We start from the raw sequence: 115,343 nt of genomic DNA on the forward strand, positions 1-115,343 counted from the left end.
TTTTCCGTCAGTCTTATTTTGATGCAGGACTCTTAGAAATTAATCTTTTGGGTTCAAATGCGAATGACGAAAGAAAAGATATCTATTTAGGTACGCTAGATTCTAAGGCAGCATTCTTTTCTTTCAATGTTGGACTTGAACAATGGAACTTTGATGCAGGCCTACGTTTTCAAAGAGATGAAATTAAAGTTGCTTACGATATAGGAAACCTATCACCTAGAACAGGAGATAGTAATCAAGATTACAGTAACTTCTACCCTAGCTTAAATATAAAGTACACAATTAACGAGCTAAACGCATTACGTTTGGCAGTAAGCCGTACAATCACATTACCAGAATTTAAAGAAATAGCGCCTTTTAACTATGTTTCTCCAACTGGTCAAATAACTAGAGGTAACCCCGATTTAATAGCTTCAAAAGATATTAATCTAGATTTAAAATGGGAATATTTTCCATCTGCCGCTCAACTTGTTTCCGTAGCTGCATTCTATAAAGATATATCTGACCCGATCAATAGAGTAAGAGAAAGAGGTTCTGCAGGTATCTTCTCTTACTTCAACTCTGGTGAGAAAGCTGAAATTTTTGGACTTGAAGCAGAAACTAAATTAGATTTAGTAAGTCCTGCCTACAACGATGACGATGGCTTAGAAACAGGCTACAACCTTAACATGGTTCTTAATGTGACCCGTATGTGGCACCAACAAGATCTAAAGGAAATTTATAACGATCAAGGTAATTTATTAAGAAGCTTTCAATATAAAGGTATTACTAAAACTGATCTTCAAGGTGCTTCAGATTGGATTTTCAATACTAGTTTAAATTATGAGACTGCTGGCGATAATCCATTTGCAGCATCGATAAATGCAAATTACGCATCAGACAAAATATATTCTTTAGGTGTACCTACTGACCAAACCAACAGAGACATTTTTTATGATGACGCTATTGTTGAAAATGGTTTCGTAGTCTTAAATGCTCAAATCAGCAAAGAATTTGGTGAGCATATTAAAATAAGCCTTACAGGTAAAAACTTATTAAATCCAGAAATAAAACAAACACAATTAATTCGCAATCCAGTAACTGAAATAGAACTAGAGCAAACAGTTAGCTCTTACTCTACCGGTATGGGAATAAGCTTAGGGCTTAATTACAAATTCTAATTAAAAACACTCAATACTCACTAATCTTTAATTTTAATCTTTTAAAATGTTTATTATGAAATTGAAAACGAAAAATTTTGTAAAAGTATTTGCTCTTGCGGCGGCTATTACCTTTACCAGTTGTAGTAGTGATGATAATGATCCAGATAATGGACCAGATGCAGTTTCACCTACCTGTACCGATGGTATAAAAAATGGAGATGAAACAGGGGTAGATTGTGGTGGTTCTTGTACTCCTTGCGAAACAACAAACCCAGAAGAAAGTACAGTTTTAACTGGTGAACTTACTGAAGAAAGAACACTTGACGCTACAAAAATATATTCATTAGAAAAAAATTACAGTATTGAAGCTGGGGCTAAATTAATTATCCCTGCAGGAACCATAATCAACGCAACTGTTGAAACCGGTGACGAAACTTCAACATATATTGTGGTGCAAAGAGGAGGAAAAATAGATGTACAGGGTACAGCTGCCGCTCCAGTAACTATGAAGTCTACAGGTGGTCAACCTGGCCAATGGGGCGGATTAGTAATTTTAGGTGATGCAACTACCACCGAGGGTGTTGATGCAACTGCCGAAGTTGGTAACTTTAAATACGGTGGATCTACAAATGACGATAATTCTGGTTCAATTTCGTATTTGATTATAAAGCACGCAGGTGCTCAAATAGATGCAGAATCTCAATACAACGGTCTAACCCTGTATGCTGTAGGTTCTGGTACAACTATAGATAACGTTGCCATGATCGATGGTGATGATGATGGTGTTGAGTTTTTTGGCGGTACTGTTTCTGCTACTAATTTATACTTTGAAAACAACCAAGATGATTCTATCGACTGGACAGAGGGTTGGAACGGTACCGTGACCAATGCATATGTTCTTCATACAAAAGAAGGTTTCTCTACGGCGGTTGAAGCTGATAAAGCAAATGAAAATCCGCAATTAATAAATTTTACCGCAGTTTCTACTGTAGGTGGTACTGCATTACAATTTAAAGCAACTTCTGGTGCAACAATTACCGGACTTTCTTTGAGCGGTTATGAAACTTCTATTGACATGAAAGACGATGGTCCTTTAGCTAACGTAATTATAGAAGGTGAAGCTGGTAATCCAGATACTAGCTACAATGCAAATGCAACAGTTGATATCGCAATTTTTGATTGGGTAAATACAGATGCAGCCATTGGTAGCAGCATTTTAACAGGTAACTTAACTAGCGACCTTACTTTAGATGCAGGTATAAACTACTTCTTATCTAAAAACTTAAGTGTTGAAGAAGGCGCTACGCTTACAATACCTGCTGGTACAAAAATTACTGCCCAAGTTGAGTCTGGCGACGAGACAGAAACTTATATTGTAGTACAAAAGGGTGGAATGATTTCTATAGAAGGTACTGCGGTCAACCCAGTAGTTATGACTTCTACAAACGATAATCCTGGAGATTGGGGCGGATTAGTAATCTTAGGAGACGCAACTACTACGGAAGGAGTAGATGCAACTGCAGAAGTAGGAAACTTCAAATATGGAGGTACCACTGATGATGATGATTCTGGCTCTATTAGCTATTTAATTATTAAAAATGCAGGTGCTCAAATTGATGCCGAGTCTCAGTACAACGGACTTACACTTTATGCTGTAGGTTCTGAAACAACTATTGACAACGTTGCAATGATCAACGGTGAAGATGATGGTGTTGAGTTCTTTGGCGGAACTGTTTCTGCTTCAAATCTATATTTTGAAAATAACCAAGATGATTCTATTGACTGGACAGAAGGTTGGAACGGTACCGTAACTACTGCATATGTATTACATAACGAAGCAGGTTTTTCTACTGCGGTCGAAGCTGATAAGGCTAATGGTAATCCGAAGTTAATTGACTTTACGGCTGTTTCTACAGTTGGTGGCACAGCTTTACAATTCAAAGCTACTTCTGGTGCTACTTTAACTAACGTTAGTCTTACTGGTTACACTACAAATGTAGATATGAAAGATAATGGTCCATTAGCCAATGTAATCGTTGACGAAACTGCTCTTATTACAACTGAAGACGATGTTTTTGATGGAACCGCTGTTGATGTTGCAATTTTTGCTTGGGCAACTGGTAACTAAACAACAGAATTATAGTTTAATTAGAAGCCCGCAATTTGCGGGCTTCTATCTTTTAAAAATATTCTTACAATCTTGTACTACACGCCAACCAAAAAGCCTTACAAAATAGGCAGTTGATGTCACAAATAGTGCATTTCATCGATCTTATTGCATTTCATCGATCTTTTCACAATATCTCCTCTTACAAAAATACAAGAGTGTGTTAAATTCCTATATTTGTGGTATACCATTTGTAACCAGCTATATATGAAGCACCTTTACTTAATCATCTTTTTTATTATCACCTCCTTTACCTATGGGCAAAGTAATGGAGATATTGATGGTTTTAGTATGTATCCAAATCCGGTTACTACAGGTAAAGTATATATTTCCACCAACTTAAACGCCCCAAAAAAAATCTTTATTTATGATGTTTTCGGAACATTGTTACTAAAGACTACCATCTTAGGCAAAGAATTAAATCTTTCTGATTTAGATGCCGGTGTTTACGTATTGCGTGTTCTTGAAAAAAACAAGATGTGCACACGTAAGTTGATTGTAAAGTAAACTTATCATACCTTATACCTACTAAATTACCAAAAACCGCTATCGGTCAACTACACGTTTTCACGATGAAATACTTTGCGTATTTCATTGACCTACATAATTTTAAATTTCACAACATTTTAGGTTTTCTAATGACCCTTCTATTTACCTTTAAATCATTGATCCCAAATCAATAATAAAATGAAGAAAATCTACTTAATGCTATTTATGGTAGTTTCCGTTGGCTTATATGCCCAAGACACTATCCATATTAACAACCTACCCAATGATGAGATTTCTGGTTTTAAACTTTACCCAAACCCAGTAATTGCCGATATTGTTTATGTAACCAGCCAGCACAACACGCTAAAAGAAGTTAAAATCTATAATGTCTTCGGAGAATTGGTATTGAATGAAAAATTGACTGCAAAGGCCATGAACATTTCAAAATTATCTCCTGGCGTATATGTAGTTCAAGTTACAGAACAAGGGAAATCTATTACCAGAAAACTTGTTGTTAAATAAATTACCTACATATTCTCATATCAAAACAATTAAAATAATTTGGTTCAGTACCTTTGCCAGAATTGGTTAGGTACATGGAACACAATGCTATTTTTGATATACAAACAGAAGGGGAGTTTCTAACCCAAGCATTACGTATTTTCAAGTTTCAGTACAATAATAACCCGGTTTACCAAGCTTTCTGCTCTTATTTAAATGTGGCTCCAAGTACTGTTCATACCTTAGAACAGATTCCTTTTTTACCTATAGAGTTCTTTAAATCCAAAAATGTTCTCAGTACTACCAATAACCCAGAAATAACTTTTACAAGTAGCGGAACAACAGGTAGCGAGACCAGTAAGCACTTTGTGACAGACCTTAGCCTTTACGAGCAGAGCTATCTAAAGGCTTTTAAGTATTTCTACGGAGATATTAAGGATTACTGTGTTCTTGCGCTACTGCCTTCCTATTTAGAACGTACAGGTTCTTCATTGATTTATATGGCAGATGATTTGATTAAAAAATCCAATCATCCAAAAAGCGGTTTCTTTTTAAACGAATATGAACAATTGCACCTATTATTACGGGAACTTCAAAAAACGGATACCAAAATATTGATCATTGGTGTTTCTTTTGCATTATTGGAGTTTACCGAGCAGTACCAGATGTCTTTACACAACACCATTATTATGGAAACCGGCGGTATGAAAGGGCGAAGAAAAGAAATTGTACGTCAAGAATTACATGAGTTGCTTTCTATGGGCTTTGGTGTTAAGCATATACATTCTGAATACGGAATGACAGAACTTTTGTCGCAAGCCTACTCCAAAGGAAATGGTATTTTTGACTGCCCGGATTGGATGAAAATTTTAGTACGTGACACTGAAGATCCTCTAAGCTATTTAAACAATGGTAAATCTGGCGGAATTAATGTAATAGATTTGGCCAACATCAATTCTTGCTCCTTTATAGCTACTCAAGATCTAGGAAAAATAAACCCAAACGGAACTTTTGAAATTATAGGCAGATTCGATAATTCTGATATTAGGGGGTGTAATTTAATGGTGCTTTAGTTTTTGCTTAGCGAATAATCTAATCCGGGACCATCACAGGCCATCCATAAACTTGAAATCATTGTAGAACTTCTGTAGATTAGAAGTTCCTTATCATCGCCTGTACAATTGCCCGCTAATTCTTTTTCGGTTTCAAAAGTAAGTTCTAAGTAGTGATTTAGATCATTTTCATATTCCACAACCTCAAAAGTACCCGTAGCCTCAGTAACTTCTTCATGCACAGTTCTAGATTTTAAAAATGTCCCTTTTGGTGAGAAAATGTAATATTCTTGCCACTCCATATCATCACCTATAGTTTCAGAGTTTGGGATGTTACCAGACATTTGAGTTAGCACCCATTTTTGTTCCGAAAATGCGAATTGAGTAGACTCTAATCCAAAGTTATCATCATTTGCACAAGAGACCAGAAAAACAAAAAACAGAAACAACACGGAATATCTTTCCATAGCAACAAGATTATTAACTAGATACAAGATGTCCAAGTTCCAAAATAGTTGCGTAAACAGCCTCTTAAATTACAGTCCTAATATTTTTGCATCTACAAAAAAGGTAGAATTTACCTCTAATTCATGATCCGTACTCATGAGCTCATCGGTAACAGTATTCAACCGTAAACTGAATTCATCTTTTTTTATATACTCCTTTAAATCTGTATCTGAAGTATCTAAAGTAATGACACTACCTGCATTTTCAGGAACTTCCTCTAAGTATGCAATTTTAATTTCTTCTAAACCATCGGCAGAAATATATACTTCTATAGCGTTTAAAAAACTGAAATCCGCAGCATCTGGTGATATAATAACCAACTCTAATTTGGTCAACTTAATCTCTTCAATAAGGTCCTTTCTGGTATCATTGACTTCAAAAGTAGATGCTGAATTCGTCTCCATTTCCGGAGTAAAAACATCAAAAGGCAAATCTATTCCTGCAGATGAAGGTATAGTGGCGCGTTGGCTATATTCCATGTTAAACTTTGTCAACTCATCTAGTTTATCACATGCAGTAACTAGTGCAAACAAGCAGATAACGGAAATATATTTCTTGATCATAATACGGGGGTTTCTGTTCTATAACGAAGTATCCCCTTAATTATTTTAAAAAATTAAAGGGATACCTATTCTATAAATACAATAAAAACTACTTCAAAACCAATACAAAATAGTTTTTCTTACCTCTTTGCAATAGCACAAACTTATCATTGATCAAATCATCTTTGGTAATTAAAAAGTCTTCTTTTACTTTTTCCTTATTTACAGAAATAGAGTTTTGCTTCAATTCTCTTCTTGCTTCACCATTAGAACCCAAAAAGTTAGTTTTAGCCGCTAAGGCCCCTATCATGTCAAGACCATCTGTTAACTCAGACTTAGAAAGCTCTGCTTGTGGTACGCCTTCAAATATTTCTAAAAAAGTTTTTTCATTCAATCCTTTTAAATCTAGTGCGGTAGACTTGCCAAATAAGATTTCACTTGCACGTACGGCATTATCCAAGTCTTCTTGTGAGTGTACCATAACGGTAACCTCATCTGCCAATCGCTTTTGTAACAATCTTAAATGCGGAGCTTCAGCATGTTGTTTTGCTAGTTCTTCTATTTCTTGCTGACCTAGCAACGTAAATATCTTAATGTATTTATCAGCATCTTCATCTGATGTGTTCAACCAATATTGGTAGAATTTATAGGGCGATGTTCTTTCTGCATCTAACCAAACATTACCACCTTCTGTCTTACCGAATTTGGTACCATCTGCTTTGGTAATTAAAGGACAGGTTAAAGCATACCCTTTACCACCGGCAATTCTTCTTATTAACTCTGTACCCGTGGTAATATTACCCCACTGATCACTACCACCCATTTGTAAGGTGCAGTTATGTTCTCTATATAAATGAAGAAAATCATAACCCTGTACCATTTGGTAGGTAAACTCAGTAAAGGACATCCCTTCTTTTGCTTCTGCGGTAAGTCTCTTCTTTACAGAATCTTTAGACATCATATAATTAACGGTAATATGCTTACCTACGTCTCTAATAAATTCCAAAAAAGAGAAATTCTTCATCCAGTCATAATTGTTGACTAAAACAGCCGCATTGGCCTCATCTCCAGAAAAATCTAAAAAACGAGCCAATTGAGCTTTCAAAGCATTTTGATTATGACGTAAGGTTTCTTCATCAAGCAAATTACGCTCCGCAGATTTACCAGATGGATCACCGATCATACCTGTGGCACCACCAATTAAAGCATATGGTTTGTGCCCTGCCAATTGAAAATGACGAAGCATCATTACCCCTACCAAGTGACCTATATGTAAAGAGTCTGCCGTTGGATCAATACCTACATAAGCAGATTGCATACCTTCTAATAAATGTTCTTCTGTGCCTGGCATTGCGTCATGTAACATTCCGCGCCACTCTAACTCTTTGACAAAATTTGTCATCTCTTCCTTAATTTTAATTGAATTGCAAATATAAATTTAATTCTTGCCAGAACACAGAAGATTAAAGCATGAATTTAATCACCTGTATTCCTTAAATTTGAATTATGGTATTAGTTACAGGAGGTACAGGGTTGGTGGGGTCGCATTTGCTATTGAAATTGTCAATGGATCATGAAAAAATTCGTGCATTATATAGATCAAAGGACAAGCTAGCTCAGGTAAAAAAAATCTTCTCTTATTATTCTGATAACTCCACAACTCTATTCAATAGAATTGATTGGGTACAGGGAGATATTTTAGATATCCCCTCTTTAGAAAATGCACTTAAAAATATTACCCACGTATACCATTGTGCCGCTTATATTTCTTTTAATCCGTCAGATTTTAAAAAACTGGAACGAATTAACCGTGAAGGCACCGCCAATATTGTAAATATCTGTATTGCGGAAGGTATCAAAAAATTGTGTCATGTTAGCACAATTGGCACCATAGGCAGAACCTTAAACGGTGAACAAGCAGACGAAGAAACCGAATGGATACGCCAAAACACTAATCCGTATGCCATAACCAAACAATTAGCCGAATTGGAAGTTTGGCGTGGTGCCCAAGAGAATTTAGAAGTTGTCATCGTAAACCCGGGCGTTATTCTTGGACCGGGATTTTGGAATAGTGGCAGTGGTTCCTTTTTTACAACCGCCGCAAAAGGATATAATTATTACCCGCCTGGTGGATCAGGATTTGTAACCATAAACGATGTCACCAATATTATGATCGCCCTTATGAATTCCGATATTTATAACGAAAGATTTATTCTCGTAGCCAAAAATTTGACCTATGAACAAATACTGAAAAAGATAGCTTTGGCCATGGATAAAAAACCACCTACAAAGGCTCTGAAGTTTTGGCAACTAAAAATTGGTAAGATTGCAGATATAATTAAAAATATACTTACCGGAAGCCCTAGAACTATTACAAAAAATACTATTTACGGATTAAAACACCCCACAACATTTAACAATGAAAAAATTAAGAATACATTGGGTATGGAGTTTGATAGTTTGGACGAACAAATAAAATTCTCTTCTAAACTGTTTATTTCTGAACACTCTTAGACGATACCGGGTCTTTCTTTATAATTTTGATATCCTTCTTTTTTGTCTTCTCAACCATATTTAGACTGTCTCTAATTTTTTTCTCTGCTTCTAATTGTAAACGTTGCTTTTCTAGATCAGACTCTACCTTTTTGTACATATTCTCATATTGTAAAGGTTTTGATGCATAATACCTATCGCTATTTACAAACTGGGCACTATCAATTTCAAATTTCTTAAATATGAAAAATGTTGGCTCTATACCATTTTCTCTAAGCTTCCCCAAATTGGTTGCTTTTGCGGCATTAACAATAGCCATTTCCTTGATAATCAATACCATTTTATCTTCCGGTATTAAATTATCGGGTTTTTCTATTAATTCTTCGGTACATGAAGAAACCAATAAAAATATTGCCACTAAAAATAATAAGTGCTTCATGGTCTATTGAATGTTAGCCTTTTTGCATTTCGTTCTTCAGAAAACTGTCCGTTACTATACCCTAAATGTCCGTTTATAAAAGTGTGTACAATTTTAGAAGAGAATGTAGTGTCCTCAAAAGGAGACCATTTGCACTTATAGGCGATATTTTCTTTGGAAACGGTCCAAGGATTATTTAAGTCTGCCACTACTAAATCTGCATAATAACCTTCACGAATATATCCACGCTTTTCTATCTGAAATAATATTGCGGGATTATGACACATTTTCTGCACCAGTTTTTCTAAGGTAATTTTTCCTTCTTTTACCTTCTCCAGCATGGCGTTTAACGCGTGTTGCACTAACGGTCCGCCAGAAGGTGCTTTTGTATACACATTGTCCTTTTCCTCTAATAAATGAGGTGCGTGATCGGTAGCAATGACATCTATTCTGTCATCTAATAGCGCATTCCAAAGCATATCTCTATCCTTAGCCGTTTTTACTGCGGGGTTCCATTTTATTAAAGTGCCTTTGTTTGCATAATCGGCATCTGAAAACCATAGGTGATGAATACAAACCTCTGCCGTAATTTTCTTTTGCTCTAAAGGAATATCATTACGGAACAGATCCGTTTCTTTTCCGGTAGACAAATGAAACACATGTAATCTAGCTCCTGTTTTCTTGGCCAAAGCAATTGCCCTAGATGAAGAAAGGTAACAAGCTTCTTCACTTCTTATGATAGGATGAAGTTCTAAAGGAATAGCATCTCCGTACTCCGCCTTATATTTAGCCAAATTTTCACGAATGGTGGTTTCATCTTCACAGTGTGCAGAGATAACCATTTCTGTATTACTGAAAATATTCTCAATGACTTTTTCATCGTCCACCAACATATTTCCCGTAGAAGAACCTAAAAACAATTTGATACCTGAACAAGCATTTTTATCTAATCTTTTTAATTCTTCAAGATTATCATTGGTACCACCGAACAAAAAAGAATAATTGGCAAAAGCAGTATTTGCCGCAGTGGCAAATTTCTCTTCTAGCTTTTCTATAGTAGTTGTTTGCGGTGTTGTATTGGGTTGCTCCATAAATGTAGTGATACCACCTGCAAGTGCCGCCCTACTTTCTGTTGCTATTGTTCCTTTATGGGTAAGACCTGGCTCTCTAAAATGAACTTGATCATCTATAATACCCGGCAATATATGCTTACCGGAAACATCAATTACCACTGCATCTGCATCAGATATATCTTTTCCTATTTTCGCAATAAGGTCATCAACAATTAGAATATCACTTTCCTGAGCTACTCCCTCGTTAACAATTATTCCGTTTTTCAATAAAATCTTACCCATAATTAAAACTTATTTTTCAAAAAAAGACTTCTCATTTTCATTACAAACACACCCCAAATAGCCTCACTTATAATTGACGAACTCATTTTGGATTTCCCTAATACTCGATCTCTAAAAATAATGGAAACTTCTTCTATTTTAAAATGCTTTAAGTACGCCCTAAACTTCATTTCTATTTGAAATGCATAGCCTACAAAACGAACCGAATCTAAATCTATAGCTTCTAATACTTTTCTTTTATAACATACAAAACCTGCGGTAGGATCGTCTACACGCATTCCGGTTATCAACTTTACATATACGGAAGCCCCATATGATAACAATACCCTATAAAGTGGCCAATTTACCACGTTCACTCCTTTTTTATACCTAGAGCCTACTGCTAAATCAGCTCCATTCTCACATGCTTTCAACAATCTCAAAAGGTCTGAAGGTGTATGTGAAAAATCTGCGTCCATTTCAAAAATGTAATCGTAACGCTTTGCTATAGCCCATTTAAACCCATGAATATAGGCTGTACCTAAGCCAGACTTTTCTAATCGGGTCTCTAAGAACAATCTCCCCTTAAATTCTTGTTGTAGTCCGCGAACGCAGTCCCCTGTTTTATCTGGTGAATTATCATCTACTATAAGTACATGAAATTCTTTCTGCAAAACAAATACTGCCCTAATTATAGCCTCTACATTTTCAATTTCGTTATACGTAGGTATGATTACGATACTACTGGACATATGTTAATTATAGGTATTTCGACAAAAGTAGGGTTTTATTAGTCGTCTTAAAATGACCAACAATACCTTTATGAAATTTTTAAAATAGATACCAAGCCTTAAATTTGTAATTTTGACTCTAAGTAATCTATACAAATGCTGACTAAAATTCCAAAGCAGTTTTACTTTTTTCTAGCTGCCATATTCATTTTAAACCTTATTCAATCTAGTTTTACGCAACTCATTTTTGATGAAGCTTATTACTGGTATTATAGTCAGGACATGGCATGGGGTTATTTTGACCACCCGCCCATGGTGGCACTTTTAGTAAAAATCAGTAGTTTCTTTTTTAATGGTGAACTAGGGGTACGTTTCATGAGTTGTGTATTATCTGCCATCAACATTATTCTTCTTTGGTTAATGATAGACAACCCAAAAAAGAACGACTACATCAAACATTTTTTTGTACTGGTTTTTTCTATGACGCTGCTTAATGCTTATGGTTTTTTTACATTACCAGATACTCCCCTGTTATTTTTTACCAGTTGCTTTTTGCTTACCTATAAATATTTTATTAAAAAACCAACTGCAGGTTTAGCAATACTTTTGGGCATATTTATGGCTGCATTGATGTATAGTAAATACCATGCTGTACTGGTCATATTCTTTGTTCTGCTATCCAACCTTAAACTTACTACGAACAAATATGCTTGGCTAGCCGTTATCATTGCTCTATGCTGCTATGCCCCACATTTTTATTGGCTATACGAAAATGATTTTGTATCCATAAAATATCATTTGTTTGAACGCCCTAACGGTGCGTACCGCTTTGAAAAATACACCTTAGGCTTTTTGGTCAATCTAGTTGCCATATTCGGTTTAACTTTTCCGTTTATCTACAAAGCGCTGTTTAAGACCAAAGGAAATGACTTGTTCAGCAAGGCTCTTATCTATCTTACCTACGGTGTACTAATTTTCTTTTTTGTTTCTAGCTTCAATAGAAGAGTGCAAACACAATGGATCATTATTGTTTGTATTCCACTTGTGGTCATTGCTTTTAACTATATGCTACAAAACAAACAGGCATTAACCTGGATTTACAGATTAGGTCTTATCAATACAGTTTTAATTCTTTATTTAAGGATGGGACTTGCCCACCAACCGCTACTTTTTAATTTCCATTACGAAAGTCATGGTAACAAGGAATGGGCTAAAGCCATTGAAGAAGAAGTAGGAAACATACCTGTAATATTTGAAAACTCCTATAGAAATGCACCCATGTATTCTTTTTATACCGATGCAACACCTACCTTTTCATTGAACAACTTCATGTATCGAAAAAATCAATATTCAATAGATGGCTCTGAAGAACAAATACGCGGTAAAGACGTTGCATACATCTCTCAATACGACAAAAACCCAACTTTCACTTATGAAAAAGAAGACGGCGGCTTATACAAAGGTAAATACATAGCTAACTTTCAGTCTTACCGAAAATTAAGTTGTATTATTGAAGACACCCCTATTACCTTAAACTCAGAAAAATCTATTGATCTTAAAATTTATAATCCATATCCAGAAGCTATAGACCTCAATAAATTAAAATTTGCAGTGACCTATATGGACAACTACAAAACCCCTGTAGAGACGCTAAAAATGACACCTAAACCTAAACAAACCACAGTTACTACCTTAAAACAACAAGACACTACAAATTTTATATTTCAATTACCTAAAACAAAAAAAGAAAACATTGGCTATTTTAGAGTTGTAATATCTGAAAATGGCCTTTTATACGGGCTAAACGGACAAGCAATACCTGTGAATTAATGGAACCAATTGTAAGAACTTTTGAGCAAACCGATTGGATCACCATAACACTAGCGGCTAGTTTACTACTTCCTATTATCGCCAAAAGCATCTATTATTCTCGCTTTTTAAATTTTGTCATACTCCCTTTCAACAATAAGTACATTTCCATGTACACCAAGAAAGAAAAACTATTTAATTGGTTTCATTTACTAATGAGCATCTTCCAAATCATAAATACCGCATTATTTATTTATTTTATTTGGTGCTCTTATTTAAATCCTACAGAAGCAAAAAAACCTTTTATTTTTCCGATACTCCTTGCAGCTGTTTTCCTATTTATTAGTGCAAAAACAATGGCGCAATTAATTAACGGATTTATTTTTAATTCCTACAACACCTTTAACGAGTTGATTTTTAAGAAACTAACCTACCTTAATTATTCTGGTATTATTCTTTTTATTGCAAATGTATTTTTAAGCTATGTTTTTATAAATTCTCGCATTGTAATAATAATTGCCCTCTTCTTATTTTTTGCTATCAATATAATTGGTTGGGTAACAGTCCTCAGGAATTATCAAAAATTCATAAGCAGCTATTTTTTCTATTTTATTTTGTACCTTTGCACACTCGAAATTGCACCCTTAGTTATTATGGGAAGCTTTCTAAAATAGTGCAGCATATGAAAGTAAAAACGATTTTGGTCTCGCAACCTGAGCCGAAAATGGAAAACTCCCCCTATTCCAAGCTTATTGACAAACAGAAAGTAAAGGTTGATTTTAGACCGTTTATTCACGTAGAAGGAGTTGACGCAAAAACAGTACGTCAACAAAAGATAGATCTAAATGATTTTACTGCGATAATATTAACAAGTAGAAACGCAGTAGATCATTTCTTTAGAATTGCAGAAGAAATGCGCTTCAAAGTACCTGACTCTATGAAATACTTCTGCCAGTCTGAAGCGGTTGCCTATTACCTTCAAAAGTATGTGGTCTATAGAAAACGTAAGATTTACGTAGGAAAAAGATTGTTTTCAGATTTAGTACCCTTGATCAAGAAATATAAAGATGAAAAATTCTTATTACCTTCTTCAGATGTACTTAAACCCGATGTACCTGAAACCTTAGAGTCATTAGGCATTAATTGGAAAAGGGCTATTTTTTATAAAACGGTAATTAGCGACCTTTCTGACTTAAGAAATGTATATTATGACATCTTGGTTTTCTTTAGCCCTTCCGGTATAGAGTCTTTATTACAGAACTTTCCTGATTTTGATCAAAAAGAAACAAGAATAGCTGTTTTTGGAAACTCTACAGTAGACGCGGCAACAGATGCCGGGTTACGTATAGATATCAAAGCACCAACACCCGAAACACCTTCTATGACCATGGCGTTACAGAAATATATTATGAGTGTAAATAAATAGCGTGCTCAAATAACAACATAAAAAAAGCCTTGCATTGCAAGGCTTTTTTTATCTCTTAAAATGCGTACCGCTGTGGCCCGCCCCTTCTTATTTCTTCACTGGCATAACTTTCAAACTTTTTAAAGTTTTCCCTAAAGGCGTTTGTCAGCTTAAATGCAGTGTTATAGTATTTCTCATCATCGTTCCAAGTTGCCCTTGGACTTAATACAGATGTTGGCACGCCCGGACACTCTCTAGGCTGCGCCACACCAAATACGGAATGAATATGGTACTTATCATAAGAATACAGTCCTAAATCACCGTTTAATGCAGCTGAGATCATTGCCCTAGTATACTTCAGCTTCATTCTAGTACCAACACCATAAGAACCTCCTGTCCAGCCTGTGTTCACAAGCCATACATCTACCCCAGATTCTTTCATTTTTTTACTCAACATTTCAGCATACTTTGTTGGGTGCAATGGCATAAAAGGCGCACCAAAACATGCAGAGAACGACGGCACCGGTTCTACCACACCTGCCTCTGTCCCAGCAACCTTAGCCGTGTAGCCAGAAATAAAGTGATATGCGGCCTGACTAGGGGTAAGCTTAGATATTGGAGGCAGCACACCAAAAGCATCTGCAGTTAAAAAGAAAATATTCTTTACATTCTTGCCAATTGATGGTTGTTGAATGTTATCTATATGATGAATTGGGTAACTAACCCTTGTATTCTGGGTTATGGAAGTATCTGCAAAATCTACATTTCCCTTATCATCTAAAACCACATTTTCAAGAATTGCACCTGGTTTGATCGCATTGTAAATTTCAGGTTCTTGCTCTTCAGATAGGTTAATTACCTTTGCATAACAACCACCTTCAAAGTTAAATACTGTATTTCTACTTGTCCAGCCATGCTCATCATCGCCAATTAATTTTCTATTTGGGTCTGTTGATAAAGTTGTTTTTCCCGTACCTGATAATCCAAAAAAGATTGCCGTGTCACCATCTTCACCAACATTGGAAGAACAATGCATTGGCAAAGTTTGCTTATATACTGGTAAAATAAAGTTCAAAGCAGAAAAAATACCTTTTTTGATTTCTCCCGTATACCCTGTTCCTCCAATTAAAGCAATTTTATCGGTAAAGTTTAAGATTGCAAAATTATGTTGCCTTGTGCCATCTACTTCTGCATTGGCCATAAAACCCGGAGCGTTAATTACCGTCCATTCTGGTGTAAAATCATCCAATTCTGTTTTGGTAGGACGCAAAAACATATTATAGGCAAACATATTTGACCAAGGATATTCATTGATCACACGTATATTTAATCTATAATCTTCGTCTGCACATGCATAACTATCTCTAACAAAAAGTTCTTTTTCGTTTAAATAACTGATTACCTTAGTGTATAGGGCATCAAATTTTTTCTTTTCAAATGGAATATTTATATCTCCCCACCAAATTTTACCCTTGGTTATATCATCTTTGACAATAAATCTATCTTTAGGGGACCTACCGGTAAATTCACCGGTATTGACCGCCAGTGTTCCGTTTTTGGCTTCAACCCCCATATCCATTTCTAGAGTGGCTTTTTGGAGATTTTCTGGAGTTTCCTGATAATGAAAATTGGCGTGTGTAATCCCATATTTTTTCAGGGATATCGTATTCGCATTTGTCATTGAGCTTTTCATGATTTAGAAAATTTGTTCATGTAAAGCTAAAAAAATAAATGCTGAACCACTGATTTTCAGAGTCCAATTAGTTTCATTCATCGTCGAAATACGAATTCAATTAAAAATCTGCTATAAATAAAAAATATCCGCAAGTACTTTATTGCATTTAATTCATTTTTAATAAAAATACCTTGTATTAAATTTATTATTCGTAATTAAATGTGATTATTTTATGAAATAAATAAAAACACAAACAAAATGCTGCCTAAAAAATTTTTATTTTTTGGCAAAATAGTCAGCAGTTCTTGCAATTAAAAGCTGGGCTGCATGGCGCATATTATACTCGCTACCCCTAAACTCATCATGAAACTCTACGACATCAAAAATGCCCTGTCGTTCTAATTCGTCTTTAGAAATTTCTGATTTTCCACAAATGACAATTACTGGAGTATTGTATTTTTTTCCTAAAGAAATTATTCCCTGTAACAATTTCCCGCAGAGGGATTGCCCATCTATTTTACATTCTCCTGTAATTATATAATCTACATCACCCAGAGCCAGTACATCCTTAACTCTTGAAAGTTCCAGAATAAAATCTTCACCACTTAACATATCGGCATTAAAAAAAGATTTCAACCCAAACCCCGTACCTCCACCAGCTCCTGCTCCAGGTAATTTTCCATTTTGTACACTGTATTGTTTAGAAACTATCTTGTCTAAATTTATAAGTCCTCTATCCAAATCTTCAATAATAACATCAGATGCCCCTTTTTCCCCAGCATAGAGATAAGAGGTACCGTTTTCACCAAATAAGGGGTTGGATATATCATTGACCGCATAAAAATTTACCTGCCTTACATTTGAAGAAACTGCTGCGTCATCAATACTATCTATTAATTGTAAACTTGCCCCAATAGCATCCAATTCTTCTCTTTCCTCATTTAAAAAGACATATCCTAAAGCATTCGCAATACCAATACCTCCATCAACAGTAGCACTTCCGCCCAATCCCATATAAATATGCTCTATCCCTTTTTCGATTGCATCTTTTATTTGAATACCCGTGCCATAAGTAGTGGTCAACATTGGGTTTCGATCTTCTTTCATCAACAGCTGTTTACCTGAAGCGTTTGCCAACTCAATGTATGCCGCATTGTTTTGCTGACTGTACAGATAATAGGATTGTATTCGTTTTCCTAACGGATTCGTACTAATAACCTGCATTGATATACACGGCTTATAATAGGCCACCACATTCAAAAAATTGTCACCAACATCAGATAATTTTATACAACTGTAAGAGAAAGAAACTCCCGACTTTTCCACACCCGAAATAAAAGCATTTGAAAATTCATCACTGGTCAGGGAACCCTTAAATTTATTTGGAATAAGTAATAGTTTCATTTATTTAAATTTATCGGGGAAACTATTTATTGAAATATCCCACAACTCTGGGAGTACAAAATATACGAAAAAGGTTAATATTATGATAGAAATAATATTCATAAAGAACCCCTTGCCCACCATATCGGGTATTCTAAGGTAACCCGAACCAAAGACTACAGCATTTGGCGGCGTAGCTACTGGCAGCATGAAAGCACATGATGCAGCAACCGCGGCACCTACCATTAAAACAAACGGATGCACATCTATGGTCAACGCCATAGGAGCTAAAACTGGCAACAACATTGCCGTTGTTGCCAGGTTAGATGTTATCTCCGTCAAAAAGTTTACCGCTGCTATCAATACTAAAATCAGAAAAACTATTGGCAACCCGGACAATGACGCCATTTGACTACCGATCCAAACTGCCAACCCACTAATTTCAAACCCTTTTGCCAACGCCATACCGCCGCCGAACAAAAGAATAATTCCCCATGGCATTTTTACAGCTTCCTCCCAATTGATCAGTTGCTCTCCTTTTTTCTTTGAGGGAATCAAGAACAATACAATTGCAAAAAATATGGCAATGATAGTATCATCCAATCCGGGTAATATTTTTTGTAATAGAAAAGACCGCGTGATCCAACAGAACGCAGTTAATGCAAATACAAACGCCACCACTTTCTCTTCATATGATATTTTACCAAGATTAGACAACAAGCGTTTAATCTCTTGCTTTCCTCCCGGGAAAGATTTTTGTTTAAAGCTAAAGGCATACTTGGTTAAATATCTCCAACAAATGAAAATTAAAATTATAGCTATGGGCAACCCAAAGACAAACCATTGCATAAAAGTAATTTCATAACCATAAGTATCTAAAACTACTCCTGCCAAAACTAGGTTTGGCGGTGTACCTATAAGTGTTGCCACACCACCAATAGAAGCGCTATAGGCTATCGCTAACATAAGTGCCTTACCAAAAGTCTGATTTTCATCTTCTACGGTATCTGGGTTATCTTGTAATTGTTTTATGATCGCCAAACCAATAGGCAGCATCATAACAGAAGTTGCCGTATTTGAAATCCACATGGACAGAAAAGCGGTTGCCATCATAAAACCTAGTATAATCTTTTTAACATCTGAACCAATGAGGTTGATAATATTCAAGGCTATTCTTCTATGTAAATTCCATTTTTCTATAGCAATGGCAATGATAAAACCGCCCATATATAGAAATACATATTTATGACCAAAAGAAGCAGATGTAGACGACAAATCCAATCCACCAGATAATGGGAACAGCACCAAAGGCAATAATGCAGTTACGGCAATTGGTATTGCTTCTGTAATCCACCAAATGGCAATCCAAATGGTAGATGCCAAAACAGCATTTGCTTGCTCTGAAAGTCCGTCCGGACGAAAAAATAATAGAATGAATACAAATGAAAGTGGACCCAAGACAAGACCCAATAATTTAGTTTTAGTCATGAAAATGCCATTGATACGTTGAAAATACGCTATTTATATGCTCAATTGACCTATTTACATTCTAATTTATAAATTTTGATTTTAATATTCCATAACCCATAAGTGCCCATGCCACTATCAAGAACAGACCACCAATGGGAGTTACTATTCCTATTACTTTAAAATCAAATGCAACCAAAGAATTCAAGGACAATAGATAAATAGAAAAAGAAAACAACACTACACCTAGTACCGTACATATGTATATAGTTTTCTTCGATTTTACATATTCATAAGGTAATAAACCAAGCGCAAACAAGAAAAAAGCATGATATATCTGGTATCTTACCCCTGTCTCAAAAGTGGCTACAGCTTGTGCATCAACCAAATTTTTTAACCCATGTGCACCAAAAGCACCAAACAGCACCGCCAACATTCCAAAAAGACATGCAGTACTTAAAATTGTTTTTTTCATAACTTTTACGATAAGTTTTTTTATAAATGTAACAATTTGATACCTTAGTAAATCGTTACCCATCAAAAATACTGAAATCGTATGATGCGAAAAATTCTTGTTATAGGCGCAGGTAAATCTACCTCCTATTTATTAGATTATCTTTTAGGAAAAGCGAAAGCAGAAAAATTAGAAATTACCATTGGTGATATTAATCCGGCTGCAATTCCCTCATCAATTGCCCAGCATCCTCATTGTACGGTCATTGCTCTAGATATATTTGACGACACCCTAAGGCAAAAAGCTATAAAAAATATGGATCTCGTTATTTCTATGCTTCCCGCGCGTTTTCACATAACGGTTGCAAAAGATTGTGTTCGCCTAAAAAAACACTTGGTAACGGCATCATATGTAAGTCCAGAATTATTAGGGCTAGATAAACAGGTGAAAGACGCAGGCTTGGTATTTATGAATGAAATAGGATTAGACCCCGGCATAGATCATATGAGTGCCATGCAGGTGATTGATCGTATCAGGGATAAAGGGGGTAAAATTATTTTGTTCGAATCTTTCTGTGGCGGACTCGTAGCTCCGGAACATGATAACAACCTTTGGAACTATAAGTTTACCTGGAACCCTAGAAATGTAGTTCTCGCTGGGCAAGGAGGTACCGCAAAATTTATTCAGGAAGGCACTTATAAATACATACCATACCATCGCTTGTTTAGACGTACCGAATTCTTTGAAATTGAAGGATATGGTCGTTTTGAAGGATATGCCAACCGCGATTCTTTGAACTACCAAGAAGCATACAAATTGCAAGATGCATTAACTATATATAGAGGTACCATGCGCCGCGTAGGATTTTCAAAAGCATGGAATATGTTCGTTCAATTAGGAGCAACCGACGATACGTATGCTATAGAAAATTCAGAAAGAATGAGCTACCGAGAGTTTATCAATCTATTTCTACCTTACTCACCTACAGATGCTGTTGAACTAAAACTTAGACACTATCTAAAATTAGATCAAGATGATATCCGCTGGGATAAATTATTAGAATTGAATATTTTTGACCAGAATAAATTAATAGGAATACCAAATGCTACGCCCGCACAAGCCCTTCAAAAGATTCTTGAAGACAGTTGGACGCTAAAATCCGATGAGAAAGATATGATCGTTATGTATCATAAATTCGGTTACGAGCTCAATGGCGAAAAGAAACAAATAGATTCTAAACTCGTAGTTACCGGAGAGAACCAAACCTTTACTGCAATGGCAAAAACCGTAGGTCTACCGGTAGCCATGGCTGCTTTAAAAATATTGAACGGAGAAATAACTACGCCCGGAGTACAAATACCTATTTCTAAAGAAGTATACGAACCAATACTAAAAGAACTTGAAGATTACGGAGTTAACTTTAAGGAATATGAAATTCCTTATCTTGGTTATAACCCAAATTCCATAGTCAATTAGCACTTTTTAACTATCAAATTGCAACCAATTAAGTACATTTATGTTTTAAACCCTCATTAATAATTTAATTTTACCAGGCTTGCTTGCAAATAATAAATAGAACCAAAAGCAGACCACACAGCGTTAGATTGAGGCAATAGATTTTATAACATATGAAAACACCCACTTCTTTGGCCAAAATTGACGGTATCGATAAAAAAATTTTACGCTTTTTAATGCAAGATGCGCGTAAACCGGTGCTTGAAATTGCAAGAAGTATTGGAATATCTGGCGCTGCCATTCATCAACGTTTACGAAAACTAGAAGCTTCAGGTTTATTATCTGGCTCTAAATTCATTGTCAATCCTAAATCTTTAGGGTATACCACTATGGCCTATATCGGTATTTATCTGGACAAGGCAATGAGCAATCCTATAGCCGTAAAGCAGTTAGAAAAAATTCCCGAAGTATTGGAGTGCCACTATACTACCGGTAACTGGTCTATTCTAATTAAAGTATTGTGTAGAGACAACGAACATTTAATGCAAGTACTAAACAAAGAAATTCAAGCCATAGAAGGTATCTCAAGGACAGAGACCTTTATCTCTTTAGCACAACAAATTGACAGGCAAATCACTATTTAATATTTTGATTTAATCTAAATAAGCATTAATTTTGAACTATGAAAGTGGTTTTCCGTTCTAAATTCTATACCCTTTATCAGTCCGATAAGGAAAAATGTCATTACTTGGACATGGATCAAAAGACCATTAAATTATCCTTTTGCCAATTTCTGGCCTTAAGAACTAAAGTGCGAAATATTGCTATTGAAGATCATTTTGATTCTGACCTAAACAAACATGGTTTTGAGATATTAATGCTTTGTAACAAAGAGCACCTATTTATTTTAAACACATTAGAATTACTAGATTTAAAATCTTTGGTTGAATGTAGCTTCATGACCATTGATATAGATCAGATTGCAAGTAGAACAATTTAACTTCACCTTCCTCCTTATTTATAATTAGTCTTAAATTAATTTCAAATAGAGACGCAAATTCTATAATTCATTATATAGTTACTACTTTTATATAAAATAGTAAAGTAATGAAAGATATCGCAAGATTAAACATGAGCATTAAGGTCACTTCTTTAGATGCCCTAAATGACCAAATACAAATGGAAGGTAAAGCCTCTTCATCATATTTAGCAATGGCTTCATGGTGTGATCAGAATTCATATTCAGGTAGTGCAGCATTATTCTATAGACAAGCAAGCGAAGAGCGCGAGCACATGATGAAAATATTTAAATTCATTAATGATTGTGGCGGTAATGCTATTTCGCCAGAAATATCTAATATAAACCATGACTTTTCTTCATTAGAGGAAATTTTTGAAACCGCTTTAGAGCAAGAAATCGCAGTTACGAAATCTATCAATAAAATAATTTCATTAGCGAAAAAAACAGAAGATTATGCTGTTGAAAATTTCCTACAGTGGTTCGTAAAAGAACAACTAGAAGAGGAGAAATCAATGAGAGACATTCTTGACTTATTTGAAGTTATGGGAAGAGAAGGTATTGCCATCAAATTAATTGATGAGCGCATTAAATAGTAAATGAACGTTCAATAAAGTGCTTATAATCGCTTTAATAAAAAAAGGGAGCTAAATAAATTTAGCTCCCTTTTTTATATATTACAATTAAGAATTAATCTCTACCACCAAACACTTGAAGCCCCCAGTATACCAAGGTTGCCAATGAACCAATTGCAGCAACCAAATATGTACGTGCAGCCCATTTCAAAGCATCTTCAGAGCCTTCATATTCTTGCGATGTTACCATATGCTTATTTTTCAACCATGCCAGCGCTCTATTACTTGCATCATATTCAACTGGTAACGTTACCAGGCTAAATAATGTAGCCATACCCATCATAATCAAACCAGCAACGGCCACCCAATATCCAAAGCCCACTCCTGCAGCGGCACCTAAAGCTAAACCTCCAAAAACCACCCACTGAGACATCCCAGAAGTTACGCTAACCACCGGTACTAATTTTGAACGCAAGCCCAACCACTCATAAGCTTCTGCATGCTGTACAGCATGACCACATTCATGTGCGGCCACTGCAGCTGCCGAAGCATTTCTTTGACCGTACACCCCTTCACTTAAGTTTACTGTTTTATTTGCAGGGTTGTAGTGATCTGTTAACATACCCGGCGTAGAGACAACCTTTACATCTCGTATACCATGATCTGCCAACATTTTTTCAGCAATCTCAGCCCCGCTCATTCCATTTTGCAAATGGACCTTTGAATAATACTTGAACTTGCTTTTTAACTTATTACTTACTAACCAGCTGACCAAAGCAATTGCTCCGAGCAATATATAATATCCCATCATAACATTTCAATTTTTAAATCGATTAAATATACTAAAGATCCGTAATTTCCTTTAAGAATCTTTAGATATAAAAGCAAAAACCCCGCCAAATTCCTTTTGATTATAGCGAGGCATATTTTACTGACAAAATGTACTAGCCAAGTAACTATTTTTTACCAACCAAAGGCTTCCGTAATTTCTTGATACACTACATTTCCTTCTATTATATTTAATCCTTTCTTTAAAGATGTGTCTTTCTCACAAGCTTCCTCCCATCCTAAATTTGCCAATTTTAAAGCAAACGGCAATGTTACATTAGTTAACGCCATGGTAGATGTATAAGGCACCGCACCCGGCATATTTGCTACCGAATAATGTACCACATCATCAATTATATAAATAGGGTCTTCATGCGTGGTAGGTTTTGTAGTTTCTACACAGCCTCCCTGATCTACGGCTACATCAACAATTACGGTTCCGGGTCTCATTTCTTTCAGCATATCCCTAGTAATTAGATTAGGCGCCTTTGCTCCTTTCAATAGCACCCCACCAATAATTAGATCATGGGTTTTTATAAGTCTTCTGATATTAAACTCATTAGAAAATTCTGTTACTACATGTGGCGGCATTACATCATTGGCGTAACATAAACGTTTTATGTTCACGTCTAAAATAGTTACGTGAGCCCCTAAACCTGCTGCCATTTTAGCAGCCTGTATACCCACTACACCAGCACCTAACACCAAAACTTTCCCCCGGAGCAACACCTGGCACTCCGCCTAACAACACACCTCTCCCTTTGACAGGTTTCTCTAAATATTTGGCGCCTTGCTGAATAGCCATTCTACCGGCAACTTCAGACATAGGCGTTAAAAGTGGCAATGTACCTTCTTCATCTTCTACCGTTTCATAGGCTATACAAACCGCTTTCTGCTTAATCATTGCCCTTGTTAAAGCTTCGCTTGATGCAAAATGGAAATATGTAAATAGTATTTGCCCTTCTTGAATTAAAATATATTCCTCGTCTATTGGCTCTTTCACCTTAACGATCATTTCGCTCATGGCGTAAACTCAACCAATGGTATCTAGTATTATGGCACCTGCCTATTAATAATCCTGATTAAAAAGCCGCTGCCTTCACCAGCATCTGATTGGACATATACTATGTGGCTGTTCTTTACCAATTCAAAAACTTGGACCGATGTCATACCCACCCTGCTTTCATTGTTTTTAATTTCTTCTGGAATGCCAACAATCATGACTCGTCAATTTAAATTAATTGTGCATACATTAAACTTTAAATTGACAAAACGAAAGGGTTGATAGCTTAAATCATTTAAATATTATATTTACCCCTATTCTTTAAGGGGTAGTTTTACTTGTGCCTTACTTTTAAAATAAGCATGATTAACAGTAATACTGCAGTTGCAAGATTTGCTATTATGATAGGTAAACTCTGTAATGAAAATCCGTAAACAATCCACATTATAGCACCTATCAATAAAATAGTGTACATCGTAAACGAAATGTCTTTGGTAGATTTCTCCTTCCAGGTTTTATATACCTGTGGAACAAACGCTCCAGTTGTAAATGTTGCGGCTACTAAACCTAATATTTCAATACCATCCATATCTATCTATATTATCACTGGTAATACGTTAATATTAAAAGAGGCAATTAACATCGCCTCTTTATTATTTAAATTCACTAGCCTACGATATTCACAATTTTTCCTGGCACTACTATTACTTTTTTAGGGGTACGCCCTGCTAATTGCTGTTGGGTTTTTTCATGCGCCATTACTGCCGCCTCTATTTCGTCTTTACTTAAATCTAAGGATAACTGCATGGTAAATTTCATTTTACCATTAAAAGAAATAGGGTATTCTTTATCACTCTCCTTAATATATTTTTCTTCAAATTTTGGAAAAGCTTCCGTTGCAATTGAATCAGAATGGCCCAATTTACTCCATAACTCTTCTGCGATATGTGGCGCGTACGGAGATACCAATATTGCTAAAGGCTCTAACACTTTTCTGCTTACACATTTTTGAGACGATAGTTCGTTTACACAAATCATAAATGTAGATACCGATGTATTAAAACTGAAGTTCTCAATATCTTCTTCTACCTTTTTGATGGTTTTATGCAGTGTCTTCCATGATTCTTTAGATGGCTCTTCTTCTGAAACTACGAATACACCGTCTGCCCCTGTATGGTATTGACGCCACATTTTCTTCAAGAAACCATGTGCCCCTGTTATACCTGCAGTGTTCCAAGGTTTTGATTGCTCTAACGGACCTAAGAACATTTCATACAAACGCAAACTATCTGCACCGTACTCCTCACAAATAGCATCTGGGTTTACGACGTTGTATTTAGATTTGGACATTTTTTCTACTTCGCGACCTACGACATAACCCGCTTCCTCTTCTATAAAAATCGCTTCCACAAACTCAGACCTCCATTTCTTAAACAATTCTACATCCAAAACATTAGAACTATTCACCATAGATACGTCAACATGTAAATTTTGCACATCGGAAAAATAAGGATTTATATCATTAACAATTTTTGCTCTTGGTTCGGGAGCATAATATACCGAAATATCAATTTTCAATTGCTCCTTAACTCTTAATAATCCCTCTTTTTGCTTTTGAGGATCTAATTGAAGAATGGACTTTAGATGAAAGTAAGTTCCTGAAGAAATAAATACCTGGTCTGTTGCCTCTTCCCCATCATTAAACGTCACTTTTACTTTTAATGTATAAGCAAAAGCACTAGTCCCCGTAATCATCCCTTGATTGATCAGCTTCTTGGCAAACTCGTCTTTAGGCACCAAACCTTTATCGAACATGAATTTTTGCCAGAAACGAGCATACAATAAGTGACCTGTGGCGTGCTCGCTACCACCTATATATAAATCTACATCTTGCCAGTAGTTAATAGCATTTTCAGAGAAAATTTCGTCGCTATTATGCGGGTCCATGTATCTGTTGAAATACTGTGAACTACCTGCCCAACCTGGCATTGTATTCAATTCCAACGGAAATACAGTGGTATTATTTATCTCGCTATTATTTACAACCTTATTTGTAACGGTATCCCAAGCCCAAACCTCAGCATTACCTAATGGTGGCTCGCCAGTTTCTGTTGGTAAATATTTTTCAACCTCTGGCAACTCAATTGGTAAATGTTTTGGAGAAATCATTTGCGGCATTCCTTCTACATAATACACCGGGAATGGCTCCCCCCAATATCTTTGACGACTAAAAACAGCATCGCGCAAACGGTAGTTAATCTTACCTTCACCTTGACCTAATTTCTCTAATTCATAGATAGCCAATTTCATCGCTTTCTTATACGGTAGTCCGCTTAAGAAATCGCTATTCGCTATCACCGTTTTATCTTTATCGGCATGTGCTTCTTCAGAAATATCTACACCTTCAAATATGTTAGGTATATCGATATTGAAATGCTTTGCAAAATCATAATCGCGCTGATCTCCACATGGAACGGACATTACAGCTCCTGTACCATAACCTGCCAACACGTAATCTCCGATCCAGATAGGAATAGGCTCTTTGGTAAAAGGATGCTCCGCATACGCTCCTGTAAAAGCACCCGATATGGTTTTTACGTCTGCCATACGATCACGCTCAGAACGCTTTGCCGTTGCCTCTATATATGCTTCCACCTCTGCTTTTTGCTCTACAGTGGTAATTTCACTTACCAATTCATGCTCGGGAGCCAAGGTCATAAATGACACTCCGAAAATAGTATCGGGCCTCGTAGTAAATACTTCTATTTTTTCATCATGCCCTTTCACATTGAATACGGCTGAAGCTCCTTGACTTCTCCCTATCCAATTGGTTTGTGAATCTTTTAATGGCTGCGGCCAATCTATCTTATCCAAACCATCTAATAAACGTTGTGCGTATGCAGAAATACGCATGCTCCACTGGGTCATTTTTTTACGAACAACCGGGTGACCACCACGTTCTGACACACCGTTTACTATTTCGTCATTTGCCAATACCGTACCTAATGCTGGGCACCAGTTTACCTCGGTATCCGCCAAGTATGTTAACCGATATTGTAATAATATTTCTTGTTTTCTGACATCTGAAAAAGCTTTCCAATCATCTGCAGAAAACACTGCAATATCATCATCACAAACGGCATTTACATCAGCGTTACCACCCAAAGAAAATTTAGAAATCAAAGTTTCAATATCCTCCGCCTTATCGGTATCGTTATTATACCAGGAATTGAATATTTGAATGAATATCCACTGGGTCCATTTATAATACTCAGGACTAGAAGTTCTCACCTCTCTACTCCAATCAAAAGAAAAGCCCAGTTGATCTAACTGCCTTCTATATGTTTTTATATTTGCCGCCGTTGTAACCGCCGGATGCTGGCCTGTTTGTATGGCATATTGCTCTGCCGGCAAACCAAAAGAATCATACCCCTGCGGATGTAACACATTAAACCCCTTATGCCTTTTGTATCGCGCATAAATATCACTGGCAATATAGCCTAACGGATGCCCAACATGGAGCCCCGCACCAGAAGGATAAGGAAACATATCCAACACATAGAACTTTTCTTTTTCAGAATCGTTCTCTGCTTTAAATGTTTGATTTTCTGCCCAGTATTTTTGCCATTTGGCTTCAATTTCGTTGAAATTGTATTGCATGATCTTTACTTCTTTTCTGTAAGTAACAAAAATAGGTGGAATCAATGAAAGTTAAAAGATATTGACCACATACGTTTTTAGTAATTCACTTTATAATTGTAATAAACTAAATTTGGTAACTTTGAGTTGTGATCGATAAGCAGCCCAATCTTTTCTTATTTTCTTGCCTTACCATGTTTTTGTTAGCAACAAGCGTGCATGCACAACTTGGTTTTTGTGGCGGAAATTCTGGTGACCCCATTTTTACTGAAGATTTTGGATCTGGCACCACTGACGGACCTGCACTGCCTGCCGGCACTACAACATACAATTTTACTACAGGTACGCCCAGTGATGGCGATTATACCATATCTAGCACTACCAATTATTTTGATTGGCTCTCATTACAGGATCACACCCCTGGCGATAGTAACGGGAAAGCTTTTATTGTTAATGCCAGTTTTACGGCAGGGGAATTTTATCAACGCCAGGTAACAGGCTTATGTGAAAACACCACCTATGAATTTTCATCCTGGCTTATTAACTTACAACCTGCCGGTAGCTGTGAAGGCAACAGCATACCAGTAAATGTTCGTTTTCAAATTTGGGACGAGACAGATACAAATTTGCTTGCCCAGGGCGATACAGGAAGTATACCCGGAACAGGAACTATACAATGGAACCAATACGCCCTTGTGTTTAAAACCGAACCGGCACAAACATCGGTTATTCTGAAAATGAGAAATAATAGTAATGGAGGGTGCGGAAACGACTTAGCTATTGACGATATCCTTTTTCGTTCTTGTGGCGACAATGTTACCGTTGCCACGGCAGCCAATGAAGCCAGATCGGTAGTTTGCGAAGATCAAGGCGGTGTATCCAAAACGCTTACCGCAACACCAGATTCTTCTGTTTTTAATTCTCATGCCTACCAATGGCAGCAAAGTACCGATCAACAAACTTGGGTGGATATCACCGGAGAGAACAGTGCAATTTTAAACACCCCTTCCGTAACTACCACCACATATTTTAGAACAAAAATAACAGAGGACATTATCAATGTAAATAACGATTTATGCAATGTAGTATCCGATGTTTTTGATATTACAGTGGTACCCATACCGCCTGCCCCTTCAACTAATGGAAATGTTGAAATTTGTGAAGGTGACTTAGGTCTATTATCCGTGAATACACCATCTGCCTATTCCGTAAATTGGTATGACGCCCCTACTGGCGGAAACTTGATTTTATCTGATAATCAGAATTTAGAAACCGGCATTTCCGGCACTTATTACGCTGAAGCTAATTCAGTTGAAACTGATTGCGCATCTACCACAAGAACAGCGGTTACGCTAACCGTTTATCCATTACCCATTGTGCCAGATGATTCTATTGCTTTTCTATGTGAAGATTCTTTTATCACTATAGATGCCGAAGTCGAAAATACTACCTACCAATGGTCTACAGGCGAGACCTCTCAAATGATTAACGTTACCGAAGCAGGCGAATACGAAGTCGTTGTAACCAATATAAATGGATGCTCTGCCGTACGTACCATTACGGTTGACCAAATAGATTTACCTATAATTGATAAAATAGTATCTGACGGACCATCAATAGTTGTCACTACTTCTAACCATGGTAATTTTGAATATTCTTTAGACGGAATTTCATTTCAACCCAATAACGTTTTTGAAGCCGTCGAAGGAGGTTTTTACACTATTTACGTTCAAGACAATACAGATTGCGGGGTGGTAATGCAAGCGTTTTACCATCTGGTCATTCAAAAGTTCTTTACACCTAACGGAGATACCGTCAATGACCTTTTTGAACCAGACGGATTAGAGGTTTTCAATACGGTTACCATTTCAATTTTTGACCGTTACGGGAAGCTCTTAAAATTTGGCAATACCAATTCCACATCTTGGGACGGCACTTTTAAAGGCGAACGATTGCCAGAAGATGATTATTGGTATCTTATTGACGCTGATTCTGTACAATTTAAGGGACACTTTAGCTTAAAACGTTAAGGCTTTGTTTTTTTAAGTCCCATTTAACAATACTTTGCTATTTTTACTGCACTTTTAAGTACTATGGCGAACTCCTTCGAAAATTATCAAAGACGCAAACTCATCTCCTCCTATTTTTCAGTTGTGCTGAGTATTGCATTAGTCTTGTTCCTATTGGGCATTTTAGGATTATTGGTTTTAAACACTAAAAAAATGGCAGATCGTTCTAAAGAACAAATCACCATTTCTGTCTTTCTAAAAGAAAATACCAAAAAAATTGAAGTTGAGCAGCTTCAAAAAACCTTGGCAATGTCTGACTATACCAAATCTTCTACTTACGTATCTAAAGAAGAAGCTGCGAAACAGCACAGTGAAGATATAGGCGAAGATTTTGTTGATTATTTAGGATACAATCCGCTTAAAAATTCCATAGACGTTAAACTAAATGCAGATTTTGTTACTGCTGAAAAAGTTGAAGAGATTGCGGATACCCTTTCAGAAAAGAGTTTTGTAGATGAAGTAAGTTATGACCGGGTGCTGGTGAGCATGGTTGCTAAAAGTGTGGAACAAATTGGCTTTTGGATTTTAGTTGCTAGTGCCATATTTACCTTTATCGCCGTATTATTGATCAACAGCTCTATACGTTTATCTATCTATTCTAAACGGTTTATCATAAAAACCATGCAAATGGTTGGAGCTACCAAAACCTTTATCAGAAGACCGTTTATATGGCAAAATATTAAACTTGGTATGATCGGTGCAGCAATTGCCTTATTGGCCATTGGTGGCGTTGTGTATTATGTGAATACTAATTTTCAAGATTTAGGACTACTTGAAGAACCTTATATTCTAATTACTTTATTTGTTAGCGTTTTTCTTTTGGGTATTCTTATTTCGTTCATTAGCACCTATTTCGCAACCCAACGTTTCTTAAACCTTAGAACGGACGAATTATATTATTAAATTTGTGGCATGAGTAAAAACAATAGAATGGAACAGCAACCTAAACAAGAATTTATTTTTCAGAAGAAAAATTACATGTTCATGTTTATTGGTCTTGCCTGCATTGCGTTAGGTTTTATACTAATGAGCGGCGGCGGCAGTGACGACCCCAACGTATTTAATCCGGATATATACAATTTTAGAAGAATTAGACTAGCACCAACTTTAGTACTTATTGGCTTAGGCATAGAAATTTATGCCATTTTATTGAACCCACACAAAAAGAAAAATTAATTGGATACTTTAGATGCTATTATACTTGGTATCATACAAGGATTAACCGAGTTTCTACCCGTTTCTTCAAGTGGGCATTTAGAATTGGGCAAAGCCATTTTAGGTGACAACTCTGTTCAAGAAGAAAGTTTGCTATTTACCGTAATACTTCACTTTGCTACCGCATTGAGTACCATTGTGGTTTTCAGAAAGGATATTTGGGAAATTTTAAGCGGCTTGTTTCAATTTAAATGGAACGAAGAAAGTCAGTTTTCTGTTAAAATTATTATCTCTATGCTTCCGGCCGTATGTGTAGGTTTATTTTTTGAGGAGCAATTAGAAGCATTTTTTGGAGGTAATATTAGGTTTGTAGGCTTTATGCTAATCATCACTGCAGTACTGCTATATTTTGCTGACAAAGCAAAAGACACCGATAAGAAAGTAAGTTTCAGCAACGCCTTTATCGTAGGTATTTCTCAAGCAATTGCTATGCTACCCGGTATTTCACGCAGTGGAGCTACTATTTCAACCTCTGTTCTATTAGGTGTAGACAAATCAAAAGCTGCCCGGTTTTCTTTCTTAATGGTAGTGCCATTAATTTTTGGTAAAATTGCCAAGGACCTTATGAGCGGAGATTTAACTTTTGATGGTGAAAATAATGTTGCCATGGGTGCAGGTTTTATTGCAGCCTTTATTGCCGGTCTTGCCGCTTGTACCTGGATGATTAAATTGGTACGTAAAAGCAAGCTCTCCTATTTTGCCATCTATTGTCTTGCTGTAGGATTGATTGCCGTCATATATAGCTTTACTAATTCATAGTACTATTAAAACACCCAAATTCATGGAAGATTTGACCAAAGAAGACTATTTAGATGGTCAGGTATTATTGATTGATAAACCATTAGAATGGTCCTCTTTTCAGGCGGTCAATAAATTGAAATGGGCAATCAGAAAAAAATTCAGTCTAAAGAAATTTAAAATAGGACATGCAGGTACTTTAGACCCCTTAGCAACAGGGCTTCTAATTATTTGTACAGGGAAATTTACTAAGAAAATCACCGAATACCAAGGGCAGGAAAAAGAGTATACGGGTGTTTTTACCTTAGGGGCTACAACACCGTCTTATGATCTTGAAACAGAAATAAACGAAACCTTTAACACGGACCATATTACACCCGAGCTGATAAAAGCTACTACCAATGAATTTATAGGCGATATAGAACAAGCTCCTCCTGTATTCTCAGCACTCAAAAAAGACGGTAAACGCCTATATGAATTGGCAAGAGAAGGAAAAACAGTAGAAATACCAAAACGAAAAGTAAATGTAAGCACCTTTGATATAACCGATATTGACGGGTTAAATATTCACTTTAGAATTGCATGTAGTAAAGGAACGTACATAAGGTCTATGGCACATGATTTTGGAAAATCATTGAACTCCGGAGCACATTTAATAGCATTAAGAAGAACCAAAATAGGTGATTTTAACGTAGATAATGCTCAAGACCCTTTGGTTTTTGCCGATTTCTTGTTAGGTTCAGAAGGAACCCGATAACAAATAACTGATTACCATTTATCGATCTTCTAAAATATTTTGGTATTATTAAGGTTATATACGCATGAATCTGAACAGAAAACAATTATCTCTACTTGCCACTAGCTTTAGCTTGTCTATTGTAGTGTTGGTATTATATGGTATTCAGTTTGGGGGGCAACAAGAATCTCATGAAGATTATGTAGTTGAAATGATTATGGATCCAGAAGTTTTAGAAGAAATACTAAAAAAGGAGGAACCTGAAACCGAGCAAGCAGCATCAGACCCAATAAAAAGTCACTTAGCCTTTAACGAAACTGCAAAGCCTAGTTATGGCAATCCAGAGCCGCTGCAAACTCTAGAAGAGTTAATGGAAGAACGAAGTGAAATGAGCGACGGTGATCCAAGCGAAGATATTATTTCTGATACCGGGTATACAGAAAGAATTAAAGCTTTGGCAAAAAAAAGAGAAGAGAAAAAACAATTTTTAGGCGAAAAAGAAGCTCAAAAGAAAGAATTCACCAACAACTTAGCTGCAAGAAGAACTTCTGTATCTTATTCTTTGGTAAACAGAAATAATTATAAACTACCTCCACCAATATATACTTGTATTGAAGGAGGTAAAGTTGTTATCAACATAAAAGTGAATGCTTTAGGATACGTAACCGAAGCGGATTACAATGAAAAGAGTTCTGACACTTCTAACGGATGTCTAGTTGACAATGCCATAAATTATGCTTTAAAAGCAAGATTCAATTCTTCTTCCAAAGCATCACAAAAAGGTACTATTACTTATTTATTTCAAAAAAAGTAATAGTACCTTGAGGAAAGTCCATTAAGCATTGAATAGAAAACTTAATTTTTTTCATTCAAGCGTTGGCGTATTTAAAACTTGATTTTCCAAGCAATAAAAGCCACAACTATTAGTTCTAAATAGCTTGAAATTTTTCAACAATCCTCTTTCTTTTTTATTATTGAATAGGTAGCAGCTCAAGTAAATCTTCTAAAATACTCTTCCCTTTATCCTTATTATAAAATAGCTGAAGATCCTGTTTAAACTCAGGAGTCAGCTGTCCGTGTTCCTCCTTATAATCCTCTACTAGTTTAGTTGCCTTTGCCGACCTTGGCCCCCAAGTTGCCAAAGTTGTTTCTTCTTCATTTACAGCAATTAATTTAGGTATGGATCTACCTCCATTGGTTAAAAATTGATCCATGATATCTAAATTCTCATCACGTAGAATAATAGCTAATGATATGTTTGGGTTAAGCTCTGTAATTTTATGCATTACGGGTAAGGCAGGTGAAGCATCGCCACACCAACTTTCTGACAACACCACCCAGGATATTTTCTGATCAACAGATTTAATTTTAGCTACAGCATCTTCGCTAAATTTCAATGTTTTATCCCATCTGCGCATGCGGCTATTATTCAACTGTGTATATTGCGACAATGCCTCTAACTGTTCAGGTCCCGTTGCCTGACCTTTTTCAGCCAAATCAGCAACTAATGCCCTATACTCTGCATAACTAAAACTGGTCTCCAATCCCTTTTTTACTAAATCCTCTACTAACTCCATACGTTTGCTAATTTATATTCTATAATCGAACGCTTTAGTAGCAATAATAGTACAATGCTTACAAATTCTCAAGATTTAAGGTCAAACTATTGAACAGCTTAGCTTCATCTTAAAATAATTAGTTTTATTTGATTTTGTTTTACTACAACACTTATCCACTTAAACCTCTTACATTTATTAAAAAAGGATACTTTTTTCAAAACTGATTTTTCATTCTTCCGCAGTAAATATTGCTATAAAATTAGATACTATTACTTCCATAAGCTCGTACTGATTCTAGTTTAAAAAATCAACTAATCATAGATACTTGTCTAAATTCCTTGCAAGCTGTTTATAACCAACTGTAATTAATTGAATAGCAAAAAAAATATTCCTATCAAATTGCAATAGACTTTTAATTAATAAAGAATGCTAAACAAATAATTCATAAACTGCACTTAACATAATTAAAGGAAAACAAAAGACTATCAAAACCATAAATATCATATCTCAGAACATACAAAAACACCGTATTTCAACTCATTTTCAATACTTTTGTCATTTAAATAATTTTCCATGGAACCTAAAAGATGTGGCTGGTGCAAAGGAGATTCGCTTTACGAAGCTTATCACGATCAAGAATGGGGAGTTCCAGTAAAAGACGATGATCTTTTGTTTGAGTTTTTAGTGCTGGAATCTTTTCAAGCAGGCTTAAGCTGGATCACCATTTTAAAAAAACGGGAGCACTTTAGAGTTGCATTTGATCATTTTGATTATACGAAAATTGCCAAGTATTCAGAAGCTAAAATCTTGTCTTTATTGCAAGATGAAGGTATTATCAGGAACAAATTAAAAGTCCGGGCAACTGTGACCAATGCCATCGCCTATCAAAAAGTTCAAAAAGAATACGGTAGTTTTAGTAGCTATATTTGGAAATTTGTAGATAACGAACCTATTTTAAATAAAGTCATAAATTACAAGGATGCTCCTGCCAATACACCCATTTCAGATGCTATTAGTAAAGACCTAAAAAAGCGCGGATTTAAATTTGTAGGCAGCACTATCATTTATGCATTTATGCAGGCAACAGGTATGGTAAACGACCACCAAATAGAATGCTTTAGATATGATGAAGTATAGCATAAAATAAGTATTACAGATATGAAAAATTATTTTATAAAATTAATGTTCACTGCATTTCTATTCTGTTTTCACCTAGGTCGTTCCCAGCACAAACACGAAAGAGAACACCGCATTCTTAAATCCCAATTTCCTGCTTTGGCCATCGAAATCATTGATGAGAATGTGATAGATTTTAAGCGTATTAAATTTTATAAGGAAATAGACAGCACTAAAATAAGTTATGAAGCTAAACTTAAAAAAGATAAGCTTTGGTACAGTATTGAATTTGATCAAAATGGTCTATTAGAAGATATCGAAATTCTCATAAAACCTACAGATGTACCTAATAACACCTATACCAAAATAGTTGATTATTTGAACAAAAATTACTTAAAATATAAAATAAGAAGACTTCAACAACAATATTATTCAAGTAACTTACCTATTGATGAAATTTTTAAAAATGCATTTCAGAATCTTATGTTGCCTTATATAAACTATGAATTAATTGTCTCAGGCAAAAAAGACAAAGGCTATTTAGAATATGAAATTTTGTTTGATGCTGACGGAAATTTTAAAAAAATAAGAACTTCTCTTCCTCCAAATTATGATCACATACTGTATTAGGGTACGGCTCATTATAGCCCTATTGTTGTTAGGTGCTAATTATGCATATGCACAAAATAATACAACAGCATATTGGGAGTCCGAAGTTGCCTTAAACTACAAGATAACCCCTTTGCTTAAACAGAACTTTTCTATAGCGAATAGAAATTACACCTACCAAAATAATACGTCTCAGTTAACGATACGGCAAATAGAAATCGTCAATTTCTCATCCTTGACAATCGACCCCCATAAGAGCATAGGTCTAGGTGTTCAGTACCGATTTAGAGAGGTGTTTGAAAAGGAAAAAGAAAATGAACTTAGGCTCACCCAACAATTTAATATCACTAAAAAAACCAAAAGTGCTCGTTTTGGCAACCGTTTTAGAATAGAGCAGCGTATTCAACCCTCTAATCTTTTTCATCGTTTTAGATATCGTTTCGCTGTAGATATACCTTTAAAAGGTTTTAAAATGAATATTGGCGAACCCTATTTAGTTGCCACCACAGAATCTCTGCTAACGGTAGGCAAAAGCATAAAACCTATGTACGATCAACGCATAACTTCACAAATAGGTTGGTCTATTACGCCACACTTAAAAGCGCAATTGGGTGTACAGTTTAGAATAGAAAATTATACAAAGCGTACAGAACAAGTCATCTTAATATTAAACAGTTTGGTCATCTCAATTTAGTAACTGTATAAACTCTTTTCTTGAAATTTCCTGTGCACCCATGCTTTCTAGATGATCAGTGTGCAATTGGCAATCTATAACCTTATATTCTTTAGCTTGTAACTCTTGAGCTAGTTTTATGAAGGCAAATTTTGATGCATTAGACGTTAAACTAAACATACTTTCACCACAAAATATATGACCCAAATCTACCCCATACAAACCGCCCACCAACGTATTGCCTTCCCAGACTTCATATGATTTTGCAATACCTCTTTCATGCAATTTCATATATGCAGTTTTCATCTCATCTGTGATCCAAGTACCATCTTGACCTTCTCGTGGTACAGATGAGCAATGCTCCAATACTTTCTTAAAACAAGTATTCTTGGTTAATCTAAACTGATTGTTACGAATAACTTTTCTCATACTTTTAGAAATTTTTATTTGATCGGGATATAGAACCATTCTAGGATCTGGACTCCACCATAATATAAGAGAATCAGTATCAAACCATGGAAAAATTCCACTTTGGTACGCCAACAGCAACCGTTCCGGAGAGAGGTCACCGCCCACGGCCAATAAGCCTTCTACATTAGCATTATCTACTGGCGGAAATAAAAGTTCATCGGTCAAAAAGTACATGACAATCTGCGTCTTTTTAATTTTTTCTCAAAGTAAATAAAGGAGCTAAAACAAAAAAACTTGTTTAACTATTTTAAGTTAAACAAGTTTTTTCTTCTAAAGACATAAGGTCTTATAAGATTTCTATTCAAATCTTAGAATGGAAGATCATCATGATCCTCTTCATTTAAATTATCAGCAGGCTCAAAAGCCTCCATTGGTGCAACTGGTGGCATACCCGCCGCTGCTCCTTGAGATGCACCTTCTATACGCCATCCTTGAATAGAGTTAAAATATTTTACCTGGCCTTGAGGATTTGTCCATTCTCTTCCTCTAAGGTTAATGCTCACCTTTACATCTTGCCCTACATTATAGCTGTTCAATAAATCACATTTATCTTGAACAAATTCTACCATTATATGCTGTGGATACTGCTCATCTGTAGTAACAACCAATTCTCTTTTTCTAAACCCATTAGACCCAAAAGTTTGGGTTTCTCCTATCAATTTTACTTTACCTTCTATTTCCATCTTGAACTCTTTTTACAATAGAGTCCAAAAATACATAAAATGCTGTTCTAATAAAACATGGTACAAGTATTACAACACAACAATTATTCACAATTAGGGTTATCTTTAGTATTAGATAACTATTGGATGAACTTTATTCCTAAAAACAAAATTTCCAACATTTTTCTATTGATAGGCTCCTTTGTAGTAGTGAGTCTTATCTTATGGAATACCAACAGCTTTTTTAAACAATTTAAAGAAGAAGAGCGACTGAAAATGGAAATCTGGGCCACAGCTCAATCAGAATTTCTACAATCTTCTGAAACCGTAGATTTAGGTAGTTTACATTTAAAAGTTTTTCAAAACAATACCTCTACCCCCATGATTCTTATCAATAAAGATAAATCTATTAGGGTAAACAATTTTCCTCCCAACAAATCTGAAGACTCCGTTTATATTCAAAGCCAACTCAAAAAATTTAAGAACGAAAATATACCTATTTCTATTGATCAACAGGGAGAACATTTAGCTACGCTATATTATGGCAATTCTGATGTTTTGATCAAATTAAAATATTACCCCATTGCGTTACTCCTAATCATTTTTCTATTTGCCACAGTTATCTATTTTTTGTTCAAAACAAATAAAGCCGCTGAGCAGAATAAACTTTGGGTAGGTATGGCCAAAGAAACCGCACACCAAATAGGCACACCGCTTTCATCTCTTTTGGGTTGGAACGAGCTATTAAAATCTGAAGCCATCAGCCCTAGCATTACCAAAGAAATTAAAAAGGATATAGATCGGTTACAAACAATTACCGAGCGTTTCTCTAAAATAGGATCTTTACCAAAACTTGTTGAAAGTGATATTGTAAAGGAAACTAAAGATGCTTTTGATTACCTAAAACTTAGAAGCTCAAAACTCATCCACTTTTCATTTAATACCAAGGTGGATCATCTACCGGTTATGCTGAATAGTTCATTATACAATTGGACTATAGAAAACTTGGTTAAAAACGGAATTGATGCCATGCGCGGCAAGGGTAGTATTGCCATAGAAATAGTTCAAGACAACAAATTTGTCAACATTTTAATAGCCGATACCGGACATGGTATTTCTAAAAGCAACTATAATAGTATCTTTACACCCGGCTTCACCTCTAAAAAAAGAGGCTGGGGCTTAGGACTTTCTTTGGTTAAGAGGATTGTGGAAGAATACCACAACGGAAAAATAAAGGTGTTATCATCTGGCAAAGAAGGAACTATAATGCAAATTTCTTTAAAAGTGTCTCACTAATTATGTCCAAAGAAAAATTAGAAATTATTAAGGAAGCCAATCTAAGCAATAATTGCCCTGAATGTTTTAACCAAGATTTAAACCTTACTTTTTACCAAAAACATACTTGTGGTAGATTCTTTTATAAAATAACAGGTGAATTAAGTAATAAACTTGTTTGCAACACCTGCCATTCTACTATTTACCCTATAAGCTGGACCGATGATATTGAACGTATGTTCAATTATTATGAAAAAACAGTGATACCCGTTAAAAAATCATCTAAACCAACATTGCTCTTTTACAGCCTTATGTTAGTTTTAATAGCATTGGTAGCAGGTGCAGTCTATATACTTCTTTCTAATGCTATTTAACATTAGAACCAATTTCCTCAGCTAAGGTATTAAGCTCTTCATTACTTAAATTTACTTTATGCTGAAAAGTAGCATCTTTCATTTCATTTAACGGAATTAAATGTACATGCACATGTGGTACTTCTAAACCAATGACAGATAAACCTACACGCTTACAATCTACCGTGCTTTCTAATGCCTTGCCTATTTTTCTTGAAAAAGACATTAAACCTAAATAGGTTTCTTCATCTAAATCTAAAATTTTGTTGACCTCTTTTTTCGGTATACACAAGGTATGCCCTTTTGCATTTGGGTTGATATCTAAAAAAGCCAAGAAGTTTTCATCTTCGGCTACTTTAAAACATGGAATTTCACCATTAATGATCTTCGTGAAAATTGTTGGCATTGTAATTTGAATTTAATAGTAATAAAAAACCCTACCCTTCTTAAAGAGTAGGATTAAATATAGTTATTTAAAAAACTTAAGCTCTTGTAATTTCAAGAATTTCAAATTTGATAGCCCCGCTTGGTACTACGATTTCTGCAGTATCGCCAACTTTTTTACCCAGTAGACCTTTACCAATAGGTGAATTCACAGAAATCTTTCCTGTTTTTAAATCCGCCTCACTTTCAGCCACCAATTTGTATGACATTTCCATGCCGTTATTTTGGTTTTTAAGTTTTACCGTAGAAAGCACTAATACCTTAGAGGTATCTAATTGAGATTCGTCAATGATCCGCGCATTGGCCACCGTATTTTCCATCTTGGAAATTTTCATTTCCAATAATCCCTGTGCTTCTTTTGCCGCATCATATTCGGCATTTTCTGACAAATCGCCTTTATCTCTTGCTTCTGCAATTGCTTGAGACGCCTTTGGGCGCTCAACATCTCTTAAATGATCTAGTTCTGCCTTAAGTTTTTTTAACCCCTCAACAGTATAGTATGATATGTTACTCATAACTTCCTCGTTTTATAAATAGACGAAATCCTCTGCAAATGCCTAAAAATTCGGCCTTTTAAGAGAGGATTTAACACAAATATACATAATTTTTACGCACATTTGCTGAAGTTTGTTTAAAACAAAAATTAAGCATGATGACCCGATTATACATCGTAATTCTATTGATTTTCACTGCCTGTAGCAATGATGGCACCAACAGAAATCCGTATTTGCAAGAAATAGGTTTTCGTTTTGAAGCTAATTTAAACCTGCCTTCTTACAGCCCTCTTACAAATACGGGTAGCGCTATCTATATTCCAAGCGATCTTGCCGGTACCAGAGGGGTTTTTGTTATCAATTCCGGTTTTGATCAATTTAGAGCTTTTGAAGGTAGTTGCCCAAATCATGTTCCTAATGATTGCTCTACAATGGAGCTAGATGGTCAGATTGCCACTTGTTCTTGTGATGATTATCAGTATAGCCTATTTACGGGGCAGTTAATCAACAAACCAGAAGATGAAAATCGTTATTATGATATGTTAGAATACCGAACTAGCTTTAGTGGAGGCAGTGTAATCATCTCTAACTAAACACTATTCTTCTGCGCGGTATTTATCCATTATTTCCTTAAATAATTCGCCCGTACTTGGCGGAGTGTACGATATGGCATTTGCACCTGCATCAATTGCCAGGACTATTGTTTCGTCGGTTTTACCACCTGTCGCAATGATACCCACATTGGCGTCTAAATCTCTTATTCTTTTAATGATATCCGCTGTTTTATCTGCACCGGAAACATTAAAAATATCAACCCCTGCGTCTAATCGTCCTTTGAAATCATCTTTTTCAGATACCACGGTAATGGTTACCGGTATGTCAATTTTTTCTTTAAGCAATGAAATAAGGCTATTTGGCGTAGGTTTGTTTAACACCACCCCTAAAGCACCTTGAAATTCTGCATGTATTGCCAGTTCTAATGATCGCAATCCGGTTGTAAGTCCACCGCCAACGCCACAAAAAATGGGCTTGTCCGCTGCTAAGATCAATGCATTTGAAATCACGGGCTGGGGTGTAAATGGATATACTGCTATAATTGCATTGGCATTCGTATTCCTAATTATTGCCACATCTGTACTGAATAAAAACGATTTTATAGATTGCCCAAACACACGAATACCAGAGCATTGAGAAATTACCTCTGGTACCGTTACTATATTGTTTCTAAGCCTACTGCCAAAAACCGGAATGTTGCGTGCCATAACCCTGAATGTTAGGGTTCTAATATAGAATATTCTTCTATACCCCTAACATTTCAAGTAAATATTTAAGACCATAATATAACCAACAAGTTTAGCTACGATTCTTAGAATTTTACTGTTGCTCCCAATAAAAAGTTTGTACCTGCTTGTGGATAATAGCCTTGTACTTCAAAGGTATTACCAGGTGTAGACCAGCTATCTAAATAGGTATAACCGTTAGACACATATTTTTCATTTAGAAGGTTATTTACTAACCCAGAAAATACAATTGATTTTACCACACTGTTCATTTCAATTTCATAGGTAATGTTAAGATCGTTCGTGAAATAAGCATCTAATTTAGATGCTTCCGTATCTGTATTACTTAAATACTGCTCTCCAACAAACTTTGAATACAATGAAAGGCTCAATGCATCACATGGCATATAACTAAATACATTACCCGCTACCAGACCTGGTGAAAATGCTATATTGGTATCTCCCAAACCTTGCAATACATCATCCCTGTCAATAAAAAAATCTTTGTTCTTATTATCACTGATTGCCATATTAGGCCTTACACTAAATTTATCTCCCAATCTAATATTCGCATCAATTTCTAAACCAAACCTGTAGCTATCACCAACATTTTCTCTTAATGATGCACCTACATCATTTATCTCTCCCGTAACTACCAACTGATCTTTATAATTCATGTAATACAGGTTGGTATTTACTTGTACATCTGCAGATACGTATCTCCATCCTAATTCAAAATCATTTAATTTCTCTGGTTTAGGATTTCCGCTTTTATAATCATTTCTATTTGGCTCCCTATTCGCTATCGCACACGATAAATAGAAGTTATTATTTGTATTTAGATCAAATGTTACCCCTGCTTTTGGGTTGAAAAAATTAAACGTATCATCTACCAAACCTGTTTCTTCACCATTAGCCTTATAACCAACAGTTCTATATTGCAAATCTCCATATAACGACCACTGTGTTGTTAATTGATAATTTGCTTTGGCGTACAGATTAAAATCTGTTTTTGATGAACTATCATCATAGTAACGATCTTCATAGTTACTGTTACTTGCATACCTAGCCCAAATGACCTCACCAAAATGGTCACCTTCGTACTTATTGAATCCGCCGCCCATTATTACATCTAGCTTATCTTTCTTATAATTTGCAGAAAATACGGTTCCGTAGAAATCATTATCTAACCAACGTCTTCTAATAAGATCCGTGGAGTTTACTTCTTCCCCGTCTACAGTAATTGGTTCAAAACCATAGGTAGAAAAATCATCATCTTCCTTGTATTGTTCATAATACCCTCTACCTCTAGTATAATGCAAAGCGATGTTGGTACTCCAGAAATCTGAAATCTGTTCGTTCCATAATAGCTGTGTATGATCCTGCTTATAATTGTCAACCTCGTTATCATAAAACTGGGTGTTACCCTCTAAATCTTTATAAATACCTGAAGTATTATATGTTCTATTGTCTTTTAAGGTCTTCGCATTTATACCGTTCCAAGCCTGATACGTAATCTCATGCCCCCCAAACATTAATGCTTTAATCAAAGTGTTTTCATCTTTGTAAGCTGCTTGTAAAAAATAAGATTCAAGGTCTGATCGAGCCCTATCAATATAGCCGTCAGATTTAATTTTAGATAACCTTCCCGAAATTTCAACATGGTCGTTTAAAAGTCCCGTGCTAAATTTTAAGTTATTTCTTAAAGTACTATAGCTTCCAATAGAAGTAGATATTTGACCGTATGCGTCTTGTGAGAATCCGTCGGTCAATACATTTAAACTTGCTCCAAAAGCACCTGCACCATTTGTAGATGTTCCTACTCCACGCTGCAATTGCAAGCTTTCTGTTGAAGAGGCAAAATCTGGCATATTCACCCAAAATGTACCTTGAGATTCGGCGTCGTTATACGGTATGCCATTGATTGTAACATTTACGCGTGTAGCATCGCTACCCCTAACTCGTATACCAGTATAACCTACACCTGCTCCTGCATCGCTAGTAGTCACTACAGATGGTAAAAAATTCATTAATACGGGAATATCCTGACCCAAATTTCTAGGCCTGATATCCTCTTTGGTAAGATTTGAAAATGTAACCGGAGATGCTTTGGTTACCCTTATCGCCGAGACGAACACTTCGTCCAATACTACTTTTTTACCTTCTAAAGAATCGGTTTTTTGTTCTTGGGCAAAAACACCCATACTCAGCGTAAAAAATGCTGAAATTGTGCAAATAGATAATTTCATTCGTAAAAGAATCACGAATAAAAGGGGCTATTATTCTAAAATTAAAATTGATTATGCCTATTTAAAGACTTTGTTTTCCAAAAATGAAGTCAGCCATTACGCCGGCCGGCCCCTTGCTAAAAATGTCTACCGGACATTTTTTTAACGCTCGGTCCCTTGGCAGCATTACCCGCCCAGGTTCTTTGGGTATAATCTCAGCTTTGTTCCAAAATTAGAACTCGGCACCCCTTTGAGATGCGGCAAATGTAATGCAGTTCTTTTAAACTGTCATAAAGATTCTTTAAAAAATAACAACTTGTTTAATTAACATCATTTTAGAACTTATTTACATCGTTTTATCGTACTTATACTAATGTATATTGTACTATTATATGGATTCAAAAAAAAATAAATTCACCCTTAAGATTGCCATTAGCTACTTATTGTTAATTATACTAGGAGCCATTGCCTCTTATTATATCTACAATGAAGTACAAAATTATATTGCCACTGAACAAACCGTTGAAAAAGACAACAAACTACTTAAAACCAACTCTTTTCTTGCACAACTATATGAAGCCGAAAGCCTATCTAAACTTGCCTTGCAAACAAAAAGTAAAATCAACTTTACAGCTTATGAGAATAAAATTGACTCTATCTACACCAATATTGAAGAGTTAAAAACACTTACGGACAGTGAGCATCAACGTGGACTTTTGGATAGTCTTAGCTCTTTACTGACCAAAAAAGTTACTAATATAAATGCCTTACGCTCTATAAGGCTAAAAGACCAAACAGGTACTGCCATAAATTCTGCTCTTAAAGAGTTTAATAAGTTAGAGGAATCTTTGGGCATTATAAAACCAGAGGGATTAGCACCCAACCTTGACGAGCTCTCCCCAAAAGCACAAAGTGCCATAAAAAAAGTTGCAGATTACTTGAATGCCAATGTACCGGCAGAGGGTAATTCTCAACAAAATGTACAAACCATGGATAGCATAGTTCAGGTCTCTAAAAATCTTTTAAAAGATGTACAACACGAAAACACCATAAATGAGAATTCTTTAGCTATTAGAGAAACAACAATCAATAGAACAGATGTTGAACTATCGCAGCAATTACGTACCATTCTCTCTTCTTTTGAACAGGAAATTATTATGAACAGCATAGCAAGTTCCATAAAGAAAGAAACCTTGCTTAAAAAAAGTATTCGCCTAGCCGTAATTGCAGCTATTCTTGGTTTTCTTGTAGTAGGAATATTTACTTTTATTCTTAATAGAGATTTTTGGAAAGCGAACGTTTACAGAGAGAAACTAGAAAAAGAAAAGGCATATTCAGAATCGTTATTAAAAAGTAGAGAACATTTGATTGCAACGGTAAGTCACGATTTACGCACCCCTTTAAACACCATAAGTGGTTATGCCAATATTATTGAAGAGCGTAATAACCCACAGGAAAACAAAGAATATATTTCCCATATAAAATCTGCCGCTTGTTACGTAAATAATCTAGTGAATGATTTATTGGATTTCTCTCAGTTAGAAGCTGGTAAAATGATTGCTAAAAATGATACTTTTAGGGTAGATAAATTAGTACAGGAGAGTTCTAAAAATATTGCCTCTCAACACCAAAACAAGGATATTGAATTGATTTTAAATTTAGATGACTCACTAAAACAAGCTATAAATTCCGATGCTTTTCGTCTACGCCAAATTATATCCAACCTTTTAGGAAATGCTTATAAATTCACGGATAAAGGTACCATAACCTTAACTGGAACCATTTTGGATCAACAAAACCTTAAAACACTTAAACTACAAATAGCCGATACGGGAATTGGTATTTCTAAAGAGAAGCAAGAACTGATTTTCAAAGAGTTTACACAGGCAGAGAACGATACCGATAAAAAATATGGAGGATACGGATTAGGCCTTACCATTACCAAAAAACTTACCGAGCTACTTGAAGGTACCATCTTGCTAGAAAGTGACATTCATAAAGGTAGTACGTTTACGCTTGAAATACCTATTGAATTGGGAGAAGCGTTAGATGATGAAAAACAACCCATTATTGCATTAGACGATTTAAAAATGATTGTCTTTGACGACGATGCTTCACTCTTAAAACTAATTGGCAAAATGCTAAAGTCTGCAGGGATCAATGCCCAGTTATATTCAGACTTCAATGAATATACAGCTCATGAAAATTTCAATTTTGATGTGGTTCTAACAGATATAGAAATGCCTACGGTTACCGGTTATGAGATAGTTACTCAGCTGAAATCTGGTGAATTTCAAAATTTTAATAACCAACCTATCTTGGCTATGACCGGAAGACGAGATCTATCATTAGCGCATTTTACAAAAAAGGGATTTACCGATCTTATTCATAAGCCATTCTCAAAGAATGATTTATTACAAAAACTTCATTTCTTATTTCATACTAATACCCAAGCTCAAAATAGTACCGTTGCTTTAATTGAAGAAGACAACAACAAGCCGTTTAGCTTAACTAATATAAAGATGTTTTTAGGTGATGACCAAAATGCTATTGACGAAGTATTACTCACTTTCAAAAAAGACACCGCAGAAAATCTCCTTCAACTTAAATTTGCCGTTACCAATTACGATATGGAGCTACTGAACAAAACAGCACATAAAATGTTACCCATGTTTCGTCAATTAGAAGTACAAAATGCAATCCCTCTTTTAGAAATTTTTGAAGTATTACAGCATAATGAAATTAACAGTCAAGAACTAAAGAGAAAATTTCTAGCATTGCAGGAAGAAATTAAAAAACTTGCCAAAGAAATAGCTACAGATCCAAATCATAATAATTGATTCTGTTATACAGCGTTTTTCTAGTTACCTGTAACAATTTTGCCGCTTTAGATTTATTATAATTGGTACGTTTTAGTGCATTTATAATCTGTTCTTTTTCGAAATCTGCTTTTGATAGACTACCCAATTCTACCGTTTCTAAAACCGGATTCATTAATTCTGACGGCAATGTATTTGCCTGCACTTTTTCAACGGTTGTCAACAACACGGCACGTTGTATAACATTCTGCAATTCTCTTATATTTCCCGGCCAGTGATATGCTTTAAAAATATCCCATACCTCATCTGAAAAATCCAATATTTGCTTGTTCAACTTTTCATTGAACTTTCCTAAAAAATAAGCGGCCAAGACCGGTAGATCTCCATGCCTGTTTTTTAAAGCAGGAATCTGTAATGAAAACTCATTTAATCTGTGGTACAAATCTTCGCGGAAGGTTCCTTTTTCAACTGCAGCTTTTAAATCTTCATTGGTAGCCGATAATATTCTCACATCTACCTGAATTTCCGAATTACTACCTATTCTTTTAATTTTTCGCTCTTGCAATGCCCTTAACAATTGTATTTGGTTCTCATAAGAAAGATTTCCAACCTCATCTAAAAATAAGGTTCCGCCGTTGGCAGCTTCAAAACTTCCTATTTTATCGGCTACGGCACCTGTAAAACTTCCTTTTATATGTCCAAAAAACTCACTTGCCGCCAACTCTTTTGGTATTGCCCCACAATCTAGAGCTACAAATGGCTTTTCATTTCTTGTACTTTTCTGATGAATAGTTTTCGCAGTAACCTCCTTACCGGTACCACTTTCACCAATAATTAAAACCGACATATCTGTAGGTGCAACTAGAACAATATGTTCTTCTAATTTTTGGGTTGCCTGGCTATTGAGTACTAATTCTCCTGCATGAGCTACACGCTCTTTGTTGGCCACTTTATCCTTAGAATTTTCCGGTATTTCTTTAGTGAGTTCTTTTGTAGCTACAGGTTTAGAGTTCAATGCAGCATCAATAACAGACAACATTTGATCTGGAGTAAAAGGTTTGGAAATATAATCATAAGCCCCCATCTTCATTGCCCGTACAGCTGTAGTAACTTCTGCATAACCTGTCATTACAACTACAGGAATCTTTCCTTTTAACTCAGACACTAATTTAATTCCGTCATAATCTGGCAGGCGTAAATCGGTAATTACAAGTTGAAAACTTTGTTCATTTAGCTGTTTTTCCCCATCTAATTCAGTATGACTTAATACCACATCAAAACTATTTCTTACCAAAAACTTTTGAAGCATTTGGGCGAATGAAGTATCATCTTCAATGATTAGAATTTTAGTCATAGTCAGTTAGGTGTTCTTAGTAGATACGTAAAAATACCATAAGCCGACTATTTGTATTTTAAAATTATCATAAAGCTTTTATGCTTTCCTTTAAAAAATGACATAAAAAAAGGAAAGAATAGCATTAAGCTATTCTTTCCTGATCAAACCAACTTGAACAAACAAGTTTCCCTATAATTACATATCTATCCAATTACCTTCTTCATCTGCATACACTGTACCTTCTGTACCGTCTTCAAGAGATAACACAAGCTTATATTGTTTCTTTTCATTAACATAAGCCTTATCTAAACTTGCCGTTGGAAAATTCTTTGACACTGCATCTGTTACGGCTTGTGGAACCTCAGCAACCGAAATTTCCTTAAAATCATCAGCCACTACCGATATTTGATTTACTTGGTTGTGCTGTATTCCATTTTCTGAAGGTAGTGCATCTTGTGCGTTCATTGCAAAACCTCCTATTGTCATTGCTCCTAATAAAAATAAAGTTTTCATAATTTCTATATTTAAGTTAATACTATGTTTCTATACTATTAACTAAGAAAAAAGAGTGCCACAAAAGAACCATATCAAAAAATTACTGATTATCAGACTAATACGTTCTAATACGCATTAAATTGGTGGGTAAAATTGTTTCTAATACGTATTGCTGTGTAATTATTACCCAATATTTATCATGTACAAAATGATAAATGAATTTTACTGGGTACAAAAAAAGGAGCTGCAAATTACAGCTCCCTTCAAACCACCTATCAAACTCTTGTTTTAAAATTATAAATCAACACCTCAATCAACTCAACAACAACTAAAATTGGCAATGCTAATCCGGGGGATTATTTCAAATACAATTATTTGGTGGCACTTTCATAGTCAACGGTTAGTGTTTACGCGAAAGTGATTTTATTCTGATTTATTCCTCCCAACATAGTTTTGATATGATAGTCATTGCTAAAATCAAAACTATGGTTGTAATCGAAATAAATACTATAGTGACCATTGTTTCATAACTTGCTTCACTTATTTAGACACAACATTTTCTGATAGGTCACATTTTAAATAAAAAAAACCGCATTTAGCAGTTTTTTTTATTTCTGTACGTAAAACAGACTACTTCTTATTGATCCAATTACCATACTGGTCTATGTAAACGGTCTTTCTTGTTCCGCTTTTAAGTACCATTATTAATTTGAATTCTCCTTTTGTATTTTTATATGCACCACCAAGTTTAGATGTTGGGTACTGCTTTAAAATCTCTTCGATAACCGGCGGTGTTAATTCGCTCGATTTTATTTTTACGTATTCATCTACCAAATTAATAGTCACTTCTGCTTTAACTATATCTAAACTAGTTTTTGCAGTTGCGCTAAATAATGTCCCAAAAGCTATGAATACTAGTAATGTGTATTTTTTCATGTTTCATATTTTAATCGTTAACCACTCTATTTCTTAGAATACCTACGAAGTAATCGCACATATAGTTTATTAGTTAACGAAATTTTAAATTTTTAAATGTAAAAAGCTGCCTAAGCAGCTTTTCTAAACCATTAACTAAAACTTACAATTGTTACATTTCTAACCAGTTACCTTTTACATCTGCATAAAGTACCGTAGAAGCACCGTCTAGTGAAGTAACTTCTAATTTGTAATTATTTTCGTCATCAACAAAGGCTTTATTCAATATTGCACCTTCATAATCTGTTTCTAAAGCATTTACGATTGCGGTAGGTAAATCAGCCACCGCTATTTCAGAATAATCCTGTAAAAAGATATCTTCCATTATACCGTCGTGAAATATAATTGGGGTAGCGGCAGTACCTATGGTTAAACTACCTATGGCTAAAGCTGTGGCAAAAACTAATTTTTTCATCTTATATATTTTTTAATTAAACATTCTTGACAAGTATAATAGGAAAACTGTGCCAACAGAACATTTTATCCTTAACAGCATTTAACCTGCTGATTTACATATTTATACATGTGCCACGGCATTTAATATTCTGGGTAAACATGTGTATAACAAAAAAAGGTGTGTAGTTTCTACACACCTTTTTATACAAAATAAGATATTATAATCTATGCCTGATGCGAATCTTTTAAAAGATCCACCACACTCTTTACAGGATTGAAGGTTACCAAGGGCACTTCTACAAAGATGGTATTCCAAAATGCCATTGCACCATTCCATAATCCTGGAAGTTCAAGCGCCTTTAATTCTTTACCATCTTTAGTTTTACCTGTAATGAAACCTTGCTTTTCATCCACAAACTTTAAAAGATCATATTTCTCCCCTTTATAATTACGAACCGCACATACCAAATCTACCGGATTAAAATGTGTAGAATTCTTTAATAAGTCTGCCTGTTGTTGATCATCCATATCTATTTGGGCAGATTCTATAATTTGTAGAGAAACTTCTCCTTTGCCATTTGTAACCCAAAATGGACCACCACCAGGCTCACCTTCATTCTTCACCATACCGCAAATACGAATAGGTCTGTTGACCTTATCTTTTAATACGGATATTTTTTTGCTGTTAGATTTTGAATCAAAGTCATCTGAGAAACGCACATTTAAACTTGTAACCAAAAAGCTTCTTATTTCTTCAATTTGTGCATCACCAATATCTTCCTTGTCAAGTAATGCCGCATATTCAAAAGCTTTTTCCTGCTCTTTAAGGAGCACACCTGCCAATACTTTTTTGCTATTGGCAACCGCTTTGGCATCTTTCATTACGGCAACGTTATCAATATTCTTTATAAAAATAACATCGGCATCTTGCTCATTTAAATTTTGAATCAACGCACCATGACCTCCTGGTCTAAACAACACAGAACCATCTTCATTTCTAAACGGCTTATTGTCCATATCTACCGCCAAGGTATCTGTAGATGGTTTTTGAAAAGAATAATCTACATTATATGTAATACCGGTATCAGCGGAAACTTTAGGACCAGAGGCTTTGAACTCCTCACCAAACATTTCTTCATGTTGTTCCGAAATCGTAAAATGCAAGTTTGCCTTACCGTTAGCACCTGCATACAAAGCTCCTTCTTTTAAATGCTCTTCAAAAGGAGTGGCCGCAGAATCTTCATATTTATGGAATGGCAACAAGCCCTTTGGAAAAAACCCATAGTTCAGTGCATTCTCGCCCAATAGCTCAGATATGAAATTAAAAACTTTCTCTCCCTGAGCCTCAGATTTCACAGCTATTCTATCCATCACCTTTTGGTAAAACGGAAAGCGCTCTAATCCTTCAGAGAACTTCTTAATATCTTTATCATTAGTTCTAGTCAAATAAGCTTCTAAAGTTTCTTCACTTGGGCTATAAGCACCTAAAAAACTAAATAACGCTTTAAACATTCTTGATGCTGCACCACTAGCTGGCACAAACTTTAAAATATCCAGATCTTTTAGTTTTGAATCATAAAATGCAATGAGCTCTTTCTCTTCTGCATCAGAAAATTTAAGAATACCCTTACCTATTACGGCAGCATTCTCTAATTTCACAAAAGGAATACCTTCTTTAAAGGTGTTGATATGACTCAACATTTGCTCTTTTGAAATTCCTTTTTTCTCTAATTGTTTTAAGTCTTTATCTGTAAGTTCGATCATTTATGTAATAAGGTATCTATATGGTTAATGGCTTTTTGTAAACGTTCTTTTTTGTTCCCCTTCAAGATAATAAAATTTTTACCGTATTTTTCTAAAGTACCTTTAAAATAGTTGAACATTTCCTCTCTTTCATTTGGCTTGTCCCTGAGGTCATCAGCTTCCCAAGGAATATCTATATAAGTCAACAAATAGAGGTCATAACTATTCTCTAAAGCATACTTTTCTAATACTGGATCACAATCACCAATGTAATATGCCTCTGAATATACTTTGGTTTCCAACAGATCTGTATCGCAAATAAGAATATCTGTAGCTTTTTTCGCTAAATTATTCTCTATACGCATCTGGCCTGCTGCAATAGGTAACAAATCGTGTGGTTCGCAAGTTTTTCGTTCATTGTTCCATTTATCTTGTAGGTAATCTCTAGCATACTCAGGCACCCAAACAGTATGGTAATGCCTTGCCAATTGCTCTGACAACGTTGTCTTCCCTGTAGATTCTGGTCCAAATAGCACCACTTTTAAGACATCTGAAGGTTCTTGTCTGTATTTTTCTTCCATGCATTATACCCGTAAAAGGCCAATATTGTAAAAATCAGGTATTGAAAACTTGTAAACGTAAATCCTTTATAAAAATATAATGGTATAGATATTAAATCTCCAATAATCCAATATATCCAATTTTCTACTTTCCTTTTGGCCATCAGCCACATACCCACAAAAAATATCGCTGTTGTTATGGTATCAACATAAGCCGTCCAATTATTCCATTTGTCAAAAACTTGATATACTGTAGACACAAAAAGAATCGTACCTATAAAGATGAGTATTGATGTAATATGTTCTTTTTTGGTTACTCGGCTTATCGGAGTGTATTGTGCTGCATCTACCTTTCTGGTCCAAATATACCAACCATATAAACTCATTACAAAATAGTAGGCATTGATAAGCATATCACCTAACAAACCCCACTTTAATAGTAAATAAACAAAAATAGAAGTACTGATCAGCCCGGTAGGATAGACCCATATATTATTCTGTTTTGAAAACCACACCGATAGTAACCCAAATATTACGGCCACTATTTCCAATGTAACATCAAACGTATTGTAATCGGCATATTGCCCAAAGAGATAATCAAAAATGGGGCTCATAATCGCTTCTATCAGATTTAACTATTTTCATGAACAAAAGACCACGATCCATAAGTTCAAAAGCTGTTTTAATTTCTGTATTCAACACGGTCATTACTTCGTCATACGTACCATACACTTGTGTACTTAACGGATTCTCAAGAACCGTTAAACCACATTCACGTAGTTTTTTGATAAAATCTATTATGTGCTGTTCAAAATCATCTTGCAATGGCGAAAATGTCAACTCTACTGAAATATCCATTTAAAATACCCTATCTTTTATTTAATTTATTCTTTATCTCTAGTAGCATATACACACGTAAACTGTTCAAATTCTAAAAATCTTATCTTATAATTAGACAAGTTTCCCTGAAAAATTATCTGGGCCGTGGTATTATTAGTATCGAACTTAAAATCCTGAACATTAATGTGATGTAAAAAGCTGACCCCCCTGTGTCCATATATTTTATAAAGCGACTCTTTAGCCCCCCAAACAATTGTTAACTTTCTAACTACCGCAGCTGTGTTCGCCAATGTTCTATACTCTTCAAATGGCGTAAATTTATGTGCTATACGTAGTATTTTATCTCGCTGCATTTCAATATCTATACCAACGTGTTCTGTTGAACTGATGATGATACCCGTAAAATTATGAGAATGTGTTATTGAAATAAAATTACCATCTTTTAAGTGGGGTTTCCCATTTTCATCATAAATCAAATCGGCATCTGTATAGCCATAATTGGCAAGCAAATGCCTAATACTTAAAAAAGCCTTTCGATGAAGTTCTGATTTCATGCCATTGAACCTATTTTGGCAATAGGGCGTGAGTGTTACTCCTAACCAAAGATTTTCTTCGGTCTCCTGAACCTTCCAAATTGCTAAGGAGGTTTCTTCATTTACTGTTATAGTTTTGTAAAGCGGCATGAGATTGTTCGTGTTATTCGTACCTTTGCCCGAAATATATTTCGCTTTCAACCAATTAAATATAGCTTTGCTACATTGGATTAACGAAAGTATAAAAAATAAAGATATGAGCACGAAAACTATTCCGTATGTGCCTTATAAGGTAAAGGATATCTCACTTGCCGATTGGGGAAGAAAAGAAATCGAATTAGCAGAAGCTGAAATGCCAGGTTTAATGGCACTGAGAGAAGAGTATAAAAATGAGCAACCTTTAAAAGGTGCACGTATTGCAGGTTGCCTTCACATGACCATACAAACTGCTGTACTTATTGAAACATTGACCGCACTTGGCGCAGATGTTACTTGGAGTTCTTGTAATATATTTTCCACTCAGGATCAAGCAGCAGCAGCTATTGCGGCAGCAGGTGTTCCCGTTTATGCTTGGAAAGGAATGAACGAAGAAGAGTTTGATTGGTGTATTGAGCAAACATTATTCTTTGGTGAAGACAGAAAGCCACTGAATATGATTTTGGATGATGGTGGTGATCTTACAAATATGGTATTGGATAAATACCCAGAAATGGCAGGAGACATCAAAGGGCTTTCTGAAGAAACTACAACAGGTGTTCACCGTTTATACGAGCGTGTAAAGAAAGGAACTTTACCTATGCCAGCCATAAACGTTAATGATTCAGTTACCAAATCAAAGTTCGACAATAAATACGGATGTCGTGAAAGTGCTGTTGATGCTATACGTAGAGCTACAGATACTATGCTTGCCGGTAAACGAGTAGTTGTTGCCGGTTACGGTGATGTAGGTAAAGGTACCGCTGCCTCATTTAAAGGCGCTGGCTCTATTGTTACGGTTACGGAAATTGACCCAATTTGCGCCTTACAAGCCTGCATGGACGGATTTGAAGTTAAAAAACTAGAAACGGTTATTGGTAACGCAGATATCGTAATCACTACAACCGGAAATAAAGATATTATTAGAGCTGAACATTTTGAAGCCCTAAAGGATAAGGCTATTGTTTGTAATATTGGTCATTTTGACAATGAGATCGATATGGCTTGGTTGAACAAAAACCACGGTAATACTAAAGATGAAATTAAGCCGCAAGTTGACAAGTACACTATTGATGGTAAAGATTTAATTATCTTGGCAGAAGGTAGATTGGTAAACTTAGGTTGTGCTACAGGTCATCCTAGTTTTGTAATGAGTAACTCATTTACAAACCAAACACTAGCACAGATAGAACTTTGGAAAAATAGTGCCAATTACGAGAATGATGTTTACATGTTACCTAAGCACTTAGATGAGAAGGTTGCAAAACTTCACTTATCTCGTTTAGGAGCTGAGCTTACGGAACTAAAAGATTATCAAGCCGATTATATTGGTGTAACGGTAGAAGGTCCTTTTAAACCAGAATACTACAGATACTAAGACATGGGTTTTAGAAACTAAAAAAGGTCCTGATATTCATCAGGACCTTTTCTTTTTTGCATTTTCCCAGATTAGTTATTTTCGGCCAACATACCTTCTAAATAGTAGCAATCTGTCTGCTCCTTAATTTGAGCCAATCCTTCTTCTTTAGAACTTAGCGCATTAATTTTAACTTCTTTTCCATTTGGCATATATACAATATAAAACCCTTCTTCAAAAGATGAAAGTTTAATAATCTCTCCATTAGGTCTAATGGCGTTCCATGATTTATCACCCGGCTTATAGACCAAATCTATTTTCTTTCCTTTTTTGGGACCATCAACAACAGTAACCTGCATTCTGTTCTTAGTAGCGGTCATTTCAAAAGTATTCCCATCTCTTTCTACCATTTGGGTTTCAGATTCACCTTCTTTCATGGCAATTGGACTAGAACCGCTCCAAAATTCAATAACGTTAAAGATGATAGCATCACCTATAAAGAACAATCCATATACCGGAATAATATTTAAACCCCAAAATACCAAGTTGTTTACAAATTTACTCTCAGAAACACCCTGGTTCCAATCTTTTAAATTATTGAACGCACTAAACGACCCTAAGCAACTAGAGAATAATAATGTACTCGCCATTGCTACACAAATAATTGATTTTTTCATGATATAACTTGTTTAGAATTAGGCTCGCAAAATAAGTACGATCTACCCGCATGGCTTCTCCTATTAATTTTATTGTTGACCCTAAAGATGTTTTACCTAAGTACTACATTAAATGATTGTTAAGCAGCCAATTATTTAGCTTCAAAATTCATAGTTTTAATTCTTCTATGGAAAGGTAGTTTTGCACGCTTACTTTTCTACTAATTAAATCTAGAACTATACATGATACTATTTGTTGACATGGACGAGGTTATTGCAGATACCTATGGCGCCCATATTGAACTTTACAACACTGAATTTAACGGAGAGCTTACTAAAGATTTATGCGCTGGTACTGAAGTATGGCGTATGGTACCAGAAGCACACCAAGAGAACATTCGTAACCACGCTAATAGAAGAGGCTTTTTCAGAAACCTAAAACCTATTACGGGCAGTCAAGAAATATTATCTCAACTTGCAGATAAGCATGAGGTCTACATAGCCTCTGCCGCCATGCAATTCCCTAATTCTTTAGAAGAAAAAAGTGAATGGTTAGATGAGCATTTTCCCTTTTTGCCTTGGCAAAATAGAATTCTTTGTGGTCACAAACATATCCTTAAAGGAGATGTTCTAATAGACGATAGAAGTTTTAATTTAAAAACTTTTGATGGCAGAAGCCTACAATTTACCTCGCCACATAATATAAATACAGCAGGTTTTGAACGCGTGAATACTTGGTTTGAGATCGGGGAAAAATTATTATAGTATACCACTATAGGCAATCATATTACTCCATAAAAAAACCCTCTTTAATACTAAAGAGGGTTTTTAAATAACTTGCTTAAAGCTTATGCTTCAAAAGGCTCTATGGAAACATATGATTTTCCACCAGCTTTTTTAGTAAACTTTACCAAACCATCTACACGTGCGTGCAATGTATGGTCTTTTCCTGCGTAAACATTTTCACCAGGATTGTGTCTTGTTCCACGCTGTCTAACGATAATGTTACCAGCGATAGCAGCTTGACCACCATAAATCTTAACTCCTAATCGTTTCGATTCTGATTCTCTACCGTTTTTCGAACTACCTACACCTTTCTTATGTGCCATTGTCTGAGGTTTTAAATATTATTATACTTTAATGGTTCAGCTTATTTAGCTACACCACCATCTAATTCGTCTTGCAATTTTTGTAACTCGTCCCATTTACCATCAGCAGCTAATTGTGCTTGTTTTGGCCAAGTGTCAGTTACGTGATTTCCACGTACGTCTGCTATAATTTCAGAAATTTTAGCTGCGTCTGTTTTTGCCAATTCAGCAAAAGTAGAAATACCTGCATTGTTTAAGGTTTCAGCAATTTTTGGACCTACACCTTCAATTTTTTTAAAATCATCACCTTTAGCGTTAGATTTCTTAGCTTTTGGTGCTGCCTTTGCCTCAACTTTTTTAGCTTTTGGTTCAGCTTTCTTAGTTTCAGATTTCTTTGCTCCTTTAGAAACAATAGACTCGATTACAATCTCCGTAAGAGACTGACGATGTCCATTCTTCTTTTTGTAACCTTTACGTCTTTTCTTATGAAAAACGATTACTTTGTCACCTCTTAGGTGTTTAACGACTTTAGCCTCTACTGCTGCTCCGTCTATAGCCGGGGCGCCGATAGTAACGTTCGATCCATCAGCCAAAAGAAGAACATTGTCAAAAGTAATTGTCTTACCTTCTTCTGCTTGTAAACGGTGAACGTACACTTTCTGGTCTTTTGCAACTTTAAACTGCTGCCCTGCCATCTCTACAATTGCGTACATATTGTTAAATGTAATGATTAAACCTGATGGATTTTTTCCATAGGCGGGTGCAAATATAAATCTTAATAGTGACTTTACAAGTGTTTTTTGGTAAATTTTACATGCGATTTAAACTTGTAGTGTTCGAAGTCTTAAATAGTTGCATAAAAGTAAGCGTCAACACTAAAGTAGAAGTAAAACCCATTACCGCCACCACTAGAAAAACAATGGCTTCAAAACTACGATAAGTATTAGCCCACTTAGTAGATAACTCTTCTAAAAAACCTGGCTGTAACTCTGTAGAATATACTGCAAAAAACAACGTAAATATTAAAGTTGCCACTCCGCCCGTTATTAAACCTGCCATGAAACCACCTGAATATGCAAAAGCTGTACCTTTTTCTAATTTGTAGTACTTTATGGCTTCATATATAGCAAAACCGGTAATGACAGCATTAAAAAGACTATAAAAGACATTTACGTGCAACTGAAGTAATGACAATATTAAAAAATAAGCAATTAAACAACCACTGGCCGCAACACCAAATCTAATAGGCAAGGCATAATTTTTCATAATATAGATGTATTTCTGTTTAGCCTTTTAATATAAACAATAAACAACAATTAATGTAAATTTATCTGTTAAAGAATACCTATATTGAAATCTATTCCCATAAAAACATAGAATCCTGTAACAAATTGAAATTAATGAACACCTATAGAACATATTAACTAAACACTAACCTAAACTTTATTAAATGAAAATGAGATTACTACTGGTTTCAGCACTATCCATTTTTGGATTTGCAAGCCTTGCACAAGAGGTTACTTATGAAGAGTACAACCTAGAAAATGACTTACACGTTATTCTACACCAAGACAATACCGCACCTATCATTTCTATCTCGGTATTATATCATGTAGGTTCTAGAGATGAAAACCCTGAACGTACCGGTTTTGCCCATTTTTTTGAACATCTTCTTTTTGAAGGTACTGAAAATATTGAAAAAGGGGAATGGGATAAAATAGTCTCTTCTAATGGCGGATCAGGTAATGCTACCACCAATGAGGATAGAACGTACTATTATGAAGTTTTTCCATCGAACAACTTAGAACTAGGACTTTGGCTAGAATCTGAAAGAATGCTTCACCCTGTTATTAACCAAAAAGGTGTTGACACACAAAATGAAGTTGTTAAGGAAGAAAAAAGACTACGTGTAGATAATTCACCCTACGGCAAATTCATTGAAAATATAAAGAAAAATCTTTTTCAAAGTCATCCTTACAAAGAAACGGTAATTGGTAAAATGGAAGATTTAGACGCCGCCACTTTAGATGAGTTCATAGCTTTTCAGAAAAAATTCTATTCTCCCAATAACGCTGTATTAGTTATTGCCGGCGATTTTGAGAAAGAAAATGCCAAAAAATTGATTTCAGACTATTTCAACGACATTCCAAAAGGAGCAGAAATCACCAGAAACTTCCCAAAAGAAACTCCTATTACATCAGAAATCAATGCAAAGGCTTACGACACCAATATTCAAATACCGGCTACTATGATCGCTTACAGAACTTCTGGTCTTAAGAATAGAGACAGCCAAGTTTTAGAAATGATTTCTACTTATTTATCTGATGGACCATCTTCAAAACTTTACAAGAAAATGGTAGATGATGAAAAACAGGCACTACAAATTGGAGCCATACCGGTTACTTTAGAAGATTACGGTATGTATATCGTCTTTGCACTTCCCGTAGGGGAGACTAGTTTAAGTACACTTAATACCTCAATTGAAGCTGAAGTAGAGAAACTGAGAAACAACCTTATCTCTGAAAATGATTATATAAAACTACAGAACAAGTTTGAAAATCAGTTTGTAAACAGTAATTCCAGCATAAAAGGTATTGCAGATTCCCTTGCTGCATACTACATGCTATATGGAGATACTTCTCTAATAAACAAAGAAATAGAGATTTATAGATCTATTACTAGAGAAGAGATCAAAGAAGTAGCTAACAAGTATCTAAAGCCCAACCAAAGATTAGTGCTAGAGTATTTACCTGAACAAAATTCCGCAAACTAAAATTGACTATGAAAAATACATATATATTATTACTAACTTTATTCTCTTGTATTGCTGTACAAGCACAGGTAGACCGTACGGTTATGCCTAAACCAGGACCTGCACCTGAAATTAATCTAGGAGTTCCGCAATCATTCAACCTCAACAACGGTTTAAAGGTACTTGTGGTAGAAAATCACAAACTACCTAGAGTTTCCATGCAATTATCCATAGATAATCCGCCAATTTTAGAAGGCAACAAAGCTGGTGTCGCAAGTTTAACCGGCAGTCTTTTAGGGTTGGGCTCTAAGAATATTTCCAAAGAAGCATTCAACGAAGAAATAGATTTTTTAGGGGCTAGACTTAATTTTAGCGCTCAACGCGCATATGCACAGTCACTTTCCAAATACTTTCCTAGAATGATGGAGCTTATGGCAGATGCCGCTATTAACCCTAATTTTACACAAGAAGAATTTGACAAAGAAAAAAATAAACTTATCACCGGATTAAAATCTGAAGAGAAGGTAGTTTCCTCTATTTCCGGCAGAATTCAAAGAGCCTTGGCTTATGGTAAAAATCACCCTTACGGTGAATTTACGACAGAAGAGACCGTAAACAATGTAACCCTAACTGATGTTGAAGAGTTTTATAGAGATTACTTTGTACCTGCAAATGCATATCTAATTGTTATTGGCGATGTAAACCTTGAAGAAGTAAAAACATTAACGGAGACTTACTTTACCTCATGGACCAAAGCTGTACCACCAAGCTTCTCTTATTCTCAACCTAAGAACGTACCAAATACACAAATCAACTTTGTAGATATGCCAAATGCGGTACAATCTGAAATAACCGTACAAAATATTGTCAACCTTAAAATGAGTGATCATGATTTTATCGCTGCTTTATTAGCGAATCAAATATTTGGCGGTGGTTCTGACAGTAGGCTAAACCTAAACCTTAGAGAGAACAAAGGCTATACCTATGGTGCATATTCATCTCTTGGCAATGACAAATACGGATCGTCAAGATTTGCCGCTTCCGTAGAAGTCAGAAATACGGTTACGGATAGCGCCGTAGTTGAAATATTAAAAGAACTTGAGCAAATCATTACTAAGCCTGTAACAGATGACGAGTTAAAAACTACAAAGGCAATTTACGCCGGTAGCTTCATTATGGCCTTAGAAAATCCAGAAACCATTGCCAGATATGCTCTAAATATCGAAAAAGAGAACCTGTCCAAAGATTTTTACAAAACCTTTCTTGAGAAACTAGATAAGGTTAGCAAGGCAGAAGTAGAAGCTGCCGCTAAGAAGTATTTTAATGTCGATAATGCCAGAGTGATCGTTGTTGGCAAGGGAAGTGATATTCTTTCCGGGCTACAAAACATAACCTTTAAAGGAAAGAAACTTCCGGTTCTTGCGTATTCTAAAACTGCGGACAGAGTTGAAACCCCAAATTACAATACCACTGTCCCTAATGATGTATCTGCACAATCCGTGCTTGAAAAGTACATGGAAGCCGTTGGCGGAAAAGAGAAACTTGAAAGCATCAATACTTTTGCCATGATGGCCTCTGCCGAAATGCAAGGAATGAAGCTGGAACTTACTATTAAGAAAACAACTGACCACCAACTGATGCAAGATATGCAAATGATGGGCAACTCTGTAAGCAAGCAAGTGCTAAACGGAAATAGCGGCTACATTATAGTTCAAGGGCAACGCAAAGATCTTGAAGAAAAAGAGATTACCGAATTTAAAGGAGAATCCACTCCTATCTCCGAGCTTCAATACCTAAAGGCCAAATCTATTTCTTTAGAAGGTATGGAAATGATCGGCAACAAAAACACCTATAAAATAATGATCAATGAGAAAAAATTTGCTTTTTATGATGCGGAAACCGGATTGAAACTACAAGAAGTGACTATTAATGAAATGCAAGGACAACAAATTTCAAGCACCTCTAATTTTGAGGATTACAAAGAGGTATCAGGCATTTTGTTCCCTTTTAGAATTACACAAACCGTAGGACCACAATCATTTGAATTTACGGTTTCTGAAATTAAAATAAACGACGGTGTTTCTCCTGCCGATTTTGAATAAAATTATAAAACCACTATTAAAAAACCCGCTACATAGCGGGTTTTTCGTTTCCATATATTAGGTTAAATACTTATCCTATTTTTCTAATTGTCGCCTCTCCAATAATTATCCCTTTATCTACTTCTGGGCTGCCAGTATAACTCACGTTTGTTTCGCCATAGCAAGTTACCTTTAATCTGTCAACGACATTCACTCTAAAGTTACTTTCACCGTAAGCGGTAATCTTGGTTTCTTCTGCCACCATACCTTCCGTGTTTACCTCACTTTCTCCGTATGCCCTAAATACTTGGCGAGCAACGCTACCTTCACCAATTTCCAAATAACTACTACCATAGATCGCTACCGTTAATTCATCTATGGAAACCGCACCAAAATACACTTTTGCTTCGCCATATAAGGACATTTTAAAATCATCGGCATTAAACAGGTTTTTACACCTTACTATTTCTTCACCTCTAATAGATAAATTTTCCAGTTTTCTATAGGTTACCGTAACAGAAGCCTTTGTACCATTATAAAGAGATTTACTGCCGCGCCATTGATCAGTAGAAATCCGTTCAGATTTCGTTACTACTTTAGCACCATCTAAATATATACGTAAAGTTCTACCCTCTACTTCTACATTAATTTTATCTAATGAAACCTTAGCATTATCTATAACCACACTTTCTTCTTCCCCCTGCACTAGATTCACCTCTATATGCGGACTAACAATTAACTTATCAAAAGATTTTACGTTATACGATTTTTCCTGAGCTTGGGCACCACCAACAATACAGACGACCGTAAGCAGGGCAAATATTATTTTTTTCATGATTTCTGTTTTTTTTGATCAGTTCTATACAAAGACAAGCTAAAGTTACTTTTGTTACAGTACGTATAACTATTTCTACAGAACTATTACCTTTTTTCTATTTACAAGCCATACACCCAACAAGATAATTAAACCGCCCAATAGCTGAAGAACACTTATATTCTCCCCATCTAAAAAACCCCAAAGCACAGCTACCAGTGGAATTAAATACGTTACAGATGCCGCAAATACAGGACTAGATAATTTTATCAATTTATTGAAGAGAATATTTGCCAAGGCGGTTCCCAAAAAAGCCAAAGCCATAATATACCAAATTGCTTCATGCATAGCACTATCCCCGGTAAACTGCTGAAACAATCCCGTACAAATCAATATTATCAAAGCCGGGAAAAAAGCAACTCCGAAACTAGCCGTTGTAACTGCTAACGGTGTCAAATGAGATAAATATTTCTTAATGATGTTGATATTAAAAGCATAACCCAACGCAGCAAAAATTATAAACAAAGCATACCAATAGTTCTGGTTTACATTATTCTCCATGCCTGCAGCAATTAACACTACGGTACCAAGAAGACCTATTAGAACCCCTAACACTTGCCTTCTTTTAAGTGAAAGTCCAAAAAGAGCCAGTCCTACCAAAGTAGTAAATAACGGCGCCACAGAATTTAAAATCGAAGTAATACCACTACTTATTTCTGTTTGTGCCAAGGCAAAGAAAAAAGGCGGAAAAAACGAACTGCACAATCCTGCGATACCCACCCATTTCCAATCGGTTTTTGAGAGTGTTTTCAAAGATTTATAACCAAAAACAAATAACAATGCAGATGCAAATATGATTCTTAACCCTCCTACCTGAAGTGGTGTATAGCCAACTAAAGATCTTTTTATCAATATAAAGGAAGAACCCCATATAAGTGATAGCATTACTAAATAAAACCATTTTTGATCTATATTCTTCACTTTTCAAAATTTAGGACAAAATTGAGGTTTTTTCCAATCAAACCAATCTAATATCCATGTATTTCGTCATTGAATCTAAATTTACATATTCGGCATCTTTGCCCAAATTCATCCTTCTAGGCATCCCTATTCATAACACATAATCAACCTAATATCATGAAGCTAAAACTATCAGCTATATTACTGACCATATCTTCATAAGCAACCAACAACTCTTTAACCCAAAAAACTCTTACTTGCCCCGCAGAATTTATTACATAATGGCAACAGTACTATTTCAATTACGATTGAAGGAATGAGGTGATAAAATGGTTACACTACTAAAACCAACTTCTAATGTAATGGAAAGTCATAGTATCATTTCTTCCGCTATTAGTTTTGAAAAATGAAAACGGATTTATAACTTTTGGCCTAAACTATTTTTACAGAGAAAAAAGGCAAAGGCTATAATTACCAATACCAAAGTAAAAGAATATATTTACACTTTCACATCTATTACCCTTCAATATAACTAATATGAAAAAGATATTTTACTCACTTACCATAGCAACATTTTTAACGTTCACCTCATGTAAGGAAACCAAAAAAGCGGAGGAGCCTTCTAAAATGGAATACGTAATGAGCATTCATGATGAAGTGATGCCTAAAATGGGAACGCTAGGAAAATTAGTAGGGCAACTAAAGCCTATGGCAGACTCTCTTGGAGCAGAATCTGTTGAATTCAAAGCAATGAAAGACCTTCAAAAAGCCAATAAATCTATGATGGATTGGATGCAAGGTTTTGGCGATCGTTTTGATGCCGAAGAAATAATGAATGGCAAAGAACTTTCTGCCGAAAAGAAAAAATGGCTTGCCGAAGAGGAAGAAAAAGTAAAACAAGTGAAAGAGAATATCAATTCTAGCATAGCAAACGCAGAAGAAATTCTAAACAAACAATAAAACTGGAACTTAAAAGGGCAATTTAGAGAGATCTACGTTGCCCCCAGAAATTATAACCCCAATTTTCTTATTCTGAAATCCTTCCGGTTGTTCCTTTACCTGTTTTAAAACTGCAGCCACGGTAACCGAACTAGAAGGTTCTATGATAATTTTCATACGTTCCCAAACCAGTTTCATTGCAGCTATAATTTCATCTTCCGTGACTCTCACGATACCTGAAACCAACGCTCTTATAATAGGAAAATTCTTATCACCTAGCATTGTTTTTAATCCGTCTGCAATGGTATTAGTGGTTTCATTACGTTCAATTTTATCACTTACCAAAGAACGATAGGCATCGTCTACCTCATATGGCTCAGCACCGTAAACTTTACAAGTATCAGCAAAATATTTTGCCGCCAGCGCAGTACCTGCAATGAGTCCGCCACCACCTACCGGGCAAAAAATAAAATCTAAATCCGGTTGTTTTTCCAGCAACTCTAACGCGGCAGTACCCTGACCCAAAATAACATTATTATCATTGGAAGGATGTACAAAGGTTGCTCCCGTTTTTACTCCTATTTCATCCGCTAGCGACTGCCTTGCTTCTACCGTAGGCTTACACTCGTATATTATGCCTCCATATTCCCTTACTCCCGCTTTTTTAACTTCTGGCGCGGTATTGGGCATTACAATATGTGCAGTTACACCCAAGCTTTGAGCAGCAAGCGATAAAGCCTGGGCAAAATTACCTGACGAATGGGTTACTACCCCTCTTTTCTTTTCTTCTTCTGATAATTGTAGAATGGCATTAGCAGCACCTCGAATTTTATAGGCTCCCGCTCTTTGAAAATTTTCGCACTTAAAAAACACTTGAGCATTGACTTCCTTGTCAATTGATCTTGATGTTAGCACGGCTGTATTGTGAACAAATGGGATTATTCGTTGATGACAATCTAAAAGTTCTTGTTTTGTCATCACATCTATTTATTTTTTCCAACGAAGGGTTTCTATTATTCCTCTAATATCATTTTGAAGATATGATGCCGCAGGAAGAATGGAATCATAGTTAGGTTTCGTATAAAAATAAACGGAACCCGTTAAAAAATGCTCTGTACTATCCGTTACAAAAAATTGAGATTGCGAAGCCGCATTACCTTGTACCTCAAATAAAGCACCGTAGATTTTCTCATCAGGATTCACATATGGCTGCTCTACTATATTATCTGCCTTTGCAGCATGTTCATAACTAAGTCTTTTAGAATCAATGATCAGTTGAGACAAATTACCGTTAATCTTTTTATAGCTTAGAAAAATAGCGCCTTTCATCTCCGGGTAAGAAATAGTATAGGCTTGATCGCCGCTTAGACCTGCATTTGCCAGTTGATTGTATTTAAAACTGAAGTTCTCTGTTTCAAAATCAGCCAATTCACCCTGAGGATATTCTAATCGCATTTTAGCTTTTGGCTTAGGCAACACTTGTTCTTCTTTACAGCTGACCATCAATAGAAATACTACCAAAAAACCAACCAACAACTTATTCTTCATGTGGCAAGGTTACTTTTATCTGTTTCAATCTTTTCTTGTCCATTGCCTCAACTACAAAGGTATAAGAGTCAAAAAGAATCTTTTCTCCACGTCTAGGAAAACTTCCTGCCTTTTCTAAAACAAAACCAGCCAATGTTTCTGACTCCCCTTTATTTTCCTCAAAATTATCAGTGTCTTCCAATTTAATAACCCGGTAAAAATCTTTTAACGGTGTCTTACCTTCAAACACGTAATTATGATCATCCAACTTTGAGAAAATTAAATCTTCATCATCGAACTCATCACTGATATCACCTACAATTTCCTCAATTATATCCTCTAAAGAAACCAAACCAGAAGTACCACCATACTCATCAACAACTATTGCCAAGTGATTTTTCTTCTCTTGAAATTCACCCAACAAATCATCTAACTTCTTATTCTCTGGCACAAAATAAGGCTCTCTTATCAAGGTCATCCAATTAAACGTTTTTCTATCTAAATAAGGCAATAGGTCTTTAACATATAAAACTCCCTTTACCGTATCTATATTGTCCCCAAAAACCGGAATTCTTGAATATCCATTTTTCTTAATTTCACCAAGAACTTCAGGAAACTTCATGTGCTCATTAAGGGCAAAAATATCTATTCGAGGTCTCATCACCTGCTTCGTATCTGTATTACCAAAAGTTACGATACCCTCTAAAATCTTTTTCTCTTCTTTAGTAGTATCACCTTGAGAAGTTAAGTCCAAAGCTTGTGACAACTGATCAATACTTAAACTAGATTTCTGTTTTCCAAGCTTATTATATAAAAACAACGTACCTGAACGCATAGGCAAACTCAATGGTGAAAAAATAAAGTCTAACACTCTTAACGGATAAGCCATTAAATGCGTAAAACTCATTCTATTTCTATTGGCATATACCTTTGGTAGAATTTCACCGAACATTAAAATTAGAAATGTTGCTACTACAACTTCCAATAAAAAACGTACTGACACTACCCCGAACAATACTTGGCTCACATTATTAAAAAGAGTATCACCGATAACACTAAACAATAAAACTACACCAATGTTTATAGCGTTGTTCGCGATCAATATGGTCGCCAATAATTTTTTTGGTCGCTCTAACAACTTAATCAATACAGCACTTTTTGCAGATTTTTGGTCTTGTAACTCTTTAATTTCTGTTGGCGATAAACCAAACATAGCTACTTCTGCTCCAGAAATAAGTGCAGAGCAAACAAGCAGTACACAAAGTACAACTATATTCATTGTAAAAACACCGTTTACAACCAATGTTGTCATCAAAAACGGTAAGGGGTCTGGGTCCAATAGGTGTTATTTAAATTTTATTAGAACGGTAAATCATCATCCTCTTCTTGACTTGTAGGAGCAGGAGCAGATGCCTTAGAAGGTGCATTATTTTCAGTACTTGTCGGTTTTTGAGCAACAGGCGCAGAACCACCATTATTCTGCATACCTTCTTTCTTAGTAGTCAAAAATGTAAATTCTTGCACATGTACCTCTGTTGAGTACCTGGTATTGCCATCTTCTCCTTGCCATTGGCGATTTTTTAATCTACCTTCTACATATACCTTATCTCCCTTACTTAGGTATTTTTCACAGATTTCAGCAGCTTTATTTCTAACTACTATATTGTGCCAATCTGTATTTGTAACACGCTCACCAGTAGATTTATTGGTATATGTCTCATTAGTAGCTATTGGAAACCTACCAATACTACCGCCTCCCTCAAAATAATGCATTTTAACTTCGTCGCCTAAATGCCCTATTAACATCACCTTATTTAATGTACCGCTCATAACTTAAAGATATAAAAATCAAAAGTACTAAAATTTAAATGCTTTGATAAAATCTGCGATTAAAACCGGTACAGGAAAATGTGTTATTTCCCTAACCGGAATCATATCATTAAAAGTGTCATTGGTATACACCAACCAAAACTTTGTGTACAAATGCTGATGAGATAATTTATGCACTACAGCATTATCATTAAAAACTAATACCTCTCTAGATTTTATATCTTTAAGTACCTCTTTATACTTGATAGTAACCTCCTCTATTTTTAGGACATCTTTTGATTCCAACAAAGGAAATTCCCAGAGATTCTGCCAAATACCTTTTCCGATCCTTTGATTTAATCTGGTAAATTGGATCCCTTCCGCATCCTTATATATAGGTATAAGATAATTAAAGTATCTATTGCGTACTTTTGTTTTCTTTAGCTTTACCGGTAAATCATTTACCAAGCCTTTTTCCAAGGCAACGCAACTATCACTTAAAGGACAAAGCAAACATAAAGGCTTTTTTGGCGTACACTGTATTGCACCAAACTCCATGATACCTTGGTTGTAATCTCGTATCGCCTTTTCATCCATGACTTTTTCAGCCAGAGTTTTAAAATACTTAATACCCTCGGTACTATTAATAGGAATATCAACACCGTAGTACCTAGCGAGTACCCTATACACATTTCCATCTACTACGGCCTGCGGTTCATTAAAACATATAGATGAAATGGCACTGGCAGTATAGTCTCCCACCCCCTTTAATGTTAAAAGTTTCTTATAATTATCCGGAAACTCACCTCCATATTCATCCACAACCATTTTTGCTGCTGCATGAAGATTTCTAGCCCTTGAATAATATCCTAATCCCTGCCATAATTTTAAAACTTGCTCTTCATCTGCATTTGCAAGATCGGCAACAGTAGAAAAAACCTCTGTGAACCTTAAGTAATACGGGGTTCCCTGAGCAACTCGCGTCTGCTGAAGTATAATTTCTGAGAGCCAAATTTTGTAAGGATCTATAGTTTCACGCCATGGTAAACTGCGTTTATTTTCATGATACCAATCTAATATTTTACTGGAAAATGACATGCTCTTGTATACTAAGTTATAAAAGTAGCAGTTTATACACTTAAAATTAACTCATTAGAAAGAAAGATTGAATTTAATTTATATATTTGCATCCCGAAAAAACATACAGAAAATCTAATATTGAAAGATGACGAAAGCGGAAATTGTATCGAAGATCTCAGATAAACTGGGAATTGAAAAAGGAGATGTACAGGCAACTGTTGAATCTTTTATGGAAGAGGTAAAAACATCATTAGAAAGTGGCGACAATGTTTACCTAAGAGGTTTTGGTAGTTTTATCATTAAAACTAGAGCCGAAAAAACCGGTAGAAATATTTCCAAAAACACAACTATTAAAATACCCGCTCACAACATTCCAGCATTTAAGCCTGCAAAGGTTTTTGTAGAAGGAGTTAAGAGCAACGTACACGTAAAATAATTAATCTTAAAAAAAGAACTTTATGCCAAGCGGTAAGAAAAGAAAGAGACATAAGGTAGCCACACACAAGCGCAAGAAGCGTAGAAGAGCTAACCGACACAAGAAAAAGTAGTTTTATAACTACTTTTTCTTTTTAAAACACGTTCATTGACATAGAGATCCATTATTTGGGTTTCGGCAGATACTATGGTATTTGTCTATGGTATTGTTTAATCAGTTCGTTCCCTATTTTAATAGGTGCAACGACTAAAAATATATTCAGGTGAATAGAGAATTAATCGTAAGATCTAGTTCCAAATCTGTTGACTTTGCCTTGCTAAAGGACGGAAAACTCACTGAACTACATAAAGAAGAGAATAGTAACGACTTTTCTGTTGGCGATATTTTTCTTGCCAAAATCAGAAAACCGGTTACCGGTCTTAACGCAGCGTTTGTTAACGTTGGTTATGAAAAAGATGCTTTCTTGCATTACCACGACCTTGGTCCGCAATTATCTTCAATGTTGAAGTTCATAAAACAAGTGAGTACCGGAAAACTAAAGGATTTTACTTTAGGAAATTTTCCTTTCGAGACCGATATTGACAAAAACGGTGTTATTACCGATGTCATTAAAGCGAACCAATCATTGTTGGTTCAAATTGTTAAAGAGCCTATATCTACTAAAGGACCAAGAATTAGTTCTGAGCTATCAATAGCTGGGCGCTATTTGGTAATGGTTCCTTTCTCCGATAGAGTATCAGTATCTCAAAAAATAGGTAGTAAAGAAGAGAAAGACAGATTAAAAAGACTCGTTAGAAGCATTAAACCAAAAGGTTTTGGTGTCATCATTAGAACAGTCGCAGAAGGACAAAAAGTCGCAGAACTGGACAAAGATCTAGAAAACTTGCTGAACAAATGGACAGCAATGTGCAAAAAATTACATCGTGCCCAAACACCATCAAAAGTATTTGTAGAGCTTAATAGAGCATCTTCTATTTTAAGAGATGTGTTCAATGATAGTTTTACAGGAATACATGTTGATGACGACACCCTATATCAAGAAATTAAGGATTATGTGTCAGAAATTGCTCCCGAAAAAGAGAGCATCGTTAAGCACTATAACACCAATGTTCCTATTTTTGAAAAATTTGGTATTGAAAGGCAAATTAAAACGTCTTTTGGCCGTACTGCCGCAATGAGCAAGGGCGCCTATTTAATTATAGAGCATACAGAAGCACTTCATGTTATAGATGTAAATAGCGGCAACAGATCTAATAAAGCCAAAAACCAAGAAGATACGGCCCTAGAGGTAAATCTTTTGTCCGCATCAGAAATTGCAAGACAACTGCGTCTTCGTGATATGGGCGGAATTATTGTGGTAGATTTTATTGATATGGTAAAACCACAACATAGAAAAAGGCTTTTTGAACATCTTAGAGATGAGATGAAAGATGATCGTGCCAAACACAAAATACTACCTCCTAGTAAATTTGGTTTAATTCAGATTACCCGACAAAGGGTACGACCTGAAATGAATATTAAAACAACTGAAGAGGACCCTAACAATGCAGGGAAGCAGGTGGAAGCACCTATTGTTTTAATAGATAAAATTACAGCGGACCTTGAAAAACTTCTTAAAGGACCTGCAAAAGACAACAGTATAACACTTAATATACACCCGTTTATAGCAGCCTATATTACAAAAGGTTTTCCATCAATGAGAACAAAATGGTTCTTGGAATATAAAAGATGGATTAAAATTCAACCGCGTGATGCGTATACGTATCTTGAATATCGTTTTAAAAATAAAGACGGCAAAACAATATATTAATGAAAAAAGCGATTTCCTTACGGAGTCGCTTTTTTTGTTTACTATTTTTGAAAAATATGAACCAAAAATTAAAAGGATACACTGTTCAGGAAGCTACTAAAAAGATAGAAAGTTACTGTGCTTACCAAGATCGCTGCCACAAAGAAGTGGTTTCCAAATTGAAAGATATGGGCATGATTCCATTAGTAGTTGATACTATAATTGCCCAACTTATTGAAGATCGATTTTTAAATGAAGAGCGCTTTGCCAAAAGTTTTGCCCGTGGTAAATTCAATATTAAAAAATGGGGGAAAAACAGAATTGTAAGGGAATTGAAATTTAGAGACATCTCCAAATATAATATTACCACTGCTTTAAAAGAAATTGAACCAGAAGCTTACTTAACAACCTTAGATGATTTAGCTCATAAAAGATTGCAACAAATTACCGAAACCAACATTCAAAAGCGAAGAAAAAAACTAGCAGATTACCTGCTATACAGAGGCTGGGAAAGTCACTTGGTTTATGAAAAACTACAGGAACTTATAAAATAAAATCCTTTAGTTTTCTGCCAAAATTCCATTCTTCTTATTTGTTCTGGAAATAGCTTCTTTATTCTTCCAGTCTATCCAATCTTGCCCTTTTAGCTTGCGCATCAATACATCATAATAACGCATTATAAAGATGTTATATGATGCTTTAGCCAAGTTTCTAGGACTACGCGCCAGCGCCCTTAAACTCATTGAAAAACCAGGGGTATTGTATTTCATATAATGCCAATAACCTTCTGGCATATACAAAACTTCTCCATGGGATAGAGTTGTTCTAAATCCGTTGGCATTTTTTAATGCCGGCCACTTATCATAATCAGGATTCGAGAAATCTATGCTCTCATGGGTAATTAGAGAATGTGGAACTTTATAAAGTTTTTCGGTTTCCGACTGCGGAAAAAGTATTACCTCTTTTTCCCCATCAAAATGAAAATGAAAGATATTTGCCAAATCTATATCATAATGCATGAAGGTATAGGAGTCTCTTCCTCCAAAAAACAACATGGGCAAACCTTTCAATAACTTTAGTCCAAAGTTTGGAAAAGTATAATCCTTCTGTAAGGCAGGTACTTCTTTTAAAATATTCCAAAGAAAGATGCGATACTTAGTGGGCTCTTTCTTTAGCAAATCAACATACTCTGCCATTTTCATTTTGGCATGTGGCTCATTAAAACCATCTTTATGTTGCACCGGTCTATTATCATATAAAGGCACGGTAATATCACCAGCTACCTTTTTTATATAATCTAGATTCCACTTACCATAAGCAGGCCAGTCTTCAATTGCCTGTTCTAAAACAACAGGTTTTTGAGGCTTAAAGTAATCGTTAATAAAAGTGTCCTTGGTAATATGTTTTACCCTGGGAATATCTGCTAACTTCAATTACTAATGGTTTTTTAGGGAAATCAAAGGTAATTAACGTTAAGAAAATAATTTCTTAAAAATCTATTAATGTAGTATTAGTCGGCAATTTTAGCCTTTTGTTTTGCATTTTCATTACGTTCAATAGCGTGTCCCGGTCTAGACCATTTTGGCTTCTCCCCCAAAGAATTTAATTGAGAATCTTCAGCTTCAACCGTAGCTGGCTGTGACACTTTGGTGAATGGCTTCTGAGGGTTTAAACCTAACATTTTAAACATTGCCATATCTTCATTTACATCAGGATTTGGAGTCGTCAATAACTTATCTCCTGCAAAAATTGAGTTTGCACCGGCAAAGAAACACATTGCCTGCCCTTCTCTACTCATTTCAGTTCTTCCTGCAGACAAACGCACCTGAGTCTCTGGCATTACAATTCTTGTAGTAGCCACCATGCGTATCATGTCCCAAATAGAAACCGGCTCTATATCTTCCATTGGCGTTCCTTCTACAGCCACTAATGCATTAATTGGAACTGATTCCGGTTGCGGATTCAACGATGTTAAAGCCACTAACATACCTGCCCTATCCTCCAATGCTTCACCCATACCAATAATACCACCACTACAAACGGTCACATTACTTTTACGAACATTTTCAATAGTATCTAAACGATCCTCAAAGGCACGCGTAGAAATAACATCCTTATAGTAATCTTCTGAAGTATCTAAATTATGATTGTAAGCGTATAAACCTGCTTCTGCCAAACGTTTTGCCTGATTCTCGGTAATCATACCCAAGGTACAACAAACCTCCATATCAAGCTTATTAATGGTACGCACCATTTCTAACACTTGATCAAATTCTGGACCATCTTTTACGTTTCTCCATGCAGCTCCCATACACACACGAGAACTACCAGATGCTTTTGCCCTTAGCGCTTGAGCCTTTACTTGAGAAACCGCCATAAGATCGTTACCCTTAATATCTGTATGGTAACGAGCTGCTTGCGGACAATAACCACAATCTTCTGGGCAACCGCCAGTTTTTATAGAAAGTAAGGTAGAAACTTGGACCGTATTGGGGTCGTGATTTTTCCTGTGTACCGTTGCAGCTTCATAAAGTAGCTCCATTAACGGTTTGTTATATATTTCTAGGATTTCTTCTTTTGACCAATTATGTCTTGCTTCGCTCATATAATCTTAGGTTGTTACCAGGGTTCAAAAATAACTGAATTTAAATTGAAATAATAATTGGAGGCTTTTAAATTACCAATATCAATAGGCTATTCTTTCTTAGATATTAAAATACTTACCGCATTACCGCCAAAACCAACCGCGTTTATCATTATTTTTCTTAGCTCAGTATTTCTAGTATTTGATGCTACAAAGGGGACTGAAACCATCTCATTATTCTGCAACATCAATACTGCCAACTCTAAATTCAGCATACCTGATGTAGCAAATGTGTGGCCTATTTTCCATTTATTAGTAGTCAACCGAGGACTGTTCTCGCCAAAAACTTCTTTAATGGCATTATATTCTGATGAATCTCCTTTTATAGTACCTGGTGCATGCATGACTATGACATCTACCTCAGCGGGATTTATATTACCCAAAGCCATTTTCATTGATTTTTGAAAACACACGGCATTTGCAGATATAGAAGTGTTGTGTTTTAATTTTTCCGTAGCATAACCTACACCTACAATCACTGCCAAGGCATTTTTTACAACTCCCGTTTCTAGACAAGCAACAGATGCCGCTTCGCCTAAAATCATAGAATTATACTCTTTTTCCATGTTCAAGGCTTGGCAAGGGTAGTTTCGGTTATGCTCAACTACCAAAGCAGAATTTGACTCAGATGCTTTTGCATAAATTTTTAATGCCTTCATTTGTGCAATCGTAAAATTGGTCAATGGAGCTTCACTGGCACCTACCAAAAACCTCTTTGCCATACCGCTATTCAACCAAGCTACTCCGTTCAACACCGAATGCAAACCTGTTGAACAGGTGATGGAATGTGATATTTCTGGACCAGTCGCCCTTAAATCATGAGATACCCACGATGATATATTACCAAGGGTAGTAGTTGGAGAACTTAAAGTTGATGTTACACCAGTATTTAAATACTCTTCATGGTACTGCTCAAATAATTTGGTTGCACCCCTAGAGGAACCCATGTTTATTCCAAATTCCGAGGCATTATTCCAACCGGATTGCTCTACCGCCAGTCTTGATGCTAACATGGCAAACAACACACTATCATCTAACTTTTTGTACTTGCTATCAGACTCCCTTAATTCTTCTACCTTTAACTTTGCAGCTGCGGATAAGGAGGCCACCCACGTTTGAACACCATTCATTTCTGCTAATGAAAAATAATGGTCGTTATTCTGATATGCGTTCCAGGTTTCTTCTAATGTGCTTCCTAAGGGAGAAAGAGAAGCCATGGCCGTTATGGATATTTTTTCTTTCAATTTCTTGACTAAAATGTATTTAACGCTTCGGATATAGTATCGTAAACCTTCTGAAGTTCTTCATTGGTAATTACAAATGGAGGCAATACGTAAACGGTATTCCCTAATGGTCTAAGAAGCACGCCCTTTTCCAGAAAAAAGCTATACAACTCATCCCGTAAATTACCATAGCGTTCCGTTTCAATATTGAGGTCAATGGCCAAAATTACACCCATGACCCTAACCTCTTTTACGCTTTTATGATCTTGAATTTTGTCCGCGAATGAATTATGCAAATTTTCAATACTAGCTCTCCTCTCTAAAATCTCTGATGAATTTAAAAGTTTAATCCCCGCCAATGCCGCTGCACAACCCATTGGATGCGCGCTAAACGTATGGGCATGAAAAAAGCCTTTATGCACCTCTTCACTTAAAAAACGATTATATACTTTCTGTGAACAGCTGGTAATACTTAAAGGAAACATACCTGCCGTTAATGCCTTGCTTAAACAGATTACATCTGGTTTGTTCTCTAGATTATCTGAAGCAAAATTCTTTCCTGTTTTACCAAAACCGGTCATTATTTCATCGGCAATACACAAAACCTCCTGTTCTTGACAAAGACCTATTAAAGCATCTAATCCTTCTGTAGAATGAAATTTCATACCGGCAGCGCCTTGCACTAAAGGTTCAAAAACAAATGCGGCACAATCATTTTCCGCTAAAATTTTTGAAAGCGTGCTTTTTACTTCTTCAATATTATCTCCTTGTGGAACAGGAATTCGTACCACCTTTAACAAAAAATCTTCAAACGGACCGTTGTAAGATGATAGTCCAGATGCACTCATGGCACCAAAGGTATCGCCATGAAAACCGTTTTCAAAAGCTATCAAGGTATCTCTCTTTTCTCCGTTATTGTGAAAATACTGCAACGACATTTTTATTGCCGCTTCAACTGCGGTAGAACCATTATCATTAAAGAAAATCTTTGCTTGATTACCAGGCAATATCTCCATTAATTTTTCTGACAACTCAATTGCAGGTTCGTGTGTGAGACCGCTGAACATTACAAAATCTAAGGTTTGCATCTGCTTGGTAACGGCAGAAACAATGTGCTCATTGGCATGACCATACATTACGGTGTACCAAGATGCTATTCCGTCAATATATTCTTTCCCTTCTTCATCAAACAATAAAGCTCCTTTTGCCCTAGTAATAGGTAATTGAGGTTTACCCAACTTATGCTGGGTCAATGGATGCCATAAATATTTTTTATCTCGACTAGATAGATTTTCCTCTTGCATAGAATTTATAATTCTTCATTTTATCTATCATGCAAAGTTCGGGAAATAAACTGCAACAAAGAGACGCTCCTGAAAGAAACGTAAAAGGATTTTCTTTTTATGTCTAAATGCCTGCTACCCTGCTATCCGCATTTCTCTTTTGATTTACTGTACTATTCTTGTTTTTTCTATAGAGATAATATTGGCCAAGAAAAAAGCACTTTCATTCTTAAAAAAATTGCTTCCACCTAAATACGCTACACTACTTACTCTAAACCAGATAATTATGGGTTATAGTATCGCATTAGCAGAAATCACCATTCTATTTAGCTTTTTCTTAGGTTCCCTTTACTGAGGGGTATTTTAAAAATGCCAATGAGCTACACACAACCTCTCATGAAGAATGTACTTGTCAACTTTAAAAAGAACTTAGCTATACTTCAGCTTTAAACAACGCATACAGTCTTTTTCTGATTATCAGGTGATTATAATGTTTTTAAAACATCCCGAAACTTATCTGCATATTTTTTGATAATCTCTTTGGTGAATTCTTTTTCTTCATCTATTCTACCAATTGAAGATACCCCTGTCTTACTTAAGATTATATTTTCAGTGTGTAAATTTTCATCTCCACTGAACAATACCGTAACCTCATAACCTTTGTGCAGCAACCATTTTATAGTCAATAGCGAATGATTTATACTGCCCAAATAATTTCTGGAAACTACAACAACCTTATAATCTGGCATAATGATATCTAACATCGTATCCTCATCATTTAAAGGAACTAAAATACCACCTGCACCTTCAATGATCAAACTATTATCTATTTGTGGTTCATTAATATGGAATCTATCAATCTTAACACCTTCTACCTCCGCTGCTGCATGCGGACTCATTGCTGATTTTAGGTTATAGCTACTTTCGTGAAATCTAGATTTGCCATTAGATATTAACCTTTTCACCTTATCGGTGTCAGTATTATCTAAATCACCGGCTTGTACAGGCTTCCAATAATCTGCTTGTAATGCTTCTGTAAAAATTGCGGATGCAATAGTTTTACCCACTTCTGTTGAAATTCCTGTTACAAATATTTTCTGCATGGTTTTTTACTTTGATTTAGTGATCATTCCACAATGTAGGCACTTATATTTTCTTTTTTCAAAAAATGGAAAAAGTTTATAAAATAATCCTGTGCCGTTATAATATGGTTCTGATTTTTGAGCCTTACAATTAGGACATACAATAGCCCTACCTTTGTTATCAATTGCGTAAGCCCTTATTTCATTATAAATGGCAATTGCCCTTTCTTTATCCTTTGTATACACTTGTAACTTAACACCACCAATGGCATTACTTATTAAAGGGTCTGAATTTAAAGTGTTTTCATCTTTTAGAAAAACAGGTACACCTTCTGATTCTAATTTACCTTTTACTATTTGCACATCTGCCACATATTCAAAAGAAGCCAACTGATAAAATTTTTCTGCCATATTTTATTAAATAAAGTTAGCCAATAATTTTACCAACAAACCAATTTCTTCTTTAGAATTGAAACTATGCAAACATATTCGTATTCGCTCTTGCCCCTCGGGAACGGTAGGCGATAGAATTGCTTTAATATGAAAACCTTTATCTATTAATTTTTTAGATACCAACTTGGCTTTTTTAGAACCGCTAATTATACAAGCTTGAATTGCTGTATTACTAGGTATAAAATACTCTTCTATCTTATGAATCTCTAGCTGATGTTTAAAAAAAGCTATATTTTTCTTTAATAGCTCACTTGACTCTTTTCCCAGTTCACCTATAAATTTATGGGCCGTAATAATAGTTGCCAATGTATGCGGCGTTAACGCAGTTGTATAAATGAATGGTTTAGCAAAATTTATCAAATATTCTTTTAAATTCTCAGAACCTAGAATAGCGGCACCATGACAGCCAAAAGCCTTACCAAAAGTTACCGTTCTTGCGAAAACGTCTTTTTCAAGACCTAATTCAGGTATTAATCCTTCGCCATTTTTTCCTAAAACACCAATGGCATGAGCTTCATCTACCAATAAGTTATAACCATTAGATTTTGTAAACTTTGCAAAAGTTTTTAAATCCGGTGAGTCTCCGTCCATAGAAAAAACACTTTCGGTCACTATATAAACAACACTATCCTCGTATTTATTTCTAGGCACATTTATAGCTACTTTCTCTTTTAGGCTTGATAAATCGTTATGAGAAAAACTGTACGCTTTTGCATGGCTCATTCGTATACCTTCCCGTATACTTGCATGAATAAATTCATCATAAAACACCATATCCCCTCTTTGGGGCAAAACACTAAAAAGCCCCAAGTTGGCATCATAACCAGAATTAAATACCAAAGCAGCTTCAGATTTATAAAAATTTACCAAAAACGGCTCTAACTGATCATAAAATTTATGATTGCCAGACAGAAGCCTAGATCCTCCAGAACCGTTTGAAGCCACACTTTCCGTTAGCAAAAATTGAAATGTTTTGGAAAATAAGCTTTCATTATTAGAAAAGCCTAAATAATCATTGGATATAAAATCTATTAAACCCTCTGTAGCATTTAACGTACGAAAAGTTTCTTCTTTTTTACGAATTGCTAAAGCACGTTGTAATTTTTCTGATAGTTGGCTCATAGCGCAAAAATAACTTTTCTATAAAATAGATTTTTACCTGATAAACGATTTTCTAAAATTTTAACTATGATATTAACCTTTACACTAAAGGTCTGACAACCGTAAGTTAAAATAAATGACAAATCTATTAAACTGACAAATAATAACTTACACCACCTAAAAATCAAAACAAAAAGATTTTATTTAATCAAATAACATTGATATATCTTATTTTTGCATCTTTTTTTTAAAGAAATTTCTTACTCTGATTTTAAAGTCTTAGATTAAGAGTACGTCTTGTTTACAAGGATAAAATGAAAGGTAGTACTATTTTAGATACAAGCAGATTACAAACATTGATGTCTTTTGATATTATGGATACCCAGCCTGAAGCTATCTATAATGAAATAACATCATTAGCAGCCTCTATCTGTAACACCCCTGCAAGCTTAATTACCTTGGTAGACGACCACAGACAATTCTTTAAATCCAATTTAGGATTAAATAGCACAGGTACCTCTTTAAAGGATTCTTTCTGTAAATATGTTATCAGCGATAATGTTGACCTGTTAATTGTAGAAAACACTTACAATGACAAACGATTTTATAATAACAATTTTGTAAAAGGCGAACCCAATATTCGATTTTACGCAGGCGCATCGTTAACTACAGAAAACGGTCATAGACTTGGCACACTATGCGTATTAGATTATAAACCAAGACGACTTAAGAAATCCCAGTTAAACGGACTACAAACTCTTGCCAGACAAGTTGTTCAATTATTTGAACTACGGAAAGCTAAAAAGACAGAAGTTGATCAAAAACTAGACCTAGAAAGAAAAGGCAAGCTATTAGACAATATCGTGACTGCAACTGGCATAGGTATATGGGAACGCAATCTCAATAATGATCTCCTAACCCTAAATGACCAAGCACAAGATATTTTTGGTCTAGACCACAATGTTTTAAACAACTTTAAAACAGAAAATTGGTTTAACCTCATTCACAAGGATGACCTACCAAATGTAAAAGAGAAAATGATGGCTTGCTTAAGCTATCCATCCGTTGGCTGTAGCATTCAATATAGAATACTACAAAAAGACGGGCAATATAAATGGATTCACGAAAAAGGCAAAGTTCTTAAATGGAGTAGTGACAAAAAACCATTATTAATGTACGGTACCGTGCAAGATATTACCGAGAAGAAAAATTTTACTATAGAGCTTCAAAGGGTCAAAAACAACCAAGATGCAATGATCAACAGTACCCGAGATTTAATGTGGTCTATTGATCTTGATTTTAATCTGATTACTGCCAATAACGCATTCCATGATCTTGTTGAAAAAATTCAAGGACAACCATTTAAGGAAGGAGAACCCGTTTTCTCTGATGCCGTTTCTAAACAAGTGACCAAAAAATGGAAAGCATACTACAACAGAGCTCTTACTAGCGGAGGATTTTCAGTTAAACAAAGAACACAAAACTCAAAAAAATTTTGGACCACCTATGGGCTCACCTCCTTTGATCTATTGTACAATAAAGAAGGAGAACGAATTGGGATCACCTGTTTCTTAAAAGACATTACTTCAGAAGTTTTGTCCCAACAAGTACTGAAAAATGCCAAAGAAGAGCTGCAAAAAATCATGGACACCTCTTTAGACCTTATATGCACTATGGATGAGGAAGGATACTTCTTAAGCGTAAATAAAGCTAGCAAAATAATATGGGGCTATGATCCAAAAGACCTAATAGGCACTAACTACTTAAAGCTAGTACACGAAGAAGATAAACCTTCTACAAAAAAATCTAAAGATGCTGTTAACTCCGGAAAAAAAGTCGTCAATTTTGAAAATAGGTTTATACATAAGAATGGAGAAATAGTTCATATGTTGTGGTCCTCTAATTGGGATGAAAAAGATTGTGTATATTATTGTATTGGCAGAGATAATAATGAAAAGAAAAATTCTGAGCTTCAATTAGAAAACAGTGAACGTCGATTTAAAACACTAGTACAAGAAAGCAGTGATATCATTACCATTCTAGACACAAATGGTAATTTTAAATATGTAAGTCCGAGCTCAACAAAGGTAATTCAAATAACTCCCGAAGAATTTATGGGTACAAATGCTTTTGATTATGTACACCCAGACGATTTAGAGCGCGTAACAAATACCTTTAATTTAATAAACCATAACAAATCAGTTAAAATAGAGCCTTTTAGATTTGAGAATAAATTTGGAGAATGGCGATGGTTTATTGCCAATGTTACCAATCAACTAAATGAGCCCTCAATTCAAGGTATAGTTATTACATCTAGAGACATACATGAAACCACAATTGCAAAGGAACAATTAATACAAAGTGAGCGTCGTTATAAAACCTTAGTACAGGAAGGAAGTGATATGATCTGTATCATTGACCAAAAAGCAAATTTCTCCTACGCTAGTCCTACTTCTACAAAAATTCTTGAAATTACACCAGAAGAATTTGTTGGTACAAATGCTTTCGATTATGTTCATCCAGATGACTACGATACGGTTTATAATGAATTCATAAAAATTTTAAACATCCCACAAGTTAACATCAAACCATTTAGGTTTAAGCACGGGGCCGGTCATTGGGTATGGTTAGAAACCGTTATCACCAATAAACTCAATGAACCTACTATTAACGGCATTGTCATCAACTCTAAAGATGTTACCACTAAAGTGCAACACTTAAAAGCAATTGAAGCACAAAATGCACAACTTAAAAAGATTGCATGGACACAGTCTCACATTGTAAGAGCACCCGTTGCCAGGTTAATGGGACTCATAGATTTATTAAAAGACGATGACGAAAAATTAAAAACGGAAGATAAAAAACGTATTCTTAATTATATTATGACCTCAGCAGATGAAATTGACCATGTGATTAAGGATATTGTTGAAAATACCATTAATGCAATTGATATAGAAGAAATTAAATGAATTATCAAATATTACTAATTGAAGATGATCCAATATTTACCTTTTTACTAGAAAAGGGAATTAAGCATGCAGAATTAAAGGGTGAAACTATTAATTTTTCTAACGGAAAACCTGCACTTGAGTATTTAACCGAACAGTACTCAGATAACTCTTCTTATATTATTTTTCTTGACCTCAATATGCCGGTTATGAACGGTTGGGAATTTATGGACAAGTTAGCAGCGCTTGCCTCTACAGAGAACTGTATGGTATTTATATTAACTTCTTCAGCATACCGGCATGACATAGAAAAGTTAAAGAATATCCCTTTAGTAGCCGACTTTGTTACCAAGCCAATTACCGAATATTTGTTAAAAGGAATAAAAGAAAAAATTGAAGATAAGTTTGAAAATAATCAGACAGTTTAACTCTTACTACTCAAATTAAATAATTGTAGACACATACATGAATTAGCTTCATTATCTTAGCTAAAAATCAATGTATGCGCTATCTATTTATTATATTATTTTTTGGTCTGCAATCAGCTCAACTAATTTCTCAGGTTAATTCTTACGCCATCTCTTTTGAAAATGCCCAACACCATGAGGCAAACATATCAGCTACATTTGTAAAGGTAGCATCAGATACTTTACCCCTTAGAATGAGTAGAACTTCGCCCGGCAGGTATGCACTACATGAATTTGCCAAAAATGTATATAATTTTAAAGCAGTAGACAGTAAAGGAAATGCTTTAAAAATCACCAGAACCAGCCCATTTGAATGGAAAGTTTCTGGTCATGACGGTACTGTAACAATAACGTATACACTTTTTGCCAATAGAGGTGACGGGACCTATTCTCAAATAGACGAAACTCATGCACATTTAAATATTCCGGCAACATTTATGTATGCCCCATCACTTAGTGAACGAAAAATTATCGTAGACTTTAAAACTAGAGATGATTTAAACTGGAAAATTGCTACACAGCTACAACACCTACAAAATAATACGTATAGTGCTCCCAATATGTATTATTTTATGGATAGCCCCACCGAGATAAGCAATCATAAAGTGCGCGAATTTAAGATAGACAAGCAAACTATAAAATTAGCATTACACGACCCTGGCACCAAAGAAGAAGCAGACATGTATTTTGAAAAAGTAAAGAAAGTAGTTCTTGCCCAAAAAGAAATTTTCAGTGAGTTGCCAAAATTTGATTATGGCACATACACCTTTTTAGCATGCTATTTGCCAAATGCATCCGGTGACGGAATGGAACATAGAAACTCTACCATTTTAACCAGTACAAGAACATTAGCAAATGGTGGTATGGACGGTAATATTGGTACCGTGTCACATGAGTTCTTTCATAGCTGGAATGTTGAACGTATTAGACCAAAATCTTTAGAACCTTTTAATTTTGAAGAAGCCAATATGAGCGGAGAACTTTGGTTTGCAGAAGGTTTTACCAGTTACTACACCAATCTTGTACTTTGTCGCGCAGGATTAATTACGCCCAAAAAATATGTAGAAGGTTTAACCGGCACCTTCAATTATGTATGGAATTCACCCGCCAGACAATTTTACAACCCTATAGAAATGAGCTACCAAGCACCTTTCGTAGACGCATCAACCTCTATTGACCCTGTGAATAGAGAAAATACTTTCATATCCTATTATTCATATGGTAGTGTACTTGGGCTTGCATTAGACTTATCGTTACGTGAGAATGATTTGAATTTAGATGATTTTATGAAGCAAGTTTGGATAAGCTATGGCAAAAAAGAACAGCCTTATACCATAGAAAATTTAAACAAAACTCTAAACCTTTATGCAGGAAAAGAATTTGGAGATAACTTCTTCAATAGTTTTATATACAAAAGTGAAATGCCGCCATATGATGAACTATTTAAAACCGTAGGCGTAAGTGTATCACAAAACACTGAAACTGCATATTTTGGAGCTGCTATAACTATAACAGACGATTTAAATGGAAAAATAAGAAGCAATACTAAAATTGGGAGTCCGGCATACGACGCCGGACTTAATAAAGGCGATATTATCACGTCCATAAACAACAAACCTTTCCCTAATGGTATACCATTTACTGATTTTATAAAACAGTTTCAACCCACTGACAAATTAAATGTAAGCTTCACAAGATATGGTATTGAAAAAACAACAGATGTAGTTTTAGATTCCAATCCTACTTATACCATTGAATTAGCCGAAAAAGAAGGTGACTCTCCATCAAAAAAAGTATTAAAAGCACGCCAAGCGTGGTTAAAAACCGAATAAATGAGCATCCTATTCACTACTGCAAAGACTCAAGATGAATTAATTCAAATCTTATCGCTTCAAGAAATGAATTTAAAATCTTCTGTAACTGCAACAGAAAAAGAAAAAGAAGGTTTTGTTACTGTTCAACACAGTTTAGATGTACTTACCAGAATGAATGGTGCCTGCCCACATATCATTGCAAAAGATGGAGATAAGGTGGTAGGATATGCGTTATCAATGACCCATGATTTTAAAGATGAAATATCAGTTCTGAGACCCATGTTTACAGAAATAGAAAATGTAAACATTCAAAATTTTATTACCATGGGTCAAATATGTGTAGCCAAAACCCATAGAAAAATGGGAATTTTTCGTGGGCTCTATAATGCAATGAAAAAAGCCTCTTACCCTAAATACGATGCCATCATTACAGAAGTTGACGCCACTAACAGCCGATCGTTAGGCGCCCATTATGCCGTTGGTTTTGAAAAAGTATGTACGTATCATTCTTTAGATCAAGATTGGGAATTGATTTCTTTGAAGACTAGTTAATTATTGTTTTTCAATGATTATCACATATTTGTTATCGTTAAACGATAATATTTATATCATGAAAATATTTGGCACAAAATCACTTTCCTCCTTATCCTATTATATTTTTAAAAGTACTTCAATTGTTCTTATTGCTTTTCTAACGTATTTGGGATATGCTTTTATAACCAATAGATATACTATCAAAGATGGCAGATTTGATATAAAAATTCCTTTAGTAGAAAGTTCTATACAAGCTGATTATCAGTTTGGAATTATCCTAACCATCACCCTAATTTTAATTTTTGGAATCTTACTACTCCATCTACTTTCCAACATTTTCAAAGCCCTGAAAGATAAAGTTATTTTTAATAAAAGTATTATCAGAAACTTACAACGCCTAACTATCCTAAATTTAATTATTGGACCTGTTATATATGTTCTAATTCAATATCCAATTATGCACCATAATAAATTAGGAAATATTCATAATCTTATCTTACTGGTTATTTTTGGAATGATTTCTTTGTTTCTTACCAACGTATTTAAAAAAGGATATACCGTACAATCTGAAAACGACCTAACAATATAACTATGAGTATTGTAGTTAATTTAAATACTGTATTAGCAGAACGTAATCTAAGAAGTAAAGAACTCGCTGAAATGATTGGTATTACAGAAGCCAACTTATCTATTCTAAAGTCGGGCAAAGCTAAAGCTATTCGTTTTTCAACCCTTGAAGCTATCTGCAAGGCATTAGACTGCCAACCTGCTGACATTCTTGCCTATAAAAAGGAATAAAAAAAGGCTACACTTTTCAGTATAGCCTTTATAATCTTTAATAAAATGTACTACTTAATCTGCAAGTACAATTATTCTATTATTTTTAAGCTCAATAGTACCGCTAGAAATTTGTAAAACTGTATTTCCGCTAGCATCTTTAGAGAACTTTGAAGCATATTCTTTATCTAAAGTAATATTGCCCGCAACCTTTACCTTACCTTCTTGTAATAATGATACAATTGGAGCGTGGTCTTTTAACATTTGAAACTCACCATTTATACCTGGCACCGTAACCGAAGTTACTTCTCCTGCAAATAATGTTGCTTCTGGTGATACAATTTCTAAATACATATTTTTTCAGTATTCAGTAATCAGTACTCAGTAATCGAATGCAATAACTGCAAACTATTATTAAAAACTGTTTACTAGTTTTAAGCTTCAGTCAACATTTTCTCACCAGCTTCAATTGCCTCTTCAATGGTACCTTTAAGGTTAAAAGCAGATTCTGGCAAGTGATCTAATTCACCATCCATAATCATGTTAAATCCTTTGATGGTCTCCTTAATATCAACTAAAACACCTGGTATACCTGTAAACTGCTCTGCAACGTGGAAAGGCTGAGATAAGAAACGTTGTACACGTCTTGCTCTACCTACGGCAGATTTATCTTCTTCAGATAATTCTTCCATACCTAAAATGGCAATAATATCTTGAAGTTCTTTATAACGTTGTAAAAGCTCTTTTACTCTTTGTGCACAAGCATAATGCTCATCACCTAATATATCAGCTGTTAAAATTCTTGATGTAGAATCTAATGGATCTACCGCTGGGTAAATACCTAACTCAGCAATTTTACGAGACAATACCGTTGTTGCATCTAAGTGAGCAAACGTTGTTGCCGGTGCTGGATCCGTTAAATCATCTGCAGGCACATAAACCGCCTGAACAGAAGTAATAGAACCTCTTTTTGTTGATGTAATACGTTCCTGCATAGCTCCCATCTCTGTTGCCAATGTTGGTTGGTAACCTACCGCTGAAGGCATACGACCTAATAATGCCGATACCTCTGAACCTGCTTGCGTAAAACGGAAAATGTTATCTACGAAGAAAAGTACATCTTTACCTTGACCTTCACCTGCTCCATCACGGAAATACTCAGCAATTGTCAAACCTGAAAGTGCAACTCTAGCACGCGCTCCCGGTGGTTCGTTCATTTGACCAAAAACGAAAGTTGCTTTAGAATCTTTCATTGCTTCCTTATCAACCTTGGTCAAATCCCATCCTCCTTCTTCCATAGAATGCATGAAATCATCACCGTATTTTATAATACCTGATTCTAACATCTCACGAAGTAAATCATTTCCTTCACGAGTTCTTTCACCTACACCAGCAAATACAGAAAGACCACCGTGACCTTTTGCAATGTTATTGATCAATTCTTGGATCAATACTGTTTTACCTACACCAGCACCACCAAATAATCCAATTTTACCACCTTTTGCATAAGGTTCGATCAAATCGATTACTTTAATACCTGTAAATAAAACTTCGGTAGAAGTTGAAAGATCTTCAAATTTTGGCGCTTCTCTATGTATAGGAAGACCATCTTTACCTGCTTTAGGCAAATCACCTAAACCATCAATAGCATCTCCGATCACATTGAATAAACGACCATATACGTCATCACCTACCGGCATTTGAATCGCACTACCTGTAGCAACTACATCTACCCCTCTGCTTAAACCATCGGTAGAATCCATTGAGATAGTTCTTACCGTGTTTTCTCCAACATGTGACTGTACTTCTAATACTAAAATCGACTTATCCTTGTTTACAATTTCTAAGGAATCATAGATTTTAGGAAGATCAGCACCTGACTGAAATTCTACATCAACCACGGGCCCAATGATTTGCGAAACTTTACCTGTAACTTTTGACATTACTTATATGTTTATGTATTACGTTTAATATAACCTGAAAAATGCTCTCATTTTCAGGCTGCAAAGATATAGTTTTCAATTATAAAGAAAAATAGTTTTTTTCCTTTTTTACAAAAGTAAAAAGGTGCCTGTAAAGCACCTTATAATTCTTACTATTTTATGAGCCACTATTGCAGTGTAGCCGGGTAATTGGTAGGATAATCACCTACATTCAACAAACTACCTGATTCTTCAAAATTAGACCCGTAGGTGACATCAATTGCTTTCATAAACTCATTTGCCAGCAATGCATAACCTCTAGCCGTAGGATGAATACCGTCTAAAGAGAAGGCACCACCCGTAACTAAATTTGATCGTAAAGTAAAGTCTCCACTGGTAATACCGCTATTAGCTAATTGATTTAATAATGTGTTGGCATCAACGAAAGCCAAACCTGCTTGATTAGCCGTAGCCGCGATAATCTGATTGAAAGCCGCCGTTGCAACCGCAATTTCTTCCTGTTCACTAGGTATTAACACCCATTTATCTTCTAAAGGTAGCGAAATACCTTCAACGGAAAATTGACCCGCTAACGCCTGTGGTAAACCAGCCGCCATTAATGCACCTACAGATTCTACATTTACAGTTCCTATAATTGCAGAACTAGGTAATACAAATAAATCTGAAGCAGTAGCTTCTCTTGTTTGACCATATGTGTTACCTAACAACCCAGCTACCAAAGGTGCTGCCTGTACCGGCAAGCCAAATGACTGTACAAATGCAGGGAATGTTGGACTAGCACTTAATACACCTGCAATTTGAGCAGATAAATCTGTGAGCGTTTCATCTCTAATAACTACTTCACTAGCAGCAGTAGTAGAAAACTCTATTGATCTTTCCGGAACTCCTAAAAATTCATACACCTGATTCAACTGACCAAAAATACCGTTCAAAGTAGCAATTTGATCTCCAAAATCAGGATTGGTTGGATCCAAAGGGTTGTGAGGCACTGTCGTAAAGTGTGGCACATCTGTAACATTTGGAATATTTGCAACCACTCCCTGTGCTCCACCAGCGGTCAAGGTTGCAATCAAGGCTCCGTAACTACCATCAAAACCAAAACCTGGCGGACCTGAAACAGGAGTTATAGGGTCTGTTCCATCACCGCCCGTAGTAGCATACCCTAACACATCATTATTACCTATCCATAAAGAAAAAAAGCTTGGTGATTGATTAACCGCCATATCTAAAATAGAGCTACTGGTATTACCTGTAATTCTAATTGCATAAGGATTTGCAGCCGCAGGAAAATTATCTAGACTACCATAGCCAGGTACTAAAAGGTGAAAACTCTTTGCTCCCGGCACTCCTAAATTATTAAAAGGACCTGTTGGATTGTTCAAGGCTATATCTGTTGTTACGGTGACGTCACCAATTACATCTTCAAGACCCACAGGTCCTGCTCCTCCAAAAACTAATCTTGGACCTTGAATTCTAGTACCTGCCAAAGCCAAACCACCAATGTTATCATTGGTCAATGGCTGGGTAAAGCTACCGCCACCAACAAGACCAAATTTTTGTGATAATAAGTTTGGTAAAGACAAGGTCTGACCTGCTTGAAATAGTGCACCATCGGTAAAACCTGCCGTAAGTGAATTCCCTAAAGAAACATAATTAGAAAAATCTGCCGATCCAGCGGTTAATGCCGGTAAATCTACAGCCATTACTTCTGGCTCAAGATCTACATCTTCTGGATCATTACAAGCTGTAAAAGCCAAGACACCCAAAGAAATATATAAATATTTTAAGTTTTTCATTTCAACTTTTGATTTTAATTAGTTGTTAATAGTCCAAGATAAATAGTACATAGAACCTATAAACCCAGTTCCAAATGCAGTATAATACTCTTTATTAGTAAGGTTGGTCCCCCCTAGTTTGAATGAAGATTTAATACTTGGTACTTCATAGTTGATTTGAGCATCAACTACATGAAATTCTGGAATTACCCCATTACCAAATGTAGCTTCCCAGAAATAATCATCACTAAATCTATATGATACATTGAATCCGAAATTTTCAAAAAGCTCCTTATTACCAAAAGAAGCCTTAAACTTGTGCTCTGGAGTATTGAAACTCAGCATTACATCTGGATTTGCCTCACGGTCAAAATCTAACTTTGTAAACGTATAACTACCTCCCAAATCAAAATTACCTAAAACCTTAACATCCAACCCTAAAGATGCACCATAAGAATTTACATTAGCATCGGTATTTGTATACGTACTATATGCCTGGAAATCCCCATTTGCTATTGCCGCTACCGAAAGCCCCCCATCGCCAACTTCTCCGTAGTACGGAGCTACAACCACCTCTTGGGAGATAAAATCTTCATAACTATTATAGTAAGTACTAAAATCAATAACTACTTTGTCGACTTTACCCCTGTAACCAATTTCAAAAGAAGTTACTTTTTCCGGCTTGACCAAATCTGGATTTGCAACTTCAAGAACGGAAGGGTCTCCTGTTTCTGCCAAAGCCGTTGCCGAAGCCGCAGAATACGAGTTGCTATACGCATTGGCACCAGTTTGAGTGACTGATGAAGGTTGACCTAACAACTGACCCGATGCACTTACATTAAAATCTCTAGTGTACTGTTCTAAATTATCTGGCGCAGACCCTACCAAAATTGCCCTACCGGCATCCAATCCAATAAAAAGATCTTGAGTGGTTGGGTTTCTAAATCCAGTTTGGGCAGATGCTCTAATATTATGATTTCTGCTCAAGGTATAACCTGCGGATAATCGTGGAGAATAAAAACCATCGAAAAACTCTGATTTATCATAACGAATAGACCCTGTTAGTTTTAAACTTTTTTCGCCAGCCATTGGCAATGTCTTTTGAATTTGAGAGTAAATTCCAAATTCAGAATAATCAATTGGACCATCTTCTTCAGAATCCGTATATATTGTTCCTAAAGAATTTAAACTATACTCTCTAAAAGAACCACCAACTTGTATTTCTGCCCAATCAATTAAATGACTAAAGTTATAATTACCATCTGCATGGTAATATTTAGATTGATCATAAAACTGTGACCCCACACTTAAATCTGGATCTTTAATTACTTTATTAAAAGCAGCTTGAAATTCTGATGTTCCAGGCAAATACCTACCAGACTCCGCCTGGCTTCTGGCCGCAGCATGAGCTTGAGCATCTGTAGCCCCTGCCAAGGTTGCCTGAACATACGTACCTGTATATTCACCAAACCAAGTATTATCATCTTTCCAAGCCCTATTGATATTGATACCGGTAAAAACCATATCGTAGGAATCACCAGCTTTATCCCCCACCATATAACCTCTTACAAAAAAGTTATCGTTCTTAATTTCAAGTTTGTGCTGCTCTTGAAAAAAACCTGCTATATTATACCTATTGGTTCCTTGGTAAATTGTATTACCTGTACCCACTTTACCTACATAAGAAATTTCTAAACTATTATCTTCAATAGGCCTATAGTACAGACCCCAATCTGCTTTAATACTTTCTGCATTATAATTGGTAAGATCTCTTTCATTATAACCCGTTCTACTGACAATTTCAGAAGGAACCAAAGCGTTTGCTCCAGCTGGTAAAACGCCTAGCCCTTCTAATGTAAGCGCAACTTCTTTAATATTTATAGAAACCTCATCTCCATAAACATTAACTCCATCATAATTTAAATTATCACGTGTCCCACCTGGTGTGATCTTATCTTCTTGATTATTGGCCGCCCAATCTGTTCCTTTTAAATAACCGAAATTGACCTTAGCAGCAAATTTATCACTGAATTTATGAGCCGCCCTAATACCAAAATCCGTGTATGAATTATCACCGGCAGCTTTTTGAGAAGTAACTCCCTGCTTGATCGAAACACTTATACCTTCATAATCAAACGGACTCTTGCTTCTCATGAAGAGAATACCATTAAAAGCATTGGCTCCATACAAGGCAGACGAAGCTCCTGGCAATAATTCTACACTAAGCACATCTGGCTCTACTAAGCCCACTAGGTTACCAATAGGAAAATTCAATGCAGGAGTAGAATTATCCATACCGTCCACTAGCTGCATAAAACGTGTATTGGCAAAAGAAGCAAATCCTCTTGTGTTTACCGACTTAAAAGTTAAACTGTTTGTATTTACATCAACTCCTTTCAAATTCTCCAATCCTCCATAAAAATCTGCAGCTGTAGAATTTTTAATTTCAGAAATTCCTATCCGCTCTACCGTTACCGGCGATTCAAAAATTCGCTCAGGTGTTCTAGAAGCCGAAATAACAACTTCATCTAAAAAGGTTTGAGATTCATTCAATGTTATCGTAATGGTTTGGCTTGCACTAGTAATATCTTCAGTAGTACTTGTATACCCAATACTCGATACCTCTATCTTAAAAGGGGGCACTTCAGATGTTGCTAAATTAAAATTACCGTCAAAATCTGTTACTGTTCCAATTGTTTTACCAACAATAACAATATTGGCCCCAGGTATGGGCTCGTTGTTTTGGTCAACAACATTACCATTGATATTGGTCTGGGAATACCCAAAAGCCCCCACAATCATCAATGCTAAAAGTAGTATTGTTCTCATTCTTAGTTAAGGTTTAAAATTAGTTACGGGTTAAGATACAGAATATTTTATATCATTAATAGTAATTTCAAAAAAATTATGCATGCATAGTAATATTTTCATAAACAAATGCATTGATAATTAAGATTTATGTAATTAACTTAAAAATAACAGTTACAAACTAACCCTATAAACCTAATTTAACATTAAATGTCAAGCACGAAAAAAGGGCTCTGAATTGAATCAGGCCCTTTTATATTCTAATAATAATTTATTACTTATTCTACCGTAACAGATTTTGCAAGATTCCTAGGCTGATCCACATTACAACCTCTCATAACGGCAATATGGTACGAAATCAACTGTAAAGGAATTGTAGTCAGTAATGGGGTTAAACTTTCTAATGTTTCAGGAACCTCAATAACATGATCCGCCAAATCTTTTACCTGCTCATCACCTTCGGTAACAATGGCTATTATCTTACCTTTTCTAGATTTAATCTCCTGAATATTACTTACCACCTTTTCATAATGTCCTTTTTTGGTGGCAATTACAAAAACTGGCATATGCTCATCAATCAACGCTATAGGCCCATGCTTCATTTCAGCCGCAGGATATCCTTCTGCATGTATATAACTGATCTCCTTTAACTTTAGAGCTCCCTCTAACGCCACCGGAAAATTATACCCCCTACCTAGATAAAGACAATTAGTAGAATCTTTATAGACATCAGCGATAATTTCTATTAACGTATTAGATTCCAAAGACTTTTCTACCTTACCTGGTATAGTCTCCAATTCACATAAATACTCATGATATCTTGACTCTGAAAAAACACCTTTTGCCTTGGCTAACTTTAAAGCCATTAAAGTTAACACCGTAATTTGTGTAGTAAATGCCTTTGTAGACGCCACCCCAATCTCTGGTCCGGCATGGGTATAGGCACCTGCATCAGATTCTCTTGCAATAGATGAACCTACTACGTTACAAACACCAAAAACAAAAGCACCTTTTTCTTTAGCTAGCTTTATAGCCGCAAGTGTATCTGCCGTTTCACCGGATTGTGATATTGCAATTAACACATCTTTATCTGTAATAACCGGGTTTCTATATCTAAATTCTGAAGCGTATTCCACTTCTACAGGTATTCTTGCCAAATCTTCAAAAATATATTCAGCAACCAAACCTGCATGCCATGATGTACCACAGGCCACAATAATAATTCTATTCGCATTCAGGAACTTCTCCATGTTAAGGTCTATTCCCGCCATTCTGATCAAACCTTGATCTGCCAATAAACGACCTCTATAAGTATCTTTTATAGCTCTAGGCTGTTCATAAATCTCTTTCAACATAAAGTGATCATAACCGCCCTTCTCAATTTCTTCCAGATTCATTTGAAGTTCCAAAATCCTAGGATATGCCACCGCATCATCCTTAATTTTTCTAAGCTTAATTTCTTTACCTAACCTAATAATAGCCATCTCTTCATCTTCTAGATAAACAGCATTATTGGTGAACTCTATAAAAGGAGAGGCATCTGAAGCAATAAAAAATTCTTCGTCACCTATACCAATAGCCAATGGACTACCTAATTTGGCAACTACAATTTCATCAGGTTTTTCCTTATCAAATACCGCAATAGCATAAGCTCCTACTACTTGATTGAGCGCAATCTGAACTGCCTTACCCAATTTAACACCTTCCGTCTTCTTAACCTCTTCAATAAGATTTATCAATACTTCCGTATCTGTATCAGACTGAAATGTATAACCCCGTTTCGTTAATTCCTGCTTTATAGATTCATAGTTCTCAATAATTCCATTATGAATGATTACCAATTCGCCCGAGTTAGAATAATGTGGATGCGAATTAATATCATTGGGAACTCCATGGGTAGCCCAACGGGTATGACCTATACCTATACTCCCCTTTTGAGAAATTTCTTTAGCTTTATTCTTTAAATCCTCAACCTTACCTTTAGTTTTGGTGAGATTTATCTGGTTACCATCGTATAATGCTATTCCTGCACTATCATAACCTCTATATTCTAATCTTTGAAGTCCTTTTATTACTATAGGAAAAGCTTCCCTATGCCCTATATAACCTACAATTCCACACATAATATTATTATTTTGAAAATTTTACGTAACCCTCTTAATCCAATTCATTACTAATTGTAACTGAACAACTTAGACTATTTAGGTTATACAACGGTAATAATCTAGAAGTGGTATGTAAACTATGAACAAAATAATATTTTACATTAAAACTTAATCTGCTTTTGTGTAAGAAATTTCAAGTTTTAGTCTTTTGTCAAAATTAGGTTCAGTAGCCTCAATATTACTGCCATATAAAACAGTACCCAGAGGGGTTATTGTTGAAGTCGTAGCCAACCTTTCTTCACCATCATCTACTTTTGCATCGGCAACACTCCAGTTTTGGATATTTGTAGTCAAGGTCAATGCCAATGTAGCATTGGTTGAATCTCTAACCACCATATTATTGATATGATCGGTTATTTTAACAGAATACTTAACACCCTTTCCATTAGACTCTTCTATTACTCCATCATAATTAAGATAAGTACCAAACAACGCAGGAGAACCTGTATCCGTTTGTTCAGTTGACCTGTTTATCAAAGGCAACTTATTTTCTGTGTTATACAAATACAGCCTAGGCGGCTCCAATTCGCTTCCTGCCGCATCTAATTGTACCCTATCTATATGAAAAACTAAATTAGCTTCGTTTATTACCCATTGTTCACTTTTAATTTGCTCTAAAATACTTTCACCACCATCTTCCTCAAACAAATTAATTTCGGCATACATACCTGCACCTCCCTTTAAATATAATCTTGATGCATTTTCAGTATTACCTAACGCTTCTACAATTTGAGGTCCATAATTTTCTGAAATTAAGGTATTCACCGCATTACCCGAAACAGCTCCGTTTGCACCCGCCGTTAAGAATGAAAACCTAAAATCTTTTTCTAGAATATTATTTGGATTATCATCACTTGTATCGTCTGCCGTACCATTAGTATCATAATTTGTATAACTATAGGTCATCGTAATATTAGAACTTTTTAGGTCAAACAAAAACAACACATCGTTACCCGAATCATCTACAATTGAAAAATGGAGTCCACGAATAAATTCAGTAAAATTAGCCTGACTTATTAACTCTGAATCTCCTTCTTTATCTAAAATATTGGTTTGAAAAAATTCATTATCCAACGCTACTCTAATACCTGGTTGAAATTTGGTAAAAGTCTCTGATTCATCTGTATCCTCAGTTGCTTCATCATCTTCATTCCTAACTAATTCTTCCTCATCAATAATTTTCACCTCTCCTTGAAACAATGGCGTTCCTGTTACAAAATCGGGCGAAAACACCTGATTTGAATAAAATTGTTGCGCTTCTTGAAAACTAGCATTTGGATCCAAATCCCGCAAGAAAAAAGTAGATCGCTCAACCTTTAAATTAAAAGTAGGCACTGACGACTCAGGTATGTCATCATAGTTTTTGCCATTAATATAAATACTATCCAATTCTACTTTTTTAGCAAAATTATTAGGATATATTTTAGCTCCATCACCATCATTTAACCCATCTCTATCTTTATCAACGCTTGAGCTATCTAAAGGATCTGTATTAGAGGCCGTTTCCACTGAATTTAAAACTCCGTCACCATCATAATCATCATCACTATCTGGCACTTTGTCAAATTTATCAGCTACCCCATCACCATCAGTATCCATCGTATTTGTTAAAAAAGGTATATACAGATACACCTCTTTAACAGTTTCATTTTCTTGAACTGTAGTAATAGACTCACCGTTCTGTCCTGCCCTATCTTCCTTTTCCTGTGTAAAACTACCAAAAGTAGGGTTTGTACTACCCAGAAATAGCTGAGATGTTACCGAAGCCGTTGTTTTACCATATACAGGATCATCATAAGAACCCATTTGATATATTGGCAACTTATTAGTCTGCACAGCCTCTATATTCTTGTTATAAGCAAAAACGTCATAAACCTCCGTACCGGTAGTAAATGGCTCATTGCCAACTACACCAGAGCCTACGGTAGTCAAATCTTGCTCACAAGAAACTATAAGACCCAATAACAATAACAATCCCGAAAATTTGGGAAGAGCAGAATTAGCAATAAAATTCATTCAGATTATTTTAAAACTTCGGTGTTATAAAAATTAGCATATGCTTCTTCAAACTCCTGTACAGGTACATATGGTAACACTGGTTTTTCTTGGTTAGAAATATGATTTTCCAATTCTTCCGGAATATCTTCTGAAGCTAAAATAACAGCATCGGAATAATCAACAGCCACCTTTAACAAATTATTATAAGTAGGGTCACCTAAAGATGCTATCTCTTCTTCTGGTATTCCATCAAAAGAAATTCTCTTAACCATATCCTTATCCAAAGAGCCTTCGAAAGTTTTACCATAAACTGACAATACAATTTTGCTGTCTGCAAAAAGCGGCTCATCAGTATAATACTTCTTTAAATACAATGGTAATAAACTCGCCATCCATCCATGTACATGAATAATATCCGGTGACCAGTTTAATTTTTTCACCGTTTCCATAACACCTTTGGCAAAGAATATTGCACGCTGGTCATTATCTGGAAAAAGATTCCCTTGTTTATCCGTAAATGTAGCCTTACGCTTAAAGTATTCTTCGTTATCAATAAAATAAACTTGAATTCTCTCTTTTGGAATAGACGCCACTTTAATGATCAATGGCATATCCATATCATTGATGACCAAGTTCATTCCCGATAGTCTAATTACTTCGTGTAGTTGATGCCTTCTCTCATTAATATTTCCATATCTAGGCATAAAAATCCTAATCTGACCACCATTGCTGTTGACCATTCTAGGTGCTTCATAAGACATTAGGGAAACTTCGTTTTCGGGTAAGTAAGGAACTAATTCAGAAGATACAAACAATATCTTTTTACCATTCATAAAGGTTATATTTTGTTTTTCACTGGAACGCAACTGCAAAATTACAAAAAATATAGAGATTAGCCGTAATTATAGTAAGTTTGCTCGCTAATGTAATTTTCAATGCCGGTAATACAGACCAAAACCAAGCTAACAGAAGAGCTTAAAAAATTAAAACACAAGTTAGACCTAGGTCTTGTACCCACTATGGGCGCACTACATAATGGCCATGCATCTCTTATAAAAAAAGCGGTTGAGCAAAATAACAATGTAGTGGTCAGTATTTTTGTTAACCCTACACAGTTCAACAATAAAGAAGACCTAGATAAATATCCAAAAACTCTAGATGCCGATATTAAATTAATTTCGGAGATATCAAATGATATCATTGTATTCACCCCAGAAGTTTCTGAAATATACCAAGAAAACATCGTCCCTAAAACATATGACTTTGACGGATTGGATAAAGTTATGGAAGGCGAATTCAGAGACGACCATTTTAACGGAGTAGGCACTATAGTAGAAGAATTGTTTAAGATAGTACAACCATCAAAAGCATACTTTGGCGAAAAAGATTTTCAACAATTACGCATTATCCAAAAACTTACCGAAATACAGCATATCCCCGTAGAAATAATAGGATGCGAAATTGTAAGGGAAGGTCATGGTTTGGCCATGAGCTCCAGAAACGAAAGGTTAAGTAAAAATACACGACAAAAAGCTGCACTTATATACGAAACACTAAAAACTGCCAAAAACAAATTTGGCACGGAAAATGCTTTAATAATCAAAGATTGGGTGAACGATCAGTTTAAAAACAATAAAGATTTTAAACTAGAATATTTTGATATTACGGATGTTGAAACATTGACCCCGATCAAGAATAAAATAAAAAGTGTAAAATACAGGGCATTTATTGCCGTTTATGTTGAAAACGTAAGACTAATAGACAATATAGCCCTAAATTAAAATAAGATATGCAAATAGAAGTAGTTAAATCTAAAATACACCGGGTAAAAGTTACCGGTGCTGATCTTAATTATGTTGGCAGCATTACAATTGATGAAGATTTAATGGATGCCGCAAATTTTATTCGTGGCGAAAAAGTACAAATCGTTAATAATAACAATGGGGAAAGATTAGAAACGTACATCATACCCGGCCCTAGAAAAAGCGGAGAAATTACCTTAAATGGCGCAGCAGCAAGGAAAGTAGCTGTGGGCGATATTCTAATTTTAATTTCTTATACTTGGATGGATATTGAAGATGCCAAAAAATTTAACCCCTCTTTGGTTTTCCCTAACGAAGCCAACAATCTTTTAACGTAAAAGTTGACAAATTCCCTTAAAAAAAATCTCAAGACCATACTCCCAATAGCACTGGGAGTTTTTTTAGTTTGGTACTCGTACAATTCAACAACACCAGAAAACAGAAAGGAAATTATTTTCTACATTAAAGAGGCTAATCCACTTTATGTTTCTCTTTCTATTTTACTAGGTATTTTAGGTCATATTTCTAGAGCAATAAGATGGAATTATCTTCTTGAACCCTTAGGGTACAAACCTAAACTCATCAATAATATCCTTATAATCCTAACCTCTTACTTTGCCAACTTAGGTATTCCTAGAACAGGTGAAATATTAAGGGCCACGGCACTAACCACTTATGAAAACGTGCCTTTTGAAAAAGGTTTCGGCACCATTGTAACAGAAAGGGTTGTTGATGTGATTATGCTTCTTTTAGTAGTTACGATTGCATTTTTACTACAGACCGATGTGATTATGGGTATTCTACAAGAACGCGGCTTTAATGCAACCGGACTCATATTTCTTGCCTTGGGCGGAATAGCTTTATTCTTTGTTTTTATATTTATCATAAAAAAATCTAAAAGTGCCTTTGCCCAAAAAATCAGAACATTCGTAAAAGGACTTCTTGACGGCGTGTTCAGTATTTTTAAAATGAAAAATAAATGGTTATTTATTTTTCATACGTTCTTCATTTGGGGGTGCTATATTGGTATGCTTTGGATTATAAAATTTACCGTTCCAGAAACCCTATCACTCACCCTTAGTCAACTCTTGGTAGCCTTTGTAGCCGGGGCTTTCGCCATGGCAACTACCAACGGCGGTATTGGTCTTTACCCCATTGCCGTAAGTGGTGCTCTGGCCATCTTTGGGATCAGCGAAGTCTCTGGTGACGCCTTTGGGTGGATAATATGGATAGCACAAACACTAATGATAGTCGTTTTTGGTGCAATATCTTTTCTGCTATTACCGTTATTGAAAAGTAGTAAATAGTTTATTCAACTTATAATTACCTTTTATGCGCTATGTAGCTTTAATATTCGCAGTTTTATTTGGGATCAGCACTTATGCTCAAGTAAAACAAGAAATCTTCGAATCTTTTAAACTCCAAGAACGAAGAGATGTAAACTACTATTTTCCGGAGAACATGGATGAAAGCAAAAAGTACCCTTTAATTATTGTACTTGACGCTGAATATCTGTTTGAACAAGTAGTGGCAAACTCAAAATTCTATAGTCGTTTTCATGGCATGCCCCAAAGTATTGTTGTTGGCATTAACCAAAGTGAAAATGACCTAAGATATGAGGATTGCGCATTTGACCTGGATAGCGGCCTTCCTTCTGAAAAAGGCAAAAGCTTTTATGAGTTTATTGGTATGGAACTTATTCCTTACCTAGATCTTAACTATAGCACAGCCCCATTTAAAATGATTGTTGGCTATGATATTACTGCTAACTTCATGAACTATTGGTTGTTCAAGGACAATTCTATATTTGATGGTTATGTAAGTATCTCACCTACTCTTGCTCCAGAAATGGAAAGCAGACTACCTATGCGTTTAGGTACTTTTGAAAATCAAATATTTTATCAGCTAATTATTGAAGGCGAAGCCAGCAATGGCAAGCAGCGAATTTTAGCCATGAACAATGACCTTAAAACTATTAAAAAAGAGTCTTTACATTATTTCTTTGATGAATATTCTAATGCAGATCATATTTCTGTGGCTACCTACGGCATTGGAAAAGCTTTTGATAATATTTTTGGGATGTTTAAACCTATTAGCCCAAAAGAATACAAAACTCAAATTTTAACCAGTGAAGAACCGGTTTATACCTATTTAGAAAACAAATACCAAGGCATTGTAGATATGTTTGGTTTTAGCAAGCCCGTTGAATTAAACGACATTATGGCAATATATGCGGCATCTAGAAAGAAAGAGGATTTTGAGTCGTTAAAACCATTATCCGATCTCTGTAAGGAAGAATACCCAGAAACCATGTTAGGTTTTTATTTTGAAGCTGAATACTATGAACAACTTGGCGAACCCAAAAAAGCATTAAGAACATTTGAAAAGTCATTTCAAATGGAAGAAATAGATTTTTTAACCAAAGAAATGGCCCTTGAGAAAATGGATGCACTAAAAGCCGATTTTGGCTTTTAAAGATTATTATAAAATAAACGGCTAGTCCCAAATTAGCCCAACCTACTTAATTATGATTAAAATTGACGCAATGTACTTCGTGTTTTCCGGAGTGCTCTTTACTTATTTTGGCTTAAAAGGCGAATTTATCTTAGCCTATAACGGTATTGCCCTATTTATGGCATGGGCATCATTTTTCCTCGCCTTTAGCGCATTTAAAAAAGAAAGATCGAGTAAAAATTAAGCTATAATTTCATTATAGAATTTACTCATTTCAAACTTCTTGCTACCTTTAGCCACTTTTTAAAAGCTAAAGATGGCCAAAACAAAAACTGCCTTTTTTTGTCAAAATTGCGGTACTCAATACGCGAAATGGGTAGGACAATGTTCTGCTTGCAAACAATGGAATACCGTTGTTGAAGAAGTAGTGCAAAAAGAGGAAAAAACAAGCTGGAAAACTCCTTCCCAAACCTCTAAAAGAGTCTCTAAACCTCTTCTAGTAAATGAAATAAGTATTGAGAAAGAAGTTCGCTTAAACACTTTTGACCTTGAATTCAATAGAGTTCTTGGTGGTGGTCTAGTACCTGGTGCCTTGGTTTTGCTAGGTGGTGAACCTGGTGTTGGTAAAAGTACCCTTCTACTTCAAATAGCATTAAAACTACCTTATAAAACACTATACGTTTCTGGTGAAGAAAGTCAAAAGCAAATTAAAATGCGTGCCGATAGAATTCACCCAAACAGTGAAACCTGCTTTATTCTTACGGAAACAAAAACACAAAATATTTTTAAACAGATCGAAGCAACAGAACCTGATATTGTTGTTATTGATTCTATACAAACACTCCACTCAGATTATATTGAATCTGCTGCAGGTAGTATTTCTCAAATACGAGAGTGTACCGCTGAACTCATAAAATTTGCAAAAGAAACCAATACACCCGTTATACTAATTGGACATATTACAAAAGATGGATCTATTGCAGGACCTAAAATTTTAGAACATATGGTTGACACCGTTCTTCAGTTTGAAGGGGATCGCAACTATGTATATCGTATTCTAAGGTCTTTAAAAAATAGATTTGGATCAACTGCAGAACTTGGTATTTATGAAATGCAAGGCAGTGGTTTGCGCGAAGTAAACAACCCGTCTGAAGTATTGATTTCTAAAAATGACGATGGCTTAAGTGGTACCGCAATTGCATCAACAGTAGAAGGTATGCGCCCGTTACTTATTGAAATTCAAGCATTGGTCAGCACTGCAGTTTATGGAACACCCCAACGCTCTACAACAGGCTATAATGCCAAAAGATTAAATATGTTATTGGCCGTATTAGAAAAGCGTGCCGGCTTTAAGCTAGGCGCTAAAGATGTTTTCTTGAATATAACCGGAGGTATTTCAGTAGATGACCCAGCTATTGATTTAGCCGTTGTAGCTGCTATTTTATCAAGCAATGAAGACATACCCATAAGCAAAGGCATTTGTTTTGCCGCCGAAGTTGGTCTTGCAGGAGAAATTAGACCTGTACAACGTGTAGAACAACGAATTCTTGAAGCTGAAAAACTGGGTTATGACACTATCATTATTTCAAAAAGCAATAAAATAGGTCTTAAATCGACCAAAATTAAAATCTTATTGGCTTCTAAAATCGAAGAAATTGCGGGTAATTTATTCGGCTAACGCTTATCTCTCATTATTCTAGCCAATACCATGATTATAACTATTACAACTAGAATGAGTACAATCTGTCCAAATCCGACTTTTATAAATACTAGGCTTTCCATATTACGGTGCTGGGTTAGGTATTGAGTTATGAATGGCTTCAATTTCTTTTAAAACCTCTTCGGATAAATCAACATCAATACTTCCAATATTTTCTTCTAACTGTTTTAAACCAGTAGCCCCAATAATGGTACTAGTTACGAAAGGTCTTGTATTTACAAAAGCCAAGGCCATTTGTGCTACGCTAAGACCTTGGGCTTGCGCCAAATCATAATACTTTTTTGTTGCCTTAACAGCGCTATCACCCACATATCTATTATACTGAGGAAATAGGCTTAAACGAGAGCCTTCTGGCATTCTACCGCTTAAATACTTTCCACTCAATGCCCCAAATCCCAAAGGGGAATATGCTAACAAACCTACTTGCTCCCTCATGGAAATTTCTGACATACCCACTTCAAACAACCTATTTAATAAACTATACGGATTCTGAACGGTTATTGTACGTGGCAATGAGCTATGTACTTTACTTTCCTCCAAAAAGCGCATGGTACCCCAAGGTGTTTCGTTAGATATGCCCACGTGTTTAATTTTACCTTCATGAATTAAATCGCGCATGGTTTCTAAAACCTGATGAATGTTATCTTCCCAATGGTCAGAGATATCATGCTTGTATCCTCTTTGACCAAAATAATTGGTACTTCTATCTGGCCAATGTAGTTGATATAAGTCGATATAATCTGTTTGTAAACGCTGTAAACTTCCTTCAACGGCATCTGTAATAGATTCCCTGGTAAAACCGGTAGTACGAATAAACTTCGTCATATCGGCTTTTCCGGCAATCTTAGAAGCTAATACAATATCCTCTCTGTTACCATTTTTCTTAAACCAATTACCTATGACTTTCTCTGTAGCCGCATATCTATCTTTATGTGCAGGGATGGGATATAACTCGGCAGTATCTAAAAAATTAATGCCTTTGTCTATGGCATAATTAATTTGTTCATGTCCCTCTTCTTCGGTATTTTGATTACCCCAGGTCATGGTACCCAAGCATATTTTACTTACTTCAATATCTGTATGCGGTAAATTGGTATAGATCATTCAGCTTAAAATTTGCAATCTTTAAATGCAAAACTACTAAATATAATTAGGGCACTTGTATTCATTTGGCTAACTCTCTACCTCAATTAAAATAGGGCAGTGATCACTATGCTTTGCTTCTGATAAAATTACAGATCTAGACAACCTCTCTTTCAATGTGGAAGCTACCATGGCGTAATCTAAACGCCAACCCTTATTGTTATTTCTGGCATTGGCTCTATAGCTCCACCAGGTATAATTATCTGGTTCAGAATTAAATTCCCTAAAACTATCTATGAATCCGCTTTTCATAAAATCTCCAATCCATTCTCGTTCTACAGGCAAAAACCCTGATACGTTTTTTAACCCTACCGGATTATGAATATCTATTGCCTCATGACAAATATTATAATCACCAAGAATTATTAAATTAGGATGGGTCTTTTTAAGGGCATTGGCATACTCTTGAAAATCTGCCATGTACGTAAGCTTAAAATCTAAACGCTGTATATTTGTCCCTGAAGGTAAATACATGCTCATAATAGAAATATCTCCAAAATCTGCGCGAATATTTCTTCCCTCAAAATCCATATAATCAATACCTGTACCAAAAACTACCGTATCTGGCTCCGTTTTAGAAAGTATAGCTACCCCACTATAGCCTTTCTTTTGAGCGCTATACCAATAATTATACTTATAACCTGCTGCTTCAAATAATGAAAGGTCTAGCTGATCTTCATTTGCCTTAATTTCCTGCAAGCAAACGACGTCTGGTGATACTGCACCTAACCATTCCAAAAAACCCTTTCTTAACGCAGCCCTTATACCATTTACATTATAGGATATGATTTTCATCTATCTTCATTTTTGTTTAAAAATAAAAAAGACTAGATAAATAAAGGTGAATACGTTCTATTTAAATTCCTATTTCTTCCCTTTTAAAAAAACTAAACATCAATTTCATTTAGCGAACACCATCTCATAAATATGCTCATTCTTTATCAAGATGTATTATTTATACCAATCTATACATTTTCTTAAGCTTTTACAACATTAAAGATATTACAATAACAACGGGTACAAATGATTTACTAGACGCCTAAAAATTATTATTAAATTAAACGATCACCTAAACAGAAACCTTAATATGGTAGATTTTCAAAATGATTTTATGCTCCAAATCGGTTTATCTTTAAGTTATCGCTTTTAATAGGTATTTTTGGGGTTTTACATCCTATGAAAAGAATAATTTCCCTCCTGTTATTTACATCTTTTTCCTTAAGCTTTTTTGCACAAAACACCTTTAAAAACGATAGTATTACCCAATTAAACGAAGTTATTGTAATAGATACGCTAACTGCTAAAAATGCTATTGGTATTATACCATCGCAAACCATAGGCGCTACTACATTCGCCAATTACAGTCCCGTTGATTTTATAAGCTCCATTAATCAAGTTTCTGGTCTTTATGCTTTATCTGGAGCGCTGAACACCAACAGAATAACTATTAGAGGTGTTGGCTCTAGAACATTATATGGTACAGACAAATTAAGACTTTACTATAATAACATTCCAATTACCAATGGTACCGGTTCTTCAACCATTGAAGCTTTTGATTTAGAAAACCTTACTTCTATTGAAGTAATCAAAGGACCAAAAGGAACAGGGTTTGGCACTAATTTAGGTGGAGCAATTATTTTAAACACGAAACAATTAAGCAACCAGCCTACCAAGCTTACTAATAATACCACTATAGGTTCTTTCGGTTTATTAAAAAACAGTTTAGGGTTTACACACGCGCAAGAAAATTTTTATATGACCTTTCAATACGGACATACAGAAGTAGATGGTTATCGCGATAACAATAGATTTGAACGTGACGGATTTCTTTTGAATACCATCTTTAAAATTTCAGAAAAAAGTGAGGTGGGACTATTGATTAATCACATTGATTACTCCGCCCAAATAGCCAGTTCTATAAGCCAAGAAGATTTCGATGAAAATCCTACACAGGCTGCATTTACATGGAGAGCCGCACAAGGCTATGAAGACAACAACTACAGTCTTATTGGTCTTTCTCACACCTATCATGTAAATTCCAAATTAAAAAACACTACGAGCTTATTTTACACGTATTTAGACCACTATGAGCCTGCACCCTTTAATATTTTAGATGAATACACTAATGGATATGGCATTAGAACACTGTTTTCTGGCAACATATCTATTTTAAACAATGTTCTTTCTTACACTTTTGGAAGTGAGCTCTATAAGGATGAATATTCTTGGAAAACATTTGATAATCTTTATCAGGAAAACAACGGTAATGGAAGCTTACAAGGAGATAGACTATCTCAAAACAAAGAATTTAGAAATCAGATTAATGGTTTTGCTACAGCATCCTATTCTTTACCAAACAAATTAACGGCACAATTAGGGTTAAACATCAATAAAACTCAATATGACTTTAGAGATTTGTTCAACTCAGGTGAAAGTAATACAAGTGCTAAAAGAGATTTTAACACCCTATTCTTACCAAGCCTAGATGTTAATTACGCCGTTACACCAACAAACCAACTTTACGCAAATATTAGCCGTGGTTTTTCAAACCCTGGTTTAGAAGAAACGCTAACCCCAGACGGAATCATAAATCCTGATATTGTTCAAGAAATTGGCACAAATTATGAAATAGGTATTGAGCACAAAAGTAAAGACGATCGACTAAAATTAAATGTTGCGGCTTATATCATGCCCATTAAAAATTTATTAGTTGCCAAACGTGTTGGTGATAACCAATATATTGGGCGCAATGCAGGAAAAACAAGACACCAAGGTATTGATCTAGATTGGAGCTACCGCGTTAACCTAACCGATAAAATAACGATTTCACCATTTATAAGCTATACCTATAGCAACCATAAATTCGTTGATTTTATAGACGAGGAAGCTGATGAAGATTATTCTGAAAATATTTTAACCGGTGTGCCTAAAAACAAAATTAATTCTGGAATTCAAACCAATTTTGGAAATGGGTTGTTTGTAAATATGACCCATCAATTTATAGATGAAATACCATTGACAGATGCAAATTTACTTTATAGCGACTCTTTCAATTTATTAAATATCAAAGTAGGCTATAAAAATCAAATTACGGAAAAACTACGTGTTGGTTTAGATTTTGGCATCAATAACCTGACAGATACAAAGTACGCACAGTCCGTATTAATAAACGCTACCGGATTTGGAGGAAATGCCCCAAGGTATTTCTACCCTGGGAACACTATTAATTATTATGGTGGCGTAAAGTTGACCTACACCCTTTAATCTATTCCATTTTCTTTAACCATGTTTTCATATCTACGGCATCATGAATAATACCATTCAATGCCGATATGGCAACACGCTCCTGCTCCATAGAATCTCTATATCTAATGGTAACAGTTTGATCTTCTAATGTTTGGTGATCAACGGTAATACAGAAAGGAGTACCATTGGCATCTTGTCTTCTGTAACGTCTACCCACAGCATCTTTTTCATCATAAATAACATTAAAATCCCACTTAAGGTCATCTATAATTTTGTGTGCTATTTCTGGTAAACCATCCTTTTTAAGCAAAGGTAAAATAGCCGCTTTTATAGGGGCTAAAACTGCTGGCAACTTAAGTACTGTCCTAGTGGTGTTGTTCTCCAATTCTTCCTCTTTAAGTGAGTTAGAGAATACTGCCAAGAACATTCTATCCAAACCAATAGAAGTTTCCAATACGTAAGGCACATAATTTTTGTTCACCTCATGATCAAAATACTGTAATTTCTTTCCAGAGAATTTCTCATGACTGCTCAAATCAAAATCTGTACGGGAATGAATTCCTTCTAATTCTTTAAATCCGAATGGAAAACGAAACTCAATATCCGAAGCTGCATCTGCATAGTGCGCCAATTTCTCATGATCATGAAAACGGTAGTTATCTTGACCTAGGCCAAGAGATAAATGCCACTTCATTCTTTTTTCTTTCCAAACCTCATACCATTCTTTCTGTGTACCTGGCTGAATAAAAAATTGCATTTCCATCTGTTCAAACTCACGCATTCTAAAAATGAACTGTCTTGCTACAATTTCATTTCTAAATGCTTTACCGGTCTGGGCAATACCAAAAGGAAGCTTCATACGACCAGATTTCTGAACATTTAAGAAGTTTACAAAGATACCCTGTGCAGTTTCTGGTCTAAGATATAGATCCATTGCACTTTCTGCATTTGCACCTAGTTTGGTACCAAACATTAAATTGAACTGCTTTACCTCTGTCCAATTCTTAGAACCAGACATTGGGCAAGCGATATCCAATTCTTCTATTAAAGCTTTTACATCGGCAAGATCTTCATTCTGTAAAGACTTACCCAATCTGTTTAAAATTGTTTTTCCTTGCTCTTGATAATCTACTACACGCTGATTAGTCTGCAAAAATTGTTCTTTATCAAAAGCATCACCAAAACGTTTTGTAGCTTTTTTAACTTCCTTTTCAATTTTAGCATCAATTTTAGCTACATAATCTTCAACTAAAACATCTGCTCGATATCTTTTTTTAGAATCTTTATTGTCTATTAGCGGATCATTGAACGCATCAATATGCCCAGAGGCTTTCCACGTTAATGGATGCATAAAAATTGCAGCATCTAACCCAACAATATTGTCGTTAAGCTGCACCATAGCTTTCCACCAATAGTCACGTATATTCTTTTTAAGTTCAACACCATTTTGACCGTAATCATAAATAGCACTTAAACCATCATAAATTTCACTTGACTGAAATACATATCCGTATTCCTTTGCGTGAGAAATTACACGCTTAAAATCATCTTCTTGCTTTGCCATGTGGCAAAAATAGAACAATAGCCCAAAAAAAAAATAATTATTTCAATTCAAATTCAGAAGAAGTAATTAAACGCTCATCTTCAAATACATTTAAGGTGTACTTACCCTCCATCAAAGAACCTTCTGGTATGGTAATAGACTCACATAAAAACTGATCTGAGCCGGTGAAAACAAACTCTACTCTTTTACTATAAACGTTTCCATTTACCGTAATGGTATTGGCATTATCTTCAACAATTTGTTTATTGGGATTTAAAAACTGTAGATAAATTACTTTCTCATTATAAGCTTCACTCTCATCTGCCAAAACCGTTACGCAACCTCTTAATTTTTCAATTATAGATGCCTTGTTCGTTTTTGTTGGTTTTGTACCACGAATTAACCTAAAACCACTACCCTCTGAATTAGCCATTTTCAAGTAGCTCTTTGTCTTTAATTTCTGATTAAGCTCTAGAATTTTTCTTCTTTGTAAAGCTTCTGCTTCTGCTAAAGAAATGCTATTTGCCCTTAGACTTTCTATTTGCTTACGAGACTCGTCATACTTATCAGTAAGCAACATATTATTATAACGTAAAAAATTGTTCTTCAAAAGCAAACTATCGTTTTTAGATTCTAACCTACGTAATTCAGTCTTGAATTCTCTCAACTTTTGAACCGTAAAGTTTAAACGACCTACAGAATCTAAAAGCTCTTGCACTTTAAACTTAGAATCTTGCAGCTCTATCTCGTTCATCTCACTTTTAGCGGACAAACGATCTACATTTGCTTTCATGATGGTTAAATCCTTTACAAGAATTTCTTTCTCTTGCTCTAAAAAGTTTATTTGGGCATTTGATTGGGCATAACTATAGTAGAATGCTATTAACAATGCTAAAAGTACCGCAACAAATGCTGCCAGTATTATTTTATAATTGAATTTATTATCTTGACTGTCCATTTATAAAGCAGGCTGTAGGTTGATTAATCTGTAAAATTTGATGAAAAACAGGATTTCAAATATACTAAAGGATGTTACCACCGTGCTCCTACCTATATCATGTTTTGGATGTAATGCACGATTATATAGAGGAGAGGTGCTTCTCTGCACATCTTGTCGACATCAATTACCGCTTACCGAGTACACTTTTAACGATGAAAATGCTGTTGACCGTATTTTTTATGGTCGAATTAACATTAAAAAGGCAAATTCATTCTTATTCTTTACCGAAATTGGAATTGTAAAAAACTTAATACACTTTTTAAAATATAAGAATCAAGAAGCTATTGGGCATTTTTTAGGAGATTGGCATGGGCATATTTTAAAAAAACAAGGTCATTTACCAAAAATTGATTTTGTAATTCCCGTTCCTTTACATCGAAAAAAACTTAAAAAAAGAGGGTATAATCAAGTAGCGCTTTTCGCAAAGCAGATTGCCTATCATATCAATGCCACTTACAGTGATGACATTTTAATAAAAACCGCTAACACTAAAACGCAAACTAAAAGAAACAGACTAAGCAGATGGTATGACAACAGGTCGTTATATGAAATCAATAATGGAGAAACACTAACCAACAAAACCATACTTTTGGTTGATGATGTAATTACCACCGGCGCTACTATGGAAATTTGTGCCAACACTTTCAAAGATATTGAAGGTCTTGAAATTTACATTTCTAGCATGGCAGTTGTTCCATAGAGTAAGATTTCTATTAAATATGTTGTTTCTTTGTGGTCGATAATTATACTAATGGGCAGAAAAATTCTAGGTTTCTTATTTGTTTTTGTCATTGTACTGGTATCTTACCAATGTGCACAACGAGGCACGCCTACAGGTGGGCCAAAAGACATTACACCACCAGAACTGACACGTGCAGAACCTCCTAATCTGACCACTAATTTTACTGGACAAAAAATTAGATTATATTTTAACGAATTAGTAAAGTTAAAAGATATTCAAAAACAACTTATTATATCTCCCCCTCTAAAAAACACACCAGTTCTTTCGCCGATCGGTAATGCCAACAAATATATTGAAATCACTATTAAAGATACACTTGAACCTAATACCACCTATACTTTTAACTTCGGTCAAGGAATTGTAGATAATAACGAGGAAAACCCAAAATCTTTTTTCACCTATGTTTTCTCAACTGGCAATTATATTGATTCATTGGAGCTTTCAGGAGTGGTAAAAGATGCCTTCAATAAAAAAGTAGATGATTTTGTTAGCGTTATGCTTTATAAAATCGATAGTAGTTATAACGACTCTACCGTTTATAAAAGACCACCTAACTATATTACAAATACACTGGATAGCGCCATAATATTCAAGCTTAAAAATCTAAAGGAAGGCAAATACGCTTTATTTGGTATAAAAGATGCCTCGAGCAATAATTTGTTTGACCAGAAAACCGATAAGATAGGTTTTGTAGAAGACACTATTAGTTTACCCACTGACTCTATCTATCTTCTAAATCTATTCAAAGAAGTTCAAGATTATGGTGTAGCCGTACCTAGCATGGAAGCCAGTAATAGAATAAGTTTTGGGTATTATGGTGAAGCTGAAGATATTAAAATTGAAACACTCACCGAAATACCTGATACGGTTAGAACAAAAATTTTAAAAGAAAGAGAAAAAGATACCTTGAACTTTTGGTTTACCCCCTACGAAATGGATTCTCTTCTTTTTACCATTACTAATGAAAATTTAAAAGTCAAGGATACCTTTAAAGTGAAAAATAGAAAAGTTGCATTTGACTCCTTAAAAATTTCCATGAGTCAAAATGGAAACATAGCAATGGATCAGCCTTTAAACCTATTAAGCAACACACCATTAGTTAGCTATGACAGTACTAAAATAAAATTGATGGATAAAGACTCTGTAGAAATAGCCTACAGCCTAAAATTGGATACTATTGAAAATTTATTAAATTTTAATTTTAAAGTTGCTCCTTCCCAAAACTATAGAATGGAACTTGTGCCCGGTGCGGTCACAGATTTTTTTGAAACAACTAATGATTCAGTTGCATACTCTTTTAGAACTAAAAGCCTTGCTGATTATGGTAATCTAACTTTAAATATAAATGGTGGCAATATTGTATACCCCATAATTGTGCAATTAACCAATGAAAAGGGCGATTTACAACGTGAAATTTATGCTAAGAAGCCGCAAGCATACATTTTTGACAATCTTGACCCCGGCCAATACCAAGCACGTGTGATTTTTGATAGAAACAAAAATGGCAAATGGGACACTGGTAATTTGCTAGAGAAAAGACAACCAGAAAAAATAAGTTACTATCCTAATTTAATTGAATTACGAGCTAATTGGGAGAAAATAGAAACCTTTAATTTAATAGACTAAACCCATCACGATCGTCTAGAAAACGAAATTTTTTTCTAACTAGGTTAATTTCATTTTTAAATAACTCAACAATAACAGTCTCTTCTATTTCAGAAAGCAAAAGCAACTCTCCAAGAGGATCATATACGCTAGTATGCCCTGAGTATTTATGCCCTACCTTGTCTTCACCTATACGATTTACACCAATACAATATACCATATTCTCAATAGCCCTAGCTTTCAAAAGAGCATTCCACGCATTAATTCTAGGTGTTGGCCAATTTGCCGTATATAATAATACATCAAAATTTTCCGTATTTCTACTCCACACAGGAAAGCGAAGATCATAACACACTAAAGGACAAATAGAAAATCCCTTATAATTCACAATCAATCTTTCCTTACCTGAGGAATACTCTTTATCCTCACCTGCCAACGTGAATGTATGCCTTTTGTCGTAAGTTTCAAATGTTCTGTTTGGTTTTACAAAAAAAAGCCTATTATAATACTTATCATTTTCGTAGAATATAATACTTCCAACTACTGCGGTATTTTTGGAGTGAGCAATATTCTTCATCCAATCTAGAGTCTTCAACCCTTCTTCTTTTTTAATATTACCGGGCGACATGGAAAAGCCTGTAGTGAACATTTCTGGCAAAACAATAATATCAACAGGTGCAATAATTTGATCAATTTTGGTTTGAAACATTTCCCTATTAGCAACCGGATTCTCCCAATATAATGTAGATTGAATTAAGGCAACTCTTAACCCATTGTTTTTATTCTCTTTCATAATTTTACTCTAACATATCAAGAAAAGCACTTAAACCTTGGGTTTTAGCATGATCCAATGCACTGTTCCCCCTATTGTCTTTTATCGTCTTATCCGCACCATTAGCTATTAATAATTTAGCTATCTCTAAACGGTTAAACTGAACGGCATAAATCAAGGAAGTTGCACCCATTGCGTTACGCTCATTTAATTGAGCTTTTTGTTCTATTAACATCTTTGCTATATCTGTAAAACCCTTGAAACAAACCCCCATTAAAGCAGTGTTCCCAGATGCGTCTACAGCATCGATCTTTGCACCTTTGGCCAACAGTAGCACTGCAATTTCTTTTTCATCATAATACGTAGCCAAAATCAAAGGTGTAGACCCCCTAGTATCTTTACTATTGACAAGTACAGGGTTTTTTTCTAACATAGCCTTAACCTTGTTAAAACTACCTTCTCTAATTGCCTTAAAAAAAAACTCGTTCATAGTTTTTATATTTTAAAATTATCATTGTTCTATAGAAATTGAAAATATTCAAAATAAGATGTATTTTCTTACTGAGTAATATTTTTTTCTTACCTTAAATCAAATACGTACCTTTAATTTAAAATGTAAGAATCTTTGAAAACATTAGCCATTGACTTTCTTTTAGCAGAGTCCCCCAATTCAATTGCTATCGTAGATACTAAGTTAAACTTTATTAGTTACTCTAACCAGTGGCAACGTAATTTTACCTTAAACAATACCGATATAACAGACAAACATCTATTCGATGTAACCATAGAAACGCCTGAGCAATTTAAAAAAGCCTTAAAAAATGCGGTAAATGGAAAGGATAACGTGAATCCTGGACAAAAATATATTTTATCAAACGGTGAAGTCCAGTGGTTGAAATGGAAAATTTTGCCATCAACTTATGAGACTCATGGTTTTGACGGAGCCGTTATTTTTTTAGACGATATAACTACCGATAAAAAGGAAATTGAACTACTACATAAAGCAGAAGAAGTTGCTAGAATAGGTTGCTGGGAGCTTGATCTGAGAAGCGGTTTGGTTAACTGGACAAAAACCACCAAAGATATTCATGAAGTAAGTGAAGATTTTATTCCAAATTTAGAAAACGGAATAAATTTTTACAAGAAAGGTATTCATCGCGAAAATATTACGCACCTAGTAAGTACTGCCATTGCCGAAGGTAAAGCCTTTGACACCGAATTAATAATTATTACTGCTAAAGGCAATGAAGTATGGGTGTCTGCCAAAGGTGAAGTAGAATTAATAAATGGCAAAGCTGTTAAACTCATTGGAACTTTCCAGGACATTGACCAAAAAAAGAAGATTCAATTAGCTCATGAAGAAATATCTGAACGGCTTAAAATAACGACCCAAACAGCAAAAATTGGAAATTGGGATTACGATATAGTCAAAAATGAAATTACATGGGATAGGGAAATGTATAAGATTTTTGATGTTAATGAAAATGAATTTTCAGGGACATTTGAAGCTTGGTCATCAACCTTACATCCAGACGACAAAGAAAGAGCTTTACAAGCTACCCGAGAAGCCGCTGAAGGTATAAAGGATTTTGATGAAGAATTTAGAATAAAACATCAAAATGGAACAATAAAACATATAAAAGGCATATCCAAAACCATTAGGGATATAAATGGTAAAGTGATTAAAATGACCGGGGCAAATTGGGACATTACTGAACTTCGCAGTATAGAACTTAAGCTGGCCAGAAGTACCAAATCCTTTACAGAAACCTTTGAACACTCTGCAATTGGAATGGCTCTGGTAGCAACAGATGGCTCTTGGATAAAAGTTAATAATAGCTTATGCAAAAGTTTAGGCTACTCTTCAAATGAATTTTTAAAACTAACATTTCAAGACATTACCCACCCAGAAGATTTATATAGCGACCTATCATTGCTTGAAGATGTAATCAAAGGCCGAAGAGATAGCTACCAACTAGAGAAGCGTTATCTTCATAAAAATGGCAATCTTATATATGCAATTTTAACGGTCACTTCTGTAAAAGAAATTGAAGGAGGGGTTTCTCATTTTATTTCTCAAGTATTAGATATTACCAATAGAATAGAATCTCAAAAAAAACTAGAAACATTAGTTGAAGTCACCAAAAGTCAGAATGAAAGCTTAACCAATTTCGCACATATAGTATCACATAACCTGCGTTCTCATTCAACAAATATGACCATGCTTACCAAGTTTTTAAGGGAAGAGGAAGATGAAGACGAACGGAAAAATCTAAATAAAATGCTAACAAGTGCTACGGATAGTTTATCAGAAACCATTGCACATTTAAATGATGTCGTACAAGTTAAAACAGGCGCTCTTGAACAACTACAAAGTGTTAGCGTTTTAAACACCGTTCACCAAATTACGAAAAGTATAAATGGCTTGCTTGAAGAGCAAGATGCAACCTTAAATATTGATGTTTCTAAAACACACTTTGTCAATGCAGTACCAGCATACCTAGAGAGTATATTTTTAAATATTCTTACGAACGCTTTAAAATACCGCTCTTTGAATAGAACTCCGGTCATTGAAATAACCTCTAAATTAAAAGAGGATGACATCGTTATTTCCTTTACGGATAATGGCCAAGGGATAGATTTAAATAGACATGGAGGTAAGATTTTTGGCATGTACAAAACATTTCATAAACATAAAGATGCTAAAGGTATTGGGCTATTTATCACTAAAAATCAAATAGAATCCATGAATGGTACTATTAGTATTAAAAGCGAAGTCAACAAAGGAACTACTTTATTCATTAAACTAAAACAGAGCTAATTAAAATTGATTATGAAGAACGTTAAAACGTGTTGTATCATAGATGACGATCCTATATTTGTATATGGAACCAAACGAATCATTAAAGAAGTAGGTTTTGCCACATCTATTTTAGTCTATACCAATGGACAAGATGCTCTAGACGGGCTAATGAAATTGTGCGTTGCCAATGAACCATTACCAGATGTGATATTTTTAGATTTAAATATGCCTGTTTTAAATGGCTGGGAATTTCTAGATGAATTTAAAAATTGTCAAAGCCCAAGATCCAAAAAAATCGTAATTTATATC

111 protein-coding genes and 1 pseudogene (2 of these 112 cut by a window edge) are annotated in these 115,343 nt (G+C 35.3%); 51 read left to right on the top strand and 61 right to left on the bottom strand.

Annotated elements, in window-relative coordinates:
- The 5 genes from BW936_RS00435 to BW936_RS00455 form a co-directional block, all read left to right on the top strand.
- Nucleotides 1–1,160, top strand: the final stretch of a protein-coding gene (locus BW936_RS00435; protein WP_076546361.1) for a TonB-dependent receptor. It extends 1,669 nt beyond the left edge of the window; the window shows 1,160 of its 2,829 coding nt (coding positions 1,670–2,829); the start codon falls outside the window, past its left edge; it ends in the stop codon at nt 1,158–1,160.
- A gap of 55 nt (nt 1,161–1,215) precedes the next feature.
- Nucleotides 1,216–3,270, top strand: coding sequence for a hypothetical protein (locus tag BW936_RS00440; RefSeq protein ID WP_076547919.1), 2,055 nt, complete (start codon nt 1,216–1,218; stop codon nt 3,268–3,270).
- A gap of 246 nt (nt 3,271–3,516) precedes the next feature.
- Entirely contained in the window at nt 3,517–3,816 is a 300-nt protein-coding gene (locus tag BW936_RS00445; RefSeq protein WP_076546362.1) for a T9SS type A sorting domain-containing protein, read from the top strand.
- 180 nt (nt 3,817–3,996) lie between these two features.
- Nucleotides 3,997–4,320 carry a T9SS type A sorting domain-containing protein gene (locus tag BW936_RS00450; RefSeq protein ID WP_076546363.1) on the top strand — a complete coding sequence of 108 codons (324 nt, stop codon included), beginning with the start codon at nt 3,997–3,999 and terminating at the stop codon, nt 4,318–4,320.
- A gap of 74 nt (nt 4,321–4,394) precedes the next feature.
- The gene (locus tag BW936_RS00455) at nt 4,395–5,372 is read left to right on the top strand and encodes a LuxE/PaaK family acyltransferase (RefSeq protein WP_076546364.1); all 978 of its coding nucleotides are present in this window, start codon (nt 4,395–4,397) and stop codon (nt 5,370–5,372) included.
- On the opposite strand, the gene BW936_RS00460 is transcribed toward BW936_RS00455, so the two are convergent.
- The 3 genes from BW936_RS00460 to tyrS all read right to left on the bottom strand — a co-directional run bounded on the left by BW936_RS00460 (nt 5,369) and on the right by tyrS (nt 7,802).
- Nucleotides 5,369–5,818 (bottom strand): hypothetical protein, encoded by a 450-nt coding sequence (locus tag BW936_RS00460; protein ID WP_076546365.1) that lies wholly within the window; start codon nt 5,816–5,818, stop codon nt 5,369–5,371. The genes BW936_RS00455 and BW936_RS00460 overlap by 4 nt on opposite strands.
- A 69-nt stretch (nt 5,819–5,887) precedes the next feature.
- Nucleotides 5,888–6,421: a hypothetical protein gene (locus BW936_RS00465; protein ID WP_076546366.1), complete on the bottom strand. Its 534-nt coding sequence runs from the start codon at nt 6,419–6,421 to the stop codon at nt 5,888–5,890.
- Nucleotides 6,422–6,509: 88 nt separating this feature from the next.
- Nucleotides 6,510–7,802 (bottom strand): tyrosine--tRNA ligase, encoded by a 1,293-nt coding sequence (gene tyrS / locus BW936_RS00470; protein WP_076546367.1) that lies wholly within the window; start codon nt 7,800–7,802, stop codon nt 6,510–6,512.
- Between the two features lie 104 nt (nt 7,803–7,906).
- Between tyrS and BW936_RS00475 the strand changes: the two genes are divergently transcribed.
- Nucleotides 7,907–8,914 (top strand): NAD-dependent epimerase/dehydratase family protein, encoded by a 1,008-nt coding sequence (locus BW936_RS00475; RefSeq protein ID WP_076546368.1) that lies wholly within the window; start codon nt 7,907–7,909, stop codon nt 8,912–8,914.
- Here the strand turns inward: BW936_RS00475 and BW936_RS00480 are convergent.
- The 3 genes from BW936_RS00480 to BW936_RS00490 are packed head-to-tail and all read right to left on the bottom strand — an operon-like array spanning nt 8,895 to nt 11,397.
- Nucleotides 8,895–9,332: a DUF4296 domain-containing protein gene (locus BW936_RS00480; protein ID WP_076546369.1), complete on the bottom strand. Its 438-nt coding sequence runs from the start codon at nt 9,330–9,332 to the stop codon at nt 8,895–8,897. The genes BW936_RS00475 and BW936_RS00480 overlap by 20 nt on opposite strands.
- Nucleotides 9,329–10,666, bottom strand: coding sequence for a dihydroorotase (locus BW936_RS00485; RefSeq protein ID WP_076546370.1), 1,338 nt, complete (start codon nt 10,664–10,666; stop codon nt 9,329–9,331). The genes BW936_RS00480 and BW936_RS00485 overlap by 4 nt, the downstream gene beginning before the upstream one ends.
- Nucleotides 10,667–10,668: 2 nt before the next feature.
- Entirely contained in the window at nt 10,669–11,397 is a 729-nt protein-coding gene (locus BW936_RS00490) for a polyprenol monophosphomannose synthase (protein WP_076546371.1), read from the bottom strand.
- Between the two features lie 135 nt (nt 11,398–11,532).
- Here BW936_RS00490 and BW936_RS00495 point away from each other — a divergent pair, with 135 nt between their 5' ends.
- From BW936_RS00495 to BW936_RS00505, 3 genes are read left to right on the top strand one after another with little or no spacing between them, the layout of a single operon-like run.
- On the top strand, nt 11,533–13,206 hold the full coding sequence (locus BW936_RS00495; RefSeq protein ID WP_076546372.1) for an ArnT family glycosyltransferase: 1,674 nt from the start codon (nt 11,533–11,535) through the stop codon (nt 13,204–13,206).
- Nucleotides 13,206–13,859 (top strand): DUF4271 domain-containing protein, encoded by a 654-nt coding sequence (locus BW936_RS00500; RefSeq protein ID WP_076546373.1) that lies wholly within the window; start codon nt 13,206–13,208, stop codon nt 13,857–13,859. Before BW936_RS00495 ends, BW936_RS00500 begins: the two co-directional genes overlap by 1 nt.
- Before the next feature lie 8 nt (nt 13,860–13,867).
- Nucleotides 13,868–14,611 (top strand): uroporphyrinogen-III synthase, encoded by a 744-nt coding sequence (locus tag BW936_RS00505; RefSeq protein WP_076546374.1) that lies wholly within the window; start codon nt 13,868–13,870, stop codon nt 14,609–14,611.
- Between the two features lie 55 nt (nt 14,612–14,666).
- Here BW936_RS00505 and pckA read toward each other — a convergent pair whose 3' ends face one another.
- From pckA to BW936_RS00525, 4 genes are all read right to left on the bottom strand, one after another.
- Entirely contained in the window at nt 14,667–16,283 is a 1,617-nt protein-coding gene (pckA, locus tag BW936_RS00510) for a phosphoenolpyruvate carboxykinase (ATP) (protein ID WP_076546375.1), read from the bottom strand.
- Nucleotides 16,284–16,541: 258 nt separating this feature from the next.
- A complete protein-coding gene (locus BW936_RS00515) occupies nt 16,542–17,669 on the bottom strand; it encodes a glycerate kinase family protein (RefSeq protein WP_076546376.1) in 1,128 nt (375 codons plus the stop codon).
- Nucleotides 17,670–19,136, bottom strand: coding sequence for an SLC13 family permease (locus BW936_RS00520; protein WP_076546377.1), 1,467 nt, complete (start codon nt 19,134–19,136; stop codon nt 17,670–17,672).
- Nucleotides 19,137–19,197: 61 nt separating this feature from the next.
- Complete coding sequence (locus BW936_RS00525; protein ID WP_076547920.1) at nt 19,198–19,590, bottom strand: DUF423 domain-containing protein; 393 nt, start codon at nt 19,588–19,590, stop codon at nt 19,198–19,200.
- Between the two features lie 81 nt (nt 19,591–19,671).
- On the opposite strand from BW936_RS00525, the gene BW936_RS00530 reads away from it, so the two are divergent.
- The 4 genes from BW936_RS00530 to BW936_RS00545 all read left to right on the top strand — a co-directional run bounded on the left by BW936_RS00530 (nt 19,672) and on the right by BW936_RS00545 (nt 22,638).
- The gene (locus BW936_RS00530) at nt 19,672–21,045 is read left to right on the top strand and encodes a saccharopine dehydrogenase family protein (RefSeq protein ID WP_076546378.1); all 1,374 of its coding nucleotides are present in this window, start codon (nt 19,672–19,674) and stop codon (nt 21,043–21,045) included.
- Between the two features lie 152 nt (nt 21,046–21,197).
- Entirely contained in the window at nt 21,198–21,668 is a 471-nt protein-coding gene (locus BW936_RS00535; protein WP_076546379.1) for an Lrp/AsnC ligand binding domain-containing protein, read from the top strand.
- A gap of 38 nt (nt 21,669–21,706) precedes the next feature.
- A complete protein-coding gene (locus BW936_RS00540; protein WP_076546380.1) occupies nt 21,707–22,024 on the top strand; it encodes a hypothetical protein in 318 nt (105 codons plus the stop codon).
- 107 nt (nt 22,025–22,131) lie between these two features.
- Nucleotides 22,132–22,638: a ferritin gene (locus BW936_RS00545; RefSeq protein ID WP_076546381.1), complete on the top strand. Its 507-nt coding sequence runs from the start codon at nt 22,132–22,134 to the stop codon at nt 22,636–22,638.
- A gap of 94 nt (nt 22,639–22,732) precedes the next feature.
- On the opposite strand, the gene BW936_RS00550 is transcribed toward BW936_RS00545, so the two are convergent.
- The 4 genes and pseudogenes from BW936_RS00550 to BW936_RS00565 form a co-directional block, all read right to left on the bottom strand.
- Nucleotides 22,733–23,428 carry a zinc metallopeptidase gene (locus tag BW936_RS00550; protein WP_076546382.1) on the bottom strand — a complete coding sequence of 232 codons (696 nt, stop codon included), beginning with the start codon at nt 23,426–23,428 and terminating at the stop codon, nt 22,733–22,735.
- Between the two features lie 152 nt (nt 23,429–23,580).
- A pseudogene (ald, locus tag BW936_RS00555) lies at nt 23,581–24,666 on the bottom strand (alanine dehydrogenase).
- A 116-nt stretch (nt 24,667–24,782) separates the two neighbouring features.
- On the bottom strand, nt 24,783–25,037 hold the full coding sequence (locus tag BW936_RS00560; protein ID WP_076546383.1) for a SemiSWEET family sugar transporter: 255 nt from the start codon (nt 25,035–25,037) through the stop codon (nt 24,783–24,785).
- Between the two features lie 77 nt (nt 25,038–25,114).
- Nucleotides 25,115–28,108, bottom strand: coding sequence for a leucine--tRNA ligase (locus BW936_RS00565; protein ID WP_076546384.1), 2,994 nt, complete (start codon nt 28,106–28,108; stop codon nt 25,115–25,117).
- A 128-nt stretch (nt 28,109–28,236) separates the two neighbouring features.
- Between BW936_RS00565 and BW936_RS00570 the strand changes: the two genes are divergently transcribed.
- The 6 genes from BW936_RS00570 (at nt 28,237) to BW936_RS00595 (ending at nt 33,659) form a co-directional block, all read left to right on the top strand.
- Nucleotides 28,237–30,117 (top strand): T9SS type B sorting domain-containing protein, encoded by a 1,881-nt coding sequence (locus tag BW936_RS00570; protein ID WP_143744040.1) that lies wholly within the window; start codon nt 28,237–28,239, stop codon nt 30,115–30,117.
- 63 nt (nt 30,118–30,180) lie between these two features.
- Entirely contained in the window at nt 30,181–31,059 is an 879-nt protein-coding gene (locus BW936_RS00575; RefSeq protein ID WP_076546386.1) for a cell division protein FtsX, read from the top strand.
- Nucleotides 31,060–31,068: 9 nt separating this feature from the next.
- Nucleotides 31,069–31,332, top strand: coding sequence for a DUF3098 domain-containing protein (locus BW936_RS00580; protein WP_076546387.1), 264 nt, complete (start codon nt 31,069–31,071; stop codon nt 31,330–31,332).
- Nucleotides 31,333–32,130: an undecaprenyl-diphosphate phosphatase gene (locus BW936_RS00585; protein WP_076546388.1), complete on the top strand. Its 798-nt coding sequence runs from the start codon at nt 31,333–31,335 to the stop codon at nt 32,128–32,130. It begins immediately after the preceding gene.
- A 22-nt stretch (nt 32,131–32,152) separates the two neighbouring features.
- A complete protein-coding gene (gene truB / locus BW936_RS00590; RefSeq protein WP_076546389.1) occupies nt 32,153–32,866 on the top strand; it encodes a tRNA pseudouridine(55) synthase TruB in 714 nt (237 codons plus the stop codon).
- A 64-nt stretch (nt 32,867–32,930) separates the two neighbouring features.
- Complete coding sequence (locus tag BW936_RS00595; RefSeq protein WP_076546390.1) at nt 32,931–33,659, top strand: hypothetical protein; 729 nt, start codon at nt 32,931–32,933, stop codon at nt 33,657–33,659.
- Nucleotides 33,660–33,816: 157 nt separating this feature from the next.
- On the opposite strand, the gene BW936_RS00600 is transcribed toward BW936_RS00595, so the two are convergent.
- Nucleotides 33,817–34,422: a thioredoxin family protein gene (locus BW936_RS00600; protein ID WP_076546391.1), complete on the bottom strand. Its 606-nt coding sequence runs from the start codon at nt 34,420–34,422 to the stop codon at nt 33,817–33,819.
- Nucleotides 34,423–34,977: 555 nt separating this feature from the next.
- Here BW936_RS00600 and BW936_RS00605 point away from each other — a divergent pair.
- The 3 genes from BW936_RS00605 to BW936_RS00615 are packed head-to-tail and all read left to right on the top strand — an operon-like array spanning nt 34,978 to nt 36,823.
- A complete protein-coding gene (locus BW936_RS00605) occupies nt 34,978–35,541 on the top strand; it encodes a DNA-3-methyladenine glycosylase I (protein ID WP_076546392.1) in 564 nt (187 codons plus the stop codon).
- Between the two features lie 21 nt (nt 35,542–35,562).
- Nucleotides 35,563–36,150, top strand: a complete 588-nt coding sequence (locus BW936_RS00610; RefSeq protein ID WP_076546393.1) for a PepSY-like domain-containing protein — start codon at nt 35,563–35,565, stop codon at nt 36,148–36,150.
- Nucleotides 36,131–36,823, top strand: coding sequence for a DUF2490 domain-containing protein (locus tag BW936_RS00615; protein ID WP_076546394.1), 693 nt, complete (start codon nt 36,131–36,133; stop codon nt 36,821–36,823). The genes BW936_RS00610 and BW936_RS00615 overlap by 20 nt, the downstream gene beginning before the upstream one ends.
- Here the strand turns inward: BW936_RS00615 and aat are convergent.
- Nucleotides 36,815–37,447, bottom strand: a complete 633-nt coding sequence (gene aat, locus BW936_RS00620) for a leucyl/phenylalanyl-tRNA--protein transferase (protein ID WP_076546395.1) — start codon at nt 37,445–37,447, stop codon at nt 36,815–36,817. The two genes, BW936_RS00615 and aat, sit on opposite strands and share 9 nt — an antisense overlap.
- Nucleotides 37,448–37,581: 134 nt before the next feature.
- The gene (locus BW936_RS00625) at nt 37,582–37,956 is read right to left on the bottom strand and encodes a DUF3127 domain-containing protein (RefSeq protein ID WP_076546396.1); all 375 of its coding nucleotides are present in this window, start codon (nt 37,954–37,956) and stop codon (nt 37,582–37,584) included.
- Nucleotides 37,957–38,082: 126 nt separating this feature from the next.
- Here BW936_RS00625 and BW936_RS00630 point away from each other — a divergent pair, with 126 nt between their 5' ends.
- Nucleotides 38,083–39,231: a sensor histidine kinase gene (locus tag BW936_RS00630; RefSeq protein WP_076546397.1), complete on the top strand. Its 1,149-nt coding sequence runs from the start codon at nt 38,083–38,085 to the stop codon at nt 39,229–39,231.
- Between the two features lie 2 nt (nt 39,232–39,233).
- Entirely contained in the window at nt 39,234–39,584 is a 351-nt protein-coding gene (locus tag BW936_RS00635) for a hypothetical protein (RefSeq protein WP_076546398.1), read from the top strand.
- Here the strand turns inward: BW936_RS00635 and BW936_RS00640 are convergent.
- Together BW936_RS00640 and greA are read right to left on the bottom strand one after the other, a co-directional pair.
- On the bottom strand, nt 39,577–39,969 hold the full coding sequence (locus BW936_RS00640; protein WP_076546399.1) for an HIT family protein: 393 nt from the start codon (nt 39,967–39,969) through the stop codon (nt 39,577–39,579). The two genes, BW936_RS00635 and BW936_RS00640, sit on opposite strands and share 8 nt — an antisense overlap.
- A 76-nt stretch (nt 39,970–40,045) precedes the next feature.
- On the bottom strand, nt 40,046–40,522 hold the full coding sequence (greA, locus tag BW936_RS00645; RefSeq protein ID WP_076546400.1) for a transcription elongation factor GreA: 477 nt from the start codon (nt 40,520–40,522) through the stop codon (nt 40,046–40,048).
- Between the two features lie 137 nt (nt 40,523–40,659).
- On the opposite strand from greA, the gene BW936_RS00650 reads away from it, so the two are divergent.
- Nucleotides 40,660–41,094, top strand: coding sequence for a Rieske (2Fe-2S) protein (locus tag BW936_RS00650; protein ID WP_084181943.1), 435 nt, complete (start codon nt 40,660–40,662; stop codon nt 41,092–41,094).
- A gap of 3 nt (nt 41,095–41,097) precedes the next feature.
- On the opposite strand, the gene BW936_RS00655 is transcribed toward BW936_RS00650, so the two are convergent.
- Together BW936_RS00655 and BW936_RS00660 are read right to left on the bottom strand one after the other, a co-directional pair.
- Nucleotides 41,098–41,763 carry a beta/alpha barrel domain-containing protein gene (locus tag BW936_RS00655; protein WP_076546402.1) on the bottom strand — a complete coding sequence of 222 codons (666 nt, stop codon included), beginning with the start codon at nt 41,761–41,763 and terminating at the stop codon, nt 41,098–41,100.
- A 104-nt stretch (nt 41,764–41,867) separates the two neighbouring features.
- Nucleotides 41,868–44,030, bottom strand: coding sequence for a TonB-dependent receptor (locus tag BW936_RS00660; RefSeq protein ID WP_076546403.1), 2,163 nt, complete (start codon nt 44,028–44,030; stop codon nt 41,868–41,870).
- A 371-nt stretch (nt 44,031–44,401) separates the two neighbouring features.
- Here BW936_RS00660 and BW936_RS00665 point away from each other — a divergent pair, with 371 nt between their 5' ends.
- The gene (locus BW936_RS00665) at nt 44,402–46,849 is read left to right on the top strand and encodes a hybrid sensor histidine kinase/response regulator (RefSeq protein WP_076546404.1); all 2,448 of its coding nucleotides are present in this window, start codon (nt 44,402–44,404) and stop codon (nt 46,847–46,849) included.
- Here BW936_RS00665 and BW936_RS00670 read toward each other — a convergent pair.
- The 9 genes from BW936_RS00670 to BW936_RS00710 form a co-directional block, all read right to left on the bottom strand.
- Nucleotides 46,824–48,182 (bottom strand): sigma-54-dependent transcriptional regulator, encoded by a 1,359-nt coding sequence (locus BW936_RS00670; protein WP_076546405.1) that lies wholly within the window; start codon nt 48,180–48,182, stop codon nt 46,824–46,826. The two genes, BW936_RS00665 and BW936_RS00670, sit on opposite strands and share 26 nt — an antisense overlap.
- Before the next feature lie 177 nt (nt 48,183–48,359).
- Nucleotides 48,360–48,677 carry a hypothetical protein gene (locus tag BW936_RS00675; protein ID WP_076546406.1) on the bottom strand — a complete coding sequence of 106 codons (318 nt, stop codon included), beginning with the start codon at nt 48,675–48,677 and terminating at the stop codon, nt 48,360–48,362.
- A gap of 612 nt (nt 48,678–49,289) precedes the next feature.
- Nucleotides 49,290–49,595: a hypothetical protein gene (locus BW936_RS00680; RefSeq protein ID WP_076546407.1), complete on the bottom strand. Its 306-nt coding sequence runs from the start codon at nt 49,593–49,595 to the stop codon at nt 49,290–49,292.
- A gap of 151 nt (nt 49,596–49,746) precedes the next feature.
- Entirely contained in the window at nt 49,747–50,049 is a 303-nt protein-coding gene (locus BW936_RS00685) for a hypothetical protein (RefSeq protein WP_076546408.1), read from the bottom strand.
- 206 nt (nt 50,050–50,255) lie between these two features.
- On the bottom strand, nt 50,256–51,794 hold the full coding sequence (locus tag BW936_RS00690) for a DUF4301 family protein (RefSeq protein ID WP_076546409.1): 1,539 nt from the start codon (nt 51,792–51,794) through the stop codon (nt 50,256–50,258).
- A complete protein-coding gene (locus BW936_RS00695; RefSeq protein WP_076546410.1) occupies nt 51,791–52,354 on the bottom strand; it encodes an AAA family ATPase in 564 nt (187 codons plus the stop codon). Before BW936_RS00695 ends, BW936_RS00690 begins: the two co-directional genes overlap by 4 nt.
- A complete protein-coding gene (gene pnuC / locus BW936_RS00700) occupies nt 52,315–52,947 on the bottom strand; it encodes a nicotinamide riboside transporter PnuC (RefSeq protein WP_076546411.1) in 633 nt (210 codons plus the stop codon). Before pnuC ends, BW936_RS00695 begins: the two co-directional genes overlap by 40 nt.
- A complete protein-coding gene (locus BW936_RS00705; protein ID WP_076546412.1) occupies nt 52,931–53,191 on the bottom strand; it encodes a thiamine-binding protein in 261 nt (86 codons plus the stop codon). The genes pnuC and BW936_RS00705 overlap by 17 nt, the downstream gene beginning before the upstream one ends.
- A 26-nt stretch (nt 53,192–53,217) precedes the next feature.
- Entirely contained in the window at nt 53,218–53,856 is a 639-nt protein-coding gene (locus BW936_RS00710) for a 4'-phosphopantetheinyl transferase family protein (protein ID WP_076546413.1), read from the bottom strand.
- Between the two features lie 106 nt (nt 53,857–53,962).
- On the opposite strand from BW936_RS00710, the gene ahcY reads away from it, so the two are divergent.
- Nucleotides 53,963–55,279 carry an adenosylhomocysteinase gene (ahcY, locus tag BW936_RS00715; RefSeq protein ID WP_076547921.1) on the top strand — a complete coding sequence of 439 codons (1,317 nt, stop codon included), beginning with the start codon at nt 53,963–53,965 and terminating at the stop codon, nt 55,277–55,279.
- A 71-nt stretch (nt 55,280–55,350) separates the two neighbouring features.
- On the opposite strand, the gene BW936_RS00720 is transcribed toward ahcY, so the two are convergent.
- Nucleotides 55,351–55,935 carry a DUF3332 domain-containing protein gene (locus BW936_RS00720; protein WP_076546414.1) on the bottom strand — a complete coding sequence of 195 codons (585 nt, stop codon included), beginning with the start codon at nt 55,933–55,935 and terminating at the stop codon, nt 55,351–55,353.
- A gap of 222 nt (nt 55,936–56,157) precedes the next feature.
- Between BW936_RS00720 and BW936_RS00725 the strand changes: the two genes are divergently transcribed.
- Complete coding sequence (locus BW936_RS00725) at nt 56,158–56,679, top strand: 5' nucleotidase, NT5C type (protein ID WP_076546415.1); 522 nt, start codon at nt 56,158–56,160, stop codon at nt 56,677–56,679.
- An 83-nt stretch (nt 56,680–56,762) separates the two neighbouring features.
- Here the strand turns inward: BW936_RS00725 and rpmA are convergent, their stop codons facing one another.
- From rpmA to BW936_RS00740, 3 genes are all read right to left on the bottom strand, one after another.
- Nucleotides 56,763–57,023 (bottom strand): 50S ribosomal protein L27, encoded by a 261-nt coding sequence (gene rpmA, locus BW936_RS00730; RefSeq protein ID WP_036157145.1) that lies wholly within the window; start codon nt 57,021–57,023, stop codon nt 56,763–56,765.
- Between the two features lie 41 nt (nt 57,024–57,064).
- On the bottom strand, nt 57,065–57,715 hold the full coding sequence (rplU, locus tag BW936_RS00735) for a 50S ribosomal protein L21 (protein WP_076546416.1): 651 nt from the start codon (nt 57,713–57,715) through the stop codon (nt 57,065–57,067).
- 97 nt (nt 57,716–57,812) lie between these two features.
- Complete coding sequence (locus BW936_RS00740) at nt 57,813–58,268, bottom strand: DUF4199 domain-containing protein (protein WP_076546417.1); 456 nt, start codon at nt 58,266–58,268, stop codon at nt 57,813–57,815.
- A gap of 184 nt (nt 58,269–58,452) precedes the next feature.
- On the opposite strand from BW936_RS00740, the gene BW936_RS00745 reads away from it, so the two are divergent.
- Both BW936_RS00745 and BW936_RS00750 read left to right on the top strand, forming a co-directional pair.
- Nucleotides 58,453–59,775: a M16 family metallopeptidase gene (locus tag BW936_RS00745; RefSeq protein ID WP_076546418.1), complete on the top strand. Its 1,323-nt coding sequence runs from the start codon at nt 58,453–58,455 to the stop codon at nt 59,773–59,775.
- An 8-nt stretch (nt 59,776–59,783) separates the two neighbouring features.
- A complete protein-coding gene (locus tag BW936_RS00750) occupies nt 59,784–61,856 on the top strand; it encodes a M16 family metallopeptidase (RefSeq protein ID WP_076546419.1) in 2,073 nt (690 codons plus the stop codon).
- Between the two features lie 70 nt (nt 61,857–61,926).
- Here BW936_RS00750 and BW936_RS00755 read toward each other — a convergent pair whose 3' ends face one another.
- Together BW936_RS00755 and BW936_RS00760 are read right to left on the bottom strand one after the other, a co-directional pair.
- Nucleotides 61,927–62,670 (bottom strand): head GIN domain-containing protein, encoded by a 744-nt coding sequence (locus tag BW936_RS00755; protein WP_076546420.1) that lies wholly within the window; start codon nt 62,668–62,670, stop codon nt 61,927–61,929.
- 75 nt (nt 62,671–62,745) lie between these two features.
- A complete protein-coding gene (locus BW936_RS00760) occupies nt 62,746–63,630 on the bottom strand; it encodes a DMT family transporter (RefSeq protein ID WP_076546421.1) in 885 nt (294 codons plus the stop codon).
- 516 nt (nt 63,631–64,146) lie between these two features.
- On the opposite strand from BW936_RS00760, the gene BW936_RS00765 reads away from it, so the two are divergent.
- A complete protein-coding gene (locus BW936_RS00765; RefSeq protein WP_076546422.1) occupies nt 64,147–64,569 on the top strand; it encodes a hypothetical protein in 423 nt (140 codons plus the stop codon).
- Between the two features lie 9 nt (nt 64,570–64,578).
- Here BW936_RS00765 and BW936_RS00770 read toward each other — a convergent pair whose 3' ends face one another.
- From BW936_RS00770 to mutY, 5 genes are read right to left on the bottom strand one after another with little or no spacing between them, the layout of a single operon-like run.
- Nucleotides 64,579–65,526, bottom strand: a complete 948-nt coding sequence (locus BW936_RS00770; RefSeq protein WP_076546423.1) for a pyridoxal-phosphate dependent enzyme — start codon at nt 65,524–65,526, stop codon at nt 64,579–64,581.
- A 9-nt stretch (nt 65,527–65,535) separates the two neighbouring features.
- Entirely contained in the window at nt 65,536–66,096 is a 561-nt protein-coding gene (gene gldD, locus BW936_RS00775; RefSeq protein WP_076546424.1) for a gliding motility lipoprotein GldD, read from the bottom strand.
- The gene (locus BW936_RS00780) at nt 66,086–67,414 is read right to left on the bottom strand and encodes a gliding motility-associated protein GldE (protein WP_076546425.1); all 1,329 of its coding nucleotides are present in this window, start codon (nt 67,412–67,414) and stop codon (nt 66,086–66,088) included. Before BW936_RS00780 ends, gldD begins: the two co-directional genes overlap by 11 nt.
- 20 nt (nt 67,415–67,434) lie before the next feature.
- Nucleotides 67,435–67,905, bottom strand: coding sequence for a single-stranded DNA-binding protein (locus BW936_RS00785; protein ID WP_076546426.1), 471 nt, complete (start codon nt 67,903–67,905; stop codon nt 67,435–67,437).
- A gap of 27 nt (nt 67,906–67,932) precedes the next feature.
- The gene (gene mutY / locus BW936_RS00790) at nt 67,933–68,982 is read right to left on the bottom strand and encodes an A/G-specific adenine glycosylase (RefSeq protein WP_076546427.1); all 1,050 of its coding nucleotides are present in this window, start codon (nt 68,980–68,982) and stop codon (nt 67,933–67,935) included.
- Between the two features lie 127 nt (nt 68,983–69,109).
- Here mutY and BW936_RS00795 point away from each other — a divergent pair, with 127 nt between their 5' ends.
- The 3 genes from BW936_RS00795 (at nt 69,110) to BW936_RS00805 (ending at nt 71,743) form a co-directional block, all read left to right on the top strand.
- The gene (locus tag BW936_RS00795) at nt 69,110–69,400 is read left to right on the top strand and encodes an HU family DNA-binding protein (protein WP_027065813.1); all 291 of its coding nucleotides are present in this window, start codon (nt 69,110–69,112) and stop codon (nt 69,398–69,400) included.
- A gap of 262 nt (nt 69,401–69,662) precedes the next feature.
- Entirely contained in the window at nt 69,663–71,210 is a 1,548-nt protein-coding gene (locus BW936_RS00800) for an Rne/Rng family ribonuclease (RefSeq protein WP_076546428.1), read from the top strand.
- Nucleotides 71,211–71,266: 56 nt separating this feature from the next.
- Nucleotides 71,267–71,743 (top strand): regulatory protein RecX, encoded by a 477-nt coding sequence (locus BW936_RS00805; RefSeq protein WP_076546429.1) that lies wholly within the window; start codon nt 71,267–71,269, stop codon nt 71,741–71,743.
- Between the two features lie 6 nt (nt 71,744–71,749).
- Here BW936_RS00805 and BW936_RS00810 read toward each other — a convergent pair whose 3' ends face one another.
- From BW936_RS00810 to BW936_RS00840, 7 genes are all read right to left on the bottom strand, one after another.
- On the bottom strand, nt 71,750–72,622 hold the full coding sequence (locus BW936_RS00810; RefSeq protein WP_076546430.1) for a cupin-like domain-containing protein: 873 nt from the start codon (nt 72,620–72,622) through the stop codon (nt 71,750–71,752).
- 77 nt (nt 72,623–72,699) lie between these two features.
- The gene (gene bioB, locus BW936_RS00815) at nt 72,700–73,794 is read right to left on the bottom strand and encodes a biotin synthase BioB (RefSeq protein ID WP_076546431.1); all 1,095 of its coding nucleotides are present in this window, start codon (nt 73,792–73,794) and stop codon (nt 72,700–72,702) included.
- An 89-nt stretch (nt 73,795–73,883) separates the two neighbouring features.
- Entirely contained in the window at nt 73,884–75,077 is a 1,194-nt protein-coding gene (locus BW936_RS00820) for a beta-ketoacyl synthase N-terminal-like domain-containing protein (protein WP_076546432.1), read from the bottom strand.
- 8 nt (nt 75,078–75,085) lie between these two features.
- Nucleotides 75,086–76,360, bottom strand: a complete 1,275-nt coding sequence (gene bioA, locus BW936_RS00825; protein ID WP_076546433.1) for an adenosylmethionine--8-amino-7-oxononanoate transaminase — start codon at nt 76,358–76,360, stop codon at nt 75,086–75,088.
- 464 nt (nt 76,361–76,824) lie between these two features.
- Entirely contained in the window at nt 76,825–77,442 is a 618-nt protein-coding gene (bioD, locus tag BW936_RS00830; protein WP_076546434.1) for a dethiobiotin synthase, read from the bottom strand.
- Between the two features lie 6 nt (nt 77,443–77,448).
- Nucleotides 77,449–77,832, bottom strand: coding sequence for a putative signal transducing protein (locus BW936_RS00835; protein WP_076546435.1), 384 nt, complete (start codon nt 77,830–77,832; stop codon nt 77,449–77,451).
- 6 nt (nt 77,833–77,838) lie between these two features.
- A complete protein-coding gene (locus tag BW936_RS00840; RefSeq protein ID WP_076546436.1) occupies nt 77,839–78,996 on the bottom strand; it encodes an aminotransferase class I/II-fold pyridoxal phosphate-dependent enzyme in 1,158 nt (385 codons plus the stop codon).
- 293 nt (nt 78,997–79,289) lie between these two features.
- Here BW936_RS00840 and BW936_RS00845 point away from each other — a divergent pair, with 293 nt between their 5' ends.
- From BW936_RS00845 to BW936_RS00870, 6 genes are all read left to right on the top strand, one after another.
- Nucleotides 79,290–81,944 carry a PAS domain S-box protein gene (locus tag BW936_RS00845; RefSeq protein ID WP_076546437.1) on the top strand — a complete coding sequence of 885 codons (2,655 nt, stop codon included), beginning with the start codon at nt 79,290–79,292 and terminating at the stop codon, nt 81,942–81,944.
- Nucleotides 81,941–82,351 carry a response regulator gene (locus BW936_RS00850; RefSeq protein ID WP_076546438.1) on the top strand — a complete coding sequence of 137 codons (411 nt, stop codon included), beginning with the start codon at nt 81,941–81,943 and terminating at the stop codon, nt 82,349–82,351. The genes BW936_RS00845 and BW936_RS00850 overlap by 4 nt, the downstream gene beginning before the upstream one ends.
- Before the next feature lie 74 nt (nt 82,352–82,425).
- On the top strand, nt 82,426–84,222 hold the full coding sequence (locus tag BW936_RS00855; RefSeq protein WP_076546439.1) for a M61 family metallopeptidase: 1,797 nt from the start codon (nt 82,426–82,428) through the stop codon (nt 84,220–84,222).
- Nucleotides 84,223–84,756 (top strand): GNAT family N-acetyltransferase, encoded by a 534-nt coding sequence (locus BW936_RS00860; RefSeq protein ID WP_076546440.1) that lies wholly within the window; start codon nt 84,223–84,225, stop codon nt 84,754–84,756. It begins immediately after the preceding gene.
- A gap of 58 nt (nt 84,757–84,814) precedes the next feature.
- Nucleotides 84,815–85,327: a DUF2975 domain-containing protein gene (locus BW936_RS00865; protein ID WP_076546441.1), complete on the top strand. Its 513-nt coding sequence runs from the start codon at nt 84,815–84,817 to the stop codon at nt 85,325–85,327.
- Between the two features lie 2 nt (nt 85,328–85,329).
- Nucleotides 85,330–85,536 carry a helix-turn-helix domain-containing protein gene (locus BW936_RS00870; RefSeq protein ID WP_076546442.1) on the top strand — a complete coding sequence of 69 codons (207 nt, stop codon included), beginning with the start codon at nt 85,330–85,332 and terminating at the stop codon, nt 85,534–85,536.
- A 54-nt stretch (nt 85,537–85,590) separates the two neighbouring features.
- On the opposite strand, the gene BW936_RS00875 is transcribed toward BW936_RS00870, so the two are convergent.
- The 7 genes from BW936_RS00875 to BW936_RS00905 form a co-directional block, all read right to left on the bottom strand.
- Nucleotides 85,591–85,869, bottom strand: coding sequence for a F0F1 ATP synthase subunit delta/epsilon (locus BW936_RS00875; RefSeq protein ID WP_076546443.1), 279 nt, complete (start codon nt 85,867–85,869; stop codon nt 85,591–85,593).
- An 80-nt stretch (nt 85,870–85,949) separates the two neighbouring features.
- A complete protein-coding gene (atpD, locus tag BW936_RS00880) occupies nt 85,950–87,458 on the bottom strand; it encodes a F0F1 ATP synthase subunit beta (protein ID WP_076546444.1) in 1,509 nt (502 codons plus the stop codon).
- Between the two features lie 167 nt (nt 87,459–87,625).
- Complete coding sequence (locus BW936_RS00885) at nt 87,626–89,254, bottom strand: SGNH/GDSL hydrolase family protein (protein ID WP_076546445.1); 1,629 nt, start codon at nt 89,252–89,254, stop codon at nt 87,626–87,628.
- Nucleotides 89,255–89,272: 18 nt separating this feature from the next.
- Nucleotides 89,273–92,062 carry a TonB-dependent receptor gene (locus BW936_RS00890; RefSeq protein ID WP_076546446.1) on the bottom strand — a complete coding sequence of 930 codons (2,790 nt, stop codon included), beginning with the start codon at nt 92,060–92,062 and terminating at the stop codon, nt 89,273–89,275.
- A 257-nt stretch (nt 92,063–92,319) separates the two neighbouring features.
- Complete coding sequence (gene glmS / locus BW936_RS00895; RefSeq protein ID WP_076546447.1) at nt 92,320–94,164, bottom strand: glutamine--fructose-6-phosphate transaminase (isomerizing); 1,845 nt, start codon at nt 94,162–94,164, stop codon at nt 92,320–92,322.
- A 150-nt stretch (nt 94,165–94,314) separates the two neighbouring features.
- Nucleotides 94,315–96,222, bottom strand: coding sequence for a DUF4270 domain-containing protein (locus tag BW936_RS00900; protein WP_076546448.1), 1,908 nt, complete (start codon nt 96,220–96,222; stop codon nt 94,315–94,317).
- A 5-nt stretch (nt 96,223–96,227) separates the two neighbouring features.
- Nucleotides 96,228–97,037 (bottom strand): glycogen/starch synthase, encoded by an 810-nt coding sequence (locus BW936_RS00905; RefSeq protein WP_076547922.1) that lies wholly within the window; start codon nt 97,035–97,037, stop codon nt 96,228–96,230.
- Between the two features lie 102 nt (nt 97,038–97,139).
- Between BW936_RS00905 and panC the strand changes: the two genes are divergently transcribed.
- The 6 genes from panC to radA all read left to right on the top strand — a co-directional run bounded on the left by panC (nt 97,140) and on the right by radA (nt 102,138).
- Nucleotides 97,140–97,985 (top strand): pantoate--beta-alanine ligase, encoded by an 846-nt coding sequence (gene panC, locus BW936_RS00910; RefSeq protein WP_076546449.1) that lies wholly within the window; start codon nt 97,140–97,142, stop codon nt 97,983–97,985.
- Nucleotides 97,986–97,993: 8 nt separating this feature from the next.
- On the top strand, nt 97,994–98,344 hold the full coding sequence (panD, locus tag BW936_RS00915; RefSeq protein WP_036157224.1) for an aspartate 1-decarboxylase: 351 nt from the start codon (nt 97,994–97,996) through the stop codon (nt 98,342–98,344).
- 3 nt (nt 98,345–98,347) lie between these two features.
- Nucleotides 98,348–99,313, top strand: a complete 966-nt coding sequence (locus BW936_RS00920; protein ID WP_076546450.1) for a lysylphosphatidylglycerol synthase transmembrane domain-containing protein — start codon at nt 98,348–98,350, stop codon at nt 99,311–99,313.
- Between the two features lie 25 nt (nt 99,314–99,338).
- On the top strand, nt 99,339–100,481 hold the full coding sequence (locus tag BW936_RS00925; RefSeq protein ID WP_076546451.1) for an alpha/beta hydrolase: 1,143 nt from the start codon (nt 99,339–99,341) through the stop codon (nt 100,479–100,481).
- A 52-nt stretch (nt 100,482–100,533) separates the two neighbouring features.
- A complete protein-coding gene (locus BW936_RS19555; RefSeq protein ID WP_159438990.1) occupies nt 100,534–100,704 on the top strand; it encodes a hypothetical protein in 171 nt (56 codons plus the stop codon).
- 72 nt (nt 100,705–100,776) lie between these two features.
- A complete protein-coding gene (gene radA / locus BW936_RS00930) occupies nt 100,777–102,138 on the top strand; it encodes a DNA repair protein RadA (protein WP_076546452.1) in 1,362 nt (453 codons plus the stop codon).
- Between the two features lie 105 nt (nt 102,139–102,243).
- Here radA and BW936_RS00935 read toward each other — a convergent pair whose 3' ends face one another.
- Both BW936_RS00935 and BW936_RS00940 read right to left on the bottom strand, forming a co-directional pair.
- Nucleotides 102,244–103,284 (bottom strand): aldo/keto reductase, encoded by a 1,041-nt coding sequence (locus BW936_RS00935; protein WP_076546453.1) that lies wholly within the window; start codon nt 103,282–103,284, stop codon nt 102,244–102,246.
- A gap of 69 nt (nt 103,285–103,353) precedes the next feature.
- A complete protein-coding gene (locus BW936_RS00940; RefSeq protein ID WP_076546454.1) occupies nt 103,354–104,118 on the bottom strand; it encodes an exodeoxyribonuclease III in 765 nt (254 codons plus the stop codon).
- Between the two features lie 381 nt (nt 104,119–104,499).
- Between BW936_RS00940 and BW936_RS00945 the strand changes: the two genes are divergently transcribed.
- Complete coding sequence (locus BW936_RS00945) at nt 104,500–106,587, top strand: TonB-dependent receptor family protein (RefSeq protein WP_076546455.1); 2,088 nt, start codon at nt 104,500–104,502, stop codon at nt 106,585–106,587.
- 1 nt (nt 106,588) lies between these two features.
- On the opposite strand, the gene BW936_RS00950 is transcribed toward BW936_RS00945, so the two are convergent.
- Together BW936_RS00950 and BW936_RS00955 are read right to left on the bottom strand one after the other, a co-directional pair.
- A complete protein-coding gene (locus BW936_RS00950; RefSeq protein WP_076546456.1) occupies nt 106,589–108,133 on the bottom strand; it encodes a glycine--tRNA ligase in 1,545 nt (514 codons plus the stop codon).
- A gap of 37 nt (nt 108,134–108,170) precedes the next feature.
- Nucleotides 108,171–109,070, bottom strand: coding sequence for a hypothetical protein (locus BW936_RS00955; protein ID WP_076546457.1), 900 nt, complete (start codon nt 109,068–109,070; stop codon nt 108,171–108,173).
- A gap of 40 nt (nt 109,071–109,110) precedes the next feature.
- On the opposite strand from BW936_RS00955, the gene BW936_RS00960 reads away from it, so the two are divergent.
- Both BW936_RS00960 and BW936_RS00965 read left to right on the top strand, forming a co-directional pair.
- Nucleotides 109,111–109,812, top strand: coding sequence for a ComF family protein (locus BW936_RS00960; RefSeq protein WP_076546458.1), 702 nt, complete (start codon nt 109,111–109,113; stop codon nt 109,810–109,812).
- 51 nt (nt 109,813–109,863) lie between these two features.
- Nucleotides 109,864–111,480 (top strand): Ig-like domain-containing domain, encoded by a 1,617-nt coding sequence (locus tag BW936_RS00965; protein WP_076546459.1) that lies wholly within the window; start codon nt 109,864–109,866, stop codon nt 111,478–111,480.
- Here BW936_RS00965 and BW936_RS00970 read toward each other — a convergent pair.
- Nucleotides 111,464–112,252: a nitrilase family protein gene (locus BW936_RS00970; RefSeq protein WP_076546460.1), complete on the bottom strand. Its 789-nt coding sequence runs from the start codon at nt 112,250–112,252 to the stop codon at nt 111,464–111,466. The two genes, BW936_RS00965 and BW936_RS00970, sit on opposite strands and share 17 nt — an antisense overlap.
- A 4-nt stretch (nt 112,253–112,256) precedes the next feature.
- Nucleotides 112,257–112,721, bottom strand: coding sequence for an ankyrin repeat domain-containing protein (locus BW936_RS00975; protein WP_076546461.1), 465 nt, complete (start codon nt 112,719–112,721; stop codon nt 112,257–112,259).
- A gap of 135 nt (nt 112,722–112,856) precedes the next feature.
- On the opposite strand from BW936_RS00975, the gene BW936_RS19320 reads away from it, so the two are divergent.
- Nucleotides 112,857–115,052, top strand: a complete 2,196-nt coding sequence (locus tag BW936_RS19320) for a PAS domain-containing sensor histidine kinase (protein ID WP_084181945.1) — start codon at nt 112,857–112,859, stop codon at nt 115,050–115,052.
- A 12-nt stretch (nt 115,053–115,064) separates the two neighbouring features.
- Nucleotides 115,065–115,343, top strand: the 5' portion of a protein-coding gene (locus BW936_RS00995; RefSeq protein ID WP_076546462.1) for a response regulator. The gene runs 129 nt beyond the window's last position; the window shows 279 of its 408 coding nt (coding positions 1–279); it begins with the start codon at nt 115,065–115,067; its stop codon lies beyond the right edge, outside the window.

The sequence above is a fragment of the Maribacter ulvicola genome (assembly GCF_900155985.1).
In the GTDB taxonomy this organism is placed as follows: Bacteria; Bacteroidota; Bacteroidia; order Flavobacteriales; family Flavobacteriaceae; genus Maribacter; species Maribacter ulvicola.

Coding starts and splice junctions, on each gene's coding strand:
- BW936_RS00440 (WP_076547919.1), top strand. CDS start 1,216: ATGAAATTGAAAACGAAAAATTTTGTAAAAGTATTTGCTCTTGCGGCG.
- BW936_RS00445 (WP_076546362.1), top strand. CDS start 3,517: ATGAAGCACCTTTACTTAATCATCTTTTTTATTATCACCTCCTTTACC.
- BW936_RS00450 (WP_076546363.1), top strand. CDS start 3,997: ATGAAGAAAATCTACTTAATGCTATTTATGGTAGTTTCCGTTGGCTTA.
- BW936_RS00455 (WP_076546364.1), top strand. CDS start 4,395: ATGGAACACAATGCTATTTTTGATATACAAACAGAAGGGGAGTTTCTA.
- BW936_RS00460 (WP_076546365.1), bottom strand. CDS start 5,818: ATGGAAAGATATTCCGTGTTGTTTCTGTTTTTTGTTTTTCTGGTCTCT.
- BW936_RS00465 (WP_076546366.1), bottom strand. CDS start 6,421: ATGATCAAGAAATATATTTCCGTTATCTGCTTGTTTGCACTAGTTACT.
- tyrS (WP_076546367.1), bottom strand. CDS start 7,802: ATGACAAATTTTGTCAAAGAGTTAGAGTGGCGCGGAATGTTACATGAC.
- BW936_RS00475 (WP_076546368.1), top strand. CDS start 7,907: ATGGTATTAGTTACAGGAGGTACAGGGTTGGTGGGGTCGCATTTGCTA.
- BW936_RS00480 (WP_076546369.1), bottom strand. CDS start 9,332: ATGAAGCACTTATTATTTTTAGTGGCAATATTTTTATTGGTTTCTTCA.
- BW936_RS00485 (WP_076546370.1), bottom strand. CDS start 10,666: ATGGGTAAGATTTTATTGAAAAACGGAATAATTGTTAACGAGGGAGTA.
- BW936_RS00490 (WP_076546371.1), bottom strand. CDS start 11,397: ATGTCCAGTAGTATCGTAATCATACCTACGTATAACGAAATTGAAAAT.
- BW936_RS00495 (WP_076546372.1), top strand. CDS start 11,533: ATGCTGACTAAAATTCCAAAGCAGTTTTACTTTTTTCTAGCTGCCATA.
- BW936_RS00500 (WP_076546373.1), top strand. CDS start 13,206: ATGGAACCAATTGTAAGAACTTTTGAGCAAACCGATTGGATCACCATA.
- BW936_RS00505 (WP_076546374.1), top strand. CDS start 13,868: ATGAAAGTAAAAACGATTTTGGTCTCGCAACCTGAGCCGAAAATGGAA.
- pckA (WP_076546375.1), bottom strand. CDS start 16,283: ATGAAAAGCTCAATGACAAATGCGAATACGATATCCCTGAAAAAATAT.
- BW936_RS00515 (WP_076546376.1), bottom strand. CDS start 17,669: ATGAAACTATTACTTATTCCAAATAAATTTAAGGGTTCCCTGACCAGT.
- BW936_RS00520 (WP_076546377.1), bottom strand. CDS start 19,136: ATGACTAAAACTAAATTATTGGGTCTTGTCTTGGGTCCACTTTCATTT.
- BW936_RS00525 (WP_076547920.1), bottom strand. CDS start 19,590: ATGAAAAAAACAATTTTAAGTACTGCATGTCTTTTTGGAATGTTGGCG.
- BW936_RS00530 (WP_076546378.1), top strand. CDS start 19,672: ATGATGCGAAAAATTCTTGTTATAGGCGCAGGTAAATCTACCTCCTAT.
- BW936_RS00535 (WP_076546379.1), top strand. CDS start 21,198: ATGAAAACACCCACTTCTTTGGCCAAAATTGACGGTATCGATAAAAAA.
- BW936_RS00540 (WP_076546380.1), top strand. CDS start 21,707: ATGAAAGTGGTTTTCCGTTCTAAATTCTATACCCTTTATCAGTCCGAT.
- BW936_RS00545 (WP_076546381.1), top strand. CDS start 22,132: ATGAAAGATATCGCAAGATTAAACATGAGCATTAAGGTCACTTCTTTA.
- BW936_RS00550 (WP_076546382.1), bottom strand. CDS start 23,428: ATGATGGGATATTATATATTGCTCGGAGCAATTGCTTTGGTCAGCTGG.
- BW936_RS00560 (WP_076546383.1), bottom strand. CDS start 25,037: ATGGATGGTATTGAAATATTAGGTTTAGTAGCCGCAACATTTACAACT.
- BW936_RS00565 (WP_076546384.1), bottom strand. CDS start 28,108: ATGCAATACAATTTCAACGAAATTGAAGCCAAATGGCAAAAATACTGG.
- BW936_RS00575 (WP_076546386.1), top strand. CDS start 30,181: ATGGCGAACTCCTTCGAAAATTATCAAAGACGCAAACTCATCTCCTCC.
- BW936_RS00580 (WP_076546387.1), top strand. CDS start 31,069: ATGAGTAAAAACAATAGAATGGAACAGCAACCTAAACAAGAATTTATT.
- truB (WP_076546389.1), top strand. CDS start 32,153: ATGGAAGATTTGACCAAAGAAGACTATTTAGATGGTCAGGTATTATTG.
- BW936_RS00595 (WP_076546390.1), top strand. CDS start 32,931: ATGAATCTGAACAGAAAACAATTATCTCTACTTGCCACTAGCTTTAGC.
- BW936_RS00600 (WP_076546391.1), bottom strand. CDS start 34,422: ATGGAGTTAGTAGAGGATTTAGTAAAAAAGGGATTGGAGACCAGTTTT.
- BW936_RS00605 (WP_076546392.1), top strand. CDS start 34,978: ATGGAACCTAAAAGATGTGGCTGGTGCAAAGGAGATTCGCTTTACGAA.
- BW936_RS00610 (WP_076546393.1), top strand. CDS start 35,563: ATGAAAAATTATTTTATAAAATTAATGTTCACTGCATTTCTATTCTGT.
- BW936_RS00615 (WP_076546394.1), top strand. CDS start 36,131: ATGATCACATACTGTATTAGGGTACGGCTCATTATAGCCCTATTGTTG.
- aat (WP_076546395.1), bottom strand. CDS start 37,447: ATGTACTTTTTGACCGATGAACTTTTATTTCCGCCAGTAGATAATGCT.
- BW936_RS00625 (WP_076546396.1), bottom strand. CDS start 37,956: ATGGAAATAGAAGGTAAAGTAAAATTGATAGGAGAAACCCAAACTTTT.
- BW936_RS00630 (WP_076546397.1), top strand. CDS start 38,083: ATGAACTTTATTCCTAAAAACAAAATTTCCAACATTTTTCTATTGATA.
- BW936_RS00635 (WP_076546398.1), top strand. CDS start 39,234: ATGTCCAAAGAAAAATTAGAAATTATTAAGGAAGCCAATCTAAGCAAT.
- BW936_RS00640 (WP_076546399.1), bottom strand. CDS start 39,969: ATGCCAACAATTTTCACGAAGATCATTAATGGTGAAATTCCATGTTTT.
- greA (WP_076546400.1), bottom strand. CDS start 40,522: ATGAGTAACATATCATACTATACTGTTGAGGGGTTAAAAAAACTTAAG.
- BW936_RS00650 (WP_084181943.1), top strand. CDS start 40,660: ATGACCCGATTATACATCGTAATTCTATTGATTTTCACTGCCTGTAGC.
- BW936_RS00655 (WP_076546402.1), bottom strand. CDS start 41,763: ATGGCACGCAACATTCCGGTTTTTGGCAGTAGGCTTAGAAACAATATA.
- BW936_RS00660 (WP_076546403.1), bottom strand. CDS start 44,030: ATGAAATTATCTATTTGCACAATTTCAGCATTTTTTACGCTGAGTATG.
- BW936_RS00665 (WP_076546404.1), top strand. CDS start 44,402: ATGGATTCAAAAAAAAATAAATTCACCCTTAAGATTGCCATTAGCTAC.
- BW936_RS00670 (WP_076546405.1), bottom strand. CDS start 48,182: ATGACTAAAATTCTAATCATTGAAGATGATACTTCATTCGCCCAAATG.
- BW936_RS00675 (WP_076546406.1), bottom strand. CDS start 48,677: ATGAAAACTTTATTTTTATTAGGAGCAATGACAATAGGAGGTTTTGCA.
- BW936_RS00680 (WP_076546407.1), bottom strand. CDS start 49,595: ATGAAAAAATACACATTACTAGTATTCATAGCTTTTGGGACATTATTT.
- BW936_RS00685 (WP_076546408.1), bottom strand. CDS start 50,049: ATGAAAAAATTAGTTTTTGCCACAGCTTTAGCCATAGGTAGTTTAACC.
- BW936_RS00690 (WP_076546409.1), bottom strand. CDS start 51,794: ATGATCGAACTTACAGATAAAGACTTAAAACAATTAGAGAAAAAAGGA.
- BW936_RS00695 (WP_076546410.1), bottom strand. CDS start 52,354: ATGGAAGAAAAATACAGACAAGAACCTTCAGATGTCTTAAAAGTGGTG.
- pnuC (WP_076546411.1), bottom strand. CDS start 52,947: ATGAGCCCCATTTTTGATTATCTCTTTGGGCAATATGCCGATTACAAT.
- BW936_RS00705 (WP_076546412.1), bottom strand. CDS start 53,191: ATGGATATTTCAGTAGAGTTGACATTTTCGCCATTGCAAGATGATTTT.
- BW936_RS00710 (WP_076546413.1), bottom strand. CDS start 53,856: ATGCCGCTTTACAAAACTATAACAGTAAATGAAGAAACCTCCTTAGCA.
- ahcY (WP_076547921.1), top strand. CDS start 53,963: ATGAGCACGAAAACTATTCCGTATGTGCCTTATAAGGTAAAGGATATC.
- BW936_RS00720 (WP_076546414.1), bottom strand. CDS start 55,935: ATGAAAAAATCAATTATTTGTGTAGCAATGGCGAGTACATTATTATTC.
- BW936_RS00725 (WP_076546415.1), top strand. CDS start 56,158: ATGATACTATTTGTTGACATGGACGAGGTTATTGCAGATACCTATGGC.
- rpmA (WP_036157145.1), bottom strand. CDS start 57,023: ATGGCACATAAGAAAGGTGTAGGTAGTTCGAAAAACGGTAGAGAATCA.
- rplU (WP_076546416.1), bottom strand. CDS start 57,715: ATGTACGCAATTGTAGAGATGGCAGGGCAGCAGTTTAAAGTTGCAAAA.
- BW936_RS00740 (WP_076546417.1), bottom strand. CDS start 58,268: ATGAAAAATTATGCCTTGCCTATTAGATTTGGTGTTGCGGCCAGTGGT.
- BW936_RS00745 (WP_076546418.1), top strand. CDS start 58,453: ATGAAAATGAGATTACTACTGGTTTCAGCACTATCCATTTTTGGATTT.
- BW936_RS00750 (WP_076546419.1), top strand. CDS start 59,784: ATGAAAAATACATATATATTATTACTAACTTTATTCTCTTGTATTGCT.
- BW936_RS00755 (WP_076546420.1), bottom strand. CDS start 62,670: ATGAAAAAAATAATATTTGCCCTGCTTACGGTCGTCTGTATTGTTGGT.
- BW936_RS00765 (WP_076546422.1), top strand. CDS start 64,147: ATGAAAAAGATATTTTACTCACTTACCATAGCAACATTTTTAACGTTC.
- BW936_RS00770 (WP_076546423.1), bottom strand. CDS start 65,526: ATGACAAAACAAGAACTTTTAGATTGTCATCAACGAATAATCCCATTT.
- gldD (WP_076546424.1), bottom strand. CDS start 66,096: ATGAAGAATAAGTTGTTGGTTGGTTTTTTGGTAGTATTTCTATTGATG.
- BW936_RS00785 (WP_076546426.1), bottom strand. CDS start 67,905: ATGAGCGGTACATTAAATAAGGTGATGTTAATAGGGCATTTAGGCGAC.
- mutY (WP_076546427.1), bottom strand. CDS start 68,982: ATGTCATTTTCCAGTAAAATATTAGATTGGTATCATGAAAATAAACGC.
- BW936_RS00795 (WP_027065813.1), top strand. CDS start 69,110: ATGACGAAAGCGGAAATTGTATCGAAGATCTCAGATAAACTGGGAATT.
- BW936_RS00805 (WP_076546429.1), top strand. CDS start 71,267: ATGAACCAAAAATTAAAAGGATACACTGTTCAGGAAGCTACTAAAAAG.
- bioB (WP_076546431.1), bottom strand. CDS start 73,794: ATGAGCGAAGCAAGACATAATTGGTCAAAAGAAGAAATCCTAGAAATA.
- bioA (WP_076546433.1), bottom strand. CDS start 76,360: ATGCAAGAGGAAAATCTATCTAGTCGAGATAAAAAATATTTATGGCAT.
- bioD (WP_076546434.1), bottom strand. CDS start 77,442: ATGCAGAAAATATTTGTAACAGGAATTTCAACAGAAGTGGGTAAAACT.
- BW936_RS00835 (WP_076546435.1), bottom strand. CDS start 77,832: ATGGCAGAAAAATTTTATCAGTTGGCTTCTTTTGAATATGTGGCAGAT.
- BW936_RS00840 (WP_076546436.1), bottom strand. CDS start 78,996: ATGAGCCAACTATCAGAAAAATTACAACGTGCTTTAGCAATTCGTAAA.
- BW936_RS00845 (WP_076546437.1), top strand. CDS start 79,290: ATGAAAGGTAGTACTATTTTAGATACAAGCAGATTACAAACATTGATG.
- BW936_RS00850 (WP_076546438.1), top strand. CDS start 81,941: ATGAATTATCAAATATTACTAATTGAAGATGATCCAATATTTACCTTT.
- BW936_RS00855 (WP_076546439.1), top strand. CDS start 82,426: ATGCGCTATCTATTTATTATATTATTTTTTGGTCTGCAATCAGCTCAA.
- BW936_RS00860 (WP_076546440.1), top strand. CDS start 84,223: ATGAGCATCCTATTCACTACTGCAAAGACTCAAGATGAATTAATTCAA.
- BW936_RS00865 (WP_076546441.1), top strand. CDS start 84,815: ATGAAAATATTTGGCACAAAATCACTTTCCTCCTTATCCTATTATATT.
- BW936_RS00870 (WP_076546442.1), top strand. CDS start 85,330: ATGAGTATTGTAGTTAATTTAAATACTGTATTAGCAGAACGTAATCTA.
- BW936_RS00875 (WP_076546443.1), bottom strand. CDS start 85,869: ATGTATTTAGAAATTGTATCACCAGAAGCAACATTATTTGCAGGAGAA.
- atpD (WP_076546444.1), bottom strand. CDS start 87,458: ATGTCAAAAGTTACAGGTAAAGTTTCGCAAATCATTGGGCCCGTGGTT.
- BW936_RS00885 (WP_076546445.1), bottom strand. CDS start 89,254: ATGAAAAACTTAAAATATTTATATATTTCTTTGGGTGTCTTGGCTTTT.
- BW936_RS00890 (WP_076546446.1), bottom strand. CDS start 92,062: ATGAGAACAATACTACTTTTAGCATTGATGATTGTGGGGGCTTTTGGG.
- glmS (WP_076546447.1), bottom strand. CDS start 94,164: ATGTGTGGAATTGTAGGTTATATAGGGCATAGGGAAGCTTTTCCTATA.
- BW936_RS00900 (WP_076546448.1), bottom strand. CDS start 96,222: ATGAATTTTATTGCTAATTCTGCTCTTCCCAAATTTTCGGGATTGTTA.
- BW936_RS00905 (WP_076547922.1), bottom strand. CDS start 97,037: ATGAATGGTAAAAAGATATTGTTTGTATCTTCTGAATTAGTTCCTTAC.
- panC (WP_076546449.1), top strand. CDS start 97,140: ATGCCGGTAATACAGACCAAAACCAAGCTAACAGAAGAGCTTAAAAAA.
- panD (WP_036157224.1), top strand. CDS start 97,994: ATGCAAATAGAAGTAGTTAAATCTAAAATACACCGGGTAAAAGTTACC.
- BW936_RS00925 (WP_076546451.1), top strand. CDS start 99,339: ATGCGCTATGTAGCTTTAATATTCGCAGTTTTATTTGGGATCAGCACT.
- BW936_RS19555 (WP_159438990.1), top strand. CDS start 100,534: ATGATTAAAATTGACGCAATGTACTTCGTGTTTTCCGGAGTGCTCTTT.
- radA (WP_076546452.1), top strand. CDS start 100,777: ATGGCCAAAACAAAAACTGCCTTTTTTTGTCAAAATTGCGGTACTCAA.
- BW936_RS00935 (WP_076546453.1), bottom strand. CDS start 103,284: ATGATCTATACCAATTTACCGCATACAGATATTGAAGTAAGTAAAATA.
- BW936_RS00940 (WP_076546454.1), bottom strand. CDS start 104,118: ATGAAAATCATATCCTATAATGTAAATGGTATAAGGGCTGCGTTAAGA.
- BW936_RS00945 (WP_076546455.1), top strand. CDS start 104,500: ATGAAAAGAATAATTTCCCTCCTGTTATTTACATCTTTTTCCTTAAGC.
- BW936_RS00950 (WP_076546456.1), bottom strand. CDS start 108,133: ATGGCAAAGCAAGAAGATGATTTTAAGCGTGTAATTTCTCACGCAAAG.
- BW936_RS00955 (WP_076546457.1), bottom strand. CDS start 109,070: ATGGACAGTCAAGATAATAAATTCAATTATAAAATAATACTGGCAGCA.
- BW936_RS00960 (WP_076546458.1), top strand. CDS start 109,111: ATGAAAAACAGGATTTCAAATATACTAAAGGATGTTACCACCGTGCTC.
- BW936_RS00965 (WP_076546459.1), top strand. CDS start 109,864: ATGGGCAGAAAAATTCTAGGTTTCTTATTTGTTTTTGTCATTGTACTG.
- BW936_RS00970 (WP_076546460.1), bottom strand. CDS start 112,252: ATGAAAGAGAATAAAAACAATGGGTTAAGAGTTGCCTTAATTCAATCT.
- BW936_RS00975 (WP_076546461.1), bottom strand. CDS start 112,721: ATGAACGAGTTTTTTTTTAAGGCAATTAGAGAAGGTAGTTTTAACAAG.